Below are 115,343 nucleotides of genomic sequence, written 5' to 3' on the forward strand. Positions count from 1 at the left end.
AACACGCCAATCACGAAATTTGACTAATAACCTACAATCTGAAGTCCGCAACCCTACAATTAGTGCTGATGGTAGTAGGATCGCTTTTGAATCCAGTAACAACGGTCAGTGGGATGTTTTAGTATATGACCGTTATGGACAGCCGTTGAATATACCTCAAGAACCACGTTGAAATAGAGTTAGGAGTTAGAAGTTAAAATTCCTAACTCTTAACTTTTGTTTTCTAACTGTTGCACAGATTCAATGAGCGATCGCACTTGTTCCGTCCCTTCAGAAGGTTCAAATGACAGGGGAAACTTACCCCGAACGATCATCCGTAAACCGAGGGGTGCAAGACTGAGTAATCCTCTTAAATCTTTAAAGTAATTACCGACAACTTGTAAACCAAATTGACGTTCATCAATCCAACCACCTTCTTTAACTAAATCCACCAATACTTTTCGGTGACGAATTGAGCGACTATCCTTAGCTTCTTTGTGGGTGAGAATTTCTTGTTTAATTTTGGTAATTTGTTCTAATGGTGCAACCTCCATTGGACAAACTGAATCGCAATACAAACAACGGGTGCAACCCCATACGCCTTTAGTACCTTCGTTATAGCTTGCTAAACGATTTTCGGTGTCGCTATCGCGGGAGTCTGCTACCATCCGATAAGCTTTAGCAAGGGCATGGGGACCAACAAAGTTTGGATCAACTTCACGGGCGTTGCATTCAGAGTAACAAGCACCGCACATAATACAGTTACCAGTTTGATCGAGGCGCGATCGCTCTTGTGGTGTTTGCAAAAACTCTCTTTCTGGTACTTGTCGGGCTGCCGTACTTACATAAGGAGCAACTGCCTCTAGATTATTCCAGAAACTGCTCATATCTACAACCAAATCTTTAATCACGGGCATATTCCCCAGAGGAGCGATCGTGATTTCGCCAATGGCATTTACTTTACTTTGGGATGATGGTATTTGTTGTAATCTGGCAAGTTCACTGCCAACATTTTCTTTACAAGCTAAAGCCGAACGGCCATTAATTCGCATAGCACAACTACCACAAATTGTATTACGGCAATTTTTACGAAACGCCAAAGTTCCATCTTGCTCCCACTTAATATGGTTGAGGCAATCCAAGATTGTATTACTTGGTTCTGCCTCTACAAGGTAGGTTTGCACAACGGGGGAGGAATCTTGTTGCTGTCGAATAACCTTAAAAATAACTTCCATAACCACTAACCAAAATTTTAAAATTGCTTCACCAGCCTCAAAAATCATGAGTCAAGGCAGGTAGTTACGAAAAGTGAGCTATACTCTTTTTGCCCTTCATTCAAAGCCTGGTGTTGATAGGCTGACGACGAAAGAGCGACTGATTATACTTTAAGCATAACCATTAAAACTTTACTTGTAGCAGCGTTTTAGGCAAGATTTGTGTCAAATTTCAAGATAAAACGCCAAAAATGTAATCATAGCTTTGCATTGAATTTACCTGTTTAGGAATGTAAGGGAAAGAGCATTTGCTATAGACAGGGATTTATGTTCGTCTCTGACCTAGCGATTATATCCAAATTAAATGCATGTTACTTGAGTCAGAGCATCTAGCAGGAAAAATTCTGCCTTCGGTACTGCTTGACGGGATTTTTTGATTATATAGAAGTGTAAAAGGGTATGTTCAATATATGGTAGTGGCAATCAAGCGCTAGGTATATGTTAAGAGATTTATTCTTCCCATAGACAGACGTACAAAATTGTCTGACTGCTTTTGAGCTTACAGTAATAAACCGAAGAAGAATCCTTATCATTTTCAAATAAAACTTCTTGCACCGGAAATCCTGGATGTGCAAGACTTATATATTTTTGCCTCCTCTCAATCAAGAAAATCTTGGATTTAACATATTGGTCAAAACTGCTCGTCTAAATTAGATAAATTTTTATAAAAGGCATAAAGCAATACTCACGCTTGCAATAAAGGGTTACGAAAATCGTCACTGCTTTTTCCAACCTTTAAGTCCAGGAATTTAAATAAAAATTTACTAGCAATTTTAATTCAAAATTAAACAATTATTTTGCTATTATTAGTCCATGCTAGTATTTAATATAAAATTGCGAAGACACAAAACCAGAATCAATAGCCGTATCAGCGCGGCTACTACTGCTTTGTTGATTCGTAATGTAGAGACAAGAAAATTCGCGTCTCTACTGGCAGGACAAAAGGGTGTATACCCATAGGACTCTATTGAAATACTATGCTGTTCTAAGCTTGAGAGGACGAGTACAGAAAACTCTACCTGCTCATTGGCAAGAAGGGCAAGCACTAGAAGTGGAAAACCTGCATTTTTTTTGGATCTACGACTTATTTGGAGTAGAACTAACCCAATTTGTAAAGGTGGCTGAAAGTTACACCGCTACAGTAGCGCCAAAAAAGAAAATAATTTCATTTCTGATGGCGAATAATGGTTAAAAGTGCCGTGAAATCAGCAAAATTAATTTCTATGGCAACTATGACCTCTAATTGGTTGTGGACAACCATATATAGAAGTGCTTTTGGCTCCTATCGGCAGGAATTGACCCATTACACTAGAGTCCTAAGTAGCTCTATGCAAATGCTAAAAAGCCAAATGCTGGCATGAGACTACATAGTTTATCAGTTTGGAGAGAGTAAGGAAAATTTGAGCATAATGACTGAAACTGCAACCGCACCATTAACCGGAAAAGCACTACTTGCTAAAGTAAAAGAACTTTCCACTTTACCACGCCGAGAAAGAGCTAAACAGTGCGGCTATTACACTGTTACTAAGAATAACCAGGTTCGTGTCAATCTCACCGATTTTTATGACGCTTTGCTCTCGGCTAGAGGAATTCCTCTAAGTCCAGAAGCACCTAAAGATGGTCGTGGTCGTGAACCGACATATCGGGTTAGTGTCCATCAAAATGGTCAGATTGTGATTGGTGCTACATACACCAAAGCAATGAGCTTAAAGCCTGGAGATGAGTTTGAAATTAGGTTGGGATATAAGCATATTCACCTGATTCAACTCGGTGAAACTGACAAAAAACTAACCTCACAAGATATAGACTCCGACGAATCAGACGAAGATTTGGAAGACGAAGAGTAAATTTGCTGATGGTATGGTGAGGATAAGTTTCAATTGATGATAACTTGTCCTTACCCCGGCAGAAAACTAGTAGCTCTGATTTAGAACATTTTGTCTCAGGTAAAAAATACGATTAGACCCCTTGCAAAATTCACGAAATTTAGTAGAGTCTTGATTAATCAGCAAGAAATCTATAGTGCAAGAAGTCTATCGTGTTTTTTTTGTTTACTTTAATAACTTCCTTTGAGCCTTCGCTCAACGCCTTACTGGCGTTTATGGAAAATGCACCAGCACTAATTATAGTGATGGCATTTTTTATTTTCTGGATAGTTTTCTGGTTACCAGTAGCAGCAGTATCAGCAATATTGCTTAATTGGCGACCCCTTAAACCTTTGCAGCCAGAACAAAAGATGCCGTTATTGGTGTCACTTTACCTATTAGCTCCCCTGACTCTGTGGGGAGTTAGTTGGCTCACCAATAAATCTTTTTCGGATTACGGCTTGGTTGGCAATATTTCAACTCTTGGTTCTTTAGGATTAGGTTTTGCTTTGGGAGTGGTGAGCCTAGCTATTGTATTTAGTGGGCAATTCGGGTTAGGTTGGTGTTCTTTTGAAAAGACGAATTTCAAGTTACTACTACCCATCTTGCTACCAATTTTTTTGATAGCGTTATTAGTCGGTGGGATAGAAGAGTTGATTTTTCGCGGTTTCCTGTTTACTGAATTAGGGCAGGACTATCCAGTTTGGATAGCAGCAGCAATTTCTAGCCTGATATTTGCCTTGCTACATCTGGTTTGGGAGCAACGCGAAACGGCACCCCAACTGCCTGGATTGTGGCTGATGGGAATGGTACTGGTGTTGGCACGCTTTGCCGCGAGCGGTAATTTGGGTTTAGCTTGGGGGCTGCACGCGGGATGGATATGGGCGATCGCTACCCTAGACACAGCAGAACTAATTACTTATACAGGTAAAGTCTCTGATTGGTTTACAGGTAAGAACAAAAAACCCCTCGCTGGCTTGGCGGGAATTATTTGTGTATTGGGAACTGGAGTGATTATCTGGCTTTTCTCTAGGTATTTTTAACTTCGCGTTAAGGTGCAATATTTGAGGGAGCGTAGGATGAATAACAGAAACGCTGATTAGATAGGCATAAATAAAGTAAAAATAGGGTAGGCAAGATGCCTACCCTACAAAAATTAATCATCTGTTGTGGGGTATCTTGTCCGTTAGAGATTCGTTACCTAATCCCTAATTTCTTAACCACCGAAACCAGGAATTAAACGCTTGAGCGCGCGACCGGCAACGTCGCCATAACGCAGTTCTCCACACAGAATTTTACCCATGATTTTGGCACCAGAGGGGCGCTTAACACCAACTTTGTAGCCAATGCTAGGAAAGCGATAGAATGCTCCACCTAATTTTTTTGCCCAAGCCATTTCGGTACCCCATTCTTCATTAATGGCTTCACTATATTTTTCTAAAGCGTTGGTATCACCAGAAAGAGCCTCATTAATCGCTCCTGCTGCCATCAAACCGCTAAAAATTGAGGGGCGAATGCCTTCTGCTGTCATAGGATCAACCACACAAGCAGCTTCCCCAGCCAAAACTGCATTTTGAGTATGCAACTTTTGATTGCCATCCCACAAACTAAGGGGATAACCATACTGCTTGCTAGTTTTGATATCTACATTAAACGATCGCGCGTACTCATCTAAAATCTTTTTAAAGTCTTGAGGTTCGCCGCCGATAAATGTACCGACACCAATGGAATAACCATCCGCTTTCGGGAAATTCCAGATGTAACCGTTTTTCACCAAGCCAAACTCGAAGTGAATTGTAGATTTATCCTTCACAGTTGCGGAAACTTCTGCTTCTAAAGCTCCTGCTAAACGACGTTTACGTTCTTTGAAGCCGAGCCATTTTGCCATTGGCCCTTTTACACCATCAGCCGCGATTAAGTAGCGAGCAGTAACTGGCCCATTGGCTGTATTAACTTGCCAATAGTCACTTTTAAACTCAATACCTGTTACTTCAGTATTATCTCGGAGTTCAGCCCCTTGCTTCTGTGCCTGCTGCACTATAAAATGGTCAAAGATATCTCGTCGCACCATCCAGACTGGTTCCTTGGTGGCGATTTTCGCTTCCACGGGGTCGCCTAATTTCCAGGTAAAGCGAAGGGAGTCAGCTTTTACAGAAATTGCTGGGCTAAAATCAAAGTCAAACCATTGAGCGATCGCTGGAGATACACCACCGCCACAAGGCTTATATCTTGGTAGGGATTCTTTTTCTAAAACTAATACTGAGCGACCCTGTTTGGCTAAATGATATGCAGCTGTTCCACCAGCTGGCCCAGCGCCGACAATGATGCAGTCGTACATATGGCTGAATTTTTGTTCCTGAATTTGTTTATTTTCTATTGATTAGAGGCAATTTATCATAATTAGTAATTAAATATGGGTTGATATCTCCGTCACAAAACATAACTAGGCTGGCGACACGAGAAAGCAAATCCGCGTACTCTTACAAGCAAGCTACGCGAAGTGTCTGTTTGCGACACGCTCCTACGAAGGTAGAAAGCATCATTATGAATTACGAATTATTTAAGAATTGCCCCTACTCTAATTATTTATTTCCACTTAGTTGCTTGATCAGTTTTTGTTAAATGCTAAGAAATGATAAAGGCTGAAGAATTTATCCATGATCCTTCAGCCTTTATGCTTTAGACTTTAGACTTTAAACAGTCGTGATGTCTTTTTCTTTTTCTACCAATAGTGCGTCTATTTTGGCAATATACTCGTTTGTCAATTTTTGCAAGTTGTCTTGTTGGTCTTTTGATTCATCTTTGGAGATTTCAGACGCTTTCTCCTGCTTGCGAATCGAGTCTATGGCATCGCGGCGGATGTTGCGAATAGCAACACGACCTTCTTCAGCATACTTAGTAGCCATTTTGACGAATTCTTTTCGGCGTTCGCTTGTCAAAGGCGGAATATTCAGCCGAATTACAGAACCATCATTACTGGGGGTTAAACCCACATCTGAGAGGGAAATCGCCTTCTCAATGATGTTTAGGGTGTTGCGCTCGTATGGCTGAATCTGGATTGTCGAGGCATCTGGCGTGCTAATATTTGCCAGTGATTTTAAGGGTGTAGGCGAACCGTAATAGTCCACTAATATCTTATCTAACAGACTCGCATTGGCGCGGCCAGTGCGAATCGTGTTAAAAGCTCGTTGAGTTGACTCAACAGAACTTTGCATTTTACTTTTTGCGTCAGCTAATATCACAAGAACCTCCCACAAGGGTACCGATGGATTCTCCCAAGACTGCTCGGTGGATGTTACCTCGCACCGTTAGGTCAAATACCAGAATTGGGATATTATTTTCTTTACACAAGGCGATCGCAGTACTATCCATCACCCGCAAATCTTTGGCTAAAACGTGCGCGTAGGTGAGGCTATTGTAACGCTTGGCGTTAGGATAAATGTGAGGATCGGCATCATATACTCCGTCTACTTTGGTGGCTTTAAAAATCACTTCAGCATCAATTTCTGCCGCTCTTAGTGCCGCAGTGGTATCTGTAGTAAAGAAGGGATTTCCCGAGCCAGCACCAAAAATTACCACCCGCCCTTTTTCAAGATGACGGATGGCACGACGACGAATATATGGTTCTGCTAATTCTTGCATAGCGATCGCAGTTTGTACCCGCGTCTGTACCCCTATGTGTTCTAGCGAATCTTGCAGCGTCATGGCGTTCATTACCGTGGCAATCATCCCAATATAGTCAGCGGTTGCCCTATCCATCCCCGCCGAAGCTGCTTTGACGCCACGAAAAATATTGCCGCCGCCAACAACTATGGCGATTTGAGTGCCAGTGGCTATCACCTCTGCTAATTCTTGTGCTATTCCTTTGACCACTTCTGGATCAATGCCATAGCCCATGTTGCCCATTAAGGCTTCACCGCTCAGTTTGAGTAAAACCCGTCGGTAATTCGTTCCCATGAAGTTCCGCTTTATCAAAAAAGTTGCAATTGCCTCCAATTTAAGATAGCAGTTACAGGGACTATCTATGTCTAGTTACGCAAAATCAATGTAGTACCTATTGGTTCTGTTTGTGGTATATCTATTTCTTGACCAAGAAATAAAGAGGCGATCGCATTTCTCAAATAATCCTCTCCTACCGATAATGGGTCTTGGGGATGATCGTCAATTTTACCTTTGTAACGTACTATACCATTAGTATCTATTAAAAATGCCATTGGTGTTTTTGTAGCACCAAAACTGCGGGTGACATCTTGTGTCGAGTCCCACAAGTAAGGAAAGTTTAAATCATGACGTTGGGCAAAAGCTTTCATATTTTCAAAGCTTGGCTTAGTGTCGTGATTACCATCACTACCATTCATCCCAATGAGTGTGAAGCCTTCTGGGCCAAATTCGGCTTGAATGTTTTTTAACCTGTCTATATAGCGCTCTACATAAGGACAGTGGTTACACATAGAAATAACGCCGACTGCTCGGAACTTCTCAAGATAACGCCTGAGATGGTGTACTTGACCATCAATTCCTGGTATTTCAAAATCGGGTGCATAGCTCCCAATGGGAGTATCGATTGTTTCTAGTAGATTCATGATTTCTGGCTCGCAGAACTAGGAACAAAAAAAAGATTATTAAATTCAGCGTCAGTTTCCAGTTGCAAACCACCCCTTAGCCGATGCCTCATATTCGACAATATTATAGACTCTCATTAGCGATCGTAAATTGTGAAACTACTGAATCTAGCACTAATGCTAATTCGCTCACATCTAAAAATAGCAAAAATATTACTTACATTTAGAGAAGTTATAATTCCTAATGCTAGACATAATCTAGGTTGTGGGTAAATTACCTCTATCAACAAGGCGAAAACTTTCTATGCTGGATAATAAAACTATCAGCCTAGAAGCTTTCGTGGTGTATGTCTAAATTATCACTAGAGCAAAGGATTTTCTTTGAAAATCTGATAAATTTTATTCAAATTAAAAACAATTTTGCTTGTGCCTTGCGCCTGAAAGGCTTTTACCCTTGTATTAATCAAATTTACTATGACAACCTCAAGTTCAAAAATAGCACTTAACTCTACAAAAACCTGGATTTGGCAAGGTTTCCCTATCTGCTATCAAACCCAAGGAACCACTGGACCAGTTGTTGTCCTCGTGCATGGATTTGGCGCTTCTTGGTGGCATTGGCAAAAAAATATTCTAATATTAGCACAAAATTGCCGTGTTTATGCGATCGATTTGATTGGTTTTGGCGCTTCCGCAAAACCTAAACCTGGTGAAAAAATTGCCTACACACTAGAAACCTGGGGACAGCAGGTAGCAGATTTTTGCCGCGAAGTAGTGGGTGAGCCAGCTTTTTTAATCGGAAATTCTATTGGTTGTATTGTAGCCATGCAAGCAGCAGTAAGCAACCCAGATATTGCTTTAGGAGTTGCTTTACTCAACTGTTCTTTAAGGCTGTTGCACGATCGCAAACGGGTAACTTTACCTTGGACTCGTCGTTACGGAGCGCCTCTACTGCAACGCTTGTTATCTATCAAACCAGTTGGCGATTTCTTTTTCAATCAACTCGCCAAACCGAAAACGGTGCGGAAAATTCTGCTGCAAGCTTATGCGAATGCTGAGATGGTGACAGATGAGTTGGTAGATATTCTGACTTCACCAGCAAGCGATCCGGGGGCTGTTGCTGTGTTCCTGGCTTTTACTTCTTATTCTACAGGGCCACTACCAGAAGACCTTTTGCCACTGTTACAGTGTCCTGCGATTATCTTGTGGGGAACGGCTGATCCGTGGGAACCAATTAAATTAGGGAGAGAATTAGCTAACTTTCCGCAAGTAGAAAAGTTTATTCCTTTAGAGGGAGTGGGGCATTGTCCGCAGGATGAAGCGCCGGAGTTAGTCAATCCGATTTTGCTCGATTGGATTTTGGAGCGATCGCGCTAATAGAGTCGGCAAAACTAGAAGCATAATCCTGGTAAGGAATAATTGTTGGTAGTTGTATTTCTTTAAACTCAAATAGTTTAGTAACTAAGAACTAACTGACTTAAGAAAAAAGCAAGTGCTGCACTACCCAAGGGAACTGTTAAATTGTCAATACCCAAAAATGAAACAGCCTCTAAACCAGTAGCGATAACTGCTACTAACAGTGATACTGCCCAAGTTTGCCAACTGTTTCCTTGAGTTCCAACTAAAATCAAACTACTGACAACATAGCTAACGAGCATCATAGTTAGGGAGCCTTCCCAACTTTTTTCTGTCCCAAAAACTTTATACTTATGTTTACCAAAGCGTTGCCCAATTAAGGCTGCTAGTCCATCTCCCCAAGTCATTATCAAAATTCCTAGTGCTGCGTATTGGGGTTTTTGCAAGTACCAGAACCAGGCGACTAAAATACCGAAACTGACAGAGTAAAAAAATGTCCCTAAGCTTTGCCGTCCAACGCTATTAATACCAGGAAGAATTGGTAATCGGTAGGATAATAAGGTGATTGCACTCGCTAAAATAGAAGCTGTAATGCCTACGCTAGCGGGAATATTTAGCCACCAAGCGATTAAAATCACATTACCAGTGCCAATATGAACTATCTTCCGCACGATTTCTGGCTTGTCGGCAAAGCGGTTTACCACCCATGCAATCAGGAGGATGAGTAACACCCAAATTGCAGCCGACGCAATTTGCAGCCAGAAAACCGGAATTGAGGTGAAGTCAGAAAATGTAATTAACAAAGATGCGACAAATGAAAAGTTTTACCCCTGTTACTAATTTATAAGATTTGGGTAGCTGCAATGAAATTATTATTTATTTGGCTGATTCGGGGCTACCGAATGTTTATCTCGCCGTTGTTTCTCCCGACTTGTCGCTTTCAACCAACTTGTTCGATGTATGCTATTGAAGCTATTGAACGATTTGGAGTGTTGCGTGGTAGCTGGATGGCAACTCGGCGGATTTTGCGGTGTCATCCGTTTCATCCAGGTGGTTACGATCCAGTGCCAGAGGTGGTGGAAAAGGTGAAAGAGGAGTAGTTTGAGGATTAGAGTTTAAACGCAAAGGGACGCAGAGAATGAGGAGAGAGGTAAATTATTAAAGGATGTGTTTGTGGGTATAGCTATTTGGGGAGATGTCAACAGATGAGGTTGTCATCTAGCGTGGGGGGGTTGAATAATTTAATTTGGATTTATCATGTTTAATCCGACTGCGATTTCTATACCTGAACCACAAATTCCTACTCCTGGGCCGAGTCCGCTACCTAGTCCCAATCCTGAGCCGAATCCGCTACCTAGTCCTGAACCTGTACCGGGGCCAGCGATTCCTCAACCGTTACCGGGGCCTGTACCAGAACCAGTACCTGCTCCCATTCCTCAGACGGTTCCAGGGCCAATTCCCCAAACCATACCGGAACCTGTTTAGATTACCTTGGTAATGTAATCCAAAATCTCAAATCTAAAATCCAAAATGCTAAGAGCCGGAATTGTCGGACTTCCCAACGTCGGAAAATCTACTTTATTTAATGCTGTAGTTGCTAATGCCAAAGCTGAAGCAGCTAACTTCCCTTTTTGCACGATTGAACCGAATGTCGGCGTTGTCGCAGTACCGGATGAACGGTTAAATGTTCTTGCTAAAATTGCCAGTTCAGCACAAATTATCCCAGCGCGGGTTGAATTTGTAGATATTGCCGGTTTGGTTAAAGGTGCTAGTCAGGGTGAGGGACTAGGGAATCAATTCCTGTCCCACATCCGGGAAGTTGATGCGATCGTCCATGTAGTACGTTGTTTTGAAAATGACGATATTATCCACGTTGCTGGTTCTGTTGACCCTGCGCGAGATATTGAAATCATTAATATAGAACTGGGTTTATCAGATTTAGCACAAATTGAGCGGCGAATTGACCGTACTCGTAAACTAGCTCGTACCAGCAAAGATGCACAGTTTGAAATCACAGTCTTAGAAAAATTAGCTGCGGCTTTAAATGAAGGTAAATCGGTGCGTCAGGTAAGCTTGAATGAAGAAGAAACAGAAATTATTAAAGGATTAGAACTGCTAACTTATAAACCGATTATCTACGCCGCGAATGTATCTGAAGATGAGTTGGCGACTGGTAATCATTTTGTGGAAACAGTGCGGCAAATTGCAGCAACAGAAAATGCCCAAGTTGTGATAGTTTCGGCTCAAGTTGAAGCTGAATTAGTGGAATTACCAGAGGAAGATAAAGCTGATTTCCTCGCGTCTTTAGGTGTGGAAGAAGGCGGTTTGAAATCGTTGATTCGGGCAACTTACACGCTTTTAGGCTTGCGGACATATTTCACTTGTGGCCCCAAAGAAACCCGCGCTTGGACAATTAATGCCGGAATGTCTGCACCTCAAGCTGCTGGTGTAATTCACAGTGATTTTGAACGGGGATTTATTCGCGCCGAAACTGTCGCTTATAAAGATTTGGTAACAACTGGTTCGATGAATGCTGCAAAGGAAAAAGGGTTGGTTCGCAGTGAAGGGAAAGAGTATGTTGTGCAGGAAGGGGATGTAATGTTGTTCCGATTTAATGTATAGGGTAAGTACGTGAACTACCGACACTGAATTGAAGCCTCAAGTACAGTGTCGGCTTACAATTTCACTGAATTTTAGGTGACAGCGTGAACTGAATTAATTACTCCAACTCGCTATCCTCCACATTATGGAATGTCTTCCACATCCAGCAACACACGCACAGAAAAGCCTAGCCAACCAACCAATAACATAGAGAACGCGCATATCACATATAACAGCGCGATTCCTGCACCAGTACCAGTCCCAAATAATTCTCCGAGAATACCAACTAGAATACCCTCTGATTGCAAAGCGGGTGTAAAAACATTATCTGCCAATGGCCCTGCTATTAAATAGCCTACCGCAGAAGCGATCTGTAAAAATAGCGATCGCGCTGCAAAAACTCTTCCTTGCACATTAGGAGGTACTTTTGCTAACCAAATAGCAGTATCCGAACTCCCATTTAAAGGGAAATTAAAAGACGAACAAAATTGAGCCGGAATCCAAACCCAAGGTGTTCTACCCAAACCAAAAACAATTTTACTTATACCTGCACCAATCATCCCTAATAAAATACCTTTGATTTTTCGTCTAAAACCGCCCCAAGTACTAACAATTATCGCCCCTGTTACACCACCAAAACCAGCCGCAGAAGCTAAACTACCTAGCATTAAAGTATTATTATTAGTGCGCGACAAAATCATTGGTGCGTAAAGGGAATCTCCAATATCATGGGGTAGCCAAAATAATAAGTTAAGTATTAACAATGCTAATAGACTTTTGTGAGTGGCAATATAACGCCAACCTAATCCCAAATCTTGCCAAACATTGACTTCACTTTCATTTTTTCTTGGTGGTGGTTGAGGAATACTAACGAACAATAAACTGCTAATTGCTATAGCAAAAGTAGAGATATCAATCAACCAAATTCCTAAAAAACCAATGACTGTGTAAAGATAGCCTGCTAAAGCCGGGGCAATAATATTGCTGCCATAACCGGATACAAATTGTAGGCTACTAGCGCGAGTATAGTGTTGTTTGGGAATCATCAGCGACACTGATGCTGAATATGCCAAAGACTGAAATTGATTAAAAGTTCCGACAATAGCGCCTGTGAGATAAAAGTGCCAAATTTGTAAGTTATTAGTCAGATGAAGTAGCAGGATAAAAATTGTGCTGAGGACGGCTACTGTGTCACCAACCATCATCAAGAATTTACGGTTAAATCGGTCTACAATTACACCACTGATTGGGGTAATGATAATACTTGGTAGTAAACTAAAAAAACCTACCAAAGTCAGAGTAGTTGCTTTACCTGTAATTTCCCATGCCCAAATTTCAATCGCAAAGCTGGTCATACTGCTACCGATGGTAGAAACTAGCTGACCAAGCCAGACGATGAGAAAATTACGCATACTGGCTAGGTTTGGTTGTTGTGACATTTGTAGGGTTTTTTTCGGTATTTTGATGAGTGTAATTTCAGTCAGTCTCCACCATTTCTTCCTTCATGAGTGCAATTCGTTCATGTGGTTGCATCAGAGGGCAGTTTGGACACTTTTCATCGTATGGAGGAATAAAAGTATATAAGCAGCAGGTGAGGCGGACTGTGGTTATGACTGGTAAACCGGGTTCGTTGAGTTGTTCGGTGCGTACTAAGTTGTAAAGGGGATTGCGTCCGGGCATGACTGAACTGTAGGGTTGTTCATATAAGACGGAATAATCTGTTTGTATCGCTTCTAGATTTGTACATTGGCTAAGTTCAGAAAACTGTCCTTCCGAAGCGTTCACCGCATTACCCCACATGGTTTTTTTGGAGAGTTTGCTTAAAATATGAACTTTGTCTATCATGGGTGCAAAATTGCGTTGGAATAAGCTAGTAAATACAGTTTGGTGTAGGGTTTCCACGCTATTTACTATTTTTCCTGGATAATCTTCGGAGATGGGGATAGGTAATCTGTGAGGATAAATTACAGTACCACTCAAATCATGAAACCATAACGCCTTGGGTTCACCCTTCTTTAAAACAAAACTTACATTGTCAAGTCCAGCATCTAACCCAACACCAGCCCAAGTCATCAAGGCTAAAACACCCGGTAATGTTGTCCAGCTATATACTTTGTTCCATATAGATGCCGCAATGCGAATATCTTGAGTTTTTTGGTATATATCGCTGGTTTGCCATTGAGATAAAAGCCTATCTGGTTCGAGATAATTGTCTAATGAAATCACCTCAGCATCATCAGGAGGCTGAGTCAAAATTATACAATCTGTATAAAAACTATCTAAATTACTTTGAGCAAGAGTAAATATTTCTTTGACAAAATTCAGGTCACTGCTGTTAGTTAGTTGTTGAGGCATTATTTTTCTATGATGATTAACTCTCAAGAATTGTTTACCAAGTATTTAAACAAATCATCCAAAATGGCATTTGCTGCCAGAATATTACCAAATATCCAGTAACTAGAATCAACTATATACACTCGGTTATTTTTAACTACATTCAAATTTTGCCATAACTGGCTGTTGTGATACTTTTTAAAAGCATCTTCTGCACTTGGGTCTAATGCTACAAATAAAATATCTGCTTCTAATAACTCTAAACGCTCTAAGCTAACTGAAACTAAAGGTTGATTTTCATTAGTATTCAGTTGATTTTGCATATCTGGTAGAGGTATTCCCACCTCTGTAATTAGACTTCCAGGGAATGAATACTTGGTACGAAATTCTGGAACTTGTTTGCCAGCATAAAAGCGGCTGATGGAAACTGTCGTTTTTGTGGGTTGATTATTAATAACTATGCGTAATGCTTGAACTCGTTGCTGATATTGCTCAAGTAATTTTTGTGCTTTTTCACTTTTACCTGTGATTTCAGCAATCTGCGATAAAGAATCCTTCCAACCAGTTTGAATGTAATCAAGTGTGACTGTCGGTGCTATTTGTGAAAATAAATGGTATGTTTCTTCACTGAGAGAAAAACCCAAAATTAAATCTGGGCTTAACTGCACCATTTTTTCTATATTTGGCTGACTTTCTTTTCCTAAAGAAATTATACCTTCAGCTTTTTTACCTAACTTTGGTATGATGCTACCCGCTATATTTGGCTGTGTTGCTGCTACTGGTTTTAAGTCCAGTGCGAGCAATACTTCCATAGAGGTTTCATCTAAAGCAATAATGCGTTGAGGTTTTACAGGTACACAAGTTTCTCCTAAAGGATGTTTTATAGCTCGACAATTAGATGCTACTAAATTTGCTTTGGGTAATTCTGTGATTTTAGTGTAATTTCCATAACAACCCTGTACCAAAATCACAGCCAACGTTATGATAAAAAATAGTTTGATATGAGGTTTGATCATTATCTAAATTACACTTCATTTTTTGTCGTGTAGCAGAATGCACCATCTTAAATTATTTCGATGTGTTTATAATGCTAGTAAAACCAGAAAAAGATGATGTAAATTTTGCAAAATTTCATGACTCTTCTAGTAAGTATTTAATAAGGTCGTCTAAAATAGCATTAGCTGACAGGATATTTCCAAAAATCCAGTAACCTGAATCAACAGTATATACTCGATTGTTTTTAGCTACATTAAGTGTTTGCCATAACGGATTATTCTGATATTTTTGAAAATTTCCCTCCGAACCTGGGTCTAGTGCGATAAACATCGCGTCTGACTCTAGCAAGTCTACACGTTCTAAACTAACATTGTTATAACTGACACTTGCGCCAATACTAACCTGGCGTTGTGCCAGGGGTATAGATAATTTTAATTCCTCTAAAATAGCTACAGGAAATGATAATTGATTTAAGAATTGTGTAAATTGAATACTTGTGTAAAACCGCATTACAGAAATTTCTTTATTTTTGAATTTCTCAGCAAAATTTAAGCTTAATTTTTCAATTCTTTGTTGATATTCTGCCAGTAGTTTTTCTGCTTCTTGAGTTTTATCAACTACCTTGGCAACCTGTAGTAAAGTTTCTTTCCAACCATTTTCTCTATATTCAATGGAAATCGTTGGAGCTATTTGAGAAAATAATTGATAATTTTGGGAACTCCAAGAAAAGCCTACAATCAAATCAGGACTTAATTTGACAATTTTTTCAAGATTGGGCTGGCTTTGCTTACCTAAATCGATAATATTATCAATTTTTTCTTTCAATATAGGTGCTTTGTTGCCTACTCGATTTGCTGTAGTTGCTGCTATTGGTTTTAAGCCCAATGCTACTAAAATTTCTAAACTCTCTTGGTCAGTCACAATGATCCGTTGAGGATGGAAAGGAATACAGCTTTCTCCTAATTCATGCTTAATAATCCGACATTCTGATGTAGGTAGCTTGACTTTTGGTGAGTAAGTTTTTTTAGGAGAAACGATATAACAGCCTTTGAGAAATATTATAGACAAAGTTATTATCAATAATAATCTTATGTAATACAACCATTTACTAATCATTGGATATTTTGGCGATGAATTTGGGAATAAAACAGCCCTAATATTATTCAAGGGCTGTATGTAATTCTTCTTAACTCGCAATTAAGAATAACTGTCCATGTGAGCAATTTGTAAATTAAAATTGCCAACCCAAGGTAAATTTCACCGTGCGTGGTGCGCCAGGAAAAACGCGCAGGTCGCCTTCAGCTGTCTCAAAATATTCATTATCAAACAAGTTCTGGAAATTCAGAGCCGCTCTAAAGTTATTCCTGCGGTAAAACAAGGCTGCATCAGTGCGTACATAACTTGGTAAACTGAAGGTATTATTTAAATCTCCCTGTCTTTCTCCTACATAAAAAAGTCCTAAACCAAACCCTAAGCCTTGCAGATTACCTTGTTGAATATCGTACCTACTCCACAAACTAAAAGCGTGTTCTGGGACATTATTAATGCGATTTTCTTCCGGAATACGATTGTCTTCAGTTACTATTGCATCGGTATAAGCGTAGCCACCAATAATTCTCCATCCTGGTAAAATTTCACCTGTTATATCTAATTCAATACCGCGACTTCTTTGTTCTCCTGCCTGAAGAGAAGTCCTTCCACTTGGATCGTCTAAATCAGTAAAGAGAACGTTTGACCGAGTTATATGGTATAAAGCTAGAGTTGAAGAAAGATTACTTGTCCAATCTACTTTCATCCCCACTTCATACTGAGTTCCCCGTTCTGGTATAAATAGTCTGTTGCTGCTTGAGTCCGTAACTTGTTGGAATGAACGGCTATAGTTAGCATAAAGAGACACTGCTTCGCTTGGTTGATATACAATACCAACACGGGGACTAAATGCTTCATCTTGTTGAAAATCCGTTGTTTCTCCTTGTAGTTCCTGCGTGACGATATCAAATCTTCCACCTAGAACTAATTTAAAGTTGTCTGAAAAAGAAATTTGGTCTTGTAAATAAATACCCAAACCTTCAGATATTGTTGGTGTATCAGGAATCACCTCAGTAATTGCACCAAGACTATCACGCCGATAAATAGGATTAAAAATATTGATGGTATCAAGCTCTCGCAAGGAATCTAGCCCTTCATCATAAGAAATATCTCTTGACAAATCTATCCCAAATAAGAGTTTGTGGTCGAGGCTACCTGATTTGAAATTACCGACAACATTTGTATCTAAATTGTAAGTTTGTTGGGCAAATTTAGATACATATAATCCTCGTTCTAGGGTACGCTCATCCTCTAAAAGTTCTGAGGGAAACAAAGAATTTTGATCCACACTCAGGTATGAAAAATTAAAGTTATTGCGGAACTGCCAATTTTCACTAAAACGATGTTCAAAATTGTAACCAACCCGCAGTGATTGACGATTATTTTTATCAATTTCATCAAAAGGTTCGCCAATAAAACGACTGATTGGTAATTGACCATTGCGGTTAGGTAAGACTGTACCACGAGCAGGTAAACCCCGGTCGTTGGGTTGTCTTTGGTCTGAATATTCAGCTTCTAAAGTTAATTGGGTATTGTCTCCTATCAGCCAAGTTAAGCTGGGAGCAATAAAAAAACGATCTCTCTCAAAAAAATCAATAAATGTGTTTGTCGTAAATATAGATGCGTTTAATCTATATAAGACAGTTTTGTCGTCATTTAATGGCCCTGTAAAATCTATTGAGCCACCGTAGCTATCAAAACTACCGATGGTTCCCTCAAAAGAATAGAAAGGAATACTTTGAGGTTTTTTCGTGATTATATTAATCGTACCTCCAGCACCTCCTTGACCGAATAGAACTGAGGCTGGCCCTCGCAAAACTTCTATCTGCTCAATATTTTCGGTATTGATATTAGTTGTGATATTGGTATCATCTCTTAGACCGTTGCGGAGAATATTACGGTTAGTAAAACCACGAATGGTAAATCCTTCAAAAGCAGAACGTTCTGAGTTATCGGCTATAACACCTGGTGCATTTTTCAAAGCTTCGTTCAAACGCCTCACTTGCTGGTCTTGCAGGACTTGTTGAGGTATTACCTGAATTGCTTGGGGTACATCACGCAGAGGCGTATCTGTTTTTGTGGCGGTGCTAGCTGTAGGTATTCGATAACCATCCTGTTCACCTGTTACAACCAATTCAATAGGTTCATCACTTTGAGTTGTTGGTTGTTCTAGTGGTGTTTCACTTGTCGGCTGTTCTGGCTGCTGTGTTGTTTCAGCTACGGGTGCAAGTGTAAAAATTAAACCTTCATCACTATCAAATAACTCTGCTGTTGGTAAACTTGTTTCACCTGTTACAGTCAGCCGTACAGTATTAACGTCAGCTTGAGTGACGCTGACAGAGACAATCCCGCTTAATGGATTAGCAATGCTAAAATCTTTACCTTCAGGTAGTGCTAACACCGCATTCGGGAAATCTGCAATATAATTATTCTCTGCACTTTTAATAACAGGTTGAAGTGCTTCTGGTTTAGCACTTTCTAAAATGACTTCAATACCTTTTTCTGTATTATTGACTTTTACGCCTGTCACTTGCACAAGTGCAACATCATTTTGTTGTGCCAGTAGTAACTTTGCTGTACTGCTAGAATGATGTGATTTAGTTTCCGCAACAGCTGGTTGTACAAGCAATGATACAAGTGCCAATACAATCCCGGCTGAGATAGTTTCTTTCGATGGTCGAGACTCCATACTCCTCACTCCACAAAGGCAAATTCAATATTGCAAATGATTTGCAACTGTCTGTGGAAAGAGTTTATGTAATTTACGAAGGGTAAGTCTATATAGTAGACGGAGAGTTTTGAACCATAGACGGAGAGTATGATTAATTTTTGACATAAACCTGCAAGTAAGCGGCAAATAGCTTATAACAAGTTGCAGCCAAGGAAAGATAGTAGGGGCGAGGTTAACCAGTGAATCTATAGGTAGACGCAATTCTTGATAAAACCGCCGCTAGTTAGGTGGGGAGTAAAAATATTTCTCATTACACAGCTTTTCTTCCTAACCGACAATCTTGGGGAGTGATACCAAACTTACGTTTGAAGGCGGCGGCGAAGTGACTTTGGTTTGCATAACCAACTGTGTTGACTACAGTTCTCACGTTCTGCTTCTGTTCTTGTAGTAACTTTCGCGCTATTTCTAGCCGATAGTCACGCAAATATCCAAATACTGTAGTGCCAAATACTTCACGGAAACCGTACTTGAGTTTGTTGTCATTAATGCTGACTTGTTTGGCTAAATCAATTAATGAGGGTGGATGATCATAGTTTTTGGTTAAAATATCTCTAACTTGATAAATTTTCTCAACATCACCAGCTTTGAGATTAATCAAGGGTTGTTTATCTCCCTCACCATCTATCAATTGAGCAAACTGCAAAGCCAGTAATTCTAATACCTTGCCTTCGAGATACATTTTTTGTATCATCCCTTGATAGGGTACATTGAGCATTTGCTGTAATGCTGTCTGCATGGGTAGAGTAATCTTACCCACTGGACGGTGAAACAGAGGAGGAGAGTCTTTTTCTAAGAAAGGCTGTAACTGTTTGGGTAAATGCTCTAGTCCATCGATGAAATATTTAAAGAAGTCTAAGTCTATACAAATTTTAATTACATAGATGCGATCGCCTGCAAAATATTGTTCTATTTCTTCAATATCTGGCAAATAAAATAAGTAATTATTTCCTATTGTTTCTTGGTAATTTTCCTTAATTCCTGGAATCCCTGGACAAATGACATTATGATTACCTGATAAATAAAATTTGGCTGTTAGTACGTAATCACCATAATGATTAACTTGACTACTAACTTGCTGGTAGTAATGATCATCAAAAATTTCTAGAATTAATCCTGGACGGAATTTAACTATTTGACAATATGTATTATATAAGCTGTTGCGAACTCTCTGAATTTGGTCAAATCCTTTAGTATTATACGATACCTCTAAATTTCCTAGAGTTTCCTGTTCAATTTGATTGATTTGCTCTTCCGTAAGGATATTTGTCATCTTTTAACGGCAATTTTAGTTAGAAATTGCGAATTATTCTTAACTACAAAACTACTAACGTTTAATTTACAATAGTCATGTAGATATTTACAAGAAAGAATACATACCCTTGTTTTTTAGCTACTTCCACCCAAAATGTATACATAGGAACCCAAATTTTCGTCATCTGTACCAACAATCACACCGCCTTCTGCACCTGGAACAAGTTCCATGCCTTCAATTTTGTGGTAATCAGAGCGGTAAAGGGGAACAAGTTGAGGATTTTGCCGCCATACAATTTTGTTACCACGGAATCCCAGGTGTCCAGCGACATACACAGCTGACTGAAATGGGCCATCATCTCCAGCATCACTTGCTGAAGTGATGTACACAATTCCTACGGGGTCTACCTTAATATCTGAAATATGACGAACATTGCCCGATGGAAAGGGTACTTTCAGATTGGCAGAACCTGCGAGAGTAATTTCATATTTAGCTAAGTCAAATATTCCCCAAAAAATAGTTGCTGGTTGTTCTCCTTCACCTCGATGCCCCCAAATAGCAACTAATTTACCGTCTATATTTTGTAATCCAAATGCTTCAAAGTTATTGCCTTGAATAATTCCTGGGAGATTAAATTCCTTGATCGTAGAGATGGTCTTATTGGCAGGCTCTAATCTGATGTAATAAGCTTTTCCAGAACTGCTTAAAGCTATAAAAGAGGATTTTGTTTTTTCTGGAACAGATGTTAAAGCTTCTAAATCGATGGGTAATTCTATGTTATTTGGCCAGTTTAATGGTAAATATTCAGGTTGGTTTTTACCCTTAATACTGATGATTGCTAAACGACCTTGATTTTTTTGTTTGTTGTCATGGGCAATCAAAAAATCTAAGGAATTGCTTTGTTGCTCTATCAAAGCCATACCACTGATACCAAAAGGGATACCACCGCGAACCGGACGCCAATCTTGCGCCCAAACTTGCTGGGATATGAGTAACAATGCACTTAAGACTACTATATTGATGATTAATTTAAGAAACCGAGGCATAGTATAAGGAATTGGGCATGGGGCATGGGGCATGGGGCATGGGGCATTGGGCATTGGGTTAGGAAAACTCTTCCCAGTCCCCAGTACCTAGTTCCCAGTATCGGTAAGAGAAGTGCCTTAGCCGATGCTCAATCATATCAAATCCAGGCAATTTGCACCCACATCAATAAAGCAGTTTTTTGTACTTGTGTTAGCAGTATATTTACGTAATTAATTAACTCAAGATAGCACTTTCTGTAAAGAAAGCAATAATTCGTTGACAGTATAGGGCTTCGACAAAAACGTATTGACACCAATTGCAGCTACTGCACTGAGCTTATTGTCAGACATAAGTCCACTGCTGGCAATAATTCTGACTTGGGGGTTGATTTTTCGCAGGGTACGGATGGCAGTTAAACCATCCAGCGAGGGCAGCATAATATCCATTAGTACGGCACTAATTTTTCCCCTATTTTTAGCGTACAGCGCGATCGCCTCAATGCCATCACCGGCAATTAGGGTTTTATAGTTGTAAGCTTCCAGCGATGTCCTCATAGTCTCTTGAATGGCAACTTCATCATCCACAACCAAAATTAATTCTCCATGTCCTGTCTGGAGTGGCAATTCTTCTGGAGTGAGTGTTTCCATTCCTTCCACTGCTGGCAAGTAAACCTTGAAGCTAGTGCCACTTCCCGGTTCGCTATACACATTCACAAAACCCCCGTGGCTTTTAATGATCCCCAGTGCGGTGGAAAGTCCTAACCCTGTGCCTTGTCCTACATCTTTTGTGGTAAAGAATGGCTCGAAAATTCTATCTAAGATTTCTCTGGGAATCCCCACTCCGGTATCGGAGACAGTAATCACTGTGTAAGGCCCTTCTTTGGCTTCCAGGTTCATGCGGGCATAATTTTCGTCAATCAACAGTTTCTCAGCAGAGATGCTCAAACTACCGCCATCGGGCATAGCATCGCGGGCGTTAACGCAGAGGTTCATTAGTACTTGATGCAGTTGGGTGCTATCTCCTGAAACCATCCACAAATCCTGCGGTATATCAGTGCTGATTTCTATGGATTTGGGAAATGTCTCTTTGAGAATCTTGGCTAGTTCTACAATTATATGTCTGAGTTGCAAAGTGATGCGCTTACCTTCTATACCTCGCGCAAAGGACAGCACCTGTTTAACTAAATCAGCACCGCGTCTAGCGTTAATTTCCAAAATCTCTAGTAGATGGTGGGTGCGTTCATCTGCATCAGGAAATTTGAGGGGTAGCAGTTGCGCTCCTGCCAAAATTGGTGTCAGGATATTGTTGAGGTCGTGAGCAATGCCACTAGCTAAAGTGCCAATACTTTCTAGGCGTTGGGCGCGAAACAATTGAGCTTCTAAGTGTTTTTTCTCAGTAATATCTGTGTCAACGGTAAGAATTGATTTGGGTTTCCCTTGTTCATCGCATACCAGACTCCAGCGACTAGCAACAAGAATTTCCTTGTCAGTTTTGGTAAGTTTATTTAACTCTCCCTGCCACTTTCCTTTACTAACAACTTGTAAAAGAGCCGCTTCGATTTCTGGTGAAAATTCGTCATACAAAAGCTCATTAGCATTTTTGCCGTAAGCTTCTGTCGCTTTCCAACCGTAAAGTGTTTCTGCGCCTTTGTTCCAGAAGATAATTTCATTGTTTAAATCTCGCAGGCAAATAGCGTCTGTGGTGACATCGAGTAATGCTGCTTGTTCGCGGATTTTTTCTTCTGCTAATTTGCGATCGCGTAGTGCAGCTTGTCGTTCGCTAATATCAATACTGGCACACGTCACGCCAACAATTTCTTGCGACTCATTCCGCAATGGCTCAACTGTCAAATCGTAATATCGAGTTGTATCTTTGATTGTAATTGATACTTCCTCTCGCGTTCCTATGCCAGTGGTTAATACTCCACGTTTAATTGTGGTAAGACGTTGAGCATCTTCAACTGGGATAATATCCAAGTCTTGTTTGCCTAATATTCCCTCAACCGTCAATTTAGATGGGGGATTGTAAACCCAGGTGTAGCGTAACTCACAATCTTGGTTGTAGACAAAGATGGGAGAGTTTTTGAGGGCCACCCGAAATCGTTCCTCACTCTGTCGCAGTGCGTTATCTGCCCGTTGACGTTCGATGGCATAACGCATTGAGCGCACCAGCAAGTCGCCAGTTACTTGCCCTTTCACCAAATAATCCTGCGCTCCTTCTTGCATTGCCCTAATTGCGAGGGTTTCATCGTTTATACCCGTCAGCACAATAATCGGAGTGGCTTTTGCTTGCTGGTGAGCGATGACAAAGGTTTCTAGTCCCTGGCTATCTGGCAGCGAGAGGTCTAACAAAATTACATCAAAAAGTTCCTTAGCTAAGTAGTTGAGTGCTTCAGAAAGCTTTTCAACGGGAATCAAATCAACTACAACTGTAGTAACTTCCTTTAAAAACTCCTGTAATAATAAGACATCACCAGGATTATCTTCTACTAATAAGACTTTTATATTTTTACCTGCCATTTCCATTACTCCGGTGGCAGTTTTACGATCGCAAACCAAAAATTTTCTATTGATTGTACAATTTTAACGAATTGATCGAAATCTACTGGCTTAGTTATATAACAGTTTGCACATAAATTATAGGCTTTGAGGATGTCTTCTTCAGCTTGGGAAGTAGTCAGAACTACTACAGGAATTCGTCTGAGATTTTCGTCTGCTTTGATTTCTGCCAGCACCTCCCGCCCATCTTTTCTGGGCAAGTTCAAATCGAGCAGCACAATATCTGGATGGACTGCCTTGACATATTTTTCCTGTTTTCGCAAAAATGCCATTGCTTCCACACCATCTTCGACCACGTTCAGGTTAATTGAGATTTTACTATCTTCAAGGGCGATGCGTGTAAGTTGGGCATCGCCAGGATTGTCTTCTACCAACAAAACCTCAATAGGCATAATCGCTGTTATGATACTCACGATTGCTTACCTGCTCTATCCGGGATTGTGAAGTAGAAAGTCGAACCTTCACCCGGTTTCGACTCAACCCAGATCCGGCCGCCGTGGCGTTCTATAATTTTTTTACAAATTGCCAGACCAATTCCAGTACCGGGATACTTGTCTCTACCGTGCAAGCGCTGAAAAATGATAAAAATACGTTCTATATACTGGGATTCTATACCAATTCCATTATCGCGCACCCAGAACAACCATTCATCTGCCGATGGGATAGGATTTAAACTTTCTGTATCTAGATTTGCATCTGGTTTGGCTACCCCAATGTGAATTAGTGGCTGCTGATTTTTGCAAAATTTGATCGCGTTGCCAATCAGGTTTTGAAATACTTGTGTTAATTGCGTAGCATCTGCCATCACTTCAGGTAGAGGATTATGAGTGACAACTGCCTGACTATCCGCGATCGCAATTTGCAGATTAGCGATCGCTTGTTCTAAGACAACACTACAATTTACTCGCATAAAAGGCTGTCCACGGGTGCTGACGCGAGAATAATTCAACAAATCATTGATTAGGGTCTGCATCCGCCGGGCCCCATCTACTGCATAGTTGATAAACTGGTCGGCATTGGTATCAAGTTGATTTTTGTATCTTCGCTCTAGTAGTTGTAAATAACTCGTTACCATCCGCAATGGCTCTTGCAAGTCATGAGAAGCTACATAAGCAAACTGTTCCAATTCCGCATTAGAACGAGCGAGTTCCTGACTTTGCTGGCTTTCTTTTGCTAATAGTTGTGCTTGAGATAAAGCAATCCCAATTTGGTTAGCTAATTGCTTTAACAATTCCGTCTCAAAATTATTCCACCGTCGAGGTGCGGCACACTGATGAGCCAGCAACAAACCCCAAATATTTTCCCTAACAAGAATAGGCACTACGAGGTTAGCCTTGATAGCAAACTGCTGAAGAAATTCTCGATGGCATGGTTGAATGTGAGCGGTTTCAACGTCTTCCATCGCACTCACTCTGCCTTTGCGATATCTTTCTATGTATTCTTCTTTAAAGCAAGGGTCAAAAATATTTCTTCCCAGAATTACCGGCCAACCAGGTAGCACTGCCTCTTGCACTACTGTTCCTGAACCATCAGCCTCAAGTTGAAAAATCAAAACTCGGTCAGCTTGTAGTAGTTTTTGTACCTCTGTTACAGTGGTTTTGAGGATTTCGTCTATTTGTAAAGATTCTCGAATTTTCAGGGTGATTTCGGCAAATAGTTGCGATCGTAAATTCTGTCGCTTTAATTCTTCATCTGCCTGCTTGCGATCTGTGATATCTGTATAAGAACCCACCATCCGCACTATATCACCCGATGCGTCCCAAAGTGCCTGTCCTCGATCTAGAATCCACTTATAGTTGCCGTCTTGGCATTGGACTCGATATTCACAGACGTAAAACGGCGTTTTCTTGGCAAAGTGGTCTTGGAAGGCTTGAAGTACCCAATCTCGCTCATCGGGGTGGATTAGTTTTGTCCATTCATCCCAACCGTTGGAAACTTCGTGGTCTTTATAACCGAGCATTTCCTTCCAGCGAGTTGAGAAGAACACTTCATTAGTTTTAAGGTTCCAGTCCCAAATACCATCATTATTACCATGTAATGCTAATTGCCAGCGTTCTTCACTCTCTCGTAGTGCTTCTGCTGTTCGTCGCCGTTCAGTAATGTCTTGGAAATAAACAGACAAGCCGTCTTTTGCAGGATAGGCGTGGACTTGAAACCAGCTCTTTAATGGCGGATAAAACTCCTCAAATTCTACACTCACCTGTTCTAAGATTGCCCTGTGATACTCACGATGGAATGTTGTGTCTATAAGTTCTGGAAATACCTCCCAAATGCTTTGACCCAATAATTCATTCTGTTTTTTCTGCAACAGCAGTTCTGCTTGACCATTAACGTAGGTGAATCGCCACTTTTTATCTAAAGCAAAAAACGCATCAGTGATGCTTTCGAGTAAATTAGTAATGCGGATTCTGGCCGATTCTGACTCGGCATGTGCTGCTTGCTCATGCGCCACGAGCTTTTCGGTAATTTGAGATACCTCAGTTACATGACGTCTGAGTTCTAGTTGGTCAATCACCAAGCGACTCAGAGCTACAAGCGCCTCCACTTGTTTTTGGCTCAATTCCCGTGGAGCTTGGTCAATTACACACAGAGTTCCTAACATATCTCCCTTGGGAGTAATTAGGGGTACGCCTGCATAAAACCGTATATATGGATAGCCAGTTACTACCGCATTATTTGCTAATGTTTCATCAGCTAGGGTGTCAGGAACCACCACAACATTACGCCGCTCTTGGCAAAGGTAAGATAACCCAACACACCGGGGCATTTCTGATACATCTAAACCTACTTTTGCCTTAAACCATTGACGGTTTTCATCAATAAAATTTACCAATGATATGGACGTACCACAAATAAATGCCGCTAACTGAGCAAGATTGTCGTAGGCTTCTTCCGGCTCGGTGTCAAGAATTTGATACTGGCGGAGGGCTTCTAGCCTTTTCGCTTCTGTATCAATTTGTCCAGATTTCATTAACTTTACTTAATAAATTGAAATGTAATCTCTAATAATCAACGTTGCTATCTTAAGCATAGCTTAAGATTTTTTAATAATTCTTAGTCTTTTTCCTGCCTCTGGCTATTAACGAAAGTCTATTACATTTTGTCAATGATTCGGCTCATTGTGAGACGGCTTATATGATTTTTGATTAATACAGGACGACGGAAATAGACATACTATTTCAAATAGCGCAAGAAGCTTGGAATACAATTTTTTGACTTTTGACTTTCGCCTTGCGGTACTAGCTCTAACTTTTAAAACATCCTCTAAGTTTCTTTGGGTTGTCCACACTAACACTTATTGATATTGCAACATTTGCGTAATTTGTTCAGAAACAGAGTGATATAAGATTAGAGGAAAACATCTCTGTTTGAAATGAGCAATCACTATTTCTATGGTTTATTTTTTCTGCACTAAGCTGCAAAACACACTTTATCGCCAGAGCTTTCTGAGTGCTAGTGTGTTAGTTTTTCTAACTTTGATCTTACCATTTTTTGCAACCAATTCAGGAATATTAAGTGCATCGGCACAGACGCAAACAGTCCAAAAACGTATAGACGAAGCGTTGCGTTTGTACCAAACAGGCGAACAACACTATAATCAAGGTCAGTTAAGCGAAGCATTAGAGACATTTCAACGGGCTTTAGCTATTTATCGAGAAAATGGCGTAGGCGTAGCCCGTCTTAGACATCGCTCCCACCAAACAAAGACCTTTAATAAAATTGGGGAAGTTTATAACGATATCGGTCAGTACCCCAAAGCCTTAGACTTTTACCAGCAAGCCTTAGAAATTACTAAACAAATCGGCGACAAAGAGGAGGAAGGTACAACACTTAGAGGCATTGGGTCAGTTTACAACAACATCAATCAGTACGCCAAAGCTTTAGACTGTTACCAGCAAGCCTTAGAAATTACCAAACAAATCGGCGACAAAAAGGGGGAAAGTAAAGCTCTAAATGGTATTGGAGAAGTTTACTATAGCCAGAGTCAGTATGCTAAAGCTTTAGAGTTTTACCAACAAGCCTTAAAAATTACCAAACAAATCGACGACAAGAAAGAGGAAATTCAAAACCTTGATAATATTGGAGAAGTTTACTCTAGTCAAGGTCAGTATGCCAAAGCTTTAGAGTTTTACCAGCAAGCCTTAGACATTACCAAACAAATTGACGACAAGAAAGAGGAAGGTAAAGCTCTCAATGGTATTGGAGAGTTTTACTCCAGCCAGAGTCAGTACGCTAAAGCTTTAGAGTTTTACCAACAAGCCTTAAAAATTACCAAACAAATTGGTGACAAAAAGGGGGAAGGTCAGGCCATCAATGGTATTGGGGCAGTTTATAACAAACTCAGTCAGTATGGCATGGCCTTAGAGTTTTTCGAGCAAGCAAATGATATCGCTAAACAAATTGGCGACAAGCAAGGGGAAAGTGCAAACCTTAGAGATATTGGAGAAGTTTACTCTAGCCAGCGTCAGTATGCCAAAGCTTTAGAGTTTTACCAGCAAGCCTTAGCGATTTACCAACAAATCGGCAGCAAAGGGGGGGAAAGTTCGACTATCAATGGCATTGCGGCTATTTACTCTATTCAAGGTCAGTACCCCAAAGCTTTAGAGTTTTACCAGCAAGCCTTAGACATTACCAAACAAATTGGCAGCAAAGCAGTAGAAGGTAGAACTCTTGCAATAATGGGGGGATTTTACTCTAGTCAGCGTCAGTATGCCAAAGCTTTAGAGTTTTACCAACAAGCGTTAGCGATTTATCAACAAATCGGCACTAAGGGAGAGGAAGCCTCTAGTCTCAACGGTATTGGGTCAGTTTATTATGGACAGAAGCAGTACCCTAAAGCCTTAGAGGTTATTGAGCAAGCCTTAGCAATTAACAAACAAATTGGCAGCAAAGCAGGGGAAAGTACAACCCTCAATAACATGGGGGCATTTTACTATAGCCAAAGGCAGTATCCCAAAGCTTTAGAGTTCTTTGGGCAAGCCTTAGCAATTAACAAACAAATCGGCAGCAAATCTGGAGAAGGTATAACGCTCAACAGTATTGGGGCAGTTTATTATGAACAGCGCCAATACAAAAAAGCCTTAGAGTTCTTTGGACAAGCTTTAGTAATTCACCAACAAACCGGCTCTCTTCGTAGTGAATGCATAAGCCTGAAAAACATTGGAGCAATATACGCTAACTATAATCAAAATCCCAGATCCTTAAACTTGTATCGGCAAGCTTTAGGAACTTGCAAACAAATTGGCATTAAGCTTTGATCTGATACTAAGACACAAAAACTGTATTAGGACTAGCCCTTTCAAGATGAACTTTGTACTATTAAATAATGCCGATTTTAATTCAATTTTGGTATTTTGGCTCAGGCTTGGAGTTTAATGCATAAATTCTTTGTTCAATTCCAGCCGATACCTGAAATGGCGTAAAAACGTTAATAGTATATCTGCTTACCTTAAAAGGGCTACTGTTAAACTCCTAGCAAAACGGCTTCTCGCAGCTTGGCAATCACATCACTTAAATTACCCGTGTTCAGGCGGTAACTTAGAGGATGGGCAATCAACCGCGCCGTACTTTCATAGAGAGTAGCAATTTCAATCAAACCATTTTCGCGCAAAGTCCGCCCTGTAGAAACCAAATCCACGATCGCTTCTGACATTCCAGTAATCGGGCCTAGTTCAACTGAACCATACAACGGCACTATTTCCACAGGTAAATCCAAACTGTGGAAATATTCACGAGCGCAATTCACATACTTGGAGGCAATTCTACCATGCGGTGGTAAATCTAAAGGCAATCGGTAAGAACTGGATGCTTTTACCGCCACTGACATCCGACAATGCCCAAACTGCAAATCTACCAAGTGGGCAACTTGCGGTTGCTTCTCCCGCAGCACATCGTAACCGACAACACCCAGTTGTGCTTGACCATATTCCACATAAACAGGCACATCTTGCGCCCGTACCAACAAAGCTTTTGCAACTCCCTTAGTGTCAGGAATTTGAAGTTGGCGAGTTCCTGAATCTAAAAAAGCACTAAAATCTAATCCCACAGATTGTAGCAGGCGGATGCTATTTTTAAGGAGTTCCCCTTTTGGCAATGCAACAGTCAGCATTCTTTTTCTTAATATCCTTGGCGTTCTGGCAGTTGAATAATATCTCTATATGCTTACCACAAGCAGCATGAGAATTTTATTAGTTGATGATGAAGTTGAATTAACTGAACCCTTGAGTCGCCTATTAACTCGTGAGGGTTACATTGTAGATGCCGCTTACGATGGCACAAGTGGTAGTGAATATGCACAAGCAGGCAGTTACGACCTACTAATTTTAGATTGGATGCTGCCAGGAAAAACGGGGTTAGAGATTTGTCAGCAATTGCGACGGCAAGGCAAAACCACTCCCGTGCTGTTTCTCACAGCTAAGGATACTCTAGATGACCGCGTACAAGGTTTAGATGCTGGTGCAGATGACTATCTAGTTAAACCTTTTGAACTGCGGGAGTTATTAGCTAGAGTCCGTGCTTTATTGCGTCGTTCCGGTTCCCAAACTTATGAAACCACCACCGGACGTTTAACTGTCGCTGATTTAGAACTCGATTGGGAAAATCAAGTAGCCTATCGCCAAGGACGAATAATTGAGCTATCGCAAAAAGAAAGCCAGCTGCTCCAATATTTTATGGAACACACTGGACAACTAATGACTCATGCCCAGATTATGCAAAATTTGTGGTCAGAGGAAGAACAACCTAGTAGTAATGTGATCGCGGCATTAATTCGTTTGCTGCGCCGTAAGATTGAGGTAGGTAGAGAAACTGCCCTGATTCACACTGTCTACGGCAAAGGTTATCGTTTCGGTGCTTCCTCAATGTAGGATGAAGCTTTGTTGAAAATGGAGGTAATTCAAAATTTTGAAACCCTATGATGACTTGCCAGCAGCTATTTATCAGAGCAGTAGATATGCGAACGATTATGATAGTTGCGTAATGCCATTTCTTTGGGAGGCTGTGCCAAACCCTTTTAACTTTTTCCTTTCTTTCTTTGTGTCCTTCTCTGACGAGACGCTGCGCGTAGCTTGCTTCTCCGTAGGAGTATGCGTCCTTTGCGGTAGCCTGCGCCAAGCCGCTTTGCGTCTACGTTTCTCTCTCTTCTGTCTTGCACTTAAATATGATAGTTTAGCGCATCTTCATACAGAATTAGTATAAGTCCTGTAGTTATTAGCCCTGCAATTGATTGCAAGGCTAATATGGTAAAGGTTTTAGGTGATTTATTAACAGAAATTGCCTTAGTTATTTGGTTTTTTCAAAACCACATTGAAAGAATTTAAATATCCCGTAATGGTTTTAGCTAATGTTTTCTGCTGTTTTTTTGTAGTTATTGCCATTACTTGATACAATCTTCCTTCGGCAACATACATTCTACTTTTAGTGATTTTCCCTCCAGAATTGATGTACTCAATTTCTTTACCAGGATGATTATTATAACTACGAATATTTCGCTGACTAATTAAATTACTTTTCGTAGTCTTTAAAGCCATATCCCGCGCATTATTAAGTACAGTTTGAGGGTCAGTTATTTGACCGTAACTATAAGGAAAATCATTGTAAGCAACTACATAAGCTACTTGCTGTTTTGGTGGTTGAGCGACAAATATTTCTAAGTCAATTTCCCCCATGTAAGTTTTTTGGGATTGGGTATTTCTGTCGGGGCTTCCCGGCATCAAAATAGTAAACCGCCCATCTGGAGCCGTGTATAATTTCCATTGTGGCTGCACGGGTTGAGTAACCTTTGGCTTGGGTTTAACAACAGTCGTCGGAGTTTTGGGTTGACGCGCCTCCACGAGAATAGATCCACCGCAAACAAAGGTGGCAGCGAGTAATGGCAACAGGCTCTTAATTGTCATATTTTTTGCTTTCGAGATGCAGATATTACTGATGATGCTAGCTGTTATAACCTAGCAGCACATAAAACAGCACCTATTAGTCCCACTTGCGGGTTGAGGATAATATACACGGGTATCTCTTCGAGGAGGCGGCGCATCCTGCCTTTTTGAGTGAAATTTAATAAGAAACCGCTATTTTGGATTAAAGGTAGAATTTTAGGCGCAATTCCACCAGCGATGTATAAGCCACCATAAGGTAAGAGTTTAAGAGCGAGATTGCCGGCTTCTGCACCATAAGCCTCTATAAATAATTGCAAAGTTTGTTCCGAAAGGCGATCGCTACCTTCCAAGGCTGCTTTCCCAATAGCAGCACCAGGATCAACACTTCTCTCTTCTTGTCCGGCTTCTTGTTCCCAAGTTCTGACGATTTGGGCAATGTCTGGTGATTCTGCGGCAAATTTGCGATCGCGCAAAAATTGGTAAATCGCCACAATTCCCATTCCAGAAACTACCCGTTCCACAGAAAGGCGTTGGATATCATGTTTACCCAGCAGGTATCTCAACAGTTGAAACTCTATCTCATTCCGAGGGGCAAAATCAGCGTGTCCACCTTCTGAGGGAAAGACTTGATAGTTGTTTCCTTGTTTAATTAAAAATCCTTGTCCTAAACCAGTACCAGCACCAATAATTGCAATAGGTGCTTCGGGTTGAGATTTGCCAACTTGCAACGTCAGCAAGTCTTGTCTTTGTAAACCTAAAATACCATAGCCAATCGCTGCAAAGTCGTTAATCAAAGAAATATGCCGGATACCCAACTCTTTTTGTAGACGTTCGGTATCCAGAAACCAGACTAAATTGGTTAGTTTGGCAGTATTTTTGACAATGGGACCTGCGATCGCAAAACAAGCCTTTTCTGGTATTGATGATGTATTAGCTTTGGCCAAAAACTGCCGCACTATCGGTACTAAATCAGGAAAATCGGCACTATGGTAACTTTCCTGATAAATAGTATGTAAACCTGCTGAATCTGATGTTTCAGCCAATCGCAGAATAGTTTTCGTACCGCCGATGTCTCCTGCTAGTAACAATGTCATAGAATTTATTCGCTAATTAATTGCTTATTTGTAAGATATACCCAACGTAGCAGAAGCCATGAAAGCAAATATCTATCAGAGGTTTAAGCAAATCGAATTACTTCCTCTATGTGGGTTAAATGAGAAGTATCTCCCTTTAGTTCTAGCAACCATTCTGGATCTTCGCGCACGACTTTTACCAGGGAACATAGAGAAGCTTTGACTTCTGTTTTGGCAATTTCCCCCACTAGCCCCATTGCTCCCCCCAATACAGATGCACCATGAGCTACTAGCAGGATATCCTGTGGGAAGAACTCAGTAGCTAAACATCTAGCAGTTTGCCCAGAACGCTCTCGGACTTTTTCGTGAGTTTCAGGATATTTGGCGGCGATGCGCGAAGTATAGCTGGTGTCAATTCTGGGGAATAATTCTGCTAACGCTGGAGTTGAGAGTCTTTCAGGTTCTTCTGTCATCCAAGCTGGATTTAGCCATTCACTCAAACCTGTTTCCAATTTGATCGGTAAGTTTAGCACTTCTGCAACTGCGTTTGCCGTTTGTACGGTTCGCAGGAAAGGAGAGGCGAAAATATGGCTAATATTCTCTCCTTTTAAGCGCTTTGCTAACTGTTGTGCCTGCACCATACCGTCATCAGACAAGGGTGGATCGTAGCGCCGTTCGGCGGTGAGAAACCAATCAGGGTTTACGAAATCTAGGCGGTTAGCGTGTCTTGCGATCCAGACTATTTGACTCATGGGTTGTAATTATTCCGCTGAATAGAATTCGCCGCTAAACAAATATAGATATCTGCAAGGAGGGCTGCAAATATTAATATAGGGCAAAAATCGTAATAATATTTAATAATACTAATTATTAGGAAAAGTTATAAATGCTGTCAATGTAGTTTTACTTAAAGCCTTTTGAGCAATTTTTCTAAAGCTATATCAACAAATCCATTTAGAGGTTCATAGCCACCAAAATCAAATACAACATATCCTTTCATTCCAACAGATTCACTAAGTCCCGTTATCTCGCTTTAACTTGAGTAAATTACTACTTTTAATATTCCCAAAGCTAGATATAAATTTATATAATTGTTTATAACTTCAACCATCCAAATAGTTGCCCTACAGTTAATTGAAAGCCGTTAACTAAATCGGGAACTGGTAATATTTGTTGTTCTTCTTGTAAAAGTTCTGGTTGCTGCTTTGGTGGATAAATTAAAACAGAACGATCGCCTGGATCAATTAACCAACCTAAACGACTACCATGTTTTAAACAATGTAGAATATTTCCGGTTACTTTAGTTTGGCTTTGATCTGGCGAAAGAATCTCAATTGTCCAGTCTGGATAAGTATTGAAGACATTAGCCACATCTCCACATTCATCTAAGGGAATTCGTTCCCAAGCAAACACAGCTACATCAGGGACAATCGAACGTCCGCTAAAAGTACACCGCAATTCTGGGAAAGCAAGAGCAATTTTTCGACTTTCACCTACTTCATTTATAGCTGTGACTAATTTACCCCGTAATATGCTATGCTTCCCTTGAGGCATTGGCTTTTGAATAATTTGACCCTTGATGTATTCTGAGCTAGGCTTTGTTTCTGGTAGTTTCAAAAACTCTTCTAAAGTTAGCGGTTTAGTTGGTGATTTTACCATCTGCTTGTACCTCGCAAATTTTGATTTAATTAATTACCCTAAATAAGCTTTTTTAACTCGCTCATCACTAATTAATTCTGATGCTGCGCCTGTTAAAGTTATAGAACCAGCTTCTAAAACATAACCGCGATCGGCAATTTGCAGAGCAAGATTAGCGTTTTGCTCAACTAACAGGATAGTCACGCCTGTAGCACGGAGATTTTCAATAATCGAGAAGATTTCCCGGACGATCGCAGGTGCTAAACCTAAGCTAGGCTCGTCTAAAAGTAATAGTTGTGGCTTACTCATTACAGCACGAGCAATCGCTAACATTTGTTGTTCACCACCGCTAAGGGTTCCTGCTAGTTGATTGCGTCTTTGTGACAAACGCGGAAATAGCTCAAATTGGCGCTGAATATCTGCTTTTATCTCTGCTTGATTGGAGCGAATATAAGCACCCAAAAGTAAGTTATCAAATACTGTTTGCCTCGCTAATACTCTCCGTCCTTCTGGACAATGGGCAATCCCAAGTTGTACAACTTCGTGAGTTTGGCGGCGGGTAATATTATGTCCATTATAGATAATTCCGCCACTCTTAGGATTAACTACTTTAGATATGGCGCGGAGTGTAGTAGTTTTACCAGCACCATTAGCACCAATTAGAGTAACTACCTCGCCTTTTTGAATAATTAAATTAATTTTTTTGAGAGCTTGGATACCGCCATAATTAACATCAAGTTCTTGAACTTCTAAAATTGTATAGTTTGGTTTACTATCGGCTTTCATCGGCGGTTTACATCCAAAAATCTTGATTCAAAACCTAACATACATCAATCATACATTTCTTAAAACAGTGCGTAGACATTGCTTTAACTTAAAAACCAACGCCAGAATACTGCAATCTTTATAATGTACGATTAATTACTGATAAATATATTAAGCGTCCTGTGGCAAAAGCAGCAGATATTGGTAGCAAGCGACTAATTAATTTAGCTCCCGATGCATGGGTACAGTGGGTAACACAGCGTCCTGAAGTTGTGGCGAAAGAAATTCTTCTCGGTTCTGAGTTTCACTGGATTAGCCGGGAGACAGATGTTTTAGTGAAGGCATATAGTGCCACTCACGGAGATTTTCTCGTACTAAATGAACTACAACTGCGTTATACAGCACAGATGCCTCTACGTATGAGAGCTTATACTGCCTTGGCACAAGAACGCTACCGATTGCCAACTTACCCAGTACTTGTTAACATTTTACCGCCACCATCCACCTTAACTATTGCCAGTAGTTACGAGCAGGAATTTTTGGGATTACGTGCCATCCAAGATTATCGCGTGATTAATTTGTGGGAAATCGATGCTGCAATAGTGTTTGATCAACCATTACCATCGTTGTTACCGTTTGTGCCAATCCTGCGAGGAGGGGGAGAGGTAGCAGTTGTGCAACGCGCATTACAGGCGTTACGAGCAGATGAACAGTTGAACCAATTAGAATCATTGCTGGCATTTTTTGCTAGCTTTGTTTTAGACACGCCTTTAGTGCAGCAAATCATGAGGTGGGATATGGCAGTATTGCGAGAATCGCCTTGGTATCAGGAAATTGAGCAAAGAGGTATTCAGCTAGGTCTTCAGCAAGGTGTACAACGGCAGTTAATCCGAGTATTGCGACGACGTTTTGGTGAAATTCCTCATGAGGTGGAAGCAAGGCTTGAGGGTGAAAGTGTGGAAAGATTAGAAAATTTAATGGATAGTGCGATCGCAGTGCATTCTTTAGACGAATTTCTCACAATTATATCTGCGTAAATAGTGTACACACTCATATCGACGGTGAATGTGGGCTTCTGTGCGACTTCTCTACAAGGACAATACGGTAGTATCAAAGACTCGCTGAAAACCACGTTTAAGGGTGCGTAAGCCCTTTGTGGCTACCCGAATTCAATAAACGACTGCCCGAATTCAATAAACGACTACCCGAATTCAATAAACGACTACCCGAATTCAATAAACGACTACCCGAATTCAATAAACGACTACCCGAATTCAATAAACGACTACCCGAATTCAATAAACGACTGCCCGAATTCAATAAACGACTGCCCAAATTCAATAAACGACTGCCCAAATTCAATATAGGAACTCAGCAAATTTGCTTTTATTAAACACGAAAGCGATGGCTTTGCCAACGCCAAGGGCGATCGCTTTAGCTATTACAAAATTATTTAGTGTAATGCCACACTTCAAGTTACGATAAACCTTACTTATTGAGAGCATCTATACCCTGATGACAAGGCCTGCTGATGTCAGCACCAAAAAATTAATCAGCCTCGCACCCGATAACTGGGTAAGATGGGTAACGCAGATTCCTGATGTTGTTGCTAGAGAAATTCTAAATAGTGAATTTCAGTGGATTAGCCGAGAAAGTGATGTTTTAATCCGTGTCAGTAGTCCTCAACACGGAGAATTTTTGCTTCTCAACGAATTACAATTACGCTATCAATCCAATATGCCACGTCGGATGCGTGCATACGCTGCACTTGCAGAAGAAAAATATAACTTACCAACATATCCTGTTCTGATCAATATTCTTAAAACTGGTAACAACGAAATACCCACAAGCTTTACATCAAATATTGCAGGATTACGGGCAATACAAGATTATCGGGTAATTAACCTGTGGGAAATTGATGTCAATATTGCTTTTCAACAACCCTTACCATCCTTACTGCCATTTGTACCCATTCTCAAAGGTGGTGAAAATGAATCTATTATTAGAGAAGCATTGCAAATTCTCCGTGCTGATGAACAACTAAACCAACTGGAAACAGTTCTAGCTTTTTTTGCTACGTTTGTTTTAGAGAACACGCTCGTTCAAGAAATCATGAGGTGGGATATGTCCGTATTACGTGAGTCACCTTGGTATCAAGAAATTTTACGCGAAGGAGAAGCACGCGGGAAAGCAAGCGGGGAAGTAAGCGGGGAACTGCGAGGAATACTTTCTGCGATTGAAATTAATTTAGAATTGAAATTCAGCGATCGCGGCTTACAGTTGATGCCACAAATTAACCAGATTCAGGATTTAGAACGTTTGAAGACAATTTTAAGAAATGTTGTAACTGCAAATACTATTGAGGAATTGCAACAAATTTTGTAATTCTCAATTTAGTTATCATTAATTTCCCAAATAAGCTTCAATCACAGCTGGATCATTTCTAACTACAGATGGTTCACCCAATGCAATCAATTGCCCAAAATCTAATACTGCAATGCGATCGCATAAACCCATAACCAAGGGTACATGGTGTTCAATCAGCACAATTGTTAAATTAAACTGTTCTCGCAGACTACGGATAAATTCACTCAGTTGCTGCTTTTCATTGGGGTTCATCCCCGCCGCCGGTTCATCGAGAAGTAAGATTTGTGGTTCTAGGGCTAAAGCACGGGCAATTTCCAGCCGACGCTGATCGCCGTAGGCAAAGTTTTTAGCTTTCTCGTCAGCGCGATCGCTCAAGCCTACCATATCTAATAATTGTAAAGCTTTTCGCCTACTTTTTTTCTCTTCCCGACGCGCTGGTGGTAATCCCAAAAGTCCTGTTAATACATTACTTTTATTATCCAAATGTCGGGCAATTATAACATTTTCTAATGCTGATAAATCACCAAATAAGCGAATATTTTGAAAAGTTCGAGCGATACCTAAACCTGCAATTTGATCGGGGCGTAGTTGGGAAATGTTAGCACCTTGATAGCGTAATTCTCCACTAGAAAGGGGAATAAAAGCTGTAATCAAATTAAACAGTGTTGTTTTCCCAGCACCGTTAGGGCCAATTAATCCAAAAATCTCATGTTGATTGACTGTAAAAGATACATTATTTACCGCCACTAACCCCCCAAAACGGCGAGTCAGTGATTTGGCTTCTAAAACAATGTTGTTTGTCATTGCGCTGCCTTAATTAAATCGGCTGCTTTTTCACAAATCATAATTTTCGTTACTTTTCTTCTATTTATTAACTTGTCTGTTTTAATGTTTTAGAAATTAACTTTGTCAATTGCTTCTTACAGTTTTTCAAAATATCTGGAGTAACAAAGCCTTGGGGGAAAAATATAGTTCCTAAAACTATTAATATACCATAAATAATTAATCTCCCATCTCGTAAGAATTGGGCTAACCAATTGGGTAATCCTGCTATATCGGCTATTCTTCGTAAAATAATTTCTAATAATACTTTCAAGACAATAGCACCGACAACCGAACCTAAAAAAGTTCTAGAACCACCAATTAACACAATTGTTAAATAGGTAATGCTAGCATCAAAAGTACCTTGTCGAGCATTCCAGGTATTGAGAAAATGAGCGCTAATTACACCTACAATTCCAGCAAGCATTGCTCCGAGAGTAAAGGCTAAAACTTTGTAGTAAGTGGGGTTAATTCCCATTGCACTGGCAGCTAATTCATCTTCACGGATGGCGATGAATGCTCTACCTGTGCGAATACGTTCTAAACGGTAAAATAACACCATACTAATTAATAGTAATGGTATGGCAATCCATAAATATTCAAGTTGGCTTTGGAATGGCTGAGGAATACCAAAAATCCCTACAGCACCGCCTGTAATATCTAGATTTAAGGATACAACTCGCAATACTTCTACAAAAGCAATAGTTGCGATCGCTAAATAAATTCCCCGCAACCGTAATGCTGGAATTCCAACTATTACGGCTAATATACCGGAGATTAAACCAGCAATCAACATTTCTAATAAAAGTAATGGAATCGGAAATAAATTATTACTAGATGGAAAAACTTTTGTAGATAAAATCGCTGCAATATATCCACCTAAAGCATAAAATCCAGGACTAGCTAAAGACAATTGTCCAGCCATCAGAGGTAAATAAAGCGATAATCCTAATAAAGCCTCCAATACCATGTAGACTATTGGTGATTCATAAGTAGAGAAAAATTCAGCCATTGTAAAATATTTTGATTAAGCTGCTAATATTTGCTCTGCTGTTAACGCCAGCTCAGGTAAAGTTCGTGACATAATTCGTTCAGAACCTCTAAAGTGTGTACGTTGATATTTACCCTCAGCATCTAATATAAAAACAAACACAGTCGGAACTTTGGGATTTCCCAAATACTCTCTTGAACCAATTGCCAAATAATCTACAATTATTCTGTAACACCTAAACGTTGATATTCATCTAATTTATCAATGTAGTCATCTTCCCAATTAGTTGATGTTACCTCGATAGCTAGCTGGATGGGTTCTTCAAGTGCAGAATAAGCAGAACGATTTGAGCGCCATACATCTTTATCTATGACACTTACATCAGGCTTGCGTCCTTGCTCGATTCCATTGGCAGTTACAGTTCTAAAAACTGCTGTGTTATTAACTACATAATTGAGGTTTAGTCGTCTAATTTCATCATTTAAACCAAACAACATAAAATTGGCGACATCATCATGTTTTCTAGTTGCACGCACTTCTACAATTTTTCCATCCACAAGTTCATATAAACCTTCTTCTGAACACTCTTTCAAAAAATCATCAAAAGTTAATTTTTGTTTGGTGTATGTTTTCATTGCGCTACATCTCTTTAAACTTTCTGAATAAACCGACGGCCTAGCAAACCTTGGGGTCTAACTAACAACATGATAAATAATATTCCGTAGGCTACAGCGTCTTTGTAACCGGAATATTCCGCCGGAACAAAAGCTTCAACTAAACCAATGAGCAATCCTCCTAAAACTGCGCCGGGAATACTACCTAAACCACCTAAGACAATTACTGCTAAACCCCGTAATCCAAAAGCAATACCAAAATATGGCCCGGCAATACTAACACTAGAAGCAACTAAAGTTCCTGCTAATCCTGCTAGAAAACTGCTGAGAAAGAATGTTAAAATGATAAAGCGATCGCTATTAATTCCTAACAAACTCGCTGTTGTTGGATCTTCTGCGATCGCCTGCATTGCTTTACCATATTTAGTCCGATTGATAAAGTAGGTAATAATTGCCACAATCACAACTGATACAGCAAAAATTATTATCTGAACGGTGCGAATAGGAATTTCCTTTTCTTGAGTACCAAAATTAATAGAAGGCGGTAAATTACCATAAGTATTTGCGGGGTATGTGTAACTTTCTGCTCCTACTAAATACTGGATTAAGTTCACAATTACCACTGCTACCCCCAAGCTGGAAACAACGGTTAGCAAGGGATCAGATCCTTGACGGCGTAAAGGTTGGAAAGCAAGCCGTTCCATCACTACCCCTACCAATCCCGCCAAGGTACTTCCTAAAATTAAGGCGATAGCAAATGGTAATTTTATCGGCAAGACTGCATTAGCTAGCAAGCCATTAAATCCAAAGTTACCACCCATAAGGGCATAAGTTAAATATGCGCCCAAGGTAAAAATCGCGCCATGAGCTAAATTAATGATGCCCAAAATAGAATAAACTAAGGTATATCCCAATGCAAAAATTGCATAGATACTACCAATAGATAATCCGTTCAAAAATTGTTGCAGAAATAGAGTTATATCCATGTTGCAACTATTTTATAAATACGAATTTTCCAGTGTTTCCATCTTTATCCATCTTAATTTGGGCGACGTAAAATTCTTTTTGAATCACATCACCTACTGGTGTAAAAGCAATCTCACCTAAAGGAGTATTATACTTTCCAGCTAGTATTTGCTTGTTCAATTCTGTACGGAGTTTATCAATAGGTAATGTGCTGATTTTGTTTTTTTTATCCAACTCTTTAAGCGCTTCAACATACACCTGCACCGCCGCAAAAGCTTGACCGGTAAATTGGGCGGGTTCTTTCTTGTATTGCTCAACATATGCTTGGCGAAATACCTTATTAATCTCACCAGGATATTCAGGACTATAAGCTTGAGCAATCAGTACACCATCGCAAAGGGCTTTACAAACAGATAAAACATTGGGTGTATTCAGACCATTACCACCAACAATTATGCCTTTATAACCCAACTCTCGCAGTTGTCGCACCAAATTACCACCATCAGCAGCTAAACCCGAAATAATTACTAAATCTGGTTTTAAGTTAATTGCGTTGGTAGCTTGGGCTTGAAAGTCGGTATCGGTAGTTTGGAACTTTTGAACTGTTACTAATTCTAGCCCTTGTTCTTTAACTGCTTTTTGAAAAATCTCGGTTTCTGATTTGTTAAATGCATCATTTTGAGCATAAAAAACTGCTACTTTTTTAATTTGAGGATTCTGCTTGAGTGCAGCTTTCAGCGAATTAGGGGCAACTATAGAGACGGGAGCAGATACACGAGCGACATAATCACCAATCTCTGGAATCCCGTTTGCGGTATTTGATGCGCCAATAACTGGGACTTTAGCACGTTCGGCGATGGGATCAGCACTAAAAGCTTGCTGCGATAAAGTAGGGCCAACAATGCCGACAACTTTATCTTTGTTAATTAAAGTTTGAAAAGCGTTAATTGCTCCAGCTTCATCACCGCCAGTATCTTGGCTTACCAATTTAATCGGAGTGCCATTAATACCACCTTTACTATTGAAATACTTCTCGGCAATTCTGGCTCCCACGAATCCTTCTTGACCAAGTAATGCTACGTTGCTGGTTTGCGCTAAGGCAATACCGATGGGAATAGCACCTGGTGTAGTTGTTGTCTGGGCGGTGTTAGTTGTAGTGTTATTCGTGGTATTATCTGGAGAATTTGTCACAGAGCCACCGCCACAGCCTGTTAATAGCAAAGCGCAAGTTGATAATAATGCTGTTGTCTGAGCGATCGCGTTATTCATCGTTAAATAATCATCTAGTTATTAGATATTCGGCAAAAGTTAATACTAAAGTTTGTAATCTGCAAATAAAATGACGCAGATTTCCACTTTTGCACGAATTATATTAAATCATTCTTATTTGAACATGCAAAGACAAATATTCAAAGTCTTTGTAAATACAAATTATTATAAATACTGATAATCATATCATTTCCCGATTCTATTTGGGAATGTGCTATGAAGTCACTTTGTCATTCTGTGAAGTTCTAAGTAAGGACTCTTAAACCCTTTTTTCCTTACCAGCTAATTCCTTAGGTTCGTAGTGACGGCAACCGTTACAAGGGCCTTCGGGATTGACAGCACAACGCATATAGCCAGATCGGGCATTAAATTTGCAGCTGATATCGCCAATTAGGTAACCCACACCTTCTAAATAATAGCGATCGCTTTCTACAGGTCTAAGATTTTGCCGCCTCTGTACAGCTGAAAAATTCATGGCTGCTTGTCTGAGTCGTAAGCGCGATCGCGCATGAGTTTTGCGGATCACCCACAGAGAAATCAGGGACGGTAAAAAACCAACGGCAATCACTAAAAGTGTTTTTAACACCTTCTTTTTACCTCTTCTGTGCGCTGATTGATTGTCCCTGATGTTGCACTCGGTTTTACGGAGGTGCAATCTTAGGGCAGTTTGCCTAATTGCTATCATAGTTGGTAACAATTAGCAATGGCAGTATACTAAGTAATTTTGAGGAAAAATTTCCTTCTGCCACTTCAATCAGCATAACTGTTACAACCTCAGGGGTGATCTGCCGTTGAATGTTAATAATTTTAAGATTTGTGGACTAATATCTTTTTGAAGAAGCTTTTTGTATCAGCCTCAGCCCCATTCTTGTTTTTTCTGTGTCGCTGCGATGCTAATCTTTTTTTGGTTTGCTGACGAAGTTGCTGTGCTAGAAGTGCGGCTTCCCTTTCGGCTCGGAATAAATCAACTTTTCGCGTTGTCAGAATAAATGAGTCGTCAGGCTTTCGTTTCACCCAAGGGACGCTAACTGCGAAATAGTGACAAATATTTTTCCATAGCTCCTGCTTTAAAACTGGGTAACGTTTTTGAGTATTCAGTGTGTTGGCGATCGCTTTCAACTCTAATATCGCTGCTTCTAACTCTCCCGCCATCTGATTGATACGTTTGACTTGTCTTATCAAACGCTCTTGTTCACTAATGATTTTTTCCTGCTGGGGTTGCAGTGGCGCTATAGCTGTAGTTACAGATATAGGCAACAACGAAACTTTGAGTAAAATGGGCTTTTTATCCGTGTCTTGGATTTGTTTCATACTACCTCAAGCAAAGCTAGCTGACTTTTAAGGCATTTTAGCAGCTAATTAGTATATTTGTACTATAAAAATTGTCTATATGAGGTTTAATCTGATGAATTCTGCTGTATAAGCAAAAAAGCACTACACTCGGAAGCTGAAGTAGATCCGCCAGTGCTGATACTATTTCTAGTAAATTTCCTTGTCATTAATTACCTTTCTTATGAAATTAAGAATATACGAAATAACTGATACCGAAGAAATTATGAAATTGTTCTACGACACTATTCATGAAGTAAATATTCGTGATTACACACAAGAACAAGTAGATGCTTGGGCACCAGCAAATATGGATATTGAGGTTTGGATTAAAGGTTTGGGGAGTAAGTTTACTTATGTAGCCGAGGAGCAGGGTAAAATTATTGGTTTTGGGGAGTTAGAGGCTAATGGACATATTGATCGTTTTTACTGCCATAAAGATTTTCAAAGAAAAGGAGTTGGTAAGAAAATCTTAGAACAGCTTGAATCAAAAGCAAAGTCTTTAGGTATTGAAAAGTTATTTACAGAAGCCAGTATTACAGCTAAACCGTTTTTTGAAAGACAGAATTTTATTGTTGTGAAACAGCAAGAGGTAGAACGTAGAGGGCAAAAGCTGATAAATTTTGTTATGGAAAAACCAATTTAATAATTAAATTGGTTGGATTAACAATAGTAATTTTGTAAAAAATATATCGAAATATTGTCCGCTTTATTACTTCTTAAACCCAAAAAACTCCACCCCGCCAAAGCTGTGCTTTATCCTCCCCCCTTGCGGCTACGGTGTACACAATTCTTTTAGAATTACCCCACAGGCTTTGATCCCCCCAACCCCCCTTAAAAAGGGGGGCAAAAACCTTTCAAAGTCCTCCAATTTATCGGAGGATTTAGGAGGATCTACAAGACTTTGGTTTTGTATAGAGATATGTGTCACCGTAGCCGCAAACGGGGAGGGGTTGCAGGGTGGTTTCATACAAGCAGAGAAAATTAAAACTGGGTTTTAAAGCCTTGCTACCTTTCAGGGAGAGGAATGGAAGTGGGGTAAAAAACTATGTTACGTTACAAAACTTTTATACTTAAGTAAATTGTTTTTTAAAAGATTGATTTAAATTAACTCGTAAAATTAAACTTGTTTCAATAACTGATTAATTTGAATTTGCAGTTTTTCTCGTAATTCTTGTGCCTGCCGATAAGCCACTGTACGCCCTTTATTTGAATACTTGTGCAATTCTGCTGTTTCCAAAGGCTGAATAAAGTAACGCAGTCGAGTTCTCATTGCCCAAACTCCCATTGAAGGAAACAGAACTAAGACAAGCATTAAAGGTGAAAAAGGCAAAAATGGTAATTTGACTAATCGTTGCAATCGTTTTAAATTAACAGCCCAAGGATGTAAAGATTCGCTCCCAATGCAAACTACCGGGAGAATAGGAATTTGATAGCGATCGCTCAACTTAATAAAACTCACATCAAACTTTTCTAGTTGGTAGCGTCTCCTCCAACCTTTTAGAGGGCCGCGGATACCTTCGGGTGCATATAAAATAATTTCACCTTGGGCGTTCGCTGTAGGCGTTGGTGCAGCCATTGCGGCTTCAAAATCATTTAATTCGGCTCGCACACCACCCAAAACCTGTGACCATTTAGGTGGTAACCACCAAATCATCCAAGGATGCTCAAATAATGCTGGATTTGCTAGAAGTTGCACTCCCCATTCTCTAGCTTCACCTAATAAATAACCCAAGGTCAAAAAATCCCAAGGAAAAGACATCCCTGCGTGATTCATTGCCACAATTAATGGCCCTGTTTGTGGCAAGTTTTCGACTCGTTGTAATTCTCCACGAAAGTAGTATTTAACGATAGGACCGAGAACTTCTTTGCTAAAAGCTTGTTGATATTTAGGATCAAATTCACTAACTTCTGTTCGGGGTGAACGAAAACCAAGACGTAACCAACGACTCAGCAGCGCCAGATAAAATCCGCCAGGAACTAAAAATAACCCATATTCCAGCCAATTCCAACCATCTGAATCGGTATGATAGTGCTGCCAATGACGGTTGAATAAAATTAGCCAGCCTGGAGGATACCAAAGACAAAACCAATCAAACGAACTAAATATATAGCCTTCACCTGGTAAATTTTCCAGTTGAGGGTTGATAAGGTTTTCAGAATGTTGATTAATCAAAACAATAATATGGATTAGGCAAAAATTTTGATTTAAATCCTATCATAACTTTACAGCTTCGCTATTGGAATCTTACCTTGGAAGTAAAGTCAACTACATTTTTTTTTGAAACCCATTTAAGATCATTTTGGCAAAATTAGAGATAATTTGGAAAAGCTTATTTATCCAAACCAAAATATCTGTATGAATGTTAATCTAAGTTACCATTCACGATATTAAATTTCCCCAAATGATTTAGGATTACTATATATAAAATATTAAGTAAAGTATGAATTATGGCAAGATGATGCCCTAGTCATGCATTTTTTAGGTGCGTGATTATTGAAACTTATTAAATTGTTTATAATAATACTATTTTTGGATGACCTACCTGATAAAATTTAATGTTTATTTTATAGTTACCTTCTACAATTATTTTGTCTCAACAAGTTTTGTCGTATCACCTTAAAACAGTTAACAGTTATCACAAGCATGAGCGGGGCTTACATTAGTGAACAGTAATTAATGAGGACGATAAGTAAATATTGGGATTTCGCCAAAAGATAAAATTGATAATAACTAATGGCTATTGAAATTCTTCCTCAAGCTGGAGACAAATGGCGAGACACCTGTCTTACTCTTCCCATTATGGAACTAGAAAAGTCACTAAAAATTTCAGATTTAATCCGTGAACTTCGGCAGCACCTCGATCTATCTCAGGAAAAGTTTGCAGCCAAGTTGGGAGTTTCCATGCGAACAGTTAATCGCTGGGAGAACGGATCTACAGTGCCTTCACAGATGGCACTAAAGCTCATTGAAGAAATGTTACAGAAGATGGGCGAACCAGGCAAAAGATTACTGAACGAGTATCTCCTCAAAACGGAGCAACGGGAGGACTCCTAAGATGATGGTGAAAGCACCCGAAAAAATTTTGATAATGCGCTCCTGGTTACTAACCTATGGTGTGATGCTTCTGACAGTCATAGTGGCGTTGTTGCTGACGCGACTGTTGTTGCCAGTCTTCGATCCGAGTGTATTTACATTATTTTATGCTGCTGTGGCAATCAGTGCCTGGTATGGCGGCATGAGGCTTGGAGTACTTGCGATCGCCCTTTCTGTTACAACTGCTCTGTATTTTTTGATCGAGCCAGTCTACTCGTTCGATTTTCTCAGCCCGAATGTCTTGGTACGATTAGCCACATTCTCAGTAGTATCCTTCTTAATTACTGCCCTTTCTTCAGAGTTGCGAACTGCCAGACGCAAGGCAGAGACAAGCCTGAAATTGTTGCAAAATAGCGAAATGCGGTTTAGTCGGCTGGCAGAATCCAACATCATTGGAGTTATCGTAACTGATATGAACAATGGGTCGATCATGGAAGCCAATGATGCTTTTCTAAAGATGATCGGCTATACGCAAGAAGATTTGTCCGCTAACCAAATTAACTGGCGCGAGATTACCCCACCTGAGTATCTGCTTTTGAGTGAGCGTTCGGTGGAAGAACTTAGAACGGCCGGAGTCTGTAAACCGTTTGAGAAAGAATACATCCGTAAAGATGGCATAAGAGTTCCGGTTTTGCTCGGTTCTGTCCTAGTGGGAGACACTGAAGAAACTGTCATTGGCTTTGTTGTCGATTTGAGCGAACAGCAAGCTGCGCTACGCCAACGCCAGCAAGCCGAACAAATCTTGCGGGAAAAAGAGGAACGCCTGAAATTAGCTAATGAGCGTTTTGAGTTAGCAGCATCTGCGGTCAACTGTCTCATTTATGACTGGAATATAGAGCAGGATACCGTTGAAAGAACCGATGGTTTAACCCGGATTTTGGGCTATTCCCTTGATATTGCTGAACCAACAGGTAATTGGTGGCGTGAACTTGTTCATTCAGAAGATTTGCAGCGTGTACAAGAGCAGACGGCGATCGCTTTGGCAAATGGCGATCGCTATGCTGCCGAGTATCGCATTCGCAACCAGGATAATCAGTACATCTATATATTGGATCAGGGGATAGTAGTGCAACGCGATGCTGATGCAAAACCAGTCCGCGTAGTTGGCAGCACTACAGATATTAGCGATCGCAAGCAAGCAGAGAAGGCTATCCAAGAAAGTGAAGAACGTCTCAGGAGTTTTGTCAAAGCCAATATAGTTGGCATTATCTTTGGTGATGTGAATGGTAGCATCACTGAAGCCAACGACGAGTTCTTACGAATTGTCGGCTATACCCAAGCAGATATTCAGACAGGCAGACTACGCTGGACTGATATCACACCTCCTGAGTACCAATATTTAGATGAACTAGCTATTGCCGAGGCAACAGCAAAGGGAACTTGTACTCCCTATGAGAAGGAATGCATTCGCAAGGATGGTTCTATTGTCCCGGTTGTAGTTGGTTACTCCCTTTTAGGACAATCTCGGCAGAAATCAGTTGCATTCATTCTTGATATTAGTGACCTTAAACAAGCTAAAAAAGCTCTAAGTCAGAGTCAAGAGCAATTTCAAGCTTTTATGGACAATATTCCAGCCGCAGCATGGATTACGAATGCAGACGGGCGTGTACTTTACCTTAGTCCAACTTATTTGAGCATATTTCATGTAGCAACAAATAAAGCAATTAATAAAAACATTTTTGACCTATACCCAGCCGAAATCGCCCAACCCTTCCTCAATAACATTAGAATAGTTGCCCAGACAAATCAGGTTGTTGAAACCATCGAGTCTGCCCCACGCACAGATGGCACTCTGGGAGAATTTTTGGTATATAAGTTTCCCATTGCCGATGCATCTGGGCAACGCCTAGTAGGAGGAGTTGCAGTTGACATCACCGAACGCGAACGCATTCTTCGTGAACGCCAGCTTGCTGAACTTGCCTTGCAAGAGCGTAGTGAAAGACTTAAGCTACTTTCTGAAACAACAAGTGATTTGCTTTCAACCGAGCGCCCCCTGGATCTAATGAACAGCTTGTTTAGCAAACTCTCGGCGCAGATGGATTTGCATTTCTACTTCCACTATTTAATTGAGACACATGAAAATAAGCAGAAACTTCGTTTAGTAGCTTGGAACGGCATTACTGATGAAGTATTTCAAGCAATTGAATACCTGGAATTTAATCAAGAAATGTGCGGATTAGTGGCGCAACAACGCCATCAAATTGTCGTCAATGATGTGCAGCACTCTACCCATCCAAATGTCTCCATCCTCCAGGCTTTGGAGATCACAGCCTATGCAGGTCAACCGTTAATTGCTCAGGGAAAGCTCCTTGGTGTCCTCTCCTTTGCCAGCCGCACCCGTACTCACTTCACTTCTGGAGAAATTGCCCTGCTGCAAGCAACTTCCGATCAGGTAGCGGTTGCTCTAGAACGCGCCGAGTTAATGACTTCGTTACAGCAGCAAAAAGAGCAATTAGTCCAAGCTAACCGGATTAAAGATGAATTTTTGGCGGTTCTTTCCCACGAACTTCGCACGCCGCTAAACCCGATTCTGGGATGGTCGAAGTTACTGCAAACTAAAAAGTATGATGAAGCAACCACTACTCGCGCCCTCCAAACCATTGAGCGCAATGCCAAGCTTCAGACTCAACTAATTGAAGATTTGTTAGATGTCTCTCGGATTTTGCAAGGTAAACTCAGTCTGAATATTGCTCCTGTGAATTTGGAAACTGCGATCGCATCTGCAATAGAAACTGTACGTCTAGCCGCCCAAGCTAAATCTATCGATTTGCGATTTACAATTTCAGACTTTACTGCGGAACCCTACGTGAACGCCTACACTCAGTCGAACGATTTTGAATTGGAAAATTCTCACAGAAATTTAGAATCTATCGATTTTAACAACCAATCTGACAATCTAAAATCCCAAATTCAAGTTGCATTCTCAGCGCCCCAAAGGTGCGATCCAAAATTCCTAATAACAGGTGATTCTGGTCGTTTGCAGCAAGTTATCTGGAATCTACTGTCTAATGCTATTAAGTTCACGCCCCCAGGTGGACAGGTAGAAATCAGTTTACAATCACTTGGTTCTCAAGCTCAACTTCGAGTTAGTGATACAGGTAAGGGAATTAGCCCCGACTTTTTGCCATTCGTATTTGAATACTTTCGACAAGCTGATGGTGCAACTACCAGAAAATTCGGGGGATTGGGATTAGGATTAGCTATTGTTCGTCACATCGTCGAGCTACATGGAGGCACAGTTCAGGCAGAAAGTTTAGGCGAAGAACAGGGAGCAACCTTTACAGTCATGCTACCTATGATTAATATTCATCAAGATAGCCACCAGATTGATAAACAACCTGATGATTTAACCGATCTAAATGGGGTGAAAGTTCTGCTTGTGGATGATGAGCGTGATACGCGAGAGTTAATTGCTTTCATTCTGGAGCAGTCTGGCGCGGTAGTAAACCCGGTAGCATCGGCTGTGGAAGCACTACGAATTATGCCTCAGTTCCAGCCAAATCTGCTGTTAAGCGACATTGGAATGCCGGAAGTAGACGGTTATATGTTAATCCGTCAAATCAGAGCCATGTCCCCAGAGATGGGAGGGACAATTCCAGCGATCGCTCTTACAGCTTACGCAGCTGAGGCTGATTATCAACAGGCAATCGCCGCCGGATTTGGGGAGCATATCACTAAGCCTGTGGAACCAGCTAAATTAGTTCAAGCGATCGCCAACCTAATTTGTAGTTGTAGCAACCTGCAAACTAACTTACAATCCTATTAAAATCGAAGAACCATAATTAATTGAAGGAATCAATTCACTTTACAACTCGTCCCTTAACTTCATCTCGAACGTGGCGAAACGTTTCAATTGATTGCCCTGATTGCTCATCAAGTTGCCAATCTTCAAACACATTTCTCTCCTCTTTATGTTCTACCTAAGTCACCAGAGGCGCAAGGCAGAAGTATTATGTCAACAAAAAGATTCTATTCTAAATAATCTCCAAATTAGCCGCATTCATAGCTGCTTATTGATATAAATTTAGCCTTGGTATAGCCCGAAAGTCCTAAGAAAGTAATGCTAACTCCATACCAGAATTTCATCTGCTTGTGATTTCAATCAAGGGCAGCCTCATCAGGTAATACTTCAAGTTGTAACGCTACAGCATTTAGATAATTTTGGTCGTTCAAAACTTGTGCTGGTAATTTCTCTGCACTTACAGCAGCTCTTACCAAATCTTTTGCAATAATATTTTTACTTAGAGTTTTTAGTACTAGTGTTCCTCCGCTCGGAATGCCCTCTTGTAAAAGACCTCCTTGGTAAGCATAAGAAACAAGATCCAAAGGTTCTAGATAACTAATACTAGTAGAATTAGTGGGTAAATTGTTAAAATTCACTGCTATTGGTTTACTGCTGATAGTAGTATCTGTTTGAGCATCAGTAACACCGGGCATCAGAGTAATACAAGCAACAATCAGTACAGAATCTATTAAGGTAACAAACCTCATAGAGTTATCCTTTATTAGGTCAAGTGTAATCAGTTTTAGAAGTTTAAAAATCAAAAGGGGAGAATTAGGGGAGAATCAAACAACTTGTCCCCTTAAGTTTTTAGATACACACTAGTCCTATAGGTTTACTCTAAGCACAACATGGCTTATTAACAGCTTTAACTACCTCAGCCGAATTAACTGTAGCCACTAAATTCTTTTCTGGGGCTGTATCTCCCACCTTCACCACAAAAACTTCCCAACGATTCCCATCTGGATCTGTTACCCAAACTTTGTCTTGCAAAGCATAGCAACAATCAGTATTATCTTCGGTAAACAATGCTAACCCTGCCTCAGTAAACCTCCTGATAGCAGATTCCACCTCTTCTGTACTTTCAACTTGTATACCCAAATGAGACAATGCACCACCAGCCTGGATGCTAGGAGCCAGATTCAATGTCAAATTTAACGCTGGGCTAGAAATATCAAACTTGACATAGTCATCTTTATACTTCACAGGTTCCAGACCAAACATTGCCCGATAAAATGCTACAGACTTTTCAATGTCAGTAACATTTAAAGCCACATGAGTTTTCATAACTGCCATAATTTTACTCCTTGTAGGATTTTCACAAACATTGATTAATATCAATATTGATCTATATCAATATGTTGTCAGATATATTGATGAATGTCAATATAAGAATATGAACTTACCTAAACAAATTTCCACTTGTTGTACACCACTGCTTTCATGCTGCATTAAGGCTGACGAAGCAGCACAAACAGCAGTAATTTTTCGAGCATTAGGAGAACCGGCTCGGTTACAATTGCTTAGTCTTATTGCCAATCAACCTGCGAGTGAAGCCTGTGCTTGTGAGTTAACAGAACCTTTAGGGCTATCCCAACCCACTGTCAGCCATCATCTAAAGGTACTGTATGAAGCAGGTTTGCTAGAGAAAGAACGACGCGGTACATGGATTTACTATCGGCTTGTACCTGAGCGAATTGAAGCTTTACGAAACGCTTTGGCGCTACCTCAAAAAACCCAATAAACATATTTGTGATAGATTCCTAATTACGAATTACAAATTAGCAATTACACCGTGGATCTCGCAATGTTGCCTTTTCTGGCTCCCGTGGGAACCAAAATGCTGTTCGCTTGCAAACTTCAACCAGCATTAACATTACTGGTACTTCGATTAAAACACCTACCACTGTAGCAAGTGCAGCACCAGAATTTAAGCCAAAGAGGATTACTGCTGTTGCGATCGCAACTTCAAAGTGATTACTAGCTCCAATTAATGCTGCGGGTGCGCCATCCTCATAAGATATATTCAGTTTTAAAGCTGCCACATAACTAATCAAGAAAATAAAATTAGTTTGGATAAATAGTGGTACGGCAATTAACAAGATATGCAAGGGATTGCTAACAATTAATTCACCCTTGAACGCAAACAGCAAAACCAAAGTAATCAGCAACGCGGTAATAGCAATTGGACTGAGGTACTTGATAAATCTCCGTTCAAACCAGTCTTTACCTTTATATTTGAAAATCCAATAACGGCTATACATTCCTGCCAATAATGGCAACCCAACATAAATAAGTACTGATAAAACAATTGTTTGCCACGGTACTATCAAATCATTTGCTGCCAGTAACCACCTGCCTAAAGGTGCATACAAAAACAGCATCATCAAAGAATTCACTGCTACCATCACCAAAGTGTGTCCTTGATTCCCGTAGGAAAGATAACCCCACAGCAACACCATTGCAGTACAAGGAGCAATGCCTAGTAAAATCGTACCGGCAATGTAGGAATTAGCGATCGCTACTTCGTTGCCACGAATTAATTCTGTCCCTGTAATTAACGGACGGAATAACCAACCTAAGAAAAATTGGGAAAATACCACCATCGTGAATGGTTTAATCAACCAGTTAACAACCAAGGTGAGAATTACGGGTTTTGGGGCACGGATAGCATTTGCAGCTTGAGTAAAATCTATTTTGACCATGATCGGATACATCATGAAAAACAGACATACTGCAATGGGAATTGACACTTGATAGATACTCAGCGCATCTAGCGTCACCGCAACCCCTGGAAATAATCTTCCTAGTGCAATTCCCGCCAAGATGCACAGAAATACCCAAATGGTGAGGTATTTTTCAAAAAAACTCAGATTACTCCCTGCTTGTGCTGTATTCGGCTGCGAATTCGTACTCATAAATGTAAGTCTGAAATATTTTTGGGGAGTGGGGAGTAGGGAAGAAGCAGGGGGAAAATTCCTCTCCTCTGCACCCTCTTTCTTGCCTCTTCCAATGCCCTAATCTCCATCTCCAGCTTTCCAAGCGTTCGGCTTTGCCGTCCCGGAGGGAATCGCTTTGCTGGGTTCGGGATCGGGTAGCTTCAGAGAAATCAATGCTGCTGCTAGTACAAAAAACATGGATGTCCACAGACAGCCTACTAAACCAGAAAGCTGATATATCAAACCTGATAAGACAGTACCTATCAACCGACCACCAGAGTTTGCCATGTAATAAAAACCAACGTTCAGTGCTACCTTGTCATCATCAGTAAACGCCAGCACTAGATAAGAGTGAACTGCTGAGTTGAAGGCAAAGACTACGCCAAAAATGAGGAGTCCACCAACGATCGCAATATCGGCTCTTACACCTAATTGGAGAGCAAGAGCGATCGCAGCCGGAACTACTGTTAGAGTAAACGTCCAAAACTGGATGGTCTTTGATTGCGGCGGATGACCAGAACCAAATCGCTGGATCAGTATTGGCGCTAGAAACTGAACAAGGCCATAGCCAATTACCCAACAAGCCAAGAATCCACCGACCTGATAAAACGACCAGCCCAAAATTTCCCGTAAGAATACTGGTAATGCCACAACAAACCAGACATCCCGCGAACCAAATAAAAAGAATCGGGCAGCAGAGAGAATGTTAATCTCTTGGCTCTTAGAAAACAGTTGGCTAAACTTGACTTTCTTCTTAATTTTGCCCATCCCTTTGGGCAACAGTAGCCCTGTGAACATAATCAAGAACAGCCCTGCTGCCATAATCCACAGGGAATTGATAAAGCCAACTGAAGCCAAAAGGGCGCTACCAACAAAGAAGCCAACTCCTTTGAGGGCATTCTTAGAACCCGTTAGAACTGCTACCCACTTAAACAAAGATGATTGAGCATCTTGGGGAACTACCAAACGAATGGCACTCTTAGAACTCATCTTGGTTAAGTCTTTGGCAATCCCAGAAAATGCCTGTGCCACCATCACATAACCGACTGCAATCCACTGGGCCCAACCCGGATTGAGCCATGAGAGCATCACCATCGAGAAAACCTGTAGCCCAATGCCGGTGTAAAGGGTAACTTTCAGACCTAACTGAGAACCAATCCAACCACCTAAAAAGTTTGTAATAACTCCAAAGACTTCATAGAACAGGAATAAGGAAGCGATTTGTAATGGGGTATAGCCAATGTTGTTGAAGTAGAGCAACACCAACATTCGCAAAGCACCATCAGTAATAGTGAAACCCCAGTACGCGAGTGTGACTAGGATATAGTTTTTGAAGTTGGCGCTAGAAGCTGTGGTAGAAGCCATGAGGGAAGAGAGAAGAGATTTGATTTAAACGCAAAGGAACGCAGAGTAAGCGCAGAGGCACGCAGAGTATTTTTGAATGAAAATATTTCACGCCTTCAGGCTCAGAGCTACTTTCCGGGCGAGTTCAACCATCCGGTTGGCATAGCCCCATTCGTTGTCATACCAAGCGAGTATTTTCACTTGCGTCTCGTTCACCACCATTGTGGAGAGGGCATCAATGATCGAAGATCGAGGATCGTCTTTATAGTCGATAGATACTAAAGGACGTTCTTCATAGCCGAGAATTCCTTTGAGTGGTGCTTGCTCTGAAGCTGTTTTTAGTAAGCTATTAATTTCTTCTACTGTGGTGGGTCGCACAACTTCAAACACACAGTCTGTCAAAGAAGCATTGAGCAATGGAACTCGTACTGCCAAACCATTGAGTTTGCCGTTGAGTTCGGGATAAATCAATCCGATCGCAGTTGCCGATCCAGTGGTGGTAGGAATTAGAGACAAACTGGTAGCCCGGGCGCGGCGTAGATCCTTATGAGGGGCATCTACAATGGTCTGAGTATTGGTGTTGTCATGGATTGTGGTAATAATTCCATGCTTAATGCCCAAACCTTCATGGATCACCTTTACAACTGGAGCCAAACAGTTAGTTGTACAAGAGGCCGCAGTTAGCAAATGATGCTTTTCTGGTTCATAAAGTTGGTCGTTAACTCCCATGACAATATTCAAGGCTTCTTCCTTCACCGGAGCAGCCACAATCACCTTCTGTACTCCCTGCTTAAAATAGGGGTCAAGGGTAGCGGGAGTCCTAAACTTACCGGAGCATTCCAGCACAATATCAACGCCTAACTCTTCCCAAGGGACTTCACCAGGTTGGGAATATTCACTAAAGCTTAAGGGTGTGCCATCAATGAGGATGCATTCGCCGCCTTGTGCTTCTACTTCCGGTGTCCAACGCCCGTGGACAGAATCAAATTTGAGCAAATGAGCGGCAGTAACAGCCCCACCTTTAATCTCGTTGATATGGACAAACTCTAGCTCTGACCAACCCCATGCAGCCCTTAAAGCTAGCCGTCCAATTCTGCCAAATCCGTTGATGCCAACACGTACTCTCATCAATTTCCCTAAGTTTATTTAAATCAAAAATGCTTTGAGTATGTATATCAGTACTCCCGCGATCGCACCTATTTCACACGGGGGATAGCACCTTTACTGTGGTGATTCACTAATATCTGCAAATAATCAAAGTAAAAGTGCTAATTCTTATCAACCTAAAACTTGGCTTGTTTCCGTAATAACTCTCCAAGGGTCAAATTAAGTTCAGCCTCACCTTCAAAGACTGTTCCCACCTTTCCATTATAAAAATGAACATTATTCAGGTAGTAGCCTTCAGTTGGTAAGGGCACATAGCCCACAGAGCCTACTGTCGTTGGTGCTTTTTTAATGTAGAAATTTATGAAGTCTTTCACTGCCGATTTCTTTTGTGCAGACTCAAAATTAGCGTAGATAAACAAAGGTCTAGACAGTGGTTGATACTGGACTTTTTCCACTGCTTCACGTGACGGCAACACTGGGCCTTTGCCATTGTCTACAGCAATAGCTTTTAACTTACCTTGGTTTTCTTCATAATAGGCATAGCCAAAGTAACCCAAAGCATTAGGATCTTTGCTAATCCCTTGTACTAAAACTTCATCATCCTCGCTGGCTGTGTAGTCGTTGCGGCTAGCTCTAACTTTCCCTACTATTGCCTCTGTAAAATAGTCAAAAGTACCGGATTTTTTTCCTGCACCGTATAAAGAAAGTGGTCGATCTGGCCAAGACGCACGCACTTGGTTCCAACGGGTAATCTTCGCTTCAGCCGCAGGTTCCCAAATCTTTTTCAATTCTGCTCTAGTGATGTCTTTTGCCCAATCATTTTGCGGATTAACAGCGACGGTTAGGGCATCAAAAGCAATGGGGAACTCGTAATATCTCACGCCATTTTTGTTACAAGCTTCCATCTCTTCCTTTAAAATGGGTCGAGAGGCATTGCTAATATCTGTTTCTCCAGCACAGAATTTTTCAAATCCTCCACTGGTACCAGAAAAGTTAACTTGAACTTGGGCGTTATTTTTGGGGTCGGATTGAAACTCTTTAGCGATCGCCTGCGTTATCGGATACACTGTGCTGGAACCATCAATCTTGATCGCCCTCACCTTTGCCGAATCACTGACTTGTGTCACGTTTGGCGACTGCTGAGTTTGAGTAGATGAATCAGGTGTGGCTGTGCAACTGCTGACAAAAGCCAATATTCCAAATGCGAGAGCCAATTTCTTTGCTATTGCGTTCATTGACCTCACCCTTATAGGTAATTTTGAATGTATATATATATCATTTCAAAAAAACTTGATGTGTCAATCTAAAGCATAGCACTATACATAAAAATTCATCAAAAAAAATTGATGGATAGCTATTTTTCTTTGAAGACGCTAGTTTTTAAAGGCGCACATACATCTGTGCGCCTATACTGGATTTTGCCAAATCATGACTAATTACCCAAGGATAAACTTATTCTCAATCGCAGCAGGAACGCGCAGATGAAATTATGCAATTACGGCTAAAACCTGCCAGATATTCCTCTAAAACACTAAATTGGGGCAAATTCAAACTGTAATAAATCCAGCGCCCTTCCTGACGGGAGTTAACTAACCCAGCTTCCTTGAGGGTTTTCAGGTGAAAAGATAGTTTCGACTGATTTACCCCCAAAGCGTCGCACAAATCACATACACATAATTCTCGCTGTCGTAACAGTTCCAAGACACTAATCCTAAGTGGATCAGAAAGAGCATGAAAGCCAGCAGCAATTAAATGAGGAATGGTGGCAGAGGGGGTTTGCATGAATCAGATTTTGATAAGGTTATACTATCTCTATTGTGAAGCAGAGACTACAGCTTCAGGTTGATAGCGGATGCCAGCCTGCTTAAAGCGATGTAAAGCTTCACCCAAGCGATCGCAGTCGGCAATCAAACTTATCCTTACATAGCCCTCACCTGCAACCCCAAAGGCATTACCTGGGGTAACAACAACGCCAGTTTGCTGCAACACGTTCAGGGCAAAATCCGTGGAACCCATACCAACGGGACATTTCACCCAAAGATACATAGTCGCCTTGGTTTTGGGGATATCCCAACCCAACTCTCCTAACCCGTTAATTAGGAAATCACGGCGGGTACGGTAGCGCTGTTGTACCTCATGCAAATACACGTCTGGCAGTTGCAAAGCGGTTTCGGCTGCTTTTTGCAAGGCGGAAAAAATACCGTAATCCAAGTTAGTTTTCAGTGTCCGTAAACCTTGAATTACATGGCGGTTCCCTACCACAAACCCAACGCGCCAACCAGCCATATTGTAGGTTTTAGATAAGGTGTGAAATTCTACACCAATATCTTTCGCGCCGGGAATTTCTAGCAAGCTAGTGGGTTGATAACCATCAAAAGCTAACTCGGCGTAACACAAATCATGCACCAGCAAAATTTCATATTTGCGGGCGAAAGCGACGATTTCTTCAAAAAATTCGCGGGGTGCGGTGGCGGCGGTGGGATTACTAGGATAGTTAAAATAGAGAATTTTCGCTTGTCTTGCAACCTCATCAGGAATGGCAGCTAAATCAATTAACCAGTCATTCTCTGGTTTGAGAATCAAGCTGTGAATTTTCCCACCTGCGATCGCCGGCCCGCGAAAATGGGCGGGATAAGCTGGGGAAGGAACCAGAACTAAATCGCCAGGATTAACGTAAGCGATCGCTAAATGGGTTAATCCTTCTTTAGAACCGAGTAGTGGCAAGGCTTCGCTATCAGGATCGAGAACTACACCATAACGGCGATGATACCAGTTGGTGATTGCCCGGCGGAAACTAGCAGTTCCCTCAAAGGGAGGATAACCGTGATTGGCGGGATCTTTCAAGGCGGCGATCGCTGCTTCTACAACTGGCGCTGGCGTTGCACCATCGGGGTTTCCCATACCCAAATCAATTAAATCTAACCCTTGTTCCCGTGCTTTAGCTTTCAGTTCATCTAAACGGGCAAATACATAGGGCGGCAGTTTTTGTATACGTTCTGCTGGGACAATCCAATTTAAACTCATGCTTCAACCTCGTCACTGATTCCCTTGGGCGAAACTCGATTCATATCTTTACTCTCTATAGGTGCAGTGGTGGAAACCATTGCTGCCATCAACTGTTCTGGCGCGACTTTAAATGGAAGTCGATGGATGTCAGAATTGGGAACTAGGGCAACTTCAGCGGCTGTTTGCAACTCGCCTAATGTTATATTGCCCAATCCCAAACCATTTAATTTTTGGGGTAGTCCAATTTCTGTGTAGAACTTTAACAACTGTTGCCGTGCCGATGCTGCTAGTTGATTACCTTGTAGCATTTCTTCTAAACGCAGTTGCACCAAAATTCCGAAAGCAACTTTTTCGCCATGAATACTGCCATGCCCTGAAATATGAGTTAAACCATTATGCACGGCATGGGCGGCAACTGTGCGACACTGCGCCCCTCCAAGCCCTCCAACGACTCCAGCGAGTAAAACAGTTGCGTCTACGACTTCTCGCCAAACCTCACTACCTGGTTCTTTCAAAGCTGCGGCTGACTTTTGCAAAAGGATATCTCGCAAAACTCGTGCTTGTTGCACCGCAGCAATAATTAAAGTGTCTTGCAAATGCCCACTGCTAACTGAGGCTTCATACCACTTAGCGATCGCATCACCAATACCAGCTATTAAAGTCCGTTGTGGTGCAGTTTTAATCAAATCATAATCAAGTATCAATAAATCGGGACAACGAGATAGCCCTACATCGTAGAGAAACGCCCCCTCTTCGGAATAAACATTTGATAGGGCACTCCAAGCTGCACACGTAGAGCCTGATGTAGCAATTGTTACTATTGGCAACTGTAATTGATGCGCGACTAATTTCGCCGTATCTAAAGCTTTGCCACCGCCAACACCGATAATTACATCAGCTTTATGTTCTTTTGCTTTCTTGTGTAAAGATTTCAGGCTAGCTTCGCAGCAATCTGCACCATAGGAAGCTTGGACAGTATGTAACTGTTGCATTTCTAAAACTGGTTGCAAATTGTTTCGGCTGATGGCGAGAGTAGATTCACCTGCCACAATTAAGGGACGACTTCCCAAACAGGCGATCTCTGCTGCGGCTGCTTGCAACACCCCAGAACCACGGATTACTTTTGCTGGGGCAACTGTGAGCGTAAATAACGAACTAGAGGTTTGAGTAGACAAAGAAGGTTGAGTAGAAAGTTGATTAGACATATATATAATCTAGTTTGCCAAAACCTTGATATTTCTTAATCTAATAGATTTACAGTGAGGGGTGCTTGTTGCCAGATAGCTACAAACTTTTATCTTACTCAATTAGGTTTTAACCGAGCTAATCCCCAACTGGTTAAGCCATTTAACGACGTTGCTCGAATCTGTAATGTCCATTAGCCTGAAATTCCGAACTATCAAAGTTTTGAATAACCGTATGATTAGTTAACATTACCACTCTCAGATTCTCAATAAAAGTGATTGAGAACTGAATCATTTATATAATGGTCATTTCAGCTAGGGATAGGTGCGTCAGAGAAATGTACACTCTGATGCTGTTACCTTTGCTGCAAAAAATTGTAAAAATGTCAATAGTGGCAATTAGGATAATAACTGACAAATTACAACTGTCAGTATCTATTAACCGCACGCTGATTGATCTTTTTCCACAGTAAAATCACTAAAGTGTGAATATCTTAATCTAAGAATAACTCTTAATGTATCGGTAAATACAAAATAAATTATGTCATTCTGGTAACAAGCATTGGAATTGGGGATTGGGGATTAAGCAATAGTTCTTCTTCCCCTGCTCCCTGCTCCATTCGCTTAAGCGTTAGGTTTTGGCAATTGGGCGAATTTGTCTGTGTAAATTTCGACTGCGATCGCAGAATTTTTGCGAGAAACGAGCGATCGCTTGGCTTCACCCAAGTAAACTGGTACAGAAGTCCCTGGCTCCGGGTGGATAATGGTACGGGCGCGAACTGTTAACTTGTCCTCTTGGCGTGTACCTGAGCGACCAGAAGAAAACAGATTACTAACTGCTTGACGTAAAGTTGCATCTAATTGTGTGGGTGTAATTTGAGGTGATGTGGCAATCACCGCTTGTGTTGACCCATTGTCATAAACTAAAGTGTACCGGGCTGCTCCTGGAATCACAGTCCGACTCAAGGGGACTATTGAGAGTGCAAATAAACCACCCGTCAGCACCAGCATAAAGCCAGTTGTACCCACCAGTCGAAAGCGGAGGCCCCATTTGAGAATAAAAGCCAAAACTGTTAAGGCAGCAAATAGCAAAGTAGCTATACCTGACCATTGGGTGTACTGAAGAAAGTTAGCTGTTGTGAGCATAAGGTTGGTTATGGATGCGTCTTTTTTTCGTTACCGACACACCCATTTTACCGAGAGCTTACACCATACTGATTATTGCAGTCATCAATGTCAGCGCTAAATTAATCTTTTTTGTAAATGCGTAAGTACGATAAGACTCATATTTGATTTTTGAAAAAACTCCGTACAACTCGAAAAGGCTGATTTCCTATTCCCTACTCCCCACTCCCTGCCTATCGCGCTTCTCTGCGAGACGCTTCTCTTTGCAGAGAGGCTTCTCTTTCAGAGACGCGAACGCCAACGCCAACGCGCACCATGCAAAGAGGTATGGCTACGCCACGCTACGCGAACAGAAATTAAAGCGGATTCCTATAGGATTTTTCAGAAATGTATTGCTTCACCAGAGACGATATGAGAATTTTTAGATGTCTGCAATTTAGTTTGAACACTATCAATCATTGCCAACCAATCAGCATCCTTATTCCACTTGGAGTCAATCCGGTTTTTAGTCGCTGCGTCATAGAGGTTACAAAAAACCACATTCTCTTCTCCAGCAGTTGCAGCGATAATCAGGGGCTTGGAAAAGTCCTGGACTAGAGATACAGCTAAAAGGAAACTTTTCGCAAAGTTCGTTTCTATTCCAGTCCTAACAATATAAATTTCATCGGCTCTAACAACGATGTCTAACTTCAAGTTGTCCTTTTCTCTAAATTCTTTCGTCGTTAATTTAAGTTCGGATATATAACCAGTCAGCCCTGTTTTTTGTACAGGAATAGTTATTTTATTATTGATATCGTAGTTATACCAAAGGTAAGATTCTCCGCTTAATTCCCCTTTTTTTACATACAAATATATAGGCTCTGGCGGGTTACAAAGACCTAGCTTAATTTCAGCAATCATGTTTTATGTTCCTTTATGAAAAATAAAATTTTTCAGATATTCCGTCAAATTGAATATTTTTTGAAATTGTACTTTAACTGAAAAATAATAAATATACAAAAGGGCATCTACAAGAGATGCCCGTCATGCAGGAAAACCTCAAAGGGTTGTTCCTACACCTTCCCAACAATCAGCAACAGTAACTAATAACTATTAGTCACACTCACAGACGTGAATATAGTAATCTTAGTCACTTAAAACTATAAATGCCCCCAGTGCATACACTGAAAACTAACTGATGGATATTTTAAGTTGCTGTTTGTCATTTCCTGATTAATTTGGATGAGATCCAAGCCTGTGAACTTGGTTATAACGATGTACTACTCCACAAATAGCAGCCAAAATTAACCATGAAAACGTATTCAAACGAAAATCAAATAGGGTTACATCTACTGTATTTAATAGAACCCACCCAACAAAAGCCAGCAGGTAACTGAAAAATATCAACCTGTCTTCTGCATTTATATATTTTGACTTGCGTAGTAATTGTCCGCCTGTAATCAAAATCCAAGCGAGTAAACCACAAAATAAAAGAGTACTAGGAAAACCAGTTTCAGCAGATAACATCAAAAATAAGTTATGGGGATGACCCAAGGGAATCTGCATTTTGGCTTTGTAAAGTGTACTAAAACTGCGTAAACCCCAGCCAGTCCAAGGATGTTCCTGAGCTAAAGACCAGGCAAACTCCCACTGAGTTTTTCGCATTAAAGCAGCTGGTCTGTTTGGATACATATCGTCATTTAATCTTGCCCAAAAGAAGGTAGGAATGTACTGACGAAAAAATTGAGCGACTGGCGAGGGAGCAAAAGCGGCCAAAAGCACACTAGAGACGATCGCAGCGACTCCACCCACAAGAATGCGCCAACCTTGGTAGAGTGCATAAGCTAAACAGGCAAAAATAGCGATCGCCCACCCATTGCGTGAACTGGTGAAAATCAAGGCAATGAAATTCGCTATCATTGCCACAGTTAGGAAGAGAAAGGGGAGTGAATTCTTCCCAATCCCCAATTGCCATTGTTCAAGCCACAACCCTAAAGTCAGGATGAAAACTATCGCTAGATAAGCGGCGAAGGTGTTAGCGTGCAAGAAGAGTGAAGCGATGCGGCCTGGCGGATTTCCTCCTGGTGCGATCGTCCAAGCTAAGACAACCCACAAAATCTTTAATTTTAAACTCCAGCCCAAAAATAACTGCCCCAAACCAAGAACTACTACTGGCATGGAACCGATCACTAAAATCCAAGCCATTTGCCGCAATTGGGCAAATGTTTGAATCAGAGCGCTATGGGCAGCGAAAATTAAAAAGAATGGTAATAAATTAAATAAGCCAAGGAAAGCTGCTGTCTTGTCATTGGCAAATCCAGCACTCATGATTAGCAACACACTCAAAAGGGCAAATCCCCAGTTGATGGGGCGGCGACTAATTGTGTGGTATTGTTTCAACCAAGTGATTAACGAGACAAAACCGATAGTCACAGCCCCGAATAAAGGACTCAATGGGAAGATTAACAGTGCCCATAGAGAGTAGTTCCAAGAAGATTGCCAACGAGACTTAAAATAGTAAAAAACCTGGTTCAAGCTGGCTCCCAACATTCCTCACGAGTGAGGCGAATTTGAGCTAAAGCGAAAATAGTAGGGATGATCCGACCGTAGTTAGTGGCGATCGCTCTCCACCCTAAATCCGCAAAAAACCAAGTCCACATCATCGGCCCAATCACAGCAAACATACTGCGGGCTGCCCCATAACGAGCAGCATTTACAGTCATACCTCGTTGGGCCATTCGCATAGCTACATAGCTTTTAAACTGCGTTGTAGCTGCTTTTGAACCTGTAATTGCCGCTTGTTTGGCTACTTCGTATGTAGCAAAGTGGATGGCAAATTGACGGGCAATTTGCTTAAGTACAAGTGGCTGGAGAAGAGAAGTAACCGCGATCGCACTACCGCCTTTGAAAAGCAACCCCAAGGGGTCACGCTGCAATAAGATTGGTAGCGGTTCTTTTAGTTCTGATTTGACAAGGTGACGCTGCACTCGGAGAGTCAATTTTTGTTTTTCCTGTTCAGGCAATTTTTTCCACACCTGTCCTAGCAGATGCAAAAATACTTCTGCTTCTAAATCAATGGTTGCCAGCTGATCAGAATAGGGAATTTTTAAATACTTACATACTTGAACTAAGGCTTGTCGGTAAGTTACATCGCCTGTGCGTCCCCGTAATACCGTCATGCCATCTGCCGCCAAAAAACGAAAGCGATCCTCTAATGCATCTAACCAAGCTTTGCGGTCTTGGCTTTGCACTTCGATGGGTTCAGGTGTGTGTACATAGTCTAGAGGATTGAACTTACGACTAAATAAAATTGCCGTTAAGTCTTGCAATTCTTCTTCAGTCGCTAACTCTAGCGCGGCCCTCATTTCATCCAATTTCCCTTCCTCCCTTCCGTGCAACTTTCTGTACCTTATTCTACTATTAGCTTTCAGCAGTCATTAGTAGTAATTTTGTCCTTTGATAATAACGAATAACTAATGATCAATAACTATAACCAATGACTAAGGACTATTGACTCATGACTGATATTGCAGTGATTGGTGCCGGAATAGCCGGTTTAGTCTGCGCCCAGCAGTTAAGTCAAGCTGGATATTCGGTGCTAGTGGTGGAAAAGTCCCGTGGTTTGGGAGGAAGACTAGCTACACGCCGCTTGCATGGAATTTGTGCGGATCATGGGGCTTGTTACTTGGAGCCAAAGGGTGAATTATTGGGACGTTTTGTAGAGATTTTGCGATCGCGCCAGATCCTCAAAGTTTGGACAGAGGAGGTTTACGAACTCACCGTAAACGCTCTTTTAACGGAACCCAAAAACCGCAGTCCGCGATATGTTGCACCTGAAGGAATGAGTGCGATCGCTAAATCCCTCGCCCCAGGTTTAGAAATATTACTGAATCAGCGTGTCGTTGCTATTACCTCAATTCCTGAAAATAGTTGGCGTTTGACTCTCGAATCCAGTAACGAAGAATTAACTGCAAAAGCTATAGTTGTTGCTATTCCTGCACCTCAAGCTGTAATGCTGTTGGAACCTTTGGGAGAAAGTGTATTGGATGCAGTCTTCCTTGATAACCTGCGTTCTGTAGAATTTTATCCCTCGATTAGTGTGATCGCTGGATATCCTCCCACATCTCAACCACTCCCTGAGTGGAAAGCTCTAACTTTTATGGATAATGCTGATTTAGCATGGATTGGTTTGGATAGTAGCAAGCGTCCTAACCCTCAGCAACCACATTTTGTAGTGCAAAGTAGCGCTAATTTCGCCCAACGCCATCTAGAATCCCAAGATTTACAACCTGTTGGACAGCTTATGTTGCAACGAGCAGCTGAATCTCTCTCCCTTCCTTGGCTGAATACTCCCGAATGGATGCAAGTACATCGTTGGCGTTATGCTTTTCCTAGCTGTCCTTGGCACGAAGCTTTTTTGTCTGCCGGAAGTCCCTCACCTTTAGTTTGCTGTGGTGATTGGTGTGGCGGCAATCTTGTAGAAGGTGCGATGCTTTCTGGATTAGCTGCGGCTGATGAAATTAATCATCAGTTGCGTCATTTACTTTTAGAGAATGTGAACTTTCTCAAGGTTTTAACCTGATCATTTTATCAGTAAAGTAATTCAAGATGCGTCAACATAATGTTGACGTACCCTATACTTTATATGCACTTTAATAAATGAATTATACAAATCGCTAATAAAATATTGTGTTCATAATTATTTTATCCAGGAGCGATCGCTCCTCCTTAATTAAAAAACCCCAAATTTGTTTGTGACAAATCTGGAGTCAGGAAAGATACGCATTTACCTATACAAAATTTTCGCCGTGAGAGTATCTTACGTCATCAGGGTATACACCCAAATGCAGTTAGGGATGTCTAAAAATTAACTGCTTTATTTACACAACTTTTTTGTTTGGATAACACTTACGCAAGAATTACGGAATAAGGAACCGCAGAAACGCAGAAAAGGCAATGTGTTGCGGGGTTCACCCCGTTATAGCAAGTGATGCGACACAGAGAAATGAGAGTTTGAAAGATATTTTGCGTAAGTTCTTTTGAAGTAACGCAAAACAGCCCCAGATGAACTGAGGCTGTTTTGCGAGAGTTGTTTGGCAGGAGGGGGTACATCAATAAGCGATGCCCCATATTAGATATAGATAATTCAGTATGCATCGTTATTCAGCCGGGTTTTGGCATATCCGGATAATTTGGAAAATTGCGCCTACGCAATTTTCCAAAAAGAAACTCCAGAAGCACTTAAGGCATTCTGGAGTAGTAACAGGTTTCTAACATCAATTAATTTTTACTTATGCGATCGCCAGATGTCGTTAGGGTATATACTCAAATGTATTTTATGTCTCCTCATCCGCAAATCGGACAGCAAATTACCTTCTTTTATACCCATAATCTCAATGCATCTATAAAGTTCTACGAAGAAATGCTGGGATTTGAGTTATGGCTTGACCAAGGAACCTGTCGAATTTATACTGTTAGTAGCTCTGGATACTTAGGATTGTGCCAGACAAGCGAAATATCAACTCCTTCAGCCGACAACCAATCAAGTGTTATTTTTACCTTGGTAACGCAGCAGGTGGATGAGTGGTTTGAATATCTCAAAGAACGTGGCATCAAATTTGAAAAGCCACCGACACTAAATGAAAAGTACAACATTTACCACTGCTTTTTACGTGATCCCAGTGGCTATTTAATTGAAATTCAACGTTTCGAGACTAAGAAATAAAAAAAGACATAACTAAATAAGTTATGTCTAAACGTTTAATTTGCAGGGCAGGATTTGTACAGGTTAGAACTTTTTGATTTACTGGGGTACATCATATCGGCTAATGCTGTATGACCATCATCGATAGCTATGTACCTTTTCCTTTATCGATTTATCTGGGTGAGGCGCGGGATTTATGCAGCTACCAAGTAATTTTTACATTTCTTTACAATTAGCTGCGTAGGCATTGCTTTTGACTTTTACATAGCAGAAAGCAATACGCTTGAAGGTAAGATACAGTCATTACAGTCAGCATATCTTGTGATCTCCGCAACAGTACTTATTACAGTATCGTCTTTGCCAATTTTGCTATTACTATAGTTATTATTTTTAAAGTATCGATATTTAATCTATCGGATCACTAAATATTATCTTAGGGTGACTGTATGGCAACCGAAAAAAGCACATGGCAAGGCAAAATATTACAACTTAAAGGTTCAGTTGTCAAAGCAATTTACAAACATATTTTATGGTGCGGAGCTTTCGGATTTTTGATTTCTCTGCTTTATCATTTTAAAGTGCCTGTATCCCAACCTATTTTAGGCAGTGTTATTCCTAGTATTGTTTTAGGTTTGTTACTTGTATTTCGCACTAATACTGCTTATGAGCGATTTTGGGAAGGTAGAAAATGCTGGGGATCTCTAGTAAATAACATCCGAAATTTGGCCCGGCAAATTTGGGTATCTATTGATGAGATATCTCCAGAAGATAAGGACAATAAAATTACAGCATTAAATTTATTGGTAGCTTTTGCCGTGACAACTAAATTACATTTACGGGGAGAAACAGTTAATAGCGAGTTAGAAGACTTAATGCCATCTAGTAAGTATATAAAATTGAAGATCATGAATAATCCTCCTATAGAGGTTGCTTTTTGGATAGGAGATTATTTACAGGAGCAGTATCATCGCAATTGCCTTAATAGCTACCAGTTGGTATCTATGCAAGAATTATTGAATAACCTTGTAGATAATTTAGGAGCTTGCGAACGTATTTTAAAAACACCTATGCCATTAGCTTATTCCATTCATCTTAAGCAATTATTGGTACTATATTGTTTCCTGCTACCCTTTCAAATAGTGGATACTCTGGGTTGGTGGACAGGTTTAATTGCTGCTTTGGTTGGCTTTACAGTATTTGGGATTGAAGCCATCGGCTTGGAGATAGAAAACCCTTTTGGTTACGACCCTAACGACTTACCTCTAGATGCGATTTGCGAAACAATGAAACGTAATATAGACGATTTAATTACTCTAACCCCAAATGCGCGATCGCATTCAAGTAATTTGACCTATGAAAAAAGTTGACTTTAGTTATAGCTGTTAAGTCCCATCTTACCGCGCCCTCCATCTTCTTTCGCAGTAATATATAAACGCCAAAGTATCTCTTCATTGGTGGATGTGCAATGATGCCTGTACGTAAAACTTTCTCAAAGCCTGATATCCAACTTTCTTATTTAGAGTGGAACCAAGGGCGAGAACCTTTACTGTTGTTACACGGTTTAGGCGATCATGCTCTAGTGTGGTCTAGTTTAGGAGATTATTTAACAGTAGACTACCACACAGTCGCGCCAGATATGCGCGGACATGGCCAAAGTAGTAAGCCTGAGAGAGATTATAGCTTTGAAAGTGCGATCGCAGACCTCGAAGCACTCATGGATCATCTTGGATGGACTTCTGCCCATATTGTCAGTCATTCGTGGACAGGCAAATTAGCCGCCATTTGGGCAAGGCAAAACCCAAAACGTTTGCGGAGTATAATTCTGGTCGATCCAATTTTCATCTGGAAAATGCCCAGCCTTCTCAGGGTAACTTTTCCTATGTTGTATCGCTTCTTGCCTTTTCTCAAAAGCATGGGTCCCTTTGCCAGTTATGAAGAAGCTGAAAAACAAGCACGACAGTTAAAGCAATATCAAGGATGGAGTTCCTTCCAGCAGCAAGTTTTCCAAGCAGGAATAGAACAAAAACTCGATGGTAGTTGGGGCAGCAAATTTACTATAGCCGCCCGCGACGGCATTTTTGAAGCAGTAATGCAAGTGCCTGGTTTTACAATTCCCCTTGACACTCCTGCCATCTTCGTCCAGCCAAAACAAGGATTGAACCGTCAAGATTGGCAAATTCAACCCTACAAAACCTATCTTAAAAACCTACGCATCTGCCAAGTTCTTGGTAATCATTGGCCGTTTTTGACACAACCAGAGGCATTTAACCAAACTATAGCAGCTTTCTTGGCAGAACACAGATAGAAAATTAATTATTGACGGGATTATCATCCGGCAACAGAAGAATTAATAGGAGCGATGTCTAGCAACAAGTAGCTACGCATCTGCGTTCCTGTTAAATCAGTCATTAGTTATCAGCATTCACTAATAACTGATAACTGTTAAAGTACGGATAAGCCAGTCATGAGCCTTTGTATCAATCCTGTTTGCCCTAAACCAAATAACGCGGATAATCATCAAAATCGCTTTTGCCAAAGTTGTGGTTCCCATTTAGAATTGCTAGGGCGTTATCGGGTAATGTGCCTCTTGAGTGACAAAACAGGATTTAGTAAAGTTTATGAAGCATATGAACAAGATACCCCTAAAATCCTCAAGATACTCAAAGAGGAGCTATCTGCCGATGCCAAATCAGTAGAACTATTTCAACAAGAAGTAACCGTATTGGGACAACTCAAGCATCCCGGCATTCCTAAAGAGGATAGTTACTTCCAGTATCAAACTCGAAATGGTTTAGTGTTGCATTGCATTGCAATGGAAAAAATTGATGGGTACAACTTAGAACAGTGGTTACAGCAGCAGAATCATCCTATTTCCCAAAAACAGGCTTTAGCCTGGTTAAAACAATTGGTAGAGATTTTGGATTTAGTGCATGGTAAACAGTACCTGCATCGAGATATTAAGCCATCTAATATCATGATTCGATCCCCCCTTGGGAAGGGTTGGGGGGATTTGGCACTGATTGATTTTGGCACCGCCACTGAAATTAATAGAACCGACCCAGACCAAATTAGTAACGGCAACGGGATGACAGCACTAATGTCATCTGGGTACAGCGCTCCCGAACAAATGAATGCTCAAGCAGTACCACAATCAGATTTCTTTGCCTTGGGACGCACATTTGTATTTTTACTTACAGGATACCATCCTCTAGATATGTATGATATCCAGGAAAATTTATTGCACTGGCACAATCATGCTATCTATATTTCACCCTTACTATTGGATTTAATTGATTGGCTAATAGCACCGGATATAGAAAAGCGTCCTGCCAATACTCAGGAAATTTTACAACGCTTAGAAGAAATTGAAACCCAACTAGCAGAAACTACTACTGAAAATCTTAATTTAGTGGAAGATTGTGATATTGAGCAATTGCCATCACCAATTGCTAAAACTTCATTTTCTCCACAAAAACAGCCAGAAGAAGTACCACTACTTAAGTTTTTTGCAGCTTTGCTAGTAATATTAGCATTACTTAGTATAGTGGCTTTAGCAACGCGGACATCAAAATTTTCTGTGAAGTCAAATTACAGTCAATCTTCCCAAAAAAAAGGTAAAATTGATTATTTTACTTATCAAGAAGGTAGAGATAGCCAGGGGAAGGTAGCCGAATTTAATATAGCTGTTTTATCACTAGAATATAAATGGCTTTTAGGTAGCAATTTTCAAATTAAATATAATGATGAAATTATTAGTCTTGACCTTTTAAAGTTGAGCTTAGAGCAAGAAGATATACAGAATATCATGGAAGACCCTAGTGAGATTATTTCTGTAGGCACAGCTTCTTGTAAAGGTAATATAGAAGTTCAAGAACGAATGGCTCTAGAACGTTCCAAACAAATCCAAATTTTAGTAAAAAGAATATTTATTAATACACCAACCGTTAAAGGTTATCGGATATTAAATTTGGGACAATTTCAACGGAGTGATTGTCAGGCAAATCAGGATTTAACTAAATATCAGAGAAGTATTATAATTATTGGGGTTAAAAAACAATCAGCAGGCGTAATTCTCGACGAAGCATTACGGGATAGGTTAGAAAAGAAACCTTTTGCTGATTTTAAGTTAGAAGATTATTCTTTGGGAACGGCAGAAAAATTTAAGACGATACCAAGTAATTTATAAAATCTCTAGTGAAGTACATTAGTGCATAGGCGTAACCCATCATATATATCATCACTTTAGTCATAAACTACAACTATGGTCATGTACATCCCCTATGGCTAAAGCAGCAGATATTAGCACCAAGCGATTAATCAGCCTCGCACCCGAAAATTGGGTAAAATGGGTAACGAAAATTCCCGATATTGTATGCGGAGAAATTATTAACTCCGAATTCCAGTGGATTAGCCGTGAAAGTGATGTCTTAGTCCGCGCTACCAGTCCCCAATATGGCGAATTTCTCGTACTCAACGAGTTACAACTACGCTACAAACCTGAAATACCCAAACGGATGCGGGCGTTATGCAGCACTAGCTGAAGAAAAGTACAATTTGCCAGAAATCTCTTGAATTTCAGATTTAGAGCAACTAGAGGTAATTAAGCGAAGATTTAAGACGCTAAATACTGTAGACGAATTGCGTAGACTTATCAGCAGTAGTATTCAAACTTCCTCAACTTAGTACATGATTTTATAAATTCGTAACGAAAGAATTGCTACATATCCAACCTTTGCGGTCCTCTGCGTTTCATTACCTTCAATTCTGCACGATTTGACGCAAAGCTGTACTTAGCCAAATCATTGGATGGGATTTTTTTAGTTAAATGTTAAATTATTTAAGCTCCCATCCCAGAGTAGCGCTTTAAACCTGCACGCCACAGCAAACGATTCGCACCCAAAAATACTAATATCCATCCCACCATAGACCCAAATCCCTGCCCTATATCCACAGGTAGCCCTACCAAAAGACTCGCAGGAAAATCAATTAAATAGGGAAAAGGCGTAAACATCACTATTTTCTGTACAGGTTCTGGAAAGACCTCTAAAGGAGCTATCAAACCAGATAAAAATAGATAAAATAACAACCAAAAATTTTCTAAAGCGCTAGCCCGTTCTGTCCAAAAGGCGAACATGGCAAAGGTGTACTGAATCGTAAACCGCAAAGCAAAAGCTAGCACCGCCGCCAATGTAAATAGTAAAAATCTACTTAAACTTGGTACCCAAAAGGCCTGGGGATAAAGAATAAAAAATAATGCCACTAATAGAAAAGCAAACGTTAGCCGAGCAAATCTTTCAGAAATATGAGATGCAACGTGATGCCATACTGGGTCGAGTGGCTGTAGTAACTTGGGCGAAAGCTTGCCTTCCACTACCTCTCTTTCAAACTCCCAGATTACCCAAACAACTGTTAATTGCCTGACAATGAAAACTGTGATAAAGTAACGAGCAAAATCTACAGGTGATAGCCCAAACTGTCCTCCTTGTGCTGCCTGTATCCAGATACCCATAAGGATAATCGGTAAAGATCCAGCCAAAACCCATAAGATTAGTTCTGCTCGATACTCAATCATATAGGCGTAATATACTAACAGCAAAGTTAGAGCTTTTCTAATAAATTTTTTCATCTATGGTGCATTTTCCTCTTGGCAACTCTACTCGTCTCACCACTAATTACACGACACCCGCCTGAAAAACTCGTCCAATTACTTCTTCTACAGGCGGTTCGGTAACTGTTAAATCAATTACCTCCAAATCTGTCAAAATCTGAGAAACGGTGCGGGTGAGCGCCTCTCTAGATACCATAAAATGCACCGATCGCCCTTCTAAGAGTTGCACATCACCATAGGTCATAAGTTTTTCTATCGGTAGAGGTTGGGCTAACTCTATATGAACTTCACGGTAAGGGGCAAAACGTTCTAGTAGTCCATCTAAACTACCGTCATACATCAGTTTTCCCTGGTGAATCAACAGCACTCGTTGACATAAAGCTGTGATATCAGCCATGTAATGACTCGTCAACAACACTGTAGCCTGATAACGCTGATTGTAGTCGCGCAAAAAATCGCGCACCGCCACTTGAGCATTTACATCTAGTCCCAGCGTTGGTTCATCTAGGAATAATACGTGAGGACGGTGCAAAAGTGCTGCCAGCAATTCCGCCTTCATTCGTTCACCCAAAGATAGCTTCCGTACTGGTTGGGTAAGCTTGCCTTCTAAAGAAAGCATCTCTGTTAGTTCTCCCACCCGGCGCTGGAACTCTTTATCAGAGATGTTGTATACAGCAGCATTAATTCTCAAAGAATCCAGCGCTGGTAAGTCCCAAATTAGCTGCTGCTTTTGCCCCATTACCAAGGTAACTTTTTGCAAAAATGTTTCTTTACGATGAAAAGGAATTTGCCCAGCTACTTCAACAGTACCGCTAGAGGGATGAATCAGCCCCGTCAGCATTTTGAGTGTGGTGGTTTTACCAGCCCCATTTGGGCCCAAAAACCCCACAACTTCGCCAGGAGCAATTTCAAAGGAAACATCCTGAACTGCTTGAATTGAGCGGTAGGTGCGGTGAAATAAGTGGGTAATTGTGCCTTTAATACCCGGACTTTTGACCGCTACCGGGTAAGATTTACTTAGCTTTTCAGCAATGATGATTGACATATTTTTTATATTAGAACCACAGATGTATATAGGTAAACACACATAAATCACTGGTGTTTAACCCTATTTATCTGTGGTTCCAAAGATAAAAGCAGGGATTTTCGCCAGTGAGATATCATGATTTACTGTGGTGGGCATTACTCAAGCACAACACATAGACTTTAGCGTAAACGTCCCGATCGCAATGTACTGATAATTAACCACAAACCCAATAAACTAGCGACGGCAAACAGGGTGGTGCTTAAAAAAGATAGCTGACTTGTCTGCGCTCTGGTGGAAATAATTGCTGCTCCCATAATCAGCGAACCCACTAATATACTAAAAGATAGTCGGTTCGCTGCATCGTCCATAGTGCGCCGCACACCATCTAAACCCCGCAGTGATAGATTCCACTGTAAGGTTTCTGAGGTAACTCGGTCTAATAACAGTTCAATTTGGCGGGGAGATTGGAGAGACAGACTTTTAATATCTAAGGCTGTTCTCAGGAGCGATCGCACTGGATTATCGCCCAATAATTGCCGACGAAACAAGTCTGTAATTAATGGTTTTATTTCATCAAAAAAGTTAAGCTCCGGGTTGAATGTCCGCGCCACACCCTCTAAATTCGCTAGGGTTTTAGCATACAAACCCATATTGCTAGGTAATCTAATTTTATTGTTGCGGGCAACTTGTAAAACTTCATAAATTATCTGACTGAAGTTGATTTGCGTGAGGCTGACATTGTGATACTTTCGCAACATGCGATCATAATCATTTTCTAACCGCGACAAAATTACTGGTTGACCAGAATCTGATAGCTGCAAAGTTAACTGAGCGCACCTTTGAGCATCTAAATCAACGATCGCTAACAACATCTCTGTTAATATCTGCTGTGTGCGGGGATCAAGTCTTCCCACCATGCCACAGTCTAAGAGGGCAACACGACCATCTTTGAGATAAAACAAGTTTCCTGGATGGGGATCAGCGTGAAAAAAGCCATCAATATATAGTTGTTGAAAAAATACTCGAAATAACAAAGTAGTTATTTCTTTACGCTCTACGGCAGGGTCTTTACCATTATTGTTGTTGTTCAAATCTGCCAACAAGAACGGCACCCCATCCAGCCATTCCATCACCAGTAATTTGGCTGTGGTCAATTCCCAGTTAATCTCCGCAACCACTATTTGTGTGGGATCAAACCAACGACTTTTAGATAAGTTGCGCCGCAGTTGGTCTGTAAAACCAGCTTCTCGTGTAAAATCTAACTCGGCTTCTAGCGCTTTAGTGAATTCTTCAGCGATGGATTTGATTTCGTAGGTTTGCCCAAACTCAGTCCGTGCTACTAAATCGGCAATACCTTGAATTAAAGCAATATCTTGGGCAATGGTCAGATCAATTCCCGGACGTTGCACTTTCAAAGCGACTTCTCGACCATCTGCTAATGTAGCGCGATGTGTCTGGGCAATTGATCCCGCTGCTACCGGGATCGGGTTAACTGTGCTGAAGGTTTCTGCTAGTGGACGTTTTAATTCTTTACGCAGGATTATTTCTACTTCTGACCAAGGCACTGGTGGTACTTCGTCTTGTAAAGTTGATAATTCCTCAATATAAGCCGCGCTCAGTAAATCTGGACGCGTAGACATTAGCTGGCCAAGTTTGACGTAAACTGGCCCCAAGTCTATCAAGATATTTTTTAAAACCGCAGGTGTAGGTAGCTGGGGTTCATCAGCTTTGCCACCAGTGAGTAACCTTCGCATATAGTCCCAGCCATTGCGAAGGAATACTTCAAGAATTTCTCGTTGACGGGGAACAGTTTGGGTGAGGAACATTTTGGGGAGTGGGGAGTGGGGAGTGGGGAGCAGAGGGAGCAGGGGAAGCAGGGGGAGCAGAGGGAGCAGAGGAAGAAGAATCTATAACCAATGCCCAATGCCCAATTCCCAAAGTCAAGTTATAATGGGAAAATAGGCTTTTTCGCCTCTACCAAGGGTTTTAACTTTTATAGCAGGTCGGTAAATCGGGAATCGCTTTGGAGAATTTTAAGGATCTGCTTGATTTCCTGGGTACGTTCTTTTTTAACAACGAGGGTGACATTGCGATCGCGCACAATCACCACGTCCTCTAAACCAATTGTAACAACTACATCCTCTGGATTTGAGGCATAAATAATTGCACCCTGCGTATCTAGCCCTACGTGCGTAGCCAGTTCCACATTGGGATTCTCTTCTGTTTTAAGTAAGCGTTCGATCGCATTCCAATCTCCTAAATCATCCCAACCAAAATCAACTGGCAAAACGTATGCTAGAGTTGTCTTTTCCATTAGCGCATAGTCTATACTCTTCTTAGGCAACTGGGGATAGATATCAGGGCCATGTTGTTCTAAAGGTTCGATAATTTCTGGCGCATGGGTATGTAGTTCCTTGAGAACAACCCCTGCTCGAAAAACGAACATTCCACTATTCCAGCTAAAACGTCCCGTGGATAAAAAAGTTTCTGCCGTTTCACGGTCGGGCTTTTCAGTAAAACGATTGACGTGATAAGCTGGCAACTCATTAAAGCTACCTATTTTTTCACCTTGTTCAATGTAGCCGTAACCGGTTGATGGAAAAGTAGGCTTGATCCCCAGTGTAACGATCGCTGCTGTGCTTGCTGCTAGTTGCGTAGCCGCGCTTAATGTGTGTGCAAACGCCTCTTGATTAGCGATCCAGTGGTCAGCAGGGAAAAAGCCAATAACAGCGTCTTCTCCATAGCGCTGTTTAATTTCTAAACTTGTCCAAGCAACGGCTGCGGCTGTGTCTCTGCCTTCCGACTCAATTAGTAAGTTTTTAACTGGTAGATCAGGTAATTGTTGTCTTACCCCTTCAGCTATCTGACTAGAAGTAATTACCCACAAGGAATCCCACCCGCCACCGAGTTCAATCAATCGATCGGCGGTTGCTTGTAATAAACTTCTAGAGCTACCATCAAGACTTAAAAATTGCTTAGGTCGGTCTTTGCGGCTCAGAGGCCAAAAACGTTCACCTTTACCACCAGCAAGGATTACGGGGAACAATAAAGTATTCATGTTGTCATACACGCCTACCGAAGAACATTACAAGTTTACAGTGAGCTTTTCCACTGGCAATATTTGTAGCTTGGATTAACATACCTTTAGGGAGTGGTTGAGTGGGGAGATAATTGTGATAAAACAAGTCGAATGGTCGGAAAATCCGCTTGGATCTCAGCAAGTTGCAGAATTTGAAACTGAGGTGCGATCGCAGCAAAGTCAACGAACGGAAAATCAAGTAACACCTGCACCAGTAGCTGATTCAGAGGAGGAGGATGTCGAACTAAATCCGCTAGCGCATCCCAATCGTAGGGTCGTCGAATCAATGGGTGCAATTCCCAATCAGCTTTACGAGAGACTGGGCTTAACCATGCCTCGATGGCTGTTGTGGATCATGACGGTTGTCATCGGCGTAGTCTTATCTGGGTTACTGGTATCAACCTTAGCTCTTTGGACTCCGTTATGGAGCAATCTAGATCGAACAGATGAAGATTTAGGAACTGCTCAAGACGAGGTAAAAATACCACTACCAGGGGAGTTATGGAGCAAACTCTCCCAGTACCAGCTTTCACGACCCATGAATATTTTAATTATGGGGATTGAACCAGTTAGCGGTACTGTTGATGGTTCACCAGAAAGCTTTGCTGGGAAAAGCGACACGATGCTACTGGTACGGCTCAACCCTAGTGAAAAATCTGTGCGGGTGCTTTCCATTCCTAGAGACACGATGATCGCCATCCCAGAAAAGGGAGAAAAGGGATTAACTAAGGTATCTGATGCCAATGCCAAAGGCGGCCCAGTCTTGGCAGCACGGGTAGTTAGCCGTACCTTAAACAATGCCCCAATTGATCGCTATATCCGTATTTCTACTAGTGGCTTACGGCAGTTAGTCGATCAGTTAGGCGGAGTAGAAGTCTTTGTTCCCCAATCTATGGAATATAAAGACTCCAGCAGTCGCCTGTCGATCAATTTAGTGAGTGGCTGGCAAACCCTCAACGGTGAACAAGCAGAACAGTTTGCCCGGTTCCGCGAAACAGGTTTGGGAGATTTGCCAAGAGTGCAGCGTCAGCAAGCACTTATAGCAGCATTGCTGCAACGCTTAAATAGTCCTACTGTCTTACCCAGGTTGCCTCAATTAACTCGCTTGATGCGAAAATACTTTGATACCAACCTGAAGATGGAAGAAATGATGGCGTTGGTGAATTTCGGCCTCAACTTGGATCGAGATAATTTCCAAATGACCGTGTTGCCTGGTACATTTAGCCGTTTTAGCAAAGACCCTGATAGCTATTGGCTAAATATGACTGGACAACAGAGCCTGTTGAATGATTATGTTGGGGTAAATGTACCTGGTCTAAAACCAGATATGCGTCAGGTTCCTAAGCTCAAAATTGCTATTCAAAATGCCTCCAATCAACCTCAGCTAACTGAAAAAGTTATTGCTTATCTGAAACAGAAAGGCTTTACTAATATTTACAAAGTGCCTGATTGGCCAGATACCCAACGTCAAACTCAGATTGTTGTCCAAAAAGGCAACCGACGAGTTGGAGTTGATTTGCAAAAAGTCTTAGGCTTGGGTCAAATTGAGGTAGCGGCGATTGGTGATTTAGAATCTGATCTCACAATTCGGATTGGTAAAGATTGGAAATAGTCAAGAGTCATTAGTCATTAGTCATTAGTCATTGGTTAAATGACAAGCGGCTAATGACAAAGGACTGCTGATAAATAATAAAGTTATGAAAAAGATTTTACTGCGCTTTTTAGGTTTGATTGTAATTTTGATACTGGCATTCGGGTGGATAATACTTAATCCCAAACCTGCTTTTGCTCAGATAAATACAATTAATTACAACAATATAAATTTAGAAAATCGTGATTTTTCTCATGCTGATTTGGCAGGTGTGACATTTGTAGCAGCAGAAATGCGAGGGACTAATTTTCAAGGAGCAAATTTAACCAACGCAATTCTCACTAAAGGAGTTTTGTTAAAGGCAAATTTGGAAGGTGCAAACTTGAGCGGCGCTTTAGTTGATCGCGTCACTATGGATGGTGCTAACCTGAAAAATGCCATTTTTACAGAAGCAACTTTGACCCGCAGCCGTTTTTTTGATGCCGAAATTACAGGCGCTGATTTTACCGACGCTTTGATTGATCGTTATCAAGTGTCGCTAATGTGTGAAAGGGCTGATGGGGTAAATCCAGTTACGGGTATGTCAACGCGAGATAGTTTAGGTTGTCGATAGTAGGGTTTGTTAGCGCAAAGAGTACAGCACCGCATAAATAAATTAAAGGTTTGTAGTAAGCATCTCTAGCCCTATTTAGGAACTTCCAATTTGTGAAAATTTGCCTGACAGACTGCGCGATTTCAGGTTAAATGTTTTAAAATATGCACTCTGCAAGAGTTGTCGGGTAATATTCGTGACACAACAAGACCAAAAACCTTCTCGTTCTTTCGCTGGAATTGCTGGCATTGTTGCCGTAGCCACATTAATTAGTAAAGTCTTCGGTTTAGTGCGGCAGCAAGCGATCGCTGCCGCTTTTGGTGTTGGTGCTGCTGCCACTGCCTATAGTTATGCCTATGTTATCCCTGGCTTTTTATTGATATTACTCGGTGGTGTAAATGGCCCATTACACAGTGCAGTTGTCAGCGTTTTAGCCAAGCGGCGGCGAGAAGAAGCGGCTCCTTTAGTGGAAACCGTAACAACGCTGGTAGCTGGATTGCTTTTGCTGGTGACAGTTGCTCAAGTTTTATTTGCGGATACAATCATTGATTTAGTCGGTTATGGTTTGGAAGCGACAACCAGAGAGATCGCAATTCAACAACTCCACATTATGGCACCAATGGCTTTATTTGCCGGTTTAATTGGCATTGGCTTTGGTACTCTAAATGCAGCCAATCAATATTGGTTACTCTCCATCAGCCCTTTGTTATCTAGCATTACCGTTATTATCGGCATTGCTTTCATGACCATACAAGTGGGCAAGGACATTATCAAGCCAGAAAACGCTTTAATCGGTGGTATGGTATTAGCCTGGGGAACCTTGGCAGGAGCAATTCTCCAATGGCTGGTGCAGCTAATTGTTCAGTGGCGGTTAGGATTAGGTACGTTACGCCTGCGGTTTGATTTTAAATCCCCCGGTGTTCAAGAAGTAATTAGAATCATGACTCCGGCAACAATTTCTTCCGGGATGATGCCAATTAACTTTGCTACTGTGCTTTACTTTGCAAGTCCCATCCCTGGTGCTGCTGCTGGTTTTAACTATGCCAATTTGCTAGTGCAAACTCCCTTAGGGATTATTTCTAATATCATTTTGCTGCCTCTATTACCGATATTTGCCAAACTTGCCGAACCAGAAAATTGGGACGATCTCAAATTACGTATTCGTCAGGGACTCCTACTTAGTGCTGTCACCATGCTACCTCTAGGAGCATTAATGGTAGTGCTATCTGTACCAATTGTCCAGGTAATATATCAGCGGGGTGCTTTCACGGAAGATGCTACGCAGCTAGTTTCCGAATTGCTAATTGTTTACGGGATTGGGATGTTTGCTTATTTGGGGCGTGATGTCTTGGTGCGGGTATTTTATGCCTTGGGTGATGGGCAGACACCTTTTCGCATCAGTACTTTTAATATCTTTCTCAATGCTGTGCTCGATTGGATTTTAGTTGGGCCTTTTGGTGCTCCCGGTTTGGTGTTAGCGACAGTAGGCGTAAATTGCAGTTCCCTGTTGATGCTGTTGTGGTTACTCGATCGCAAACTCAATGGTTTACCTTGGCGCGAGTGGAGTTTACCGATTTTGGGTTTGACTGCTGGTAGCTTGGTAGCTGGGGTTGCTAGCTATGGAACTTTGGTTGCTTCCCAACAGTTGTTAGGTAAAACGGGTTTACTGGTTCTGTTGTTGCAGTTGTGTGTATCTGGCTTCGTGGGGATTGCGGTGTTTGCTGCGATCGCTTCATCAATGAAAATACCAGAGGTGAATATTTTTATATCTCGTCTACGTCAGCGCTTTTTAAAGAAATAACGCAAGTCGCTAGTACACCCAGGTGGGTGAGAAATAATTCAGCCACTTGGGTGAACCAAGTGTGCGAGGTTACATTTTGTAAAAAAAGAGATTCTAGTACTAGAGAATATTGATTTTACCTAACTCTAGTGAGAAGAATTCTATGAAACTTACAAAATTAGCTGCCTCTTTCCTCGCTGTTACTTCCATTGTCCTCTCGGCAGGAATTGCTTCTGCTCAAACAGCCGGTACAAACGCTAACTACATCGGTGCTGGTGTTGCCGTTGGTGCAACCAGTGGCGGACAAGGAAACGATGAAGCACAACTTGGTGGTAATATTCAAGGACGTTACGCCCTTCCTAATGCGCCTGTTTCAGTCCGGGGTTCTTTGCTGTATGGTGGTGATGCTGCCGCAATTATGCCCATAGTAACTTACGATGCGCCCATCGCCAGAAATACTAATGTTTACTTCGGTGGTGGTTATTCGTTTGTAACTGACGAAGGTCAAAAAACCCCATTAGGCAATCAAAATGCGCCTGTAGTCACCCTTGGTATTGAATCAGAAGTTAGGAATAATGTCATTGCCTATGGCGATACTAAATGGGCTATTGACGCTTACAGAAATAGTGATGCTGATGCCGTCAGCTTCCAAGCCGGATTAGGCTATCGCTTCTAAATATTATGAGCTAGAAAACAGCTTGTTCGTAAGCTAAAACAATGATATTTGCTAGCCGTAATAGTAACTCATTCTGTCCTATCTGAGTATGAATACTCAGATAGGACGCATTTTTTTAATTATTTGCATTTATGATTTTAATAAATAATTATATTGGCTACTTTTCAAAAGTTTCTCTTAAAGTAAAATGGCCAATTTTGAATATGCGTAAAAGATATTACTCATGGAAAAAATTAATCTCATTCCAGAAATGCTGGGTGAAACAACTGATGTAGAAACTTGGCTGATTCGAGCTGGGCTAAGATTTTCAGACTTAGGTGACGATACTGCCAGTATTGCAATCCGTAGGCAATGGCGAGAGTATCAAGCCGCAGTTCAAAGATGCTGTGCAACCTTACACCAAGTACCGTCACGTGTTCAACTAAGCGGCGACTATGCCAAGTTGAGAATACCTGGGATAGCATGGCGTAAATGCAGCTACCATCTCAATTAAAGCAAGGAGCAAAATGGGAGCAACGCGAAAAAGTGATCCTCATGAAATAGGCAGGGGAGGCAAAGGGAGCAGGGGGAGTAAAGAAACATTCTGAGTACTTTTTACTACCGAAAAGGATACAGAGTAACTAAATTTATTTATGGGGATTGTAATTTTGAATTCCCCATACCCCTCCGGGGAAGCAAGCTACGCGCAGCATCTTTGCAGGAGAAGGGGTTGATGTGCCCTCTGCGCCTCTGTGGTAGTCTGCGGCAAGCCCTTTGGGAGAAGACCGCGCGGCTTCATCGCTGCGCGTCTACGTTTACCCTTCAAACTTAAGTTGACAGACCACTAGGGAAAACGCTACGCCAATAGCGAACTTCTTCTCTGCTCTCTTACGTTGCCCCTTGAGAAATTTTAACTATTTCCCCGTTATGATTAGAGTTAGTACGCATTACGGGTGCAAACCGGCATATTGAGTAACTAATTTAAGATAACAACAAACTAAAAGGCAAACTTGATTATTATCTATACAACTAAAATAGCATTTTGGTTATTTAAAGTTAAACAAATTAACCTCACTAAAAGTTTTACACAACTCGCAGTAAAGCTGATTGCCCTCAGTCAAGAGTTAGATTTAAACTCAGCTTCGCTAACCTTTGTGCTATGCATAGTCATTACTGCGAACATTTGACAATAAAATAACTAGATACCCCAAGCTAATCAGATTATAAAAATTTTTTGCTATGGGGAGTATCACAAAACCTAAAAGCACTAATGAGAGTTAGGATCAACTCTCTGCTTTGAAAAAGTCTTCTTTAAACACGAAAACCAAGTAAATTTTTTAGAGATAAGGCTATGGCGACCGAACAGTTAACTAGAGACAGCGACAATCTAGATTTAAATCAGCTACTAAGAACGCTGAATGCTGTTAAACAGGGTGACTTTTCTGCTCGGATGCCCATAGACCATACTGGTGTGGCGGGCAAAATAGCTGATACGCTCAATGAGATTATTTACCAGAATGAGCGGATGGCTGTGGAGCTACAACGCATTGGTAACGTTGTCGGCAAAGAAGGCAAAATTGCCGAACGCGCCTCTCTCGGAGATGTTCGTGGCTCGTGGTCAGATTGTGTTACTTCTGTCAATACTCTAATTACAGATTTAGTTCAACCAACAGCTGAAACTACTCGGGTAATTCGGTCAGTTGCCAATGGTGACTTATCGCAAACGATCGCTACAGAAATTGAAGGCAGACCCCTCCAAGGAGAGTTTCTCCAAACTGCTAATATCGTCAACACGATGGTGGATCGGCTCGGTTCTTTTGCATCGGAAGTAACGCGGGTGGCGCGTGAGGTGGGAACCGAAGGGAAGTTGGGCGTTCAAGCCGAAGTGCAAGGCGTTGCTGGCACTTGGAAAGATTTGACTGATAACGTTAACTTGATGGCGGGTAATCTCACCGGACAAGTTCGCAATATTGCCGAAGTTGCCACTGCGATCGCAAATGGTGACTTATCCAAAAAAATCACTGTCAATGTTAAAGGCGAAATTCTAGAACTAAAAAACACCGTCAACACGATGGTGGATCAGCTTAATTCCTTTGCATCGGAAGTGACGCGGGTTGCGCGTGAGGTGGGAACTGAAGGCAAGTTGGGCGTGCAAGCCGAAGTTAAAGGTGTAGCAGGTACTTGGAAAGATTTAACCGACAACGTTAACTTGATGGCTGGGAATTTAACAGCCCAAGTCCGTAACATTGCGGAAGTGACAACGGCGGTAGCGAATGGCGACTTATCGAAAAAAATTACTGTTGATGTCAAAGGCGAAATTTTAGAGTTGAAAAACACCGTCAACATCATGGTGGATCAACTTAATTCCTTTGCATCAGAAGTAACAAGGGTTGCCCGTGAGGTGGGTGCAGAAGGAAAATTAGGCGGTCAAGCAGAAGTCCGGGGGGTAGCGGGTACGTGGAAAGACCTGACCGATAGTGTGAATTTCATGGCGGGAAGCTTGACGGCACAAGTGCGGAATATTGCGGAAGTGACAACGGCGGTTGCAAATGGCGACTTATCCAAGAAAATCACTGTCGATGTGAAAGGTGAAATACTGGAGTTGAAAAACACTATTAACACAATGGTGGATCAACTTAATTCCTTTGCATCAGAAGTGACGCGAGTTGCCCGTGAAGTGGGAACTGAAGGGAAGTTAGGCGTACAAGCAGAAGTCCGGGGAGTAGCGGGTACTTGGAAAGATTTAACCGACAATGTTAACTTAATGGCGGGTAATCTTACCGGACAGGTGCGAAATATTGCCGAAGTTGCCACTGCGATCGCAAATGGTGATCTATCTAAAAAGATCACTGTCGATGTTAAAGGTGAAATCTTTGAACTCAAAAACACCATCAATATCATGGTGGATCAACTTAGCTCCTTTGCATCAGAAGTAACACGGGTTGCGCGTGAAGTTGGTAGTGAAGGTAAACTGGGCGTGCAAGCGGATGTGCGCGGTGTGGCTGGCACTTGGAAAGATTTAACTGACAGCGTGAACTTCATGGCGGGAAGCTTGACGGCGCAGGTGCGGAACATTGCTGAAGTGACTACGGCGGTTGCAACAGGCGACTTATCTAAGAAAATTACTGTCGATGTGAAAGGTGAAATTCTGGAACTCAAAAACACCATCAACACAATGGTGGATCAACTGAATTCCTTTGCATCAGAAGTAACAAGGGTTGCGCGTGAGGTGGGAAGTGAAGGCAAGTTGGGCGTGCAAGCAGAAGTGCGCGGCGTAGCGGGTACGTGGAAAGATTTAACCGACAGCGTGAACTTCATGGCGGGAAGCTTGACGGCGCAGGTGCGAAATATTGCCGAAGTAACTACGGCGGTTGCAACAGGCGACCTTTCCAAGAAAATCACCGTTGATGTGAAAGGTGAAATTCTGGAGTTGAAAAATACCATTAATACAATGGTGGATCAACTTAGTTCCTTTGCATCGGAAGTAACAAGGGTTGCGCGTGAAGTGGGAACTGAAGGTAAATTGGGTGTACAAGCGGAAGTCAAAGACGTTGCTGGTACTTGGAAAGATTTAACCGACAGCGTGAATTTCATGGCGGGAAGCTTAACGGCACAGGTGCGGAATATTGCCGAAGTTACAACTGCGATCGCAAATGGTGACTTATCCAAGAAAATTACTGTTGCTGTCAAAGGCGAAATTTTGGAACTCAAGAATACCATCAATATAATGGTGGATCAACTCAACTCCTTTGCAAGTGAAGTGACGCGAGTGGCGCGGGAAGTGGGAAGCGAGGGTAAGCTAGGCGTTCAAGCAGATGTGCGCGGCGTGGCTGGCACTTGGAAAGACTTAACTGACAGCGTGAACTTCATGGCGGGAAGTTTAACGGCACAGGTACGAAATATTGCTACAGTCACCACGGCGGTGGCAAATGGCGACTTATCTAAAAAAATCTCCGTTGATGTCAAAGGTGAAATATTGGAACTCAAAAACACCATTAACACAATGGTGGATCAACTCAATTCCTTTGCAAGTGAAGTGACGCGGGTGGCGCGGGAGGTAGGAACTGAAGGTAAGCTAGGCGTACAAGCAGAAGTTAAGGGAGTGGCAGGTACTTGGAAAGACTTGACCGAAAGTGTAAACTTCATGGCGGGAAGTTTGACGGCACAGGTGCGAAACATTGCCGAAGTTACCACAGCCGTAGCAAATGGTGACCTTTCTAAGAAAATTACCGTTGATGTGAAAGGTGAAATTCAGGAACTTAAGAACACCATCAACACAATGGTGGATCAACTAAATTCTTTTGCATCGGAAGTGACAAGAGTTGCCCGTGAGGTGGGAACGGAAGGTAAATTAGGCGTGCAAGCCTACGTCAGAGGAGTTGCAGGGACTTGGAAAGATTTAACAGACAACGTTAACTCGATGGCGGGGAACCTCACCGGACAAGTTCGCAACATCGCGGAAGTTACCAAAGCGGTAGCTAATGGCGACTTATCGAAGAAAATTACCGTTGATGCCAGAGGCGAAATTTTAGACTTGAAGAACACCACCAACACAATGGTGGATCAACTTAGTTCTTTTGCATCAGAAGTAACGCGGGTGGCGCGAGAAGTGGGAACTGAAGGAAAGTTAGGGGGACAAGCCCAAGTCCAAGGTGTTGCAGGGACTTGGAAAGATTTAACAGATAACGTTAACTCGATGGCAGGGAACTTAACGGCACAAGTGCGCGGTATCGCCAGAGTTGTAACGGCGGTTGCTAACGGAGACTTGAAACGGAAACTGATGCTAGATGCTAAGGGAGAAATTGAAACCTTGGCAGAGACAATCAACGAGATGATTGATACTCTAGCAACATTTGCCAATCAGGTAACCACAGTAGCAAGGGAAGTGGGAATCGAAGGGAAATTGGGAGGACAAGCTAGAGTCCCTGGGGCGGCTGGAACTTGGAAAGATTTGACGGATAATGTGAATGAACTTGCTGCTACACTGACAACTCAGTTGCGAGCGATCGCAGAAGTTGCTACAGCTGTAACTAAAGGCGATTTAACTCGTTCAATTGCCGTCGAAGCACTAGGGGAAGTAGCGATACTCAAAGACAACATCAACCAGATGATTGCCAATCTGCGGGAGACAACGCAGAAAAATACCGAACAAGACTGGTTGAAAACTAACCTAGCCAAGTTTACCCGAATGCTGCAAGGGCAGCGAGACTTGGAAACCGTATCTAAACTAATTCTCTCAGAACTAGCACCCTTGGTAGGAGCGCAACACGGCGTATTCTTCCTGATGGAGTCTGGGGAAAATATACCGTTTTTAAAACTAATTAGTAGCTACGCTTACCGCGAACGCAGACATCTAGCTAACCGCTTCCACTTGGGTGAAGGTTTGGTGGGACAATGCGCTTTAGAAAAAGAGCGAATTCTGCTGACGGACGTGCCAAGTGATTATGTCAGAATTGCCTCTGGTTTAGGCGAATCGTCTCCACTTAATGCCGTGGTGTTACCTGTACTCTTTGAAGGACAGGTGACAGCAGTCATAGAATTAGCATCCTTCCGCCGCTTTAGCGAAATTCATCTGACATTCTTCGACCAGCTTACCGAAAGTATAGCGATTGTCCTCAACACGATCGCAGCATCCATGCGAACTGAAGAATTACTCAAGCAGTCGCAATCTTTAGCTGAAGAACTACAAGTCCAGCAAAATGAACTCCGGGAAACTAATAAGCGTTTAGAACAACAAGCCCAATCACTCAAAACCTCTGAAGACTTACTTAAAGGACAACAAGAAGAGCTGCAACAAACCAATACCGAATTAGAAGAAAAGGCAGAGTTGTTAGCGATACAAAAGCAAGAAGTCGAGCGCAAAAATCGGGAAATTGAACAAGCAAGGCTCTCTTTAGAAGAGAAGGCAGAACAACTAGCCCTTTCTTCAAAATACAAGTCTGAGTTTCTCGCCAATATGTCCCATGAACTGCGGACACCATTGAACAGCTTGTTGATTTTGGCGAAGTTGTTATCAGATAATATTGATCACAACCTCACTGCCAAGCAAGTCGAATACAGCCAAACAATTTACTCAGCAGGTAATGATTTGTTGGCGTTAATCAATGACATTCTGGATCTCGCTAAAATTGAATCTGGGACTATGTCGATTGACATGACCCAAATGCCCTTGACAGAGTTAGGTGATCAGATTGAGCGCACCTTCCGGCAAATAGCTCAGAGCAAAGGACTTGCCTTCGCAATTGAATTTATTCCCGAATTGCCGGCAACCATCTATACAGATGTCAAACGCTTACAACAGGTGTTGAAAAATCTGCTCTCCAACGCTTTTAAATTTACAGAGCGAGGAGAAGTACGCTTGCGAATTGCGGTGGCGAAGCAAGGGTGGAGCAACGACCAGGTAACTTTGAATCGCGCCCAAAATGTCATCGCCTTCTCAGTTAGCGATACAGGTATTGGCATTGCTCCCGACAAGCAGAAAGTTATTTTCGAGGCATTTCAGCAAGCCGATGGCTCTACCAGTCGGAGATACGGCGGCACTGGATTGGGCTTATCAATTAGCCGCGAAATCGCCCGTCTCTTTGGCGGCGAAATTAAACTGGTCAGTCAACCAGGTCAAGGTAGCACCTTTACATTCTTTTTCCCACAATTGATTCCTGATACATCCAAACCACTCCCCACTCCTAACTCCTCACTTCCCGTTCCTAACTCCTCACTCCTCACTCCTAACTCCTCACTTCTCAGTGACGATCGCGCCGTTATTGAAAGAGGCGATCGCGTGTTACTAATTGTCGAGGATGACGTTAATTTCGCGCGTATCCTTTTAGATATGGCGCAACAGCACGGATTCAAGGTAATCACTGCCCAAACTGGCAGTACAGGTTTGATGCTAGCGCAGCAATTCCAGCCTTCAGCCATTTTGCTAGATATCAGGTTGCCAGAAATGGATGGTTGGACGGTATTAGATCGGCTCAAGCATGACCCAAATACCCGTCACATTCCTGTACATATCATGACAGTTGAAGAAGGGAGACAACGCGGTTTGCAACTAGGAGCGATCGCATATCTGCAAAAACCCTTAACCAGCGAGACAATATCTGAGGCGTTGGCCAAAATTAAAGGTTTTGTTGAGCGCCAAGTGAAGAATTTGTTAGTAGTCGAAGACGACGACATTCAACGGCTTAGTATTGTCGAGCTAATTGGCAACAGCGATGTTTCTACTACTGCTGTTGGCACAGGTGCAGCAGCCTTAGAAGCCATCGGCTCACAGCATTTTGATTGCCTTGTTCTCGATTTAGGGCTACCCGACATGACTGGGTTTGAACTTATCGAGCAGATAAAGCTTTTACCGAACGGCAAAACTTTACCAATTATTGTTTACACAGGTAGAGAAATTAGCAAAGTTCAAGAAACGGAACTCCGGCGGATTGCTGAAACAATCATCATTAAAGATGTGCGATCGCCCGAACGTCTTCTTGATGAAACAGCATTATTTTTACATCGAGTCCAAGCAAATTTACCAGCACCAAAACGAGAAATACTTGAACAACTGCATTCTGTAGACTACTTACTCGCTGGCAAAAAAGCGCTAATTGTAGACGACGATGTGCGTAACATCTTCGCGCTAACAAGTATGCTGGAGCGTTATCAAATACAGGTTTTATATGCTGAAAATGGCAGGGAAGGGATAACCCTGTTGGAAACTACACCAGATATTGATGTCGTTTTGATGGATGTCATGATGCCAGAAATGGATGGTTACGAAACAACACGCTTAATCCGCCAAAACGAGCAATTTAAATCTTTGCCAATTATTGCACTGACCGCTAAAGCCATGCAAGGCGATCGCGAGAAGTGTATTGAAGCCGGTGCATCTGATTACATCACCAAACCCGTAGATACTGAGCAACTGCTTTCACTCTTGCGGGTTTGGTTATACCGTTAATCAAAAGCAGGGGGGGCAAGAGGGCAGGGGGAGCAGGGGAGGCAGGGGGAGCAAGACGGCAAAGAAAAGGGATTATTATGAGATATCTTGAGGGTAGAGTGGCATTGGTAACAGGTGCTACGCGGGGGATTGGTAGGGGAATTGCTATTGGCTTGGGTGAGGCTGGGGCAACTGTATATGTTACCGGGCGCAGTCTCAACAACTCTTCTAGTGATGCGGTTTCAGGGAGTCTTAACGAAACCCAAGCAGCCATAGAGGAAGCTGGTGGTGTGTGCATTCCCGTCCGAGTAGACCACAGCGACGATGAGCAGGTGCGTTTACTGTTTGAGCGCATCCAAGATGAGCAGGATGGACAACTTGACTTACTGGTGAATAATGCTTACTCAGGAGTTCAGGCATTAAAAAACGCCTATGGGCAGCCATTTTGGGATTGTGAACCAAGTATTTGGGATGCTAGCAATAACGTTGGTCTTCGTAGCCACTATGTTGCGAGTGTTTTTGCTGCCCGAATGATGACCAAACGTCACTCTGGACTAATTTGCACCATTTCATCGTGGGGTAGTATGTCTTATATATTTAATACAGCATACGGTGCTGGTAAAGCAGCTTGCGATCGCCTAGCAGCTGATATGGCTGTTGAGTTAAAACCCCATAATGTCGCTTCTGTTTCAATTTGGCCAGGTATTGTTGGTACTGAGCTTTTTTCCCGTTTTGCTTCGGAAAGGAATCAAACCAATGCTACTGAAAATAATTTCTCATTTTTAAGCGATCGCTATAACTGGGAAACTCCCTTGCTAACTGGACGGGTGATTGCTGCACTTGCTGGTGAGCCAAATCTCATGTGTCGTACAGGGCGTGTACAGATTGTTGCCGAACTAGCTCATAAATATGGGATTGTAGATGAAAATGGCGAGCAGCCTGCATCGCTACGTTCTCTGCGTTTTGTGCTACCAGCTGCATTACCTGTACTAAGAAATTACTCATGGCTTATACCCGATATTAAAGTGCCGTGGTCGCTACTATTATTGAATGCGCTTAGTTCGCCTAAAATTTAATCAGCATAGGGCAGAAATACTCATTATTGACACTCTCAGGTCTAAATCTCTCAGTCTTCCGTATCCCATCCATGTATTTCTAAGCTGTTATAGCGTTTCTCGTTTACGTGAGGTACACCCGTAGGGGCACGGCAGTGCCGTGCCTCGGAATTTATAGTATAATATTATACTACATATGAATGGGAACTGCTATAAGCATTTAACTTGAACATTTACATGAAGGCTAATGACTGATAACCGTTAACCGTCAACAGTTAACAGTTAACGACCCTAAAGAGTGTTTATACTTTTTTAGCACGCATCAGCTTATGAGCGTAGTTAAGATGGGACTTCCCGCCAAAAGAGTGGAATTGCTATCAAACCAGAAATTAACTGAATGCCAGCAAAAATAGCCAGAGTTATGCCAAACCCAAAGTGTAGTAACTCTCCAAAAATAAGGCTACCAACACCAAATCCAGTAAATAGGGTAAACACTTTGAGTCCCATCGTTTGACCTAAATTATTGCCATCCCCCAAGTCAGTCACAATACCCACAAACAAAGGTTGCGTCAGGTCGTATCCCAAAGATAAGAACAGAACCGCTATCGTCGTGACATACGCGGGAATATCGAAAATCATCACAAGACCAGCTAAGGCCGCCATCACTAGTCCTAACGGAACTAGCCAACGTCTTCCCCAACGATCAACAGATCGACCAATTAGGGAACTCAACAGTAATCCAGGTATGCCGTAGCCGAGAATAGTCAAACCAATGCTCAAGGCATCCATGTTGTAACGTTGTGACAAATACAACCCTAACCAAGTATATACACCAGAGTGGTAAATCCCGTTCCACAAAACATAAGCATAGGTTCGTTGTCCGCGAAAAGTAATTAATATCTGGCTGTATCCTCTAAATATCTCGCGAATGCTAGGTAATTTTTTAATGCTGGGTGTATCGAATAGAGCGCCGTAAAGATGAAGCCGCCAAAGTACAAAAGCAGCAAGAACAGCCGTACCGATAAATAGCCATCTCCAACCCAAAAACGGTTCAAGAATTGCGCCACCTGCAGAACCTGCCGCCATTCCTCCTTCCATCGCTGCAAACACCAGCCCTAGCTTGCTACCTCGTTGCTCAAAAGGAAATAAATCACCAATCAATGCAAATGTGAGTGGAATAACGCCACTAGCTCCAAGTCCAGTCAGCAGTCGCCAAGCTGCCATTTGCGAAGCTGTCTGAGCCGTTGCGGTCAAAATTGTACAAATTACAAAAATTGCCAGCGAGATGCGAATTACAGGCCATCGTCCAAATCGATCTGATAGCACACCGTAGAACAATGCCATCAGTGCGTAAGATAACATATAGGCTGGAACGATAAATCCAATTTCCTGAACTGGAACGTTAAACACTTCAGCCAAACGTGGAATCAGGGGAGCAATCATATATCCCTGAAGAAAAATTAAACCAGCTGCGATCGCAAGTAAGGCAAACAGGCGTTGATGTTGCTTGAAACGAATTGCGCGATCAGCTGCTTCAGCATGAGGTAGATGCTCAATATGCTTTTTGCGGTTAGGCATGGATATCTAAATCTCCTAATTCACTTTCCGCCCTAAAGGTCTGGACACTAAAAATTTAGAAAAGTCAAAGTTTCGTGACAATTATGTTAACATTAATTACTTTCGCCTCAAAATTGTTTTGACTCAGGACTAGCCCTTTGAAGGTGGGTAAAAATTTTGGTCAATAAATTCCTCTTTGAGCTATTTACTCTGTGTTCTCTGTGGCTCTTCGGTTAAATAAATTACTTTTAAACCTTACTAGGCGCAGAGAGCGCTGAGAAAAAACAATCTTATTTTATGAGTCACCTTGAAAGGGGTAGACTCAGAACTTACGCACTGTACAAATGCATCGTGATATATATTACCTAAAATAGGAAGTTTTCAGGATTTTCGTGAATTTGTATTAGGTGTTGGGCTTGTAGATGTAGGTGAACCAACAATAATTTCAGGGCTGCTTGTTGATCAGGTGCAAGCTGTTCCCGAAACAATTTCAACAGTCAGTTTGTTAATTTTGGGAATTATAGGAGCATTTTCTGCCCTCCAACATAGCCAAAAATCGCGCTATTAATTCAGATTAAATAACTAGGTTGTGTTGGAATAATCAATGCTTAACCTGATTGCAAAGAGGCATTAAAGTTGCGCTGTTACACTTTGCTGTGATTTAAACGCGATAATCAGGGGAGTATATGCAAAACTTGAACTTTGAGCGCTTACTATCAAGTCGCCTGAGACGGCGACAAGTGTTGATTGGGACTGGAGCCTTAACTGGTTTTGCGATCGCCAATCAATGGTCTAACAAAGTTCTCGCCCAGCCCAAATTCTCTAATTATCCCTTTAGTTTGGGTGTCGCTTCCGGTGAACCACTCCCAGATAATGTAGTACTGTGGACGCGTTTAGCCCCCGATCCGCTCAATGGTGGTGGGATGCCACAATCTAATGTTCCAGTGCAGTGGCAGGTTGCTACCGACGAAAAGATGCGGCAAGTTGTCCGCAGTGGCACACAGATAGCTACTCCAGAATTTGGACACTCTGTTCATGTAGAAGTGCAAGGATTAAAACCTGCACGATGGTACTGGTATCAGTTTAGGGTGGGCAATGAAGTGAGTCCAATCGGACGGACTCGCACTGCTCCTAATCCGCGCGATCGCGTTGAGCGCTTCCGCTTTGCCTTCGCTTCCTGTCAAAACTGGGAGCAAGGATACTTCGCCGCCTACAAAAATATGGCTCAAGAAGATTTAGATTTGGTGGTTCACCTCGGTGATTACATTTACGAGGGAGCGCCGAGAGCGAATGCACTGCGACCTCATGAAGGTAATGGAGAGCCAGTGACACTGGAGGAGTATCGCAATCGCCATGCTCAATATAAAAGTGACCCCAACCTGCAACAGACTCATGCTGCATTTCCTTGGCTAGTCACTTGGGATGACCACGAAGTTGACAATAATTGGGCAGACGAAATCCCTCAAGATCCAGAAAAACAAACACGCCAAGCTTTTCTAGCTCGTCGTGCTGCTGCTTTCCAAGCATACTACGAACATATGCCACTGCGGGATTTTTCAAAACCTAGAGGCATTGATATGCAGCTGTATCGACGCTTAAACTTCGGTAACTTGGTTGAATTTAATGTTCTCGATACTCGCCAATATCGTAGCGACCAACCTTGTAATGACACTATTGAACCACGCTGTCCAGAAGCTTTTGATCCAAATGCCACTATGACTGGTACTGAACAAGAGCAGTGGTTGTTCCGCAATCTAGAGCGCTCTGGGGCACGCTGGAATGTTCTTGCTCAACAGGTTGTCTTTACCCAGCACGACTGGACAGCAGGCCCTGAGACTGCCTTTAATATTGATGCTTGGGATGGCTATGTAGCTGCCCGCAGCCGTATTCTCAACTTCCTTGCTCAACGTCAGCCAGCCAACCCAGTTGTCATTACTGGTGACACACACTCCAGTTGGGTAAGCGACCTGAAAGCTGATTACAATAACCCTAACTCTGCTACAGTCGGTACTGAGTTTGTTGGCACATCGATTACCTCAGGCTTTGGCGCTAGTGACCGAATTGAGAAGGCTTTACCAGAAAGTCCGTGGATAAAGTATTTTAATGGTAGACAACGCGGTTATGTTGTTTGTGACCTCAACCATCAACGTTGGCGTAGTGACTATCGACTACTGGCTCCATCTCCAGAGACTGGACCTACTGTGCCTAACCCAAATGCCCCAATCATATCAACAGTCTCGTTTGAGTTGCCGAATCAAGGTAGAGTGAAGCGGGTTCAATAAACTCTTGTAAAAGTCAAAAAATTAGGATTGTCATTCTGAGCGGAACCCAGTGGATAGAACGATCTCACTCCATGTTTCGCTCCCCTCAACACTTTGTCAGCGATCGCTACGTTTTCTGCGTTTTGTGCCGCCAGCTGCGTTACCTGTACTGAGAAAGAAAGTAAACTATTACGCCTTTAAATTACATAATAACTCATGAGATTTGTTGACTGTTGACTGTTAACTGTCAGCAGTCAACAGAAAAAAATGTGCAAGTTAGATGAGCAAGAGCTGATAGCGGTTCCAATACAGTTCGGTTAAGATCCCCCCGCCTGCAACGACCCCTTAAAAAGGGTGTAAAAGAGGGTTAAGAGCAAGCCTTTTTAAAGGGGGTTTGGGGGATCTTTAAGATATTAAAATGTTAACCGAACCGTGTTGCCATAAACCCAATGTCCAATATAAAAATTTTGTCGCACCTTCATTAAACAAGCTGTTTGAGATCATAAAACTTTGTATCCTAAATTAATAGGTCTTAATAGTTCTTTTAAAACTGGTGCAAGAAGATTTTAGGCTAATTGTTGATTTAGTTTTAGTTCTAGGTGTTGCAGCCTGCGGTGGGCTGTTGGCGGCACTTTTACGACAACCCGTGCTGCTAGGCTATCTGATTGGCGGGATGATCATAGGGCCAACCGGACTGGGGCTGATTAAAGAACTTATTCAAGTAGAGACTCTGGCACAGTTCGGGGTTGCCTTTTTATTATTCGCCTTGGGTGTGGAATTTTCCTTTGCGGAACTCAAGAAAGTAAAAGCGATCGCTCTTGGCGGGGGTGGACTTCAGATTGCTCTGACAATTTTGGTCACAGTCGTGGTATGTGGGTTAACTGGAGCTTGGGGAGCTTTACCTGCTAAGGGGATGTTTTTGGGGTGTATTCTGTCCCTGTCTTCCACAGCAGTTGTCCTCAAATGTTTGATGGAGCGTAACGAAACAGAAACGCCTCACGGGCAAGTGATGCTAGGGATCTTGGTAGTACAGGATTTAGCGCTGGGACTCATGTTAGCAGTCTTACCAGCCCTCAACCAACCAGCAGAAACCATTGGTATCGCCGTGCTGACAGCGCTGCTGTGGATTGGTTTATTTGCTGCTGGTGCAATAGCTGCGGGAATTTGGCTGATACCGCCTTTGTTGCGACTGTTAGCCCGTACCGAAAGCCGAGAACTATTTTTATTAGGGGTTGTAGCTCTATGCTTGGGCATTGCCCTGTTAACAGAGCATTTGGGACTGTCGATTGAGATGGGGGCATTTGTCGCCGGTTTGATGATTTCTGAGGTGGAATATGCCGATCAAACTCTGACTTATGTCGAACCACTGCGAGATATCTTTGCCAGTTTATTTTTTGCTGCTATTGGGATGTTAATCGATCCAGTGTTTTTGTGGAACAACCTGGAATTGATTTTAGGACTGGTGGCACTAGTTTTCGTAGGTAAATTTTTAATTATCACGCCCTTAGTAAAGCTGTTTGGCTACCCTTTGAAAACAGCCATAATCGCCGGTTTGGGACTGGCGCAAATTGGGGAATTTTCCTTTGTTCTGGCTAGTGAAGGGCAGACTTTGGGGCTGGTGTCTCGACAGATATACTTATTAATTTTGGGAACCACCGCAGTCACTCTCATACTTACTCCTTTTGTCTTGCGGTTAGTGCCATTTTTATTTAACTTTGCCGAATCAATGCCTTGGTTGAAACCGTACCTAGAAGAACAAGAGGCGCGGGATGTGTCGGAAGATTTGCCCTTTAAAGACCATCTGGTAGTCTGCGGCTATGGGCGAGTTGGCAAAAATTTAGTGAAGTTGTTGCTGCAACACGACATACCTGTGGTGGTAATCGATCAATCAGAGAGGAGAATTCAGCAATTGCGTGAGGCTGGGGTATCTTATGTTTATGGCAATTGCGTGAGTTTACATGTTCTGGAAACCGCCGGAGTGAGTCATGCTAAAGGAATGGCGATCGCACTTCCAGACCCCATGAGTACCCGTCTTTGCTTGAAACGCGCTCTGGAATTGTGCCCAGAATTAGATTTAGTTGTCCGTGCTACCCAGGATAAAAATATTGAGGTGCTGTATCAATTGGGAGCGAAAGAAGTTGTGCAACCAGAGTTTGAAGCCAGCTTAGAAATGGCAACTCATTTGTTAACTAGCTTAGGCTTGTTGTCGCCAACTGTCGTTCAGCGAGAAATGCAGCAAATCCGTAACGATCATTATTTGGATTTTCGTCCAGAGCGTTCTGCTAGTGAAGTTGCTCGTGATTTGCGCCAAGCAACTCGCGATCTAAATCAGCGCTGGTATCCTCTACCATCTAATTCGCCCTTAATTGGCATGAGCATAGAAGAAGCCGATATGCGCTACTTAACAGGAACGAGTTTGATGGCAATTCGCCGAGCTAACGGCGATGAGATCGATTATCCCAACAATCAAACCAAATTAGAAGAAGGCGATCGCCTGCTAGTAGTGGGAGCAGATGAAGAACTGGCGGCTTTAGCAGAATTCGCTAAGGGACAAGCTGCTGTTCCCGGAGAAAATAGTGCTTGCCAGTGGGTTACAGTGAATGCAGATACACCAACACTAGGCAAAACCCTTGCAGATTTAGATATTGGTAAGCAATTTGGAGTACAGGTACAGGCGATCCGGCGCGATGGTAAGTTTATTCGTTATCCTGATGGCAGCATGGACTTGCGAATTGGCGACCAAGTATTATTATGTGGTGGCTTGACAGGTCTGAGTCAACTACAACAGTTATTTGCGATCGCAACTTCAGTACCCGTTTCTATTCCAGTAGTGAAAGCTGCTGAGGCAGAAGCGCTCAATGAGTTTCTGCCTATGGATAATTGGCGAGAATAGTCAGCCCCTTTGGGGAAGTCAAAAGTCAAAAGTCAAAAATTTTGAACTCCATACTTCTCTAAGAGAGGCATTGGTCATTGGTCATTCACAAAGGACAAATGACTAACTCTTTGGCTTAATATAAGCGATCGCTTGTTTCCAAACAGTGGTTTGCTGGCTGTTTTCATCCGCAATAGAGATACACTGTGGGTCTTGCCATAAAACCTTTCCTGTTAGCACATCACCAGTCAGCAGCTTTAACTCTACTGGCGTTGTTTGTTTAATCAGGTTTTGGACTTGGATAATACTAGGCAAAGTGGTGTCAAAATCAGTAAGCATTTTTAGTAAAGATGAACCTACAAGGCAAAATAAAGAGTAACTAATCCTTGATAATTCATCCTTGAGGAAATGGCAATCGAATTTACTAAGTATCATGGTCTAGGCAACGACTTTATTCTGATTGACAATCGCTCGTCATCTGAGCCTGTAGTGACTCCAGAGCAAGCCATCAAGTTGTGCGAGCGCCATTTTGGTATCGGTGCTGATGGTGTAATTTTTGCCCTACCCGGAGAAAACGGCACTGACTACACCATGCGGATTTTTAATTCCGATGGTTCAGAACCGGAAATGTGTGGCAACGGCATTCGCTGTTTAGCTGGCTTTTTAGCAGACTTAGAAGGTGAATCCCGAAATAAAGACTCATATCGCATTCATACTTTGGGTGGTGTAATGACTCCCCAACTCTTATCTAATGGTCAAGTTAAAGTAGACATGGGTTTACCCAGGTTACTCGCTGGCGAAATTCCCACTACTCTTACACCCAATGAAGAAAAAGTCATTTCTCAGCCGTTAGAGGTGGCGGGGCAAACTTGGGAAGTTACTTGTGTAAATATGGGAAATCCCCACTGCATTACCTTTGTGGAAGATGTAGCAGCAATTGAGCTAGAAACTATCGGCCCTAAATTTGAGCATCACCCAGTTTTTCCCCAACGCATAAATAGCGAATTTATTCAAGTGGTACGCCGTGACTATTTGAAAATGCGGGTATGGGAACGGGGTGCTGGGATTACATTAGCTTGTGGGACTGGTGCTTGTGCTTCTTTGGTAGCAGGAGTGTTAACAGGGAAATGCGATCGCACCGCAACTGTAGAATTACCTGGTGGTCCCTTGCAAATTGAATGGTCAGAAATCGACCAACGAGTTTACATGACAGGCCCAGCTGAAAGGGTCTTTACGGGTAAACTGTAACCGACTTACTATTGGCATTACTCAAGTAGTAGTGCCATAGAAGTCTTGCACCAACTGCACGCCACGGTCGCCAGTGCTGCGTCATTGCTTCTAGTTGAACTGGTGTTGGACGCGTCGCTAATCCTTTGAGTTTTTGTAAAGCGATCGCGATCGCTAAATCGCCTTTAGGAAAGACATCAGGACGTTGCAGCGCCATTAGTAAGTAAATATCAACTGTCCAGTCTCCTATACCTTTAAGACGCTTTAGCTCAGTTCTGATAGTAGTTTCGTCCATTGTTTCCAGCTTGCTGAGGTCAAGCTGATCAGTTGCGATCGCATTCGCCAACCCACGGCAGTATATAATCTTTTGCCGACTGAATCCAATTCCTCTCAATTGAACATCATCCAATATCAGAAAATTTTCTGGCGTTAGAGTTACAACAACCCCACATAGACGTTTAAATATAGCCCTTGCAGCCGTTACGGAAACTTGCTGTTCTAGAATTATACACAACAGCGTTGCAAAACCCGGTTCTCTTTTCCATATAGGTGGAGGCCCCAGTGTATTTAAAATCCGAGCCAAATCGCTATCAAGATTGGCCAGCACCATTAAACCACGGGTAAGACTTTCTTCAGTCAGCGCTTCTAGTTCAGGTGTTTGAGTCATCTTTGAGAAATTTCGATTCTTGTATAAGCAGTTTTTGTTTGCGTTCAATTCCCCAGCGATAACCACCAAGACTGCCATCACTCCGCAGCACCCGGTGACACGGTACAATCAGCGCTGTTGGATTAGCTCCACAAGCATTACCCACCGCGCGGACTGCTAGAGGTTTGGCAATATCACGAGCAATATCAGTGTATGTGCGGGTTTCGCTATATGGAATTTTTTGTAATGCTTGCCAAACCTGTTTCTGAAATGCTGTCCCACGGACATCAAGTGGTAAATCAAGATGTGTTTCATCTCCCGCAATCAAGTTGAGAATTGCTTGTATCCATTCCTTGCGTGTATGGTCATCACGCACGATCTGCGCTTGGTGAAATTCTTGGTTCAAAATATGTTCAAGCTTGTTTGCTTTATCACCTAGTTTAACGGCGCAGATACCCTTCTCTGTTGTTGCTACAAGCAAATATCCTAATGGACATGGAGCGATCGCATAGACAATATTTATTGCCTTTCCGGCTTGCTGGTAAGTTTTTGGGGTCATTCCCAGTTGCTTAGGTGCTTTCTCATAGAGTTGGCTACTTGAACCATACCCTGTGTCATAAAGTGCATGGGCAATTTCCTCTCCTTCTTGGAGACGCTGTTTCAATCGTTGGCTACGCAGCGCATCTGCATATTGAAAGGGAGATACGCCAATTATTTGCTTAAATATTCTTTGCAAATAGCTGGAACTCATTTCAACGTGAGAACATAATTCTGGGAGAGTTGGGATGCGATCGCCTTGTGCTTCAATATATCGACATACAGCTAAGACTTTCGCTTTAGCTGTATTTGGAATTGTTTCAGATTGTGGCTGACAGCGCTTACAAGGTCGAAAACCTGTAATTTCAGCCTCTTGGGCCGACTGGAAGAAACAAACTTGATTGCGATTCGGTCTGCGACTAGGGCAAATCGGTCGACAATAAATGCCTGTAGAGCGAACACCGTAAAAAAGCTTGCCTTCAAAAGCAGAATCTCGATTTAGAACTGCTTCCCAAAGAGTGTCTTCCAAAACTGGTGTTTGTTGTAATTGCATTAATGCCTCCTTGGATGTTTTACAAAATATCCACTTGAAAATGCCTATCATTAGTTCCTATATGTTGGTAGCTCTATTTATTTTTTAGGTAAAACTAGATTAAATGTATTGTTCAACTACTTTCTATCTGATTATTGCGATCAAATCTGAGAAAGTGCCCTTGATCACTATTTACAACTAACTTTTTTGTCACCGGATTTTCCTCCTGACAAATCGTTCACCCGATTGGGTGAATGCGATCGCCTCATCAGGAACTACTCTGAAAGAAGGTGCAGTTTCGATTCTGTTAGCAATTATGCTCACAGAATGAAAACCGTTAAATTGGTTATTCTGGCTTTTAATTGTACATCAATAGCTTGTCTATCTAAGGGTCAAAGAGTGGATGAAACCGTTGTAAAATCGCTGTATACACCAAATTGCCAGCAAGAGACTATTAACTTGCTCTCAAAGCTTACTGTCAATTTACCAGGAATAATTTTCCAAGTTCTGCAACAGCAGGATGGTTCTGTGTTTGTCCTTTATGTTAGTTCTGGTTGTAAATATTTATATGAATTAGAACCAGAAGTTGTACAGGCAGACTTTAAGGTGCTATACAAACTGATTCATCCACAGGATATAAAAACTTTTACAGAATCTATAACTGTTTGTAGCACGAATATTACACCTTGGCATTGGCAAGGTCGGCTCATCACGCCTAGCGGCAAAATTAAGTGGATTCAAGGTAATTCGCAACCGGAATTACAACCTAACGGCGATTTTCTTTGGAATGGCTTGGTCATGGATATTACAGACCGAAAACAAGCCGAAGAAAAATTGCTTGAGAGTGAGGCGCGGTATAAAGCAATTTTGGATGCTATCCCCGATTTAATGTTTCGCATCAGCCGTGATGGCGAGTATCTAGATTTGAAAAGTGAGGGAGCAAATTTCACTCTTTCGAGAGAAGAAATTGTTGGCAAACATGTGGATGAGTTATTGCCTAGTGATGTTGCAGCGATTAGCCTGGAAGCGATCGCAAAAACTTTAGATTCAGGAACTTTGCAAAGTTGCGAATATCAATTACCAACGCTTTGGGGAGTTAAAGATTATGAGGCGCGGTTGGTAGTAAGTGGTCAAGATGAGGTACTAGCAATTGTCCGAGATATCACAGAACGTAAGCAAGCAGAAGTTACCTTACAAAATCTCGCTCAAAAATTTGCTAAAGCTTTTAGTTGTAGCCCCGATTCAATTACCATCAGTACGCTGCAAGAAGGACGCTTCATCGAAGTTAACGACAGTTTTGTGAAACTCTCAGGTTATGAACGAGATGAGGCGATTGGTAAAACTTCTTTTGAGCTAAATCTTTGGGTAAACGATCGCGATCGCCAGAATTTATTACAGGAGTTGCAAGCTACAGGAGTTGTTCGCAACTTGGAATTTGAATTTAGACAAAAGTCTGGCAAGATAATTACAACGCAGCTTTCAGCCGAAATCATTGATTTGGATGGACTTCCTTCGCTTTTAGCAGTCCATCACGACATTACAGAAAGTAAGCAGGTAGAAGCACAATTACGCCTTTGTGCCCAACGCGATCGCTTGTTGGCAGAAACACTAGTGCGAATTCGATCTTCACTTAACTTAGACGAAATTCTCCAAACCACAGTGACAGAAGTCAGGCAATTTCTGCAAGCAGATCGAGTTTTTATTGGCCTAAACAACACCAATTTAGGAATCAGAACTCTTGCCGAATCAGTAGATCCCAAGTATCCATCACTCTCAGGATGGTCTACTAAGGATGAAGCTTATTTACAAGAATTAAGAAATTTACTCAAAGATAATGTTGTGCGTGTTGTTGAAGATATAACGCAAATGGCATTATCTCCCAAAGTAAAAGCGCACTGTGAAAAATTCCAAACGAAGGCTACTTTGGCTGTACCAATTATGCTAGGTGACGAACTATTTGGAGCGTTAATTGCCAATCAATGCTCAGGTTCGCGTCATTGGCAGCCAGTAGAAATTGATTTGTTACAGCAGATGTCAGAACAACTAGCGATCGCCATTCAGCAAAGCCAGATATATCAAAAACTAGCAGAACTCAACACTACTTTAGAACGCCAGGTAGAAGAACGGACAGCACAATTGCAGCAGAAAATGCAAGAAGTTGAAAAACTACATCGTGTCAAAGATGTTGTTTTGCACACAGTTGCCCACGATTTACGAACTTCGGCGATGGGTAACTTGATGGTGTTAAAGAATTTGTTAAATCAGGGAGTGGGGAGTGGGGAGTGGGGGCTAGGGACTGGGGATCAGGGAAAAAGGGAATCAGGGGCTGGGGACTGGGGAATAGGGACTGGGAATCAAGGAAAAGGCGGACAAGGGAGAATAATTGGAAAAGTCTCTTCCCAATCCCCAATTCCAGTATCTCGCTCGATTATCGAACGGATGATTCAAGGCAATGATCGGCAACTGACGATGATTAACTCATTGCTAGAAATTAATTCCTGTGAACAGCAGGGTATTGACATCAAACGTGAACCTGTGAAATTTAGCACCCTACTAGAAGGAACATCCGCCCAGTTGGAACCTATGCTGACACAAAATCAAGCGACTCTAAAGAACTTGGTTTCTGCGGATTTACCGTTAGTAATGGCAGATGCGGCTCTGTTGCAGAAAGTTTTGGTAAATTTGATAACACATAGCTTACAAAATAATCCACCAGGATTAAATTTTATCCTAAGTGCCACCGTTGAAGACGGAATGATTCGCGCTCAGATTCGAGATGACGGTGTAGTAATGAGCAAACTAGAGTGCGATCGCCTTTTCGATCTCCATGTCCGTGATCCGCAAGACTGTTGTTCCACAAGCATTGGTTTAAAAATGTATCTTTGTCGGAAAGTTATTAAGGCACATGGCGGCGAAATCGGTGTTATTAGTAACCGCAAGCGCGGGTTAACTTTTTGGTTTACATTACCTCTAGCCAAAGAGGCAGGGGAGCAGGGGGCAGGGGGCAGAGGAGAAAGATTTTGAAATTTCCCAGCAATCAATCACTTGTATTGAGCGTAGTCGTAAAGCCTGCGGCATAGCTACGCTCAGTGACTACCTTGCCCTCTTTCCTGTTCGTTAGCAACTTCATCCGCAACAAATTGCCCATAAATCACCAAAAAATGAGAGGGTGTTATTTATAGCAATATTGAGTAAGGAAAACACCCTCAAGGTATGGGCAAAGTTGCTCGGATGCTAATAGCTACTCCGTTTACAACAGTGCAAAGATGGTGGAGAAAAGCTGTTTCTCCACCAACAGCAGATGAAATCAGTACTTCTTACAGAACTTGGCGCAACCGCTTTTTGTGGCAGAGATTGCGTTTATGGCTATGGCTGGCGCTGATTTGTTTGTTGTCTTTTACTTTGCGAGACATCTACGGCTTCTTTTTCCATTTAAAAGAGTTGGAAAAGCTGCCAGAAGTACTTAGAACTCAACGCCTTGTAATCAATATTGCAGTACTCCTGAGTACACTTATCTGCTTTGCCTTACATAAAACTAAATTAGGTCGCGATCGTCCAGATTTATTATTTTTGGGGTCTTCTTGGGGAATTAGTCTAGCATCGCAGTTCTTTGCAACCATCAGAGGTTTTGCCCTACCTGACACCATCGGTTGGTCGTTGCTGTTTTTAAGCCAAGCTATATTAATGCCAGTCTACTGGATTCTTCACTTGCTATCTCAAGTAGGTGTGCTGGTTTACTATTTTGGTATAAATACGGTATTTGGGCTAAAAACACTAATTCCCGAACACCCAGAAATATATAATGTAACGTTAATTTTATACATTTTTTGGTTTTGTGCTATATGCGACATTGGTGTTTATCTGTACGATCGCCTGCAATGTTCTGAATTTTATGCCCGTCAAGAACTAGAATCTGCCTACCAAAAACTCAAGGTTGCAGAAACTAAATATCGCAGCATTTTTGAAAATGCTGTTGAAGGTATTTTTCAAAGCAGTCCAGATGGACACTACATTACGGCAAATCCGGCTTTAGCACGCATTTATGGCTACTCCTTAGCGGAGGAGGTGACAGCAAATTCTACTATTATTGAACAATTGTATGTTGATCCGAACCGTCGGGCAGAATTTGTGCGCCTGATGGAAAAGTATGGTAGCGTTTCAGAGTTTGAGTCTCAAATTTATCGCCGAGACGGGAGTATTGTCTGGATTTCGGAAAAAGCCTACGCAGTGCGTGACGAACAAGGAAAACTGCTTTACTACGAAGGTTTAATTGAAGATATTACCCAGCGCAAACAAACTGAAGAAGAACTACGAGTATTTTTCCATGCAGTTTCTCACGACTTACGCAACCCAGTGCTGGGTACTTTAATGGTGCTGAGAAATTTGCTTGCACGTCCAGAGCAAAATATTTCGATTTCACGCTCAATTTTAGAGCGGATGATTCAAAGTAGCGATCGCCAACTTAATTTAATTAATTCGTTGATGGAAACTCATATCAGCGAAGTGCAAGGTATTGTTTTGCAACGTCAATCCGTACAATTACTGGCAGTTGTCGAAGCTGCGATCGCAGATTTAGAGCCATTGCTAGAGCAAAATCAAACAACCTTGATAAATCTGGTATCCGCAGATTTGCCGTTAGTGAATGCAGATCCTACGCAACTATGGCGAGTTTTTTCTAACTTAATTGTCAATGCTCTGAAACATAATGCCCCTGGATTGCTGTTGACAATTAACGCTACCCATGAGAATGAGATGATTTATTGTACTGTTAGTGATAACGGCGTGGGAATTAGTCAACAACAAAGCGATCGGCTTTTTGATCTTTACTTTCGAGGTGCAAGTATCCGCAATTCTGTAAGTTTGGGATTGGGCTTATATTTATGTAAGCAAATTATCAATGCTCACGGCGGCGAAATTGGTGTGAATAGTGCATTGGATGTAGGGGCAACTTTCTGGTTTACATTACCTATTAGCTAGTACCTAAAGCCTGCAAATTTCCCAATTTAGCTTCTGTTAATATAATTATATTTTCAAGCTAACTAGTACCGCAAGGCGGAAATAGAACAACCATTTCAAATTCCTAAAAAGCTAATTCCATAATACTTTTGACTTTTTTACCCTGAGCGCAGCCGAAGGGTGACTTTTGACTGCCGCCTTGCGGTACTAGGTGGTATTTAGTAGTTAGTATAGTGAGTTAAAAACTTACTCAAATTTGTGATTATTCAGGAAAAAACAAACCAATAGAACAACAAAATCCAGGTAAAAGTGGCGATATGATTTCATCATCACCTACCAAAGTAGCAACTAAAACTAACTGTGCTTTTTCTCGCCGATAAACTTCAACTTGTTTAGTAAAGCGATCAACAATCCAATACTCACGCACACCTTGAACTGAATATAGTTTCAGTTTTGCTTCTTTGTCTCGAAATTCGTTTTGTTTACCAGGGGATAAAACCTCTACTACTAACTCTGGTGCGCCCGTCAAATGTCCCGCTTCATCTTCAATTTGCGCCAGTCGTTCTCGACTTACCCAAACGACATCCGGTATAACGCTATCTGCTTGCGAAAAAAGCACCCCTGGAGCCACAATTGTTTCCCCTAAACCACTCGAATCTGACCAAACATCGAGTTGTCGAAAGATTTTGCCACAAACTTGTTGATGACGGCGGTGAGGAGTGCGAGTCACAAAGAGTTCTCCATTAATAATTTCATAGCGTGTCCACTCATTTTCGGGTAGAACCTCTAAATCGTGAATTGTCCAGCGTACTCCCTCAATGGCTTGGTTCATGATTGTCCCCGTTTGGCTCGTTGCCTTTGTTTAATTCTATCTTTTCTTCCGGCAAGGCAGATATTGTATTTAAATTACAACCATAATAAAAAGCGGAAGTTCAGGCGAAACTCTGTATGCTGACATTTACCCAACTTCAACCACCTAATTACAATGCCGCAGTTACTTTTACTCTGGCGCTAACAGCAGAAGAACGCACCCGCAGTCGTCATCGCTTTGAAACGGAAGATGGTATTGTGTTTTTACATTTACCCAGAGGAACTGTCTTACACGATGGCGATATTCTGCAAGAAGAAACCCATAATAGTTTAATCAGAATTACTGCCAAACCAGAACTAGTGCTGACTGCTTTTGCCCAAACACCACTTTTATTATTACGGGCAGCATACCATTTGGGAAATCGCCATGTACCTGTAGAAATTACCCCAACTTATTTACGCTTATCTTCAGATTCGGTTTTACGCACGATGTTGGAACAACTGGGATTAGAAGTTAAAGAGGAAATTTTACCGTTTCAGCCGGAATTAGGAGCTTATGGACAACACCATCATGCTCACTGATAGCCATCTTTTGAGTATTTTGCAACTGGCTAGCCCCGCTTTACCTGTGGGAGCATATAGTTATTCTGAAGGTTTGGAAATGCTGGTAGAAAATGGTACGATCGCTAATCACACACATCTCAAAGATTGGTTAAAAGCAGAGTTGCTCTATGGGGCAATTCGGCTAGAAGCAGGGGTGATGGTACGATCGCAGCAATCTGCAAAAATAGGTGATGTAGAGTCGCTATGCCGTTGGAATCTGTGGTTATCCGCAGCTAGGGAAACAGAAGAATTACGCGCCTCTAGTTGGCAGATGGGGCGATCGCTGATCCAATTACTTGGTAAACTAGAACCGCAGATTGTACCTATTGCCAATGCTGTAGGTAATCCTTGCAATTATGCGATCGCTTTTGGTATTGCCGTTGCCCATTGGCAAATTAGCATCCAAGCCTCATTACTCGCATATCTGCATAGTTGGGCAAGTAATTTGATTACTGCTGGTGTGAAACTTATCCCCCTTGGACAAACAGCAGGACAGCAGTTATTGCTAGATTTACAACCATTATTTAGCACTGCGGCATTAGAAATTCTCGCGTTGGAGGATGATGAGCTTGCCTGTTGTAGTTGGGGTTTGTCGCTGGCAAGTATGCAGCATGAAACGCAGTATACAAGGTTGTTTAGGAGTTAAAAGTTAAGAGTGAGGAGTTATGAATGCATTTCGAGTGGGGGTTGCTGGGCCAGTGGGGTCGGGGAAGACGGCTTTGGTAGATGCTTTGTGTAAAGGATTGCGTGAGCAGTATCAGATTGCGGTGGTGACGAATGATATTTATACTCAGGAGGATGCTCAGTTTTTAGTGCGTTCTCAGGCGTTGGCAAGCGATCGCATTTTGGGTGTAGAGACTGGTGGTTGCCCTCACACTGCCATCCGCGAAGATGCTTCGATGAATTTGGCGGCAATTGAACAGTTAGAGGAACGTTTTATCGGTTTGGATTTAGTATTTTTAGAAAGTGGCGGTGATAATTTAGCTGCTACCTTTAGTCCCGAATTGGTGGATTTAACCATTTATGTCATCGATGTTGCAGCTGGCGATAAAATTCCCCGCAAGGGTGGCCCTGGTATTACCAAGTCTGATTTGTTGGTGATTAACAAAACTGACTTAGCACCCTATGTCGGTGCAGATTTAAGTGTCATGGAACGAGATGCTAAAAAAATGCGGGGTGATAAACCTTTTATTTTTACTAATTTAAAAACTCAGTCAGGACTTGCAGATGTAATTAACTTTGTTTGCACAAATATCTGTTAAAAAGAATTTTATAACCCACGGAGGTGGGTTTTGTCTCTGTAGACGCGGTTTCTATAAAGCCCTCAAATGACGACTTCGCACCCGTTCAGCACTACCAGTGGGAATCGCAGCAATTAATTTTTGTGTGTATTCTTCTTTAGGTTCTTGGTAAATGCTTTCGGCTGTGCCTTCTTCAACAATTTGACCGCGATTCATGACTAAAATGCGATCGCTCATAAATTTCACCACACTTAAATCGTGAGAAATAAAAATATAAGTAAGCTGAAAGTCTGACTGTAATTCTTTGAGAAGATTTAATACCTGCGCCTGTACTGAAACATCTAGCGCTGAAACTGATTCATCGCAGATGATAAACTTAGGATTTAATGCCAAAGAACGGGCTATGCAAATCCGTTGGCGTTGACCGCCAGAAAACTGATGAGGATAGCGGTTAATTGCATCTGCACTCAAGCCTACCCGTTCTAAGAGTTCGACTACTCGCTGCCGTCGTTGTTGCTTGGTCTTACCCACGGCGTGAATTAACAACGGTTCCATCACCGCATCCCCAACCTTCATCCGTGGGTCGAGGGAACTGAAAGGATTTTGGAAGACTATTTGCATTTCCCGCCGCAGTTTTTGCAACGGTTCACCTTTGAGGCTAGTAATATCTTGTTTCTCAAAGATAATCTGACCACTCATCGGTTCAATTAATCGCAGCAAGGTTCTGCCAAGGGTAGTTTTACCGCAACCAGATTCTCCCACCAAACCTAGTGTTTCTCCTGGTTTGACATCAAAAGAAACACCATTAACCGCCATATTGTAACGTTTTGTACCACCAAACACTCCGCGCACTGGAAAACCAACTTTCAGGTTACGGATTTGCAGTAGGGGTTCCTTTTTATTGAAGTTTGCCAATCTTGCAGCAATCTCTTCAGTGGTGACTTCTATAGGTAGCGCAGGTTCTTTCGCCTGAATTACTACTTGTCCCGTTGCTGTCTCTTCTGCACTCATGTAGTCAGAAACAGTGAGTAATTTTTGGGGACGGCGGTTGAGTGTGGGGCGACAAGCTATCAAACCTTTAGTATATGGATGCTGGGGACTGCTGAAAATTTGCCGAGAAGTGCCAGATTCGACAACTTTGCCTTTATACATCACCGCTACTTGGTCAGCAATTTCTGAAATTAGTCCCAAGTCGTGGGTGATAAAAATCATTGCCATGTCACGGCTTTGCTGCAATTCTCGCAACAAGTCCAAAATTGTCGCTTGCACCGTCACATCCAAAGCTGTGGTTGGTTCATCGGCAATTAAGATTAATGGGTTGCAAGAAATTGCCATTGCAATCATTACCCGTTGCAACTGGCCCCCAGAAAGTTCATGAGGGTAGCGTTCCAGCATGGCTTCTTTGTGTTGTTTAACCAACTGTGCCAACTTTGATGCATCTGGTTTCGACGAATTGGCGTTGGTTTGATGCCAAGTTTCGATATATTGCTGCTGGATCTCTTCATCGCTAGCTAGAAGTTTAACCTCTTGTAGACCTGCGATCGCAATTTGTCGTGCTTGGGCTGCTGACACATTTTGATGCCGCATAATCGCTTCTGTGAGCTGAAACCCAATGTCATAAACCGGATTGAGCGAACTCATCGGTTCTTGAAAAATCATGGCGATGTCGCCACCCCGGTGTAACTGCATTTGTTCAGGAGGCAGTTTTACCAAATCGATGGGGTTAGCATTTTCCTGTGGACGAAACCAGATTTCACCGCCAGTAACTATACCGGGACTTTGCAACAAACCCATCGCAGCTAGGGCTGTCACTGATTTACCACTTCCCGATTCTCCTACTATTCCTAGAGTTTCACCTCGATGCAGCCCAAAGGAAATACCGTCCAAAGCTCTAACAGTGTTGCCATCACCGGGAAATTCAACTTGTAGATTGCGAACCTCTAGGACAGTTTCTCTCATAGGAGTTGGGTAGGAATATTAACTTAAAATTATTTGGATTTTAACAATACTTTTGATGTGTATGTGTGTAAATTTGGTTTTTACACTTCTTGGCAGTTTTCACTGCTTAAACTTTAACCACAATTGACATTACATACTTCCACAATATATATGTATTTGCGATGTAGAACTGCTTGCGATCGTCCACAGGTGCAACTTACAATTAGCCATTATCTGCCGAAGCGCGAGATTTTATCTATTTTTATAAGCAATAACCAACAGTTGAGGAGCATTAAAACCACCCTGAAGCACAAGGTCATGTATGATCTGCCATCCCTTTCGAGTAAACAACAATTCCCAAAACGATGGACTCGATTCTGAATATAGTTGTCTCCAGTAAAGTAACTCACGACGAGTCAAAAAACACTGGTCACAACGGTAATAATCTATACAAAAACCTGTTGTTTCCAGAAGCGTAAATATTTGCTTGTGACTGAAGGCATGAAGGTGGTATGGATCAAAATGACGCGTCTCACCTAGTGGTACAGACATCATCAATATACCATTGCTAGTTAAATAATTACTGAGTTGTTTTAAAAAATAGGTCGGATTTTTTAAATGTTCTATCGTCTCAAACGAGATAACAACGTCAAAACGCTCTGAACACTCAAATTGCTCTGCATCAGCGCAAATGAAGTTGATTCCGGGTATTTGGTAGTGTTTCTTAGCATATTCCACAATCTGGGAGCATATATCTACTCCAACTACACTGCTTGCACCTGCCATACGAAGCATTTGGCTACCATATCCACTGCCACATGCTATATCTAGAACTCTTTTTCCCAAGACATACTTAGTTGCAGTTTCGTAGCGTTTAAGATGTAGCTCCACGATCTTGCGACTAGCCGAATCATTAGCCATGCGCTTGGGAATCAAGCGTTCCCAAGTTACAGCCAGGTTATCCAAAGCTTCAACTGAACTGCTAACAAAGTTACTCATATAATTTACGGTTGACAAAGCGCTAGTGTTTTGTTGTGATGGTTCTCAATTATACATAGCTGCCAGCAACCCTAACCCTGCATTCAGACCAGACGCTCTTGTATACGATCTGGCTAGGGCGTTGATTTTGTTGGAAATACCATCAGAATTTCTCATGTAATTTTTGTGTCCTTAGTAGAACTAGAAGAATTAGTATAAGCGATGCCTCACGATCAAACGTAATATCATACTAATTACCCGGACATGATATAAAGCGTCAACGCAGAAGACAAAAAAATAGCACACCCTAAAGGATGGCTATTTGTAGAAATTGTCTAATCGTAATCATTAGTTAGCAAATTGAATACACGCTCAACTACCAACTTTAGAAGGGAATATCATCTGGATCTGGTTCTTGCTCTTTCACTGCTGGATAAGTGGTTCGCTCATAATTTGTGGGTTGGGGTATGGATTCGTAAGTTGTCGCTTGGGGAGTAACGCCAACAGGATTTGCAGCCGGGGTAGGCGCTGGACGTGGTGACTCGTAACTAGGAGTGTCTTTCTGTGGAGGACGAGATGCTGAAGATGTTTGTCGTGGAGCAGTTTCAGTGAATGATGGAGTTACGGTTGCTGAAGGCGATGGATCACTATTAAAACTACCTCCAACAGGTTGAATTTGTTGCACCGTCAATTCAGCACGTTTTTCTTTAAAACCTTCTTGTCGCTCAACAGTATTCATGCCTAAACGTCCTACTAGGATGACACGATCGCCTTGGTGGTAGTTTTGCTGAATTTCTGTTGCTAAATTCCCCCAGCCGACTACTTTCAGAGTGGCTGGCGGATCTTCTGGTTTCTGGGAATTAGGAAACTGCACCAACATTTCCGTAACTCCTAAATTATCTGCTGTATAACGGAGTTGCGGTTCGTTAATAATTTCCGCCATCAAAACGCAGCTGTTCATTAAAATTACTCCTGACTGCAAAAAGTACTGATTGAAAAAGAGAGGGTTTTTCTATGTAGTGCCAATTAATATCTAGATATGTTTAATTGTTTGCATTTTTTAATAATGGCTGAGTTTTTAGTTATTTCTAGCATAAAAGCCAAGCGATTGCTTTGAACAGCATTGAATATGCCGCCCGCCACCCTCGCTTGACTAAATGAGCATTGAATTCTGTCTGGAGTAGTATAATTGTACCACTATTTAAGAAATAGAAAAAATTCTTGGCAAAAATTAAGTCTTGACGTGAACTGGAAAAACACCCAAGGCAATCAACCTACCTGGTAGGTCGCGCAAGATGGGTAAGCGCAAAAACGTAGGTGGTACAAAGGTGCGATTTGAGGTGAGAACTGGGGCAAATACCCGCTTTTGGATAAAAGTTTGAAACGCCTGAATGATGCGTGTGGGCAATTCGCGTTGACGTTGTACTTTTGCTAAGTCGTTAAGTTGTACTTGTCGGTTTTTGAGGGGTTTGCTGAGTACATTCGCCGCGACTACAGCATCTTGAATTGCGTAGTTAATGCCAACTCCACCAATGGGGGACATTATATGGGCAGCATCACCAATGAGTAACAAACCGGGCTGATACCAGCGCTTGACGCGGCTGGACTCGACAGAGAGAAAAGCTATTTGTGACCAATCATGTAAATTTTGGATACGTTGCTGGAATTCTGGCACCACTTCCACAACAGATTTTTTTAATTGCTCTAAACCCGCAGCCCGTAGTTGTTGATAGCCTCCCTTGGGGATAACATAGGCAACCTGCCACTCATCACCACGGTCAAGCATGGCGATGATTTTACCTTGACCAAAGCGCCCCATCCCCCCTTCAGGGTCTTCTGGCTGACGCGGTAGGCGAAACCAGAGGATATCCATTGGCGGCGAGGTTTCGATGGATTCAAACTCACCCAGGTGGCGTAAACGTGAGTGGCGACCATCTGCACCAACTGTCAGTATTGCCCGGATTTCATGCCAGCCACCGCCTCCCCGATAGCGGACACCTTGAATTTCACCATTTTCGGCGATTAATTCTTGCACATTCGCACCCATTACTAGGTGGAAACTTGGATATTTTTGTGCTTCTTGGGTGATGAACTCCAGAAATTTCACCTGGGGAAGCATTGTAATGTATGGGTAGTGGGTTTTTAGGTGACTAAAATCTGCCAAAGTGACAGTATCTTCAGGAGTTTTAAATCTAATTTGACGCATTTTTGCATGAGGGAGTTTTAGCAAGCGATCGCTAAGTCCCAATTCTTCCATAATTTCCATCACCGACGGATGAATCGTATCACCGCGAAAATCGCGATCAAAGTCTTTATGTGCTTCCAGCAGCATCACAGAAATGCCTTGACGCGCTAACAACAGCGCCAATACTGCTCCTGCCGGCCCCCCACCCACAATGCAACAATCTGTGGTTTGTACGTCTACAATGTCATGGATAGCGTTAACGCTTGGGTCTTGGGAAAGATTTTTAGGTATATCGGTAGTCATAACAACACCTCCTGACAGCCCTAAAATCCAGGGTAGTTTGTTTTTGATGGTGCTAGCTGTTTTTTTAACTTTTCGTATTTACAGGGAAGATGTATTATGGGCGCTAAACTGTCATTAGTCATTAGTTATTAATCATTAGTCATTAGTCATTAGTTATTGTGTCCCAAGTTGTTTTAGAAAACGTTTATAAAAGTTTTTCCCCACGTAAAGGGGAAGGTGTTACCTCACAAACCCAATCTTCCCTTACGTCTGGGGAGAAAAATGATGCAGCGCAAGAACGTGCGGGAAGTGTTAACGTCTTACGGCGGATTAATCTAACGATCGCAGATGGCGAGTTTATGGTGCTAGTAGGCCCTTCTGGTTGTGGTAAAAGTACCCTGCTGCGCTTAATCGCTGGCTTGGAAGTGATGACTGGCGGTAATATCTGGATAGGCGATCGCTTAATCAATGACCTACCACCCAAAGAACGCGACATCGCAATGGTATTTCAAAATTACGCCCTCTATCCCCACATGACGGTGTACGACAACATCGCCTTTGGGCTGCGCCGCCGTTCTGGGAGAGCAGGGGAAGCAGGAGGAGAAATTACTCCTTCATCTCCTTATCTGCGGGCGTGGGCAGAAAATCTTTTTGTGGGTGCGACAAGAAAGTTACCTAAAGGACTGCGCTACATTTCTGACAAAGAACGGGCAGTGAATGAGCAGGTGCGTAGTGTTGCTCAACTGTTGCAAATCGAAACATTGCTGAATCGCTTACCCAAACAACTATCTGGGGGACAAAGACAACGGGTTGCATTGGGAAGAGCGATCGCGCGTGACCCCCAAGTATTTTTAATGGATGAACCGCTTTCTAACTTAGATGCCAAGCTGCGGGCGGAAACCCGCGCCCAAATTGTCAAATTGCAGCGCCAACTGGGGACAACGACAATTTACGTTACCCACGATCAAACAGAAGCGATGACAATGGGCGATCGCATTGCGATTATGTCTGAAGGCAAAATTCAGCAAGTTGCTTCTCCCTTAGAACTTTACAATCGCCCTGCCAATCTTTTTGTAGCAGAGTTCATTGGTTCACCACCGATGAATTTTATTTCTGTGGAATTTCATGCCCCACAGTTGATTACTCATTCCCAGTTTCGTTTCACCCTCCCAGAAGTTTGGGGAAAAGCTTTACAAAAATATGATGGGAAAACTCTAATTTTAGGTATTCGCCCAGAACACTTGAACTTGAGTATGCCTGCCACCAAAAATCTACCAGTGCAAGTAGATTTGGTAGAAAATCTCGGCAACGATTCCTTTCTCGCTGTTAAGATTGCCGAACCGGGATCTAAACCTGCTACTACAGCCAATTCCCTGCAAGTGCGAATTCCACCAGACCGATTTGTACAACCTGGAGAGCAACTATGGTTATCTCTAACTCCAGAGAAAATTCACTTTTTTGACCCGGAAACTGAGTTGGTAATATTTCCCTAGAACTATCCGCGCCTAATTGGTAAACCAAAATTTTCATGCACTTCTAAGAGGAACTTCAATCTCTTCAGTTCTCCATGCAGCGTAGGCAAATGCTTCATAGATGTCGGCTTCTTCGAGGTAGGGATATGCTTTGAGGATGTCACTATTACTATGTCCAGATGCCATTAACCCGACGATAGTACCAACAGTAATACGCATTCCCCGAATACAGGGTTTGCCACCCATTACTTCAGGATTGCGAGTAATTCTAGTAATATTTTGCATAATTGTTGCAGAGTGGGAGTAAGGTTATGGGATTGAAAAATCAAAAATACCTATATCAATCTTTTTTATTATCGAATTTTTACTGCGTTAAAGGAAATGAAGTTCAATGCCTTTGTAATTTATATCGCCTTTAATTTCGAGAACGCCTATCCAAATGATTACATCCAGTTCGAGAGAATGAAGCATCAATAATTAGCTATGCCTACGGCGGCAAGCTACGCACCCACACCCAAATTTCACAAGTGCGTAGCCGTGAGGTTTGTCGTCAGACATCGCACTCTCAAAATTACTAATTTTTAGAACTGCTAAAAGATAGCGCGGATGCTTCTACCTGATGCGGATGGTGGTGTTGCCAAAAACTCAAAATCTGTTCGCTAACCTGTTGAGGATAGAAGTAGTGAAAAAAATGATATCCTTCTGGGCATTCCCAGAGCTTATCTTCTGGCTTCAACCAATTCAACCAGTCATGCAATGCAGTTGGGTTGACTACCGGATCGCTCTTGCTACCACATACCATCATTGGCATAGAAACTCCACCCTTGGGTAAATAAACCAACTTAAATAAAGAGTGTGACGAGGGAGATTGTTCTAAATCTTTATCTAAAGCAGCTACTAATTTTTTAGTGGTATGAGGCGGTTGATTTCCAAATAGACTGCGAACGCTGCTTGCTAAAACTAGCTCACGGCTGATACTAAAAAGTTGTCGTTGAAAGTAATAGTGAGCTTGCCAATTGTTTGCAGGTTGAGCAGCTACAGCCAGCAAAGTGAGCGATCGCACTTTTTTAGGAAATCGCCGTGCAAAGGTTAGAGCGATCGCACCACCCATCCCATGACCGGCTAAATGTACAGGGCGAGCGCGCCATTTTAAAAAATCATATAGCAACTCCACAGCTTGATCTATGGAACTAGCTTCATCTTTGGTTTGCTGGTATTCCCACTGGGCGATTCTCATATACCCAGATAAGTATTGAAGTAATGGTTTATCAAAACGCTTCAAAACAGGGCTGGCATTTAACCATAGAACATCAAATGAATCAGACATAAATACCTATAACT

The 115,343-nt window shown here is 41.8% G+C and carries 94 protein-coding genes and 2 pseudogenes (1 of these 96 only partly in view); 38 read left to right on the forward strand and 58 right to left on the reverse strand.

Annotation, left to right across the window (positions count from 1 at the left end; all coding sequences use genetic code 11):
- Window positions 1–172, forward strand: the final stretch of a protein-coding gene (locus H6G96_RS15790) for a PD40 domain-containing protein (protein ID WP_190912337.1). It extends 353 nt beyond the left edge of the window; 172 of the gene's 525 nt are visible here — the last part of the coding sequence; its start codon lies beyond the left edge, outside the window; the stop codon is at window positions 170–172.
- Window positions 173–209: 37 nt separating this feature from the next.
- Here H6G96_RS15790 and H6G96_RS15795 read toward each other — a convergent pair whose 3' ends face one another.
- Complete coding sequence (locus H6G96_RS15795; RefSeq protein ID WP_190912421.1) at window positions 210–1,214, reverse strand: succinate dehydrogenase/fumarate reductase iron-sulfur subunit; 1,005 nt, start codon at window positions 1,212–1,214, stop codon at window positions 210–212.
- 1,006 nt (window positions 1,215–2,220) lie between these two features.
- Here H6G96_RS15795 and H6G96_RS15800 point away from each other — a divergent pair.
- The 3 genes from H6G96_RS15800 to H6G96_RS15810 all read left to right on the forward strand — a co-directional run bounded on the left by H6G96_RS15800 (window position 2,221) and on the right by H6G96_RS15810 (window position 4,161).
- A complete protein-coding gene (locus tag H6G96_RS15800; RefSeq protein WP_190912338.1) occupies window positions 2,221–2,445 on the forward strand; it encodes a hypothetical protein in 225 nt (74 codons plus the stop codon).
- A 217-nt stretch (window positions 2,446–2,662) separates the two neighbouring features.
- Window positions 2,663–3,100, forward strand: coding sequence for an AbrB family transcriptional regulator (locus tag H6G96_RS15805; protein WP_190729868.1), 438 nt, complete (start codon window positions 2,663–2,665; stop codon window positions 3,098–3,100).
- A 191-nt stretch (window positions 3,101–3,291) separates the two neighbouring features.
- Window positions 3,292–4,161: a type II CAAX endopeptidase family protein gene (locus tag H6G96_RS15810; RefSeq protein WP_347242239.1), complete on the forward strand. Its 870-nt coding sequence runs from the start codon at window positions 3,292–3,294 to the stop codon at window positions 4,159–4,161.
- Window positions 4,162–4,334: 173 nt separating this feature from the next.
- Here H6G96_RS15810 and H6G96_RS15815 read toward each other — a convergent pair whose 3' ends face one another.
- The 4 genes from H6G96_RS15815 to H6G96_RS15830 all read right to left on the reverse strand — a co-directional run bounded on the left by H6G96_RS15815 (window position 4,335) and on the right by H6G96_RS15830 (window position 7,701).
- Window positions 4,335–5,456, reverse strand: coding sequence for a geranylgeranyl reductase family protein (locus H6G96_RS15815; RefSeq protein ID WP_190912339.1), 1,122 nt, complete (start codon window positions 5,454–5,456; stop codon window positions 4,335–4,337).
- 355 nt (window positions 5,457–5,811) lie between these two features.
- Window positions 5,812–6,360 carry a ribosome recycling factor gene (gene frr, locus H6G96_RS15820; RefSeq protein WP_190912340.1) on the reverse strand — a complete coding sequence of 183 codons (549 nt, stop codon included), beginning with the start codon at window positions 6,358–6,360 and terminating at the stop codon, window positions 5,812–5,814.
- Window positions 6,347–7,075, reverse strand: coding sequence for a UMP kinase (gene pyrH / locus H6G96_RS15825; protein ID WP_094330554.1), 729 nt, complete (start codon window positions 7,073–7,075; stop codon window positions 6,347–6,349). Before pyrH ends, frr begins: the two co-directional genes overlap by 14 nt.
- A 71-nt stretch (window positions 7,076–7,146) precedes the next feature.
- Window positions 7,147–7,701: a thioredoxin family protein gene (locus tag H6G96_RS15830; protein ID WP_190912341.1), complete on the reverse strand. Its 555-nt coding sequence runs from the start codon at window positions 7,699–7,701 to the stop codon at window positions 7,147–7,149.
- Window positions 7,702–8,154: 453 nt separating this feature from the next.
- Between H6G96_RS15830 and H6G96_RS15835 the strand changes: the two genes are divergently transcribed.
- Complete coding sequence (locus tag H6G96_RS15835) at window positions 8,155–9,054, forward strand: alpha/beta fold hydrolase (protein ID WP_190912342.1); 900 nt, start codon at window positions 8,155–8,157, stop codon at window positions 9,052–9,054.
- 77 nt (window positions 9,055–9,131) lie between these two features.
- On the opposite strand, the gene H6G96_RS15840 is transcribed toward H6G96_RS15835, so the two are convergent.
- Window positions 9,132–9,836 (reverse strand): diacylglycerol/polyprenol kinase family protein, encoded by a 705-nt coding sequence (locus tag H6G96_RS15840; protein WP_190912343.1) that lies wholly within the window; start codon window positions 9,834–9,836, stop codon window positions 9,132–9,134.
- A gap of 60 nt (window positions 9,837–9,896) precedes the next feature.
- On the opposite strand from H6G96_RS15840, the gene yidD reads away from it, so the two are divergent.
- From yidD to ychF, 3 genes are all read left to right on the forward strand, one after another.
- On the forward strand, window positions 9,897–10,133 hold the full coding sequence (gene yidD / locus H6G96_RS15845) for a membrane protein insertion efficiency factor YidD (RefSeq protein ID WP_012412579.1): 237 nt from the start codon (window positions 9,897–9,899) through the stop codon (window positions 10,131–10,133).
- A 157-nt stretch (window positions 10,134–10,290) separates the two neighbouring features.
- Window positions 10,291–10,518 (forward strand): hypothetical protein, encoded by a 228-nt coding sequence (locus tag H6G96_RS15850; RefSeq protein ID WP_190912344.1) that lies wholly within the window; start codon window positions 10,291–10,293, stop codon window positions 10,516–10,518.
- A gap of 45 nt (window positions 10,519–10,563) precedes the next feature.
- Complete coding sequence (gene ychF, locus H6G96_RS15855; protein ID WP_190912345.1) at window positions 10,564–11,655, forward strand: redox-regulated ATPase YchF; 1,092 nt, start codon at window positions 10,564–10,566, stop codon at window positions 11,653–11,655.
- A gap of 122 nt (window positions 11,656–11,777) precedes the next feature.
- On the opposite strand, the gene H6G96_RS15860 is transcribed toward ychF, so the two are convergent.
- From H6G96_RS15860 to H6G96_RS15905, 10 genes are all read right to left on the reverse strand, one after another.
- Window positions 11,778–13,073: an MFS transporter gene (locus tag H6G96_RS15860; RefSeq protein ID WP_190912346.1), complete on the reverse strand. Its 1,296-nt coding sequence runs from the start codon at window positions 13,071–13,073 to the stop codon at window positions 11,778–11,780.
- Between the two features lie 37 nt (window positions 13,074–13,110).
- Entirely contained in the window at window positions 13,111–13,989 is an 879-nt protein-coding gene (locus H6G96_RS15865; RefSeq protein WP_190912347.1) for a ferric iron reductase, read from the reverse strand.
- A gap of 23 nt (window positions 13,990–14,012) precedes the next feature.
- Window positions 14,013–14,984 (reverse strand): iron-siderophore ABC transporter substrate-binding protein, encoded by a 972-nt coding sequence (locus tag H6G96_RS15870; protein WP_190912348.1) that lies wholly within the window; start codon window positions 14,982–14,984, stop codon window positions 14,013–14,015.
- A 115-nt stretch (window positions 14,985–15,099) separates the two neighbouring features.
- A complete protein-coding gene (locus H6G96_RS15875; RefSeq protein WP_190912349.1) occupies window positions 15,100–16,080 on the reverse strand; it encodes an iron-siderophore ABC transporter substrate-binding protein in 981 nt (326 codons plus the stop codon).
- A 115-nt stretch (window positions 16,081–16,195) separates the two neighbouring features.
- Window positions 16,196–18,742 carry a TonB-dependent siderophore receptor gene (locus H6G96_RS15880; protein WP_190912350.1) on the reverse strand — a complete coding sequence of 849 codons (2,547 nt, stop codon included), beginning with the start codon at window positions 18,740–18,742 and terminating at the stop codon, window positions 16,196–16,198.
- A gap of 292 nt (window positions 18,743–19,034) precedes the next feature.
- Entirely contained in the window at window positions 19,035–20,054 is a 1,020-nt protein-coding gene (locus H6G96_RS15885; protein WP_190912351.1) for an AraC family transcriptional regulator, read from the reverse strand.
- 116 nt (window positions 20,055–20,170) lie between these two features.
- Window positions 20,171–21,082, reverse strand: coding sequence for a hypothetical protein (locus H6G96_RS15890; RefSeq protein WP_190912423.1), 912 nt, complete (start codon window positions 21,080–21,082; stop codon window positions 20,171–20,173).
- 219 nt (window positions 21,083–21,301) lie between these two features.
- On the reverse strand, window positions 21,302–23,581 hold the full coding sequence (locus tag H6G96_RS15895; RefSeq protein ID WP_190912424.1) for a response regulator: 2,280 nt from the start codon (window positions 23,579–23,581) through the stop codon (window positions 21,302–21,304).
- A 5-nt stretch (window positions 23,582–23,586) separates the two neighbouring features.
- Window positions 23,587–24,033, reverse strand: a complete 447-nt coding sequence (locus H6G96_RS15900; RefSeq protein ID WP_190912352.1) for a response regulator — start codon at window positions 24,031–24,033, stop codon at window positions 23,587–23,589.
- Complete coding sequence (locus H6G96_RS15905) at window positions 24,030–26,591, reverse strand: GAF domain-containing protein (protein ID WP_190912353.1); 2,562 nt, start codon at window positions 26,589–26,591, stop codon at window positions 24,030–24,032. The genes H6G96_RS15900 and H6G96_RS15905 overlap by 4 nt, the downstream gene beginning before the upstream one ends.
- 421 nt (window positions 26,592–27,012) lie before the next feature.
- Between H6G96_RS15905 and H6G96_RS15910 the strand changes: the two genes are divergently transcribed.
- Window positions 27,013–28,878 (forward strand): tetratricopeptide repeat protein, encoded by a 1,866-nt coding sequence (locus tag H6G96_RS15910; protein ID WP_190912354.1) that lies wholly within the window; start codon window positions 27,013–27,015, stop codon window positions 28,876–28,878.
- 206 nt (window positions 28,879–29,084) lie between these two features.
- On the opposite strand, the gene hisG is transcribed toward H6G96_RS15910, so the two are convergent.
- Window positions 29,085–29,729 (reverse strand): ATP phosphoribosyltransferase, encoded by a 645-nt coding sequence (gene hisG / locus H6G96_RS15915; protein WP_190912355.1) that lies wholly within the window; start codon window positions 29,727–29,729, stop codon window positions 29,085–29,087.
- 67 nt (window positions 29,730–29,796) lie between these two features.
- On the opposite strand from hisG, the gene rppA reads away from it, so the two are divergent.
- Complete coding sequence (rppA, locus tag H6G96_RS15920; protein ID WP_190912356.1) at window positions 29,797–30,486, forward strand: two-component system response regulator RppA; 690 nt, start codon at window positions 29,797–29,799, stop codon at window positions 30,484–30,486.
- A gap of 411 nt (window positions 30,487–30,897) precedes the next feature.
- Here rppA and H6G96_RS15925 read toward each other — a convergent pair whose 3' ends face one another.
- From H6G96_RS15925 to H6G96_RS15945, 5 genes are all read right to left on the reverse strand, one after another.
- A complete protein-coding gene (locus tag H6G96_RS15925; protein WP_190912357.1) occupies window positions 30,898–31,515 on the reverse strand; it encodes a hypothetical protein in 618 nt (205 codons plus the stop codon).
- Window positions 31,516–31,559: 44 nt separating this feature from the next.
- Window positions 31,560–32,588: a glucokinase gene (locus tag H6G96_RS15930; protein WP_190912358.1), complete on the reverse strand. Its 1,029-nt coding sequence runs from the start codon at window positions 32,586–32,588 to the stop codon at window positions 31,560–31,562.
- Between the two features lie 83 nt (window positions 32,589–32,671).
- A complete protein-coding gene (locus tag H6G96_RS15935; protein WP_190912359.1) occupies window positions 32,672–33,319 on the reverse strand; it encodes a histidine phosphatase family protein in 648 nt (215 codons plus the stop codon).
- Window positions 33,320–33,662: 343 nt separating this feature from the next.
- Window positions 33,663–34,226, reverse strand: coding sequence for a Uma2 family endonuclease (locus tag H6G96_RS15940; RefSeq protein ID WP_190912360.1), 564 nt, complete (start codon window positions 34,224–34,226; stop codon window positions 33,663–33,665).
- Window positions 34,227–34,259: 33 nt separating this feature from the next.
- A complete protein-coding gene (locus H6G96_RS15945) occupies window positions 34,260–34,991 on the reverse strand; it encodes an ABC transporter ATP-binding protein (RefSeq protein ID WP_163927704.1) in 732 nt (243 codons plus the stop codon).
- 161 nt (window positions 34,992–35,152) lie between these two features.
- Between H6G96_RS15945 and H6G96_RS15950 the strand changes: the two genes are divergently transcribed.
- Window positions 35,153–36,007, forward strand: a complete 855-nt coding sequence (locus H6G96_RS15950) for a DUF4351 domain-containing protein (protein WP_190912361.1) — start codon at window positions 35,153–35,155, stop codon at window positions 36,005–36,007.
- 478 nt (window positions 36,008–36,485) lie between these two features.
- On the forward strand, window positions 36,486–37,355 hold the full coding sequence (locus H6G96_RS15955) for an Rpn family recombination-promoting nuclease/putative transposase (protein WP_190912362.1): 870 nt from the start codon (window positions 36,486–36,488) through the stop codon (window positions 37,353–37,355).
- 18 nt (window positions 37,356–37,373) lie between these two features.
- Here H6G96_RS15955 and H6G96_RS15960 read toward each other — a convergent pair whose 3' ends face one another.
- From H6G96_RS15960 to H6G96_RS15990, 7 genes and pseudogenes are all read right to left on the reverse strand, one after another.
- Window positions 37,374–38,141, reverse strand: coding sequence for an ABC transporter ATP-binding protein (locus H6G96_RS15960; RefSeq protein WP_190912363.1), 768 nt, complete (start codon window positions 38,139–38,141; stop codon window positions 37,374–37,376).
- Window positions 38,142–38,208: 67 nt separating this feature from the next.
- Window positions 38,209–39,171 carry a branched-chain amino acid ABC transporter permease gene (locus H6G96_RS15965; protein ID WP_190912364.1) on the reverse strand — a complete coding sequence of 321 codons (963 nt, stop codon included), beginning with the start codon at window positions 39,169–39,171 and terminating at the stop codon, window positions 38,209–38,211.
- Between the two features lie 15 nt (window positions 39,172–39,186).
- Window positions 39,187–39,785, reverse strand: a pseudogene (locus tag H6G96_RS15970) (Uma2 family endonuclease).
- A 14-nt stretch (window positions 39,786–39,799) separates the two neighbouring features.
- A complete protein-coding gene (locus H6G96_RS15975) occupies window positions 39,800–40,750 on the reverse strand; it encodes a branched-chain amino acid ABC transporter permease (RefSeq protein WP_190912365.1) in 951 nt (316 codons plus the stop codon).
- Window positions 40,751–40,757: 7 nt separating this feature from the next.
- Window positions 40,758–41,999 carry an ABC transporter substrate-binding protein gene (locus H6G96_RS15980; RefSeq protein WP_190912366.1) on the reverse strand — a complete coding sequence of 414 codons (1,242 nt, stop codon included), beginning with the start codon at window positions 41,997–41,999 and terminating at the stop codon, window positions 40,758–40,760.
- Window positions 42,000–42,258: 259 nt separating this feature from the next.
- On the reverse strand, window positions 42,259–42,585 hold the full coding sequence (locus tag H6G96_RS15985; RefSeq protein WP_190912367.1) for a DUF6464 family protein: 327 nt from the start codon (window positions 42,583–42,585) through the stop codon (window positions 42,259–42,261).
- A gap of 221 nt (window positions 42,586–42,806) precedes the next feature.
- Window positions 42,807–43,310, reverse strand: coding sequence for a hypothetical protein (locus tag H6G96_RS15990; RefSeq protein ID WP_190912368.1), 504 nt, complete (start codon window positions 43,308–43,310; stop codon window positions 42,807–42,809).
- Between the two features lie 202 nt (window positions 43,311–43,512).
- Here H6G96_RS15990 and H6G96_RS15995 point away from each other — a divergent pair, with 202 nt between their 5' ends.
- Window positions 43,513–43,974 (forward strand): GNAT family N-acetyltransferase, encoded by a 462-nt coding sequence (locus tag H6G96_RS15995; protein WP_190912425.1) that lies wholly within the window; start codon window positions 43,513–43,515, stop codon window positions 43,972–43,974.
- Between the two features lie 474 nt (window positions 43,975–44,448).
- Here H6G96_RS15995 and H6G96_RS16000 read toward each other — a convergent pair whose 3' ends face one another.
- On the reverse strand, window positions 44,449–45,504 hold the full coding sequence (locus tag H6G96_RS16000) for a 1-acyl-sn-glycerol-3-phosphate acyltransferase (protein WP_190912369.1): 1,056 nt from the start codon (window positions 45,502–45,504) through the stop codon (window positions 44,449–44,451).
- Window positions 45,505–46,065: 561 nt separating this feature from the next.
- Between H6G96_RS16000 and H6G96_RS16005 the strand changes: the two genes are divergently transcribed.
- Window positions 46,066–46,386, forward strand: coding sequence for a helix-turn-helix transcriptional regulator (locus H6G96_RS16005; RefSeq protein ID WP_347242240.1), 321 nt, complete (start codon window positions 46,066–46,068; stop codon window positions 46,384–46,386).
- A gap of 1 nt (window position 46,387) precedes the next feature.
- The gene (locus H6G96_RS16010; RefSeq protein WP_190912370.1) at window positions 46,388–50,191 is read left to right on the forward strand and encodes a PAS domain S-box protein; all 3,804 of its coding nucleotides are present in this window, start codon (window positions 46,388–46,390) and stop codon (window positions 50,189–50,191) included.
- Between the two features lie 332 nt (window positions 50,192–50,523).
- Here H6G96_RS16010 and H6G96_RS16020 read toward each other — a convergent pair whose 3' ends face one another.
- Together H6G96_RS16020 and H6G96_RS16025 are read right to left on the reverse strand one after the other, a co-directional pair.
- Entirely contained in the window at window positions 50,524–50,916 is a 393-nt protein-coding gene (locus H6G96_RS16020; RefSeq protein ID WP_190912371.1) for a hypothetical protein, read from the reverse strand.
- A gap of 130 nt (window positions 50,917–51,046) precedes the next feature.
- Complete coding sequence (locus tag H6G96_RS16025) at window positions 51,047–51,502, reverse strand: ArsI/CadI family heavy metal resistance metalloenzyme (protein WP_190912372.1); 456 nt, start codon at window positions 51,500–51,502, stop codon at window positions 51,047–51,049.
- 100 nt (window positions 51,503–51,602) lie between these two features.
- Here H6G96_RS16025 and H6G96_RS16030 point away from each other — a divergent pair, with 100 nt between their 5' ends.
- Complete coding sequence (locus H6G96_RS16030) at window positions 51,603–51,950, forward strand: metalloregulator ArsR/SmtB family transcription factor (protein ID WP_190912373.1); 348 nt, start codon at window positions 51,603–51,605, stop codon at window positions 51,948–51,950.
- A gap of 37 nt (window positions 51,951–51,987) precedes the next feature.
- On the opposite strand, the gene arsB is transcribed toward H6G96_RS16030, so the two are convergent.
- The 11 genes from arsB to H6G96_RS16085 form a co-directional block, all read right to left on the reverse strand.
- Window positions 51,988–53,124 (reverse strand): ACR3 family arsenite efflux transporter, encoded by a 1,137-nt coding sequence (arsB, locus tag H6G96_RS16035; protein WP_190912374.1) that lies wholly within the window; start codon window positions 53,122–53,124, stop codon window positions 51,988–51,990.
- Between the two features lie 99 nt (window positions 53,125–53,223).
- Window positions 53,224–54,510: an organoarsenical effux MFS transporter ArsJ gene (arsJ, locus tag H6G96_RS16040; protein ID WP_190912375.1), complete on the reverse strand. Its 1,287-nt coding sequence runs from the start codon at window positions 54,508–54,510 to the stop codon at window positions 53,224–53,226.
- An 87-nt stretch (window positions 54,511–54,597) separates the two neighbouring features.
- The gene (locus tag H6G96_RS16045; RefSeq protein WP_190912376.1) at window positions 54,598–55,617 is read right to left on the reverse strand and encodes an ArsJ-associated glyceraldehyde-3-phosphate dehydrogenase; all 1,020 of its coding nucleotides are present in this window, start codon (window positions 55,615–55,617) and stop codon (window positions 54,598–54,600) included.
- 155 nt (window positions 55,618–55,772) lie between these two features.
- A complete protein-coding gene (locus tag H6G96_RS16050) occupies window positions 55,773–56,831 on the reverse strand; it encodes a PstS family phosphate ABC transporter substrate-binding protein (RefSeq protein ID WP_190912377.1) in 1,059 nt (352 codons plus the stop codon).
- Window positions 56,832–57,054: 223 nt separating this feature from the next.
- Window positions 57,055–57,378: a metalloregulator ArsR/SmtB family transcription factor gene (locus H6G96_RS16055; RefSeq protein WP_190912378.1), complete on the reverse strand. Its 324-nt coding sequence runs from the start codon at window positions 57,376–57,378 to the stop codon at window positions 57,055–57,057.
- A 30-nt stretch (window positions 57,379–57,408) separates the two neighbouring features.
- Window positions 57,409–58,620 (reverse strand): aspartate aminotransferase, encoded by a 1,212-nt coding sequence (locus tag H6G96_RS16060; protein WP_190912379.1) that lies wholly within the window; start codon window positions 58,618–58,620, stop codon window positions 57,409–57,411.
- Window positions 58,617–59,807, reverse strand: a complete 1,191-nt coding sequence (locus tag H6G96_RS16065) for an iron-containing alcohol dehydrogenase family protein (RefSeq protein ID WP_190912380.1) — start codon at window positions 59,805–59,807, stop codon at window positions 58,617–58,619. Before H6G96_RS16065 ends, H6G96_RS16060 begins: the two co-directional genes overlap by 4 nt.
- A 603-nt stretch (window positions 59,808–60,410) precedes the next feature.
- A complete protein-coding gene (locus tag H6G96_RS16070; protein WP_190912381.1) occupies window positions 60,411–60,932 on the reverse strand; it encodes a Ycf51 family protein in 522 nt (173 codons plus the stop codon).
- A 360-nt stretch (window positions 60,933–61,292) separates the two neighbouring features.
- Complete coding sequence (locus H6G96_RS16075) at window positions 61,293–61,811, reverse strand: hypothetical protein (RefSeq protein ID WP_242063293.1); 519 nt, start codon at window positions 61,809–61,811, stop codon at window positions 61,293–61,295.
- A gap of 312 nt (window positions 61,812–62,123) precedes the next feature.
- Window positions 62,124–63,440, reverse strand: coding sequence for an O-antigen ligase family protein (locus tag H6G96_RS16080; RefSeq protein ID WP_190912382.1), 1,317 nt, complete (start codon window positions 63,438–63,440; stop codon window positions 62,124–62,126).
- The gene (locus tag H6G96_RS16085; RefSeq protein WP_190912383.1) at window positions 63,422–64,264 is read right to left on the reverse strand and encodes a YaaW family protein; all 843 of its coding nucleotides are present in this window, start codon (window positions 64,262–64,264) and stop codon (window positions 63,422–63,424) included. Before H6G96_RS16085 ends, H6G96_RS16080 begins: the two co-directional genes overlap by 19 nt.
- A gap of 143 nt (window positions 64,265–64,407) precedes the next feature.
- Between H6G96_RS16085 and H6G96_RS16090 the strand changes: the two genes are divergently transcribed.
- From H6G96_RS16090 to H6G96_RS16115, 6 genes and pseudogenes are all read left to right on the forward strand, one after another.
- Window positions 64,408–65,472 (forward strand): NAD(P)/FAD-dependent oxidoreductase, encoded by a 1,065-nt coding sequence (locus H6G96_RS16090; protein WP_190912384.1) that lies wholly within the window; start codon window positions 64,408–64,410, stop codon window positions 65,470–65,472.
- Window positions 65,473–66,183: 711 nt separating this feature from the next.
- Complete coding sequence (locus H6G96_RS16095; protein WP_242063294.1) at window positions 66,184–66,615, forward strand: VOC family protein; 432 nt, start codon at window positions 66,184–66,186, stop codon at window positions 66,613–66,615.
- Between the two features lie 425 nt (window positions 66,616–67,040).
- Entirely contained in the window at window positions 67,041–67,961 is a 921-nt protein-coding gene (locus tag H6G96_RS16100; RefSeq protein ID WP_190912385.1) for a bestrophin family ion channel, read from the forward strand.
- 101 nt (window positions 67,962–68,062) lie between these two features.
- The gene (locus H6G96_RS16105; protein ID WP_190912428.1) at window positions 68,063–68,899 is read left to right on the forward strand and encodes an alpha/beta hydrolase; all 837 of its coding nucleotides are present in this window, start codon (window positions 68,063–68,065) and stop codon (window positions 68,897–68,899) included.
- Window positions 68,900–69,058: 159 nt separating this feature from the next.
- The gene (locus H6G96_RS16110; RefSeq protein ID WP_190912386.1) at window positions 69,059–70,780 is read left to right on the forward strand and encodes a serine/threonine-protein kinase; all 1,722 of its coding nucleotides are present in this window, start codon (window positions 69,059–69,061) and stop codon (window positions 70,778–70,780) included.
- 94 nt (window positions 70,781–70,874) lie between these two features.
- Window positions 70,875–71,154, forward strand: a pseudogene (locus H6G96_RS16115) (transposase); the annotation flags it as partial.
- Window positions 71,155–71,431: 277 nt separating this feature from the next.
- Here H6G96_RS16115 and H6G96_RS16120 read toward each other — a convergent pair.
- The 4 genes from H6G96_RS16120 to H6G96_RS16135 form a co-directional block, all read right to left on the reverse strand.
- On the reverse strand, window positions 71,432–72,220 hold the full coding sequence (locus H6G96_RS16120) for an ABC-2 family transporter protein (protein WP_190912387.1): 789 nt from the start codon (window positions 72,218–72,220) through the stop codon (window positions 71,432–71,434).
- Window positions 72,221–72,266: 46 nt separating this feature from the next.
- Window positions 72,267–73,247, reverse strand: a complete 981-nt coding sequence (locus H6G96_RS16125) for an ATP-binding cassette domain-containing protein (protein WP_190912388.1) — start codon at window positions 73,245–73,247, stop codon at window positions 72,267–72,269.
- Window positions 73,248–73,408: 161 nt separating this feature from the next.
- The gene (locus H6G96_RS16130; protein WP_190912389.1) at window positions 73,409–75,055 is read right to left on the reverse strand and encodes an AarF/ABC1/UbiB kinase family protein; all 1,647 of its coding nucleotides are present in this window, start codon (window positions 75,053–75,055) and stop codon (window positions 73,409–73,411) included.
- 167 nt (window positions 75,056–75,222) lie between these two features.
- Window positions 75,223–76,287, reverse strand: coding sequence for a mannose-1-phosphate guanylyltransferase (locus H6G96_RS16135; RefSeq protein ID WP_190912390.1), 1,065 nt, complete (start codon window positions 76,285–76,287; stop codon window positions 75,223–75,225).
- A gap of 115 nt (window positions 76,288–76,402) precedes the next feature.
- Between H6G96_RS16135 and H6G96_RS16140 the strand changes: the two genes are divergently transcribed.
- From H6G96_RS16140 to H6G96_RS16170, 7 genes are all read left to right on the forward strand, one after another.
- Window positions 76,403–77,920 (forward strand): LCP family protein, encoded by a 1,518-nt coding sequence (locus H6G96_RS16140; protein WP_190912391.1) that lies wholly within the window; start codon window positions 76,403–76,405, stop codon window positions 77,918–77,920.
- 85 nt (window positions 77,921–78,005) lie between these two features.
- Window positions 78,006–78,512 carry a pentapeptide repeat-containing protein gene (locus H6G96_RS16145; protein ID WP_190912392.1) on the forward strand — a complete coding sequence of 169 codons (507 nt, stop codon included), beginning with the start codon at window positions 78,006–78,008 and terminating at the stop codon, window positions 78,510–78,512.
- 175 nt (window positions 78,513–78,687) lie between these two features.
- Window positions 78,688–80,292 carry a murein biosynthesis integral membrane protein MurJ gene (gene murJ / locus H6G96_RS16150; protein ID WP_190912393.1) on the forward strand — a complete coding sequence of 535 codons (1,605 nt, stop codon included), beginning with the start codon at window positions 78,688–78,690 and terminating at the stop codon, window positions 80,290–80,292.
- 142 nt (window positions 80,293–80,434) lie between these two features.
- On the forward strand, window positions 80,435–80,947 hold the full coding sequence (locus H6G96_RS16155) for a hypothetical protein (RefSeq protein ID WP_190912394.1): 513 nt from the start codon (window positions 80,435–80,437) through the stop codon (window positions 80,945–80,947).
- A 223-nt stretch (window positions 80,948–81,170) separates the two neighbouring features.
- Window positions 81,171–81,440, forward strand: coding sequence for a hypothetical protein (locus H6G96_RS16160; protein WP_190912395.1), 270 nt, complete (start codon window positions 81,171–81,173; stop codon window positions 81,438–81,440).
- Window positions 81,441–82,277: 837 nt separating this feature from the next.
- Window positions 82,278–88,871, forward strand: coding sequence for a HAMP domain-containing protein (locus tag H6G96_RS16165; RefSeq protein WP_190912396.1), 6,594 nt, complete (start codon window positions 82,278–82,280; stop codon window positions 88,869–88,871).
- 77 nt (window positions 88,872–88,948) lie between these two features.
- Complete coding sequence (locus H6G96_RS16170; RefSeq protein WP_190912397.1) at window positions 88,949–89,926, forward strand: SDR family NAD(P)-dependent oxidoreductase; 978 nt, start codon at window positions 88,949–88,951, stop codon at window positions 89,924–89,926.
- Between the two features lie 318 nt (window positions 89,927–90,244).
- Here H6G96_RS16170 and H6G96_RS16175 read toward each other — a convergent pair whose 3' ends face one another.
- Window positions 90,245–91,483: an MFS transporter gene (locus H6G96_RS16175; RefSeq protein WP_190912398.1), complete on the reverse strand. Its 1,239-nt coding sequence runs from the start codon at window positions 91,481–91,483 to the stop codon at window positions 90,245–90,247.
- A gap of 665 nt (window positions 91,484–92,148) precedes the next feature.
- Here H6G96_RS16175 and H6G96_RS16180 point away from each other — a divergent pair.
- Window positions 92,149–93,744 (forward strand): alkaline phosphatase D family protein, encoded by a 1,596-nt coding sequence (locus H6G96_RS16180; RefSeq protein WP_190912399.1) that lies wholly within the window; start codon window positions 92,149–92,151, stop codon window positions 93,742–93,744.
- Between the two features lie 532 nt (window positions 93,745–94,276).
- Entirely contained in the window at window positions 94,277–96,616 is a 2,340-nt protein-coding gene (locus H6G96_RS16185; protein ID WP_190912400.1) for a cation:proton antiporter, read from the forward strand.
- Between the two features lie 102 nt (window positions 96,617–96,718).
- On the opposite strand, the gene H6G96_RS16190 is transcribed toward H6G96_RS16185, so the two are convergent.
- Window positions 96,719–96,934: an RNA chaperone Hfq gene (locus H6G96_RS16190; RefSeq protein WP_190912401.1), complete on the reverse strand. Its 216-nt coding sequence runs from the start codon at window positions 96,932–96,934 to the stop codon at window positions 96,719–96,721.
- Window positions 96,935–97,003: 69 nt separating this feature from the next.
- On the opposite strand from H6G96_RS16190, the gene dapF reads away from it, so the two are divergent.
- Complete coding sequence (gene dapF, locus H6G96_RS16195; protein ID WP_190912402.1) at window positions 97,004–97,843, forward strand: diaminopimelate epimerase; 840 nt, start codon at window positions 97,004–97,006, stop codon at window positions 97,841–97,843.
- On the opposite strand, the gene H6G96_RS16200 is transcribed toward dapF, so the two are convergent.
- A complete protein-coding gene (locus H6G96_RS16200) occupies window positions 97,827–98,489 on the reverse strand; it encodes a DNA-3-methyladenine glycosylase 2 family protein (RefSeq protein ID WP_190912403.1) in 663 nt (220 codons plus the stop codon). The genes dapF and H6G96_RS16200 overlap by 17 nt on opposite strands.
- Entirely contained in the window at window positions 98,473–99,558 is a 1,086-nt protein-coding gene (ada, locus tag H6G96_RS16205; protein ID WP_190912404.1) for a bifunctional DNA-binding transcriptional regulator/O6-methylguanine-DNA methyltransferase Ada, read from the reverse strand. The genes H6G96_RS16200 and ada overlap by 17 nt, the downstream gene beginning before the upstream one ends.
- Before the next feature lie 378 nt (window positions 99,559–99,936).
- Here ada and H6G96_RS16210 point away from each other — a divergent pair, with 378 nt between their 5' ends.
- Together H6G96_RS16210 and H6G96_RS16215 are read left to right on the forward strand one after the other, a co-directional pair.
- Complete coding sequence (locus H6G96_RS16210) at window positions 99,937–102,561, forward strand: PAS domain S-box protein (RefSeq protein WP_190912429.1); 2,625 nt, start codon at window positions 99,937–99,939, stop codon at window positions 102,559–102,561.
- Window positions 102,562–102,750: 189 nt separating this feature from the next.
- Complete coding sequence (locus H6G96_RS16215) at window positions 102,751–104,514, forward strand: ATP-binding protein (RefSeq protein ID WP_190912405.1); 1,764 nt, start codon at window positions 102,751–102,753, stop codon at window positions 104,512–104,514.
- A gap of 241 nt (window positions 104,515–104,755) precedes the next feature.
- Here H6G96_RS16215 and H6G96_RS16220 read toward each other — a convergent pair whose 3' ends face one another.
- Window positions 104,756–105,325, reverse strand: a complete 570-nt coding sequence (locus H6G96_RS16220) for a Uma2 family endonuclease (protein ID WP_190912406.1) — start codon at window positions 105,323–105,325, stop codon at window positions 104,756–104,758.
- A 116-nt stretch (window positions 105,326–105,441) separates the two neighbouring features.
- Between H6G96_RS16220 and ureE the strand changes: the two genes are divergently transcribed.
- Genes ureE through ureG form a run of 3 tightly spaced genes read left to right on the forward strand, consistent with a single transcriptional unit; the run spans window position 105,442 to window position 107,168 of the window.
- Window positions 105,442–105,885 (forward strand): urease accessory protein UreE, encoded by a 444-nt coding sequence (gene ureE / locus H6G96_RS16225; RefSeq protein WP_190912407.1) that lies wholly within the window; start codon window positions 105,442–105,444, stop codon window positions 105,883–105,885.
- Complete coding sequence (locus tag H6G96_RS16230) at window positions 105,860–106,552, forward strand: urease accessory protein UreF (protein WP_190912408.1); 693 nt, start codon at window positions 105,860–105,862, stop codon at window positions 106,550–106,552. Before ureE ends, H6G96_RS16230 begins: the two co-directional genes overlap by 26 nt.
- 19 nt (window positions 106,553–106,571) lie before the next feature.
- A complete protein-coding gene (ureG, locus tag H6G96_RS16235) occupies window positions 106,572–107,168 on the forward strand; it encodes an urease accessory protein UreG (RefSeq protein WP_190912409.1) in 597 nt (198 codons plus the stop codon).
- 51 nt (window positions 107,169–107,219) lie between these two features.
- Here ureG and H6G96_RS16240 read toward each other — a convergent pair whose 3' ends face one another.
- The 4 genes from H6G96_RS16240 to H6G96_RS16255 all read right to left on the reverse strand — a co-directional run bounded on the left by H6G96_RS16240 (window position 107,220) and on the right by H6G96_RS16255 (window position 112,551).
- Window positions 107,220–109,106, reverse strand: a complete 1,887-nt coding sequence (locus tag H6G96_RS16240; RefSeq protein WP_190912410.1) for an ABC transporter ATP-binding protein — start codon at window positions 109,104–109,106, stop codon at window positions 107,220–107,222.
- Window positions 109,107–109,337: 231 nt separating this feature from the next.
- The gene (locus tag H6G96_RS16245; RefSeq protein ID WP_190912411.1) at window positions 109,338–110,084 is read right to left on the reverse strand and encodes a class I SAM-dependent methyltransferase; all 747 of its coding nucleotides are present in this window, start codon (window positions 110,082–110,084) and stop codon (window positions 109,338–109,340) included.
- A gap of 364 nt (window positions 110,085–110,448) precedes the next feature.
- On the reverse strand, window positions 110,449–111,024 hold the full coding sequence (locus H6G96_RS16250; protein WP_190912412.1) for a single-stranded DNA-binding protein: 576 nt from the start codon (window positions 111,022–111,024) through the stop codon (window positions 110,449–110,451).
- A gap of 270 nt (window positions 111,025–111,294) precedes the next feature.
- Window positions 111,295–112,551 carry an FAD-dependent oxidoreductase gene (locus tag H6G96_RS16255; RefSeq protein WP_190912413.1) on the reverse strand — a complete coding sequence of 419 codons (1,257 nt, stop codon included), beginning with the start codon at window positions 112,549–112,551 and terminating at the stop codon, window positions 111,295–111,297.
- Window positions 112,552–112,709: 158 nt separating this feature from the next.
- Here H6G96_RS16255 and H6G96_RS16260 point away from each other — a divergent pair, with 158 nt between their 5' ends.
- The gene (locus tag H6G96_RS16260) at window positions 112,710–114,023 is read left to right on the forward strand and encodes an ATP-binding cassette domain-containing protein (protein ID WP_190912414.1); all 1,314 of its coding nucleotides are present in this window, start codon (window positions 112,710–112,712) and stop codon (window positions 114,021–114,023) included.
- A 33-nt stretch (window positions 114,024–114,056) separates the two neighbouring features.
- Here H6G96_RS16260 and H6G96_RS16265 read toward each other — a convergent pair whose 3' ends face one another.
- Window positions 114,057–114,287, reverse strand: coding sequence for a DUF433 domain-containing protein (locus H6G96_RS16265; protein ID WP_190912415.1), 231 nt, complete (start codon window positions 114,285–114,287; stop codon window positions 114,057–114,059).
- Window positions 114,288–114,576: 289 nt separating this feature from the next.
- Window positions 114,577–115,329 (reverse strand): alpha/beta hydrolase, encoded by a 753-nt coding sequence (locus H6G96_RS16270; protein ID WP_190912416.1) that lies wholly within the window; start codon window positions 115,327–115,329, stop codon window positions 114,577–114,579.
- Between the last annotated feature and the right edge of the window lie 14 nt (window positions 115,330–115,343).

The sequence above is a fragment of the Nostoc sp. FACHB-892 genome, assembly GCF_014698795.1.
In the GTDB taxonomy this organism is placed as follows: domain Bacteria; phylum Cyanobacteriota; class Cyanobacteriia; order Cyanobacteriales; family Nostocaceae; genus Nostoc.

Excerpts from the sequence above, each read along its gene's own strand:
- H6G96_RS15795 (WP_190912421.1), bottom strand. The coding sequence starts at position 1,214 with ATGGAAGTTATTTTTAAGGTTATTCGACAGCAACAAGATTCCTCCCCC.
- H6G96_RS15805 (WP_190729868.1), top strand. The coding sequence starts at position 2,663 with ATGACTGAAACTGCAACCGCACCATTAACCGGAAAAGCACTACTTGCT.
- H6G96_RS15815 (WP_190912339.1), bottom strand. The coding sequence starts at position 5,456 with ATGTACGACTGCATCATTGTCGGCGCTGGGCCAGCTGGTGGAACAGCT.
- pyrH (WP_094330554.1), bottom strand. The coding sequence starts at position 7,075 with ATGGGAACGAATTACCGACGGGTTTTACTCAAACTGAGCGGTGAAGCC.
- H6G96_RS15830 (WP_190912341.1), bottom strand. The coding sequence starts at position 7,701 with ATGAATCTACTAGAAACAATCGATACTCCCATTGGGAGCTATGCACCC.
- H6G96_RS15835 (WP_190912342.1), top strand. The coding sequence starts at position 8,155 with ATGACAACCTCAAGTTCAAAAATAGCACTTAACTCTACAAAAACCTGG.
- yidD (WP_012412579.1), top strand. The coding sequence starts at position 9,897 with ATGAAATTATTATTTATTTGGCTGATTCGGGGCTACCGAATGTTTATC.
- H6G96_RS15850 (WP_190912344.1), top strand. The coding sequence starts at position 10,291 with ATGTTTAATCCGACTGCGATTTCTATACCTGAACCACAAATTCCTACT.
- ychF (WP_190912345.1), top strand. The coding sequence starts at position 10,564 with ATGCTAAGAGCCGGAATTGTCGGACTTCCCAACGTCGGAAAATCTACT.
- H6G96_RS15860 (WP_190912346.1), bottom strand. The coding sequence starts at position 13,073 with ATGTCACAACAACCAAACCTAGCCAGTATGCGTAATTTTCTCATCGTC.
- H6G96_RS15865 (WP_190912347.1), bottom strand. The coding sequence starts at position 13,989 with ATGCCTCAACAACTAACTAACAGCAGTGACCTGAATTTTGTCAAAGAA.
- H6G96_RS15870 (WP_190912348.1), bottom strand. The coding sequence starts at position 14,984 with ATGATCAAACCTCATATCAAACTATTTTTTATCATAACGTTGGCTGTG.
- H6G96_RS15875 (WP_190912349.1), bottom strand. The coding sequence starts at position 16,080 with ATGATTAGTAAATGGTTGTATTACATAAGATTATTATTGATAATAACT.
- H6G96_RS15880 (WP_190912350.1), bottom strand. The coding sequence starts at position 18,742 with ATGGAGTCTCGACCATCGAAAGAAACTATCTCAGCCGGGATTGTATTG.
- H6G96_RS15885 (WP_190912351.1), bottom strand. The coding sequence starts at position 20,054 with ATGACAAATATCCTTACGGAAGAGCAAATCAATCAAATTGAACAGGAA.
- H6G96_RS15890 (WP_190912423.1), bottom strand. The coding sequence starts at position 21,082 with ATGCCTCGGTTTCTTAAATTAATCATCAATATAGTAGTCTTAAGTGCA.
- H6G96_RS15895 (WP_190912424.1), bottom strand. The coding sequence starts at position 23,581 with ATGGCAGGTAAAAATATAAAAGTCTTATTAGTAGAAGATAATCCTGGT.
- H6G96_RS15905 (WP_190912353.1), bottom strand. The coding sequence starts at position 26,591 with ATGAAATCTGGACAAATTGATACAGAAGCGAAAAGGCTAGAAGCCCTC.
- H6G96_RS15910 (WP_190912354.1), top strand. The coding sequence starts at position 27,013 with ATGGTTTATTTTTTCTGCACTAAGCTGCAAAACACACTTTATCGCCAG.
- hisG (WP_190912355.1), bottom strand. The coding sequence starts at position 29,729 with ATGCTGACTGTTGCATTGCCAAAAGGGGAACTCCTTAAAAATAGCATC.
- rppA (WP_190912356.1), top strand. The coding sequence starts at position 29,797 with ATGAGAATTTTATTAGTTGATGATGAAGTTGAATTAACTGAACCCTTG.
- H6G96_RS15925 (WP_190912357.1), bottom strand. The coding sequence starts at position 31,515 with ATGACAATTAAGAGCCTGTTGCCATTACTCGCTGCCACCTTTGTTTGC.
- H6G96_RS15930 (WP_190912358.1), bottom strand. The coding sequence starts at position 32,588 with ATGACATTGTTACTAGCAGGAGACATCGGCGGTACGAAAACTATTCTG.
- H6G96_RS15935 (WP_190912359.1), bottom strand. The coding sequence starts at position 33,319 with ATGAGTCAAATAGTCTGGATCGCAAGACACGCTAACCGCCTAGATTTC.
- H6G96_RS15940 (WP_190912360.1), bottom strand. The coding sequence starts at position 34,226 with ATGGTAAAATCACCAACTAAACCGCTAACTTTAGAAGAGTTTTTGAAA.
- H6G96_RS15945 (WP_163927704.1), bottom strand. The coding sequence starts at position 34,991 with ATGAAAGCCGATAGTAAACCAAACTATACAATTTTAGAAGTTCAAGAA.
- H6G96_RS15955 (WP_190912362.1), top strand. The coding sequence starts at position 36,486 with ATGACAAGGCCTGCTGATGTCAGCACCAAAAAATTAATCAGCCTCGCA.
- H6G96_RS15960 (WP_190912363.1), bottom strand. The coding sequence starts at position 38,141 with ATGACAAACAACATTGTTTTAGAAGCCAAATCACTGACTCGCCGTTTT.
- H6G96_RS15965 (WP_190912364.1), bottom strand. The coding sequence starts at position 39,171 with ATGGCTGAATTTTTCTCTACTTATGAATCACCAATAGTCTACATGGTA.
- H6G96_RS15975 (WP_190912365.1), bottom strand. The coding sequence starts at position 40,750 with ATGGATATAACTCTATTTCTGCAACAATTTTTGAACGGATTATCTATT.
- H6G96_RS15980 (WP_190912366.1), bottom strand. The coding sequence starts at position 41,999 with ATGAATAACGCGATCGCTCAGACAACAGCATTATTATCAACTTGCGCT.
- H6G96_RS15990 (WP_190912368.1), bottom strand. The coding sequence starts at position 43,310 with ATGAAACAAATCCAAGACACGGATAAAAAGCCCATTTTACTCAAAGTT.
- H6G96_RS15995 (WP_190912425.1), top strand. The coding sequence starts at position 43,513 with ATGAAATTAAGAATATACGAAATAACTGATACCGAAGAAATTATGAAA.
- H6G96_RS16005 (WP_347242240.1), top strand. The coding sequence starts at position 46,066 with ATGGCTATTGAAATTCTTCCTCAAGCTGGAGACAAATGGCGAGACACC.
- H6G96_RS16010 (WP_190912370.1), top strand. The coding sequence starts at position 46,388 with ATGATGGTGAAAGCACCCGAAAAAATTTTGATAATGCGCTCCTGGTTA.
- H6G96_RS16020 (WP_190912371.1), bottom strand. The coding sequence starts at position 50,916 with ATGAGGTTTGTTACCTTAATAGATTCTGTACTGATTGTTGCTTGTATT.
- H6G96_RS16025 (WP_190912372.1), bottom strand. The coding sequence starts at position 51,502 with ATGGCAGTTATGAAAACTCATGTGGCTTTAAATGTTACTGACATTGAA.
- H6G96_RS16030 (WP_190912373.1), top strand. The coding sequence starts at position 51,603 with ATGAACTTACCTAAACAAATTTCCACTTGTTGTACACCACTGCTTTCA.
- arsB (WP_190912374.1), bottom strand. The coding sequence starts at position 53,124 with ATGAGTACGAATTCGCAGCCGAATACAGCACAAGCAGGGAGTAATCTG.
- arsJ (WP_190912375.1), bottom strand. The coding sequence starts at position 54,510 with ATGGCTTCTACCACAGCTTCTAGCGCCAACTTCAAAAACTATATCCTA.
- H6G96_RS16045 (WP_190912376.1), bottom strand. The coding sequence starts at position 55,617 with ATGAGAGTACGTGTTGGCATCAACGGATTTGGCAGAATTGGACGGCTA.
- H6G96_RS16050 (WP_190912377.1), bottom strand. The coding sequence starts at position 56,831 with ATGAACGCAATAGCAAAGAAATTGGCTCTCGCATTTGGAATATTGGCT.
- H6G96_RS16055 (WP_190912378.1), bottom strand. The coding sequence starts at position 57,378 with ATGCAAACCCCCTCTGCCACCATTCCTCATTTAATTGCTGCTGGCTTT.
- H6G96_RS16060 (WP_190912379.1), bottom strand. The coding sequence starts at position 58,620 with ATGAGTTTAAATTGGATTGTCCCAGCAGAACGTATACAAAAACTGCCG.
- H6G96_RS16065 (WP_190912380.1), bottom strand. The coding sequence starts at position 59,807 with ATGTCTAATCAACTTTCTACTCAACCTTCTTTGTCTACTCAAACCTCT.
- H6G96_RS16070 (WP_190912381.1), bottom strand. The coding sequence starts at position 60,932 with ATGCTCACAACAGCTAACTTTCTTCAGTACACCCAATGGTCAGGTATA.
- H6G96_RS16075 (WP_242063293.1), bottom strand. The coding sequence starts at position 61,811 with ATGATTGCTGAAATTAAGCTAGGTCTTTGTAACCCGCCAGAGCCTATA.
- H6G96_RS16080 (WP_190912382.1), bottom strand. The coding sequence starts at position 63,440 with ATGTTGGGAGCCAGCTTGAACCAGGTTTTTTACTATTTTAAGTCTCGT.
- H6G96_RS16090 (WP_190912384.1), top strand. The coding sequence starts at position 64,408 with ATGACTGATATTGCAGTGATTGGTGCCGGAATAGCCGGTTTAGTCTGC.
- H6G96_RS16095 (WP_242063294.1), top strand. The coding sequence starts at position 66,184 with ATGCGATCGCCAGATGTCGTTAGGGTATATACTCAAATGTATTTTATG.
- H6G96_RS16100 (WP_190912385.1), top strand. The coding sequence starts at position 67,041 with ATGGCAACCGAAAAAAGCACATGGCAAGGCAAAATATTACAACTTAAA.
- H6G96_RS16105 (WP_190912428.1), top strand. The coding sequence starts at position 68,063 with ATGCCTGTACGTAAAACTTTCTCAAAGCCTGATATCCAACTTTCTTAT.
- H6G96_RS16110 (WP_190912386.1), top strand. The coding sequence starts at position 69,059 with ATGAGCCTTTGTATCAATCCTGTTTGCCCTAAACCAAATAACGCGGAT.
- H6G96_RS16120 (WP_190912387.1), bottom strand. The coding sequence starts at position 72,220 with ATGAAAAAATTTATTAGAAAAGCTCTAACTTTGCTGTTAGTATATTAC.
- H6G96_RS16125 (WP_190912388.1), bottom strand. The coding sequence starts at position 73,247 with ATGTCAATCATCATTGCTGAAAAGCTAAGTAAATCTTACCCGGTAGCG.
- H6G96_RS16130 (WP_190912389.1), bottom strand. The coding sequence starts at position 75,055 with ATGTTCCTCACCCAAACTGTTCCCCGTCAACGAGAAATTCTTGAAGTA.
- H6G96_RS16135 (WP_190912390.1), bottom strand. The coding sequence starts at position 76,287 with ATGAATACTTTATTGTTCCCCGTAATCCTTGCTGGTGGTAAAGGTGAA.
- H6G96_RS16145 (WP_190912392.1), top strand. The coding sequence starts at position 78,006 with ATGAAAAAGATTTTACTGCGCTTTTTAGGTTTGATTGTAATTTTGATA.
- H6G96_RS16155 (WP_190912394.1), top strand. The coding sequence starts at position 80,435 with ATGAAACTTACAAAATTAGCTGCCTCTTTCCTCGCTGTTACTTCCATT.
- H6G96_RS16160 (WP_190912395.1), top strand. The coding sequence starts at position 81,171 with ATGGAAAAAATTAATCTCATTCCAGAAATGCTGGGTGAAACAACTGAT.
- H6G96_RS16165 (WP_190912396.1), top strand. The coding sequence starts at position 82,278 with ATGGCGACCGAACAGTTAACTAGAGACAGCGACAATCTAGATTTAAAT.
- H6G96_RS16170 (WP_190912397.1), top strand. The coding sequence starts at position 88,949 with ATGAGATATCTTGAGGGTAGAGTGGCATTGGTAACAGGTGCTACGCGG.
- H6G96_RS16175 (WP_190912398.1), bottom strand. The coding sequence starts at position 91,483 with ATGCCTAACCGCAAAAAGCATATTGAGCATCTACCTCATGCTGAAGCA.
- H6G96_RS16180 (WP_190912399.1), top strand. The coding sequence starts at position 92,149 with ATGCAAAACTTGAACTTTGAGCGCTTACTATCAAGTCGCCTGAGACGG.
- H6G96_RS16190 (WP_190912401.1), bottom strand. The coding sequence starts at position 96,934 with ATGCTTACTGATTTTGACACCACTTTGCCTAGTATTATCCAAGTCCAA.
- dapF (WP_190912402.1), top strand. The coding sequence starts at position 97,004 with ATGGCAATCGAATTTACTAAGTATCATGGTCTAGGCAACGACTTTATT.
- H6G96_RS16200 (WP_190912403.1), bottom strand. The coding sequence starts at position 98,489 with ATGACTCAAACACCTGAACTAGAAGCGCTGACTGAAGAAAGTCTTACC.
- ada (WP_190912404.1), bottom strand. The coding sequence starts at position 99,558 with ATGCAATTACAACAAACACCAGTTTTGGAAGACACTCTTTGGGAAGCA.
- H6G96_RS16215 (WP_190912405.1), top strand. The coding sequence starts at position 102,751 with ATGGGCAAAGTTGCTCGGATGCTAATAGCTACTCCGTTTACAACAGTG.
- H6G96_RS16220 (WP_190912406.1), bottom strand. The coding sequence starts at position 105,325 with ATGAACCAAGCCATTGAGGGAGTACGCTGGACAATTCACGATTTAGAG.
- ureE (WP_190912407.1), top strand. The coding sequence starts at position 105,442 with ATGCTGACATTTACCCAACTTCAACCACCTAATTACAATGCCGCAGTT.
- H6G96_RS16230 (WP_190912408.1), top strand. The coding sequence starts at position 105,860 with ATGGACAACACCATCATGCTCACTGATAGCCATCTTTTGAGTATTTTG.
- ureG (WP_190912409.1), top strand. The coding sequence starts at position 106,572 with ATGAATGCATTTCGAGTGGGGGTTGCTGGGCCAGTGGGGTCGGGGAAG.
- H6G96_RS16240 (WP_190912410.1), bottom strand. The coding sequence starts at position 109,106 with ATGAGAGAAACTGTCCTAGAGGTTCGCAATCTACAAGTTGAATTTCCC.
- H6G96_RS16245 (WP_190912411.1), bottom strand. The coding sequence starts at position 110,084 with ATGAGTAACTTTGTTAGCAGTTCAGTTGAAGCTTTGGATAACCTGGCT.
- H6G96_RS16250 (WP_190912412.1), bottom strand. The coding sequence starts at position 111,024 with ATGAACAGCTGCGTTTTGATGGCGGAAATTATTAACGAACCGCAACTC.
- H6G96_RS16255 (WP_190912413.1), bottom strand. The coding sequence starts at position 112,551 with ATGACTACCGATATACCTAAAAATCTTTCCCAAGACCCAAGCGTTAAC.
- H6G96_RS16265 (WP_190912415.1), bottom strand. The coding sequence starts at position 114,287 with ATGCAAAATATTACTAGAATTACTCGCAATCCTGAAGTAATGGGTGGC.
- H6G96_RS16270 (WP_190912416.1), bottom strand. The coding sequence starts at position 115,329 with ATGTCTGATTCATTTGATGTTCTATGGTTAAATGCCAGCCCTGTTTTG.